General features: G+C 63.7%; 107 protein-coding genes, 2 tRNA genes, 1 pseudogene and 1 riboswitch (1 of these 111 cut by a window edge). Of the genes and pseudogenes, 59 read left to right on the top strand and 51 right to left on the bottom strand.

The window, feature by feature from the left end; genetic code table 11:
- Window positions 1-5: 5 nt before the first annotated feature.
- Window positions 6-962: a bile acid:sodium symporter family protein gene (locus IFT57_RS01690; protein WP_122713038.1), complete on the bottom strand. Its 957-nt coding sequence runs from the start codon at window positions 960-962 to the stop codon at window positions 6-8.
- Between the two features lie 192 nt (window positions 963-1,154).
- Window positions 1,155-2,075 carry a recombination-associated protein RdgC gene (gene rdgC, locus IFT57_RS01685; RefSeq protein ID WP_122478941.1) on the bottom strand — a complete coding sequence of 307 codons (921 nt, stop codon included), beginning with the start codon at window positions 2,073-2,075 and terminating at the stop codon, window positions 1,155-1,157.
- 161 nt (window positions 2,076-2,236) lie between these two features.
- Between rdgC and IFT57_RS01680 the strand changes: the two genes are divergently transcribed.
- A tRNA-Val gene (locus IFT57_RS01680) sits at window positions 2,237-2,312 on the top strand.
- A 19-nt stretch (window positions 2,313-2,331) separates the two neighbouring features.
- Window positions 2,332-2,408, top strand: a tRNA-Asp gene (locus IFT57_RS01675).
- A 158-nt stretch (window positions 2,409-2,566) separates the two neighbouring features.
- Here the strand turns inward: IFT57_RS01675 and IFT57_RS01670 are convergent.
- The 3 genes from IFT57_RS01670 to IFT57_RS01660 form a co-directional block, all read right to left on the bottom strand.
- A complete protein-coding gene (locus tag IFT57_RS01670; RefSeq protein WP_122797441.1) occupies window positions 2,567-3,007 on the bottom strand; it encodes a CBS domain-containing protein in 441 nt (146 codons plus the stop codon).
- A 144-nt stretch (window positions 3,008-3,151) separates the two neighbouring features.
- Entirely contained in the window at window positions 3,152-3,592 is a 441-nt protein-coding gene (locus IFT57_RS01665; protein ID WP_192150150.1) for a hypothetical protein, read from the bottom strand.
- A gap of 50 nt (window positions 3,593-3,642) precedes the next feature.
- Window positions 3,643-6,396, bottom strand: coding sequence for a response regulator (locus IFT57_RS01660; RefSeq protein WP_192150148.1), 2,754 nt, complete (start codon window positions 6,394-6,396; stop codon window positions 3,643-3,645).
- A gap of 284 nt (window positions 6,397-6,680) precedes the next feature.
- On the opposite strand from IFT57_RS01660, the gene cysM reads away from it, so the two are divergent.
- The 5 genes from cysM (at window position 6,681) to IFT57_RS01635 (ending at window position 12,734) form a co-directional block, all read left to right on the top strand.
- Window positions 6,681-7,583, top strand: a complete 903-nt coding sequence (cysM, locus tag IFT57_RS01655; RefSeq protein WP_192047512.1) for a cysteine synthase CysM — start codon at window positions 6,681-6,683, stop codon at window positions 7,581-7,583.
- Window positions 7,583-8,974, top strand: coding sequence for a 23S rRNA (uracil(1939)-C(5))-methyltransferase RlmD (gene rlmD, locus IFT57_RS01650; RefSeq protein ID WP_192150146.1), 1,392 nt, complete (start codon window positions 7,583-7,585; stop codon window positions 8,972-8,974). The genes cysM and rlmD overlap by 1 nt, the downstream gene beginning before the upstream one ends.
- Window positions 8,975-9,050: 76 nt before the next feature.
- A complete protein-coding gene (relA, locus tag IFT57_RS01645; protein WP_122478932.1) occupies window positions 9,051-11,294 on the top strand; it encodes a GTP diphosphokinase in 2,244 nt (747 codons plus the stop codon).
- Between the two features lie 37 nt (window positions 11,295-11,331).
- Window positions 11,332-12,165: a nucleoside triphosphate pyrophosphohydrolase gene (gene mazG / locus IFT57_RS01640; protein ID WP_192150141.1), complete on the top strand. Its 834-nt coding sequence runs from the start codon at window positions 11,332-11,334 to the stop codon at window positions 12,163-12,165.
- Window positions 12,166-12,191: 26 nt separating this feature from the next.
- Window positions 12,192-12,734 (top strand): DUF2058 domain-containing protein, encoded by a 543-nt coding sequence (locus tag IFT57_RS01635; RefSeq protein ID WP_122478929.1) that lies wholly within the window; start codon window positions 12,192-12,194, stop codon window positions 12,732-12,734.
- Window positions 12,735-12,788: 54 nt separating this feature from the next.
- Here the strand turns inward: IFT57_RS01635 and IFT57_RS01630 are convergent, their stop codons facing one another.
- From IFT57_RS01630 to purM, 5 genes are all read right to left on the bottom strand, one after another.
- Window positions 12,789-12,971, bottom strand: coding sequence for a hypothetical protein (locus IFT57_RS01630; protein WP_122478927.1), 183 nt, complete (start codon window positions 12,969-12,971; stop codon window positions 12,789-12,791).
- 242 nt (window positions 12,972-13,213) lie between these two features.
- On the bottom strand, window positions 13,214-14,566 hold the full coding sequence (locus IFT57_RS01625) for a dicarboxylate/amino acid:cation symporter (protein ID WP_122478926.1): 1,353 nt from the start codon (window positions 14,564-14,566) through the stop codon (window positions 13,214-13,216).
- A gap of 329 nt (window positions 14,567-14,895) precedes the next feature.
- Window positions 14,896-15,606, bottom strand: a complete 711-nt coding sequence (locus IFT57_RS01620) for a DUF3108 domain-containing protein (RefSeq protein ID WP_122713030.1) — start codon at window positions 15,604-15,606, stop codon at window positions 14,896-14,898.
- An 8-nt stretch (window positions 15,607-15,614) separates the two neighbouring features.
- The gene (purN, locus tag IFT57_RS01615) at window positions 15,615-16,262 is read right to left on the bottom strand and encodes a phosphoribosylglycinamide formyltransferase (RefSeq protein ID WP_122713029.1); all 648 of its coding nucleotides are present in this window, start codon (window positions 16,260-16,262) and stop codon (window positions 15,615-15,617) included.
- Complete coding sequence (gene purM, locus IFT57_RS01610; RefSeq protein ID WP_192150139.1) at window positions 16,262-17,320, bottom strand: phosphoribosylformylglycinamidine cyclo-ligase; 1,059 nt, start codon at window positions 17,318-17,320, stop codon at window positions 16,262-16,264. Before purM ends, purN begins: the two co-directional genes overlap by 1 nt.
- Window positions 17,321-17,565: 245 nt before the next feature.
- On the opposite strand from purM, the gene IFT57_RS01605 reads away from it, so the two are divergent.
- From IFT57_RS01605 to IFT57_RS01585, 5 genes are all read left to right on the top strand, one after another.
- Window positions 17,566-18,609 carry a DUF2066 domain-containing protein gene (locus IFT57_RS01605; protein ID WP_192150137.1) on the top strand — a complete coding sequence of 348 codons (1,044 nt, stop codon included), beginning with the start codon at window positions 17,566-17,568 and terminating at the stop codon, window positions 18,607-18,609.
- Between the two features lie 102 nt (window positions 18,610-18,711).
- Window positions 18,712-19,785 carry an AI-2E family transporter gene (locus tag IFT57_RS01600; protein ID WP_122800506.1) on the top strand — a complete coding sequence of 358 codons (1,074 nt, stop codon included), beginning with the start codon at window positions 18,712-18,714 and terminating at the stop codon, window positions 19,783-19,785.
- A 155-nt stretch (window positions 19,786-19,940) separates the two neighbouring features.
- Window positions 19,941-20,645: a DnaA regulatory inactivator Hda gene (gene hda, locus IFT57_RS01595; RefSeq protein WP_043187952.1), complete on the top strand. Its 705-nt coding sequence runs from the start codon at window positions 19,941-19,943 to the stop codon at window positions 20,643-20,645.
- A 313-nt stretch (window positions 20,646-20,958) separates the two neighbouring features.
- A complete protein-coding gene (locus tag IFT57_RS01590) occupies window positions 20,959-21,594 on the top strand; it encodes a C40 family peptidase (protein ID WP_122713025.1) in 636 nt (211 codons plus the stop codon).
- 108 nt (window positions 21,595-21,702) lie between these two features.
- Window positions 21,703-22,248: a C40 family peptidase gene (locus tag IFT57_RS01585; protein WP_192150135.1), complete on the top strand. Its 546-nt coding sequence runs from the start codon at window positions 21,703-21,705 to the stop codon at window positions 22,246-22,248.
- Between the two features lie 39 nt (window positions 22,249-22,287).
- On the opposite strand, the gene IFT57_RS01580 is transcribed toward IFT57_RS01585, so the two are convergent.
- On the bottom strand, window positions 22,288-23,601 hold the full coding sequence (locus IFT57_RS01580; protein WP_192150133.1) for a PQQ-dependent sugar dehydrogenase: 1,314 nt from the start codon (window positions 23,599-23,601) through the stop codon (window positions 22,288-22,290).
- Between the two features lie 134 nt (window positions 23,602-23,735).
- Window positions 23,736-23,958, top strand: a riboswitch (cobalamin riboswitch).
- Window positions 23,959-24,121: 163 nt separating this feature from the next.
- Here IFT57_RS01580 and cobO point away from each other — a divergent pair.
- The 12 genes from cobO to IFT57_RS27080 all read left to right on the top strand — a co-directional run bounded on the left by cobO (window position 24,122) and on the right by IFT57_RS27080 (window position 34,355).
- A complete protein-coding gene (gene cobO / locus IFT57_RS01575) occupies window positions 24,122-24,733 on the top strand; it encodes a cob(I)yrinic acid a,c-diamide adenosyltransferase (protein ID WP_122797452.1) in 612 nt (203 codons plus the stop codon).
- Window positions 24,730-26,064, top strand: a complete 1,335-nt coding sequence (locus IFT57_RS01570) for a cobyrinate a,c-diamide synthase (RefSeq protein ID WP_192150131.1) — start codon at window positions 24,730-24,732, stop codon at window positions 26,062-26,064. The genes cobO and IFT57_RS01570 overlap by 4 nt, the downstream gene beginning before the upstream one ends.
- Window positions 26,061-26,708 carry a 5,6-dimethylbenzimidazole synthase gene (gene bluB, locus IFT57_RS01565; RefSeq protein ID WP_192150129.1) on the top strand — a complete coding sequence of 216 codons (648 nt, stop codon included), beginning with the start codon at window positions 26,061-26,063 and terminating at the stop codon, window positions 26,706-26,708. Before IFT57_RS01570 ends, bluB begins: the two co-directional genes overlap by 4 nt.
- The gene (gene cbiB / locus IFT57_RS01560; RefSeq protein WP_192150124.1) at window positions 26,705-27,613 is read left to right on the top strand and encodes an adenosylcobinamide-phosphate synthase CbiB; all 909 of its coding nucleotides are present in this window, start codon (window positions 26,705-26,707) and stop codon (window positions 27,611-27,613) included. The genes bluB and cbiB overlap by 4 nt, the downstream gene beginning before the upstream one ends.
- Window positions 27,606-28,598: a threonine-phosphate decarboxylase CobD gene (cobD, locus tag IFT57_RS01555; RefSeq protein WP_192150122.1), complete on the top strand. Its 993-nt coding sequence runs from the start codon at window positions 27,606-27,608 to the stop codon at window positions 28,596-28,598. Before cbiB ends, cobD begins: the two co-directional genes overlap by 8 nt.
- Entirely contained in the window at window positions 28,595-30,061 is a 1,467-nt protein-coding gene (locus tag IFT57_RS01550; protein WP_192150120.1) for a cobyric acid synthase, read from the top strand. Before cobD ends, IFT57_RS01550 begins: the two co-directional genes overlap by 4 nt.
- A gap of 1 nt (window position 30,062) precedes the next feature.
- Window positions 30,063-30,584: a bifunctional adenosylcobinamide kinase/adenosylcobinamide-phosphate guanylyltransferase gene (gene cobU / locus IFT57_RS01545; protein ID WP_192150118.1), complete on the top strand. Its 522-nt coding sequence runs from the start codon at window positions 30,063-30,065 to the stop codon at window positions 30,582-30,584.
- A complete protein-coding gene (gene cobT / locus IFT57_RS01540) occupies window positions 30,581-31,636 on the top strand; it encodes a nicotinate-nucleotide--dimethylbenzimidazole phosphoribosyltransferase (RefSeq protein WP_192150116.1) in 1,056 nt (351 codons plus the stop codon). The genes cobU and cobT overlap by 4 nt, the downstream gene beginning before the upstream one ends.
- A complete protein-coding gene (locus IFT57_RS01535; RefSeq protein ID WP_192150113.1) occupies window positions 31,633-32,205 on the top strand; it encodes a histidine phosphatase family protein in 573 nt (190 codons plus the stop codon). The genes cobT and IFT57_RS01535 overlap by 4 nt, the downstream gene beginning before the upstream one ends.
- 2 nt (window positions 32,206-32,207) lie before the next feature.
- Entirely contained in the window at window positions 32,208-32,927 is a 720-nt protein-coding gene (locus IFT57_RS01530; RefSeq protein ID WP_192150111.1) for an adenosylcobinamide-GDP ribazoletransferase, read from the top strand.
- A 97-nt stretch (window positions 32,928-33,024) separates the two neighbouring features.
- Window positions 33,025-34,233: an MFS transporter gene (locus IFT57_RS01525; RefSeq protein WP_192150109.1), complete on the top strand. Its 1,209-nt coding sequence runs from the start codon at window positions 33,025-33,027 to the stop codon at window positions 34,231-34,233.
- A complete protein-coding gene (locus IFT57_RS27080; protein ID WP_274605171.1) occupies window positions 34,230-34,355 on the top strand; it encodes a hypothetical protein in 126 nt (41 codons plus the stop codon). Before IFT57_RS01525 ends, IFT57_RS27080 begins: the two co-directional genes overlap by 4 nt.
- 55 nt (window positions 34,356-34,410) lie before the next feature.
- Here IFT57_RS27080 and IFT57_RS01520 read toward each other — a convergent pair whose 3' ends face one another.
- Window positions 34,411-35,673 (bottom strand): OmpP1/FadL family transporter, encoded by a 1,263-nt coding sequence (locus IFT57_RS01520; RefSeq protein WP_192150106.1) that lies wholly within the window; start codon window positions 35,671-35,673, stop codon window positions 34,411-34,413.
- A 443-nt stretch (window positions 35,674-36,116) separates the two neighbouring features.
- Window positions 36,117-36,338, bottom strand: coding sequence for a hypothetical protein (locus IFT57_RS01515; RefSeq protein WP_122478886.1), 222 nt, complete (start codon window positions 36,336-36,338; stop codon window positions 36,117-36,119).
- 786 nt (window positions 36,339-37,124) lie between these two features.
- Here IFT57_RS01515 and IFT57_RS27210 point away from each other — a divergent pair.
- The 6 genes and pseudogenes from IFT57_RS27210 to IFT57_RS01490 all read left to right on the top strand — a co-directional run.
- Window positions 37,125-37,901 (top strand): annotated as a pseudogene (locus tag IFT57_RS27210) (PAS domain-containing protein); the annotation flags it as partial.
- Window positions 37,881-38,432 (top strand): methyl-accepting chemotaxis protein, encoded by a 552-nt coding sequence (locus IFT57_RS27205; protein ID WP_446730810.1) that lies wholly within the window; start codon window positions 37,881-37,883, stop codon window positions 38,430-38,432. The pseudogene IFT57_RS27210 and the gene IFT57_RS27205, both read left to right, overlap by 21 nt.
- A gap of 69 nt (window positions 38,433-38,501) precedes the next feature.
- Window positions 38,502-39,008, top strand: a complete 507-nt coding sequence (gene msrA / locus IFT57_RS01505) for a peptide-methionine (S)-S-oxide reductase MsrA (protein WP_122713009.1) — start codon at window positions 38,502-38,504, stop codon at window positions 39,006-39,008.
- A 376-nt stretch (window positions 39,009-39,384) separates the two neighbouring features.
- The gene (locus IFT57_RS01500; protein ID WP_192150102.1) at window positions 39,385-41,775 is read left to right on the top strand and encodes a TonB-dependent siderophore receptor; all 2,391 of its coding nucleotides are present in this window, start codon (window positions 39,385-39,387) and stop codon (window positions 41,773-41,775) included.
- Between the two features lie 241 nt (window positions 41,776-42,016).
- Window positions 42,017-42,772, top strand: coding sequence for a precorrin-6A synthase (deacetylating) (gene cobF / locus IFT57_RS01495; RefSeq protein ID WP_192150100.1), 756 nt, complete (start codon window positions 42,017-42,019; stop codon window positions 42,770-42,772).
- 326 nt (window positions 42,773-43,098) lie between these two features.
- Window positions 43,099-45,159, top strand: coding sequence for a hybrid sensor histidine kinase/response regulator (locus IFT57_RS01490; protein ID WP_192150098.1), 2,061 nt, complete (start codon window positions 43,099-43,101; stop codon window positions 45,157-45,159).
- A 60-nt stretch (window positions 45,160-45,219) separates the two neighbouring features.
- On the opposite strand, the gene IFT57_RS01485 is transcribed toward IFT57_RS01490, so the two are convergent.
- The 4 genes from IFT57_RS01485 to IFT57_RS01470 form a co-directional block, all read right to left on the bottom strand.
- Entirely contained in the window at window positions 45,220-45,363 is a 144-nt protein-coding gene (locus IFT57_RS01485) for a hypothetical protein (RefSeq protein ID WP_156463138.1), read from the bottom strand.
- A 169-nt stretch (window positions 45,364-45,532) separates the two neighbouring features.
- Window positions 45,533-46,471 carry a class I SAM-dependent methyltransferase gene (locus tag IFT57_RS01480; RefSeq protein WP_192150095.1) on the bottom strand — a complete coding sequence of 313 codons (939 nt, stop codon included), beginning with the start codon at window positions 46,469-46,471 and terminating at the stop codon, window positions 45,533-45,535.
- A gap of 37 nt (window positions 46,472-46,508) precedes the next feature.
- Window positions 46,509-47,396, bottom strand: coding sequence for a YghX family hydrolase (gene yghX / locus IFT57_RS01475; RefSeq protein ID WP_192150093.1), 888 nt, complete (start codon window positions 47,394-47,396; stop codon window positions 46,509-46,511).
- 82 nt (window positions 47,397-47,478) lie between these two features.
- Complete coding sequence (locus IFT57_RS01470) at window positions 47,479-47,688, bottom strand: DUF6434 domain-containing protein (RefSeq protein WP_192150091.1); 210 nt, start codon at window positions 47,686-47,688, stop codon at window positions 47,479-47,481.
- Between the two features lie 163 nt (window positions 47,689-47,851).
- Here IFT57_RS01470 and IFT57_RS01465 point away from each other — a divergent pair, with 163 nt between their 5' ends.
- Window positions 47,852-48,508, top strand: a complete 657-nt coding sequence (locus tag IFT57_RS01465; RefSeq protein ID WP_244657230.1) for an alpha/beta family hydrolase — start codon at window positions 47,852-47,854, stop codon at window positions 48,506-48,508.
- Window positions 48,509-48,565: 57 nt separating this feature from the next.
- Here IFT57_RS01465 and IFT57_RS01460 read toward each other — a convergent pair whose 3' ends face one another.
- The 10 genes from IFT57_RS01460 to acnA all read right to left on the bottom strand — a co-directional run bounded on the left by IFT57_RS01460 (window position 48,566) and on the right by acnA (window position 59,653).
- Window positions 48,566-50,131, bottom strand: coding sequence for a methyl-accepting chemotaxis protein (locus IFT57_RS01460; protein ID WP_122713002.1), 1,566 nt, complete (start codon window positions 50,129-50,131; stop codon window positions 48,566-48,568).
- Between the two features lie 149 nt (window positions 50,132-50,280).
- Window positions 50,281-51,159, bottom strand: a complete 879-nt coding sequence (locus tag IFT57_RS01455) for a metal ABC transporter substrate-binding protein (protein WP_122800523.1) — start codon at window positions 51,157-51,159, stop codon at window positions 50,281-50,283.
- Window positions 51,160-52,059 (bottom strand): metal ABC transporter permease, encoded by a 900-nt coding sequence (locus IFT57_RS01450; RefSeq protein ID WP_446731174.1) that lies wholly within the window; start codon window positions 52,057-52,059, stop codon window positions 51,160-51,162. It abuts the gene before it with no gap.
- On the bottom strand, window positions 52,059-52,808 hold the full coding sequence (locus tag IFT57_RS01445) for a metal ABC transporter ATP-binding protein (protein ID WP_192150089.1): 750 nt from the start codon (window positions 52,806-52,808) through the stop codon (window positions 52,059-52,061). Before IFT57_RS01445 ends, IFT57_RS01450 begins: the two co-directional genes overlap by 1 nt.
- The gene (locus tag IFT57_RS01440; RefSeq protein WP_192150087.1) at window positions 52,805-53,734 is read right to left on the bottom strand and encodes a metal ABC transporter substrate-binding protein; all 930 of its coding nucleotides are present in this window, start codon (window positions 53,732-53,734) and stop codon (window positions 52,805-52,807) included. The genes IFT57_RS01445 and IFT57_RS01440 overlap by 4 nt, the downstream gene beginning before the upstream one ends.
- A 26-nt stretch (window positions 53,735-53,760) precedes the next feature.
- Window positions 53,761-54,324, bottom strand: a complete 564-nt coding sequence (locus IFT57_RS01435; RefSeq protein WP_192150085.1) for a DUF6162 family protein — start codon at window positions 54,322-54,324, stop codon at window positions 53,761-53,763.
- On the bottom strand, window positions 54,321-54,656 hold the full coding sequence (locus IFT57_RS01430; RefSeq protein ID WP_122478856.1) for a hypothetical protein: 336 nt from the start codon (window positions 54,654-54,656) through the stop codon (window positions 54,321-54,323). The genes IFT57_RS01435 and IFT57_RS01430 overlap by 4 nt, the downstream gene beginning before the upstream one ends.
- Window positions 54,657-54,658: 2 nt before the next feature.
- Window positions 54,659-55,192, bottom strand: a complete 534-nt coding sequence (locus IFT57_RS01425; RefSeq protein WP_122796895.1) for a thiamine pyrophosphate-binding protein — start codon at window positions 55,190-55,192, stop codon at window positions 54,659-54,661.
- Window positions 55,189-56,403 carry a PepSY-associated TM helix domain-containing protein gene (locus tag IFT57_RS01420; RefSeq protein WP_192150083.1) on the bottom strand — a complete coding sequence of 405 codons (1,215 nt, stop codon included), beginning with the start codon at window positions 56,401-56,403 and terminating at the stop codon, window positions 55,189-55,191. Before IFT57_RS01420 ends, IFT57_RS01425 begins: the two co-directional genes overlap by 4 nt.
- A 499-nt stretch (window positions 56,404-56,902) precedes the next feature.
- A complete protein-coding gene (gene acnA, locus IFT57_RS01415; RefSeq protein ID WP_192150081.1) occupies window positions 56,903-59,653 on the bottom strand; it encodes an aconitate hydratase AcnA in 2,751 nt (916 codons plus the stop codon).
- Window positions 59,654-59,791: 138 nt separating this feature from the next.
- On the opposite strand from acnA, the gene rlmM reads away from it, so the two are divergent.
- The 9 genes from rlmM (at window position 59,792) to IFT57_RS01370 (ending at window position 69,014) form a co-directional block, all read left to right on the top strand.
- Entirely contained in the window at window positions 59,792-60,856 is a 1,065-nt protein-coding gene (rlmM, locus tag IFT57_RS01410) for a 23S rRNA (cytidine(2498)-2'-O)-methyltransferase RlmM (protein WP_192150079.1), read from the top strand.
- Between the two features lie 111 nt (window positions 60,857-60,967).
- Window positions 60,968-61,213 (top strand): sulfurtransferase TusA, encoded by a 246-nt coding sequence (gene tusA, locus IFT57_RS01405; RefSeq protein WP_122712992.1) that lies wholly within the window; start codon window positions 60,968-60,970, stop codon window positions 61,211-61,213.
- Between the two features lie 87 nt (window positions 61,214-61,300).
- Window positions 61,301-61,906: a tRNA isopentenyl-2-thiomethyl-A-37 hydroxylase MiaE gene (miaE, locus tag IFT57_RS01400; protein WP_446730806.1), complete on the top strand. Its 606-nt coding sequence runs from the start codon at window positions 61,301-61,303 to the stop codon at window positions 61,904-61,906.
- 128 nt (window positions 61,907-62,034) lie between these two features.
- The gene (locus tag IFT57_RS01395) at window positions 62,035-62,403 is read left to right on the top strand and encodes a MerR family transcriptional regulator (protein ID WP_122796887.1); all 369 of its coding nucleotides are present in this window, start codon (window positions 62,035-62,037) and stop codon (window positions 62,401-62,403) included.
- 108 nt (window positions 62,404-62,511) lie between these two features.
- On the top strand, window positions 62,512-63,690 hold the full coding sequence (locus tag IFT57_RS01390) for an isovaleryl-CoA dehydrogenase (protein WP_342030331.1): 1,179 nt from the start codon (window positions 62,512-62,514) through the stop codon (window positions 63,688-63,690).
- 53 nt (window positions 63,691-63,743) lie between these two features.
- Window positions 63,744-65,351 (top strand): carboxyl transferase domain-containing protein, encoded by a 1,608-nt coding sequence (locus IFT57_RS01385; protein WP_192150075.1) that lies wholly within the window; start codon window positions 63,744-63,746, stop codon window positions 65,349-65,351.
- Window positions 65,352-65,384: 33 nt separating this feature from the next.
- On the top strand, window positions 65,385-66,185 hold the full coding sequence (locus tag IFT57_RS01380) for an enoyl-CoA hydratase-related protein (protein WP_192150073.1): 801 nt from the start codon (window positions 65,385-65,387) through the stop codon (window positions 66,183-66,185).
- Window positions 66,182-68,116, top strand: coding sequence for an acetyl/propionyl/methylcrotonyl-CoA carboxylase subunit alpha (locus IFT57_RS01375; protein ID WP_192150071.1), 1,935 nt, complete (start codon window positions 66,182-66,184; stop codon window positions 68,114-68,116). The genes IFT57_RS01380 and IFT57_RS01375 overlap by 4 nt, the downstream gene beginning before the upstream one ends.
- The gene (locus IFT57_RS01370; protein WP_192150069.1) at window positions 68,106-69,014 is read left to right on the top strand and encodes a hydroxymethylglutaryl-CoA lyase; all 909 of its coding nucleotides are present in this window, start codon (window positions 68,106-68,108) and stop codon (window positions 69,012-69,014) included. Before IFT57_RS01375 ends, IFT57_RS01370 begins: the two co-directional genes overlap by 11 nt.
- 54 nt (window positions 69,015-69,068) lie before the next feature.
- Here IFT57_RS01370 and IFT57_RS01365 read toward each other — a convergent pair whose 3' ends face one another.
- The 7 genes from IFT57_RS01365 to IFT57_RS01335 form a co-directional block, all read right to left on the bottom strand.
- A complete protein-coding gene (locus IFT57_RS01365) occupies window positions 69,069-69,413 on the bottom strand; it encodes a YggL family protein (RefSeq protein WP_192047467.1) in 345 nt (114 codons plus the stop codon).
- Window positions 69,414-69,502: 89 nt separating this feature from the next.
- A complete protein-coding gene (locus IFT57_RS01360; RefSeq protein ID WP_192150067.1) occupies window positions 69,503-69,832 on the bottom strand; it encodes an Hpt domain-containing protein in 330 nt (109 codons plus the stop codon).
- An 8-nt stretch (window positions 69,833-69,840) separates the two neighbouring features.
- Window positions 69,841-70,467, bottom strand: a complete 627-nt coding sequence (locus tag IFT57_RS01355; protein ID WP_122712982.1) for a response regulator transcription factor — start codon at window positions 70,465-70,467, stop codon at window positions 69,841-69,843.
- 188 nt (window positions 70,468-70,655) lie between these two features.
- Entirely contained in the window at window positions 70,656-71,987 is a 1,332-nt protein-coding gene (locus tag IFT57_RS01350) for a deoxyguanosinetriphosphate triphosphohydrolase (RefSeq protein ID WP_122712981.1), read from the bottom strand.
- A gap of 174 nt (window positions 71,988-72,161) precedes the next feature.
- Window positions 72,162-72,533, bottom strand: coding sequence for a hypothetical protein (locus tag IFT57_RS01345; protein ID WP_122796874.1), 372 nt, complete (start codon window positions 72,531-72,533; stop codon window positions 72,162-72,164).
- Complete coding sequence (locus tag IFT57_RS01340) at window positions 72,530-72,919, bottom strand: phage holin family protein (RefSeq protein WP_049859111.1); 390 nt, start codon at window positions 72,917-72,919, stop codon at window positions 72,530-72,532. The genes IFT57_RS01345 and IFT57_RS01340 overlap by 4 nt, the downstream gene beginning before the upstream one ends.
- Window position 72,920: 1 nt before the next feature.
- The gene (locus IFT57_RS01335) at window positions 72,921-73,235 is read right to left on the bottom strand and encodes a DUF883 family protein (protein ID WP_122478822.1); all 315 of its coding nucleotides are present in this window, start codon (window positions 73,233-73,235) and stop codon (window positions 72,921-72,923) included.
- 179 nt (window positions 73,236-73,414) lie between these two features.
- Here IFT57_RS01335 and IFT57_RS01330 point away from each other — a divergent pair, with 179 nt between their 5' ends.
- Entirely contained in the window at window positions 73,415-73,729 is a 315-nt protein-coding gene (locus tag IFT57_RS01330) for a transcriptional regulator (protein ID WP_122478820.1), read from the top strand.
- 54 nt (window positions 73,730-73,783) lie between these two features.
- Entirely contained in the window at window positions 73,784-74,674 is an 891-nt protein-coding gene (locus IFT57_RS01325) for a pseudouridine synthase (protein ID WP_122800534.1), read from the top strand.
- Between the two features lie 57 nt (window positions 74,675-74,731).
- Here the strand turns inward: IFT57_RS01325 and IFT57_RS01320 are convergent, their stop codons facing one another.
- Together IFT57_RS01320 and mobA are read right to left on the bottom strand one after the other, a co-directional pair.
- Window positions 74,732-74,953, bottom strand: a complete 222-nt coding sequence (locus IFT57_RS01320) for a YgdI/YgdR family lipoprotein (RefSeq protein WP_043188230.1) — start codon at window positions 74,951-74,953, stop codon at window positions 74,732-74,734.
- 113 nt (window positions 74,954-75,066) lie between these two features.
- Complete coding sequence (gene mobA / locus IFT57_RS01315) at window positions 75,067-75,651, bottom strand: molybdenum cofactor guanylyltransferase MobA (protein WP_192150065.1); 585 nt, start codon at window positions 75,649-75,651, stop codon at window positions 75,067-75,069.
- A gap of 73 nt (window positions 75,652-75,724) precedes the next feature.
- Here mobA and moaB point away from each other — a divergent pair, with 73 nt between their 5' ends.
- Together moaB and IFT57_RS01305 are read left to right on the top strand one after the other, a co-directional pair.
- Window positions 75,725-76,264 carry a molybdenum cofactor biosynthesis protein B gene (moaB, locus tag IFT57_RS01310; protein WP_122712977.1) on the top strand — a complete coding sequence of 180 codons (540 nt, stop codon included), beginning with the start codon at window positions 75,725-75,727 and terminating at the stop codon, window positions 76,262-76,264.
- A complete protein-coding gene (locus tag IFT57_RS01305) occupies window positions 76,257-77,471 on the top strand; it encodes a molybdopterin molybdotransferase MoeA (RefSeq protein ID WP_342030324.1) in 1,215 nt (404 codons plus the stop codon). Before moaB ends, IFT57_RS01305 begins: the two co-directional genes overlap by 8 nt.
- Here the strand turns inward: IFT57_RS01305 and IFT57_RS01300 are convergent.
- Complete coding sequence (locus IFT57_RS01300) at window positions 77,468-78,937, bottom strand: mannose-1-phosphate guanylyltransferase/mannose-6-phosphate isomerase (protein ID WP_192150061.1); 1,470 nt, start codon at window positions 78,935-78,937, stop codon at window positions 77,468-77,470. The genes IFT57_RS01305 and IFT57_RS01300 overlap by 4 nt on opposite strands.
- A gap of 341 nt (window positions 78,938-79,278) precedes the next feature.
- Here IFT57_RS01300 and yegS point away from each other — a divergent pair, with 341 nt between their 5' ends.
- The 3 genes from yegS to IFT57_RS01285 all read left to right on the top strand — a co-directional run bounded on the left by yegS (window position 79,279) and on the right by IFT57_RS01285 (window position 82,063).
- Complete coding sequence (gene yegS, locus IFT57_RS01295) at window positions 79,279-80,181, top strand: lipid kinase YegS (protein WP_122796866.1); 903 nt, start codon at window positions 79,279-79,281, stop codon at window positions 80,179-80,181.
- An 81-nt stretch (window positions 80,182-80,262) separates the two neighbouring features.
- The gene (locus tag IFT57_RS01290; protein WP_122712974.1) at window positions 80,263-81,192 is read left to right on the top strand and encodes a chemotaxis protein CheV; all 930 of its coding nucleotides are present in this window, start codon (window positions 80,263-80,265) and stop codon (window positions 81,190-81,192) included.
- Window positions 81,193-81,259: 67 nt separating this feature from the next.
- On the top strand, window positions 81,260-82,063 hold the full coding sequence (locus IFT57_RS01285) for an MOSC domain-containing protein (protein WP_192150059.1): 804 nt from the start codon (window positions 81,260-81,262) through the stop codon (window positions 82,061-82,063).
- A 33-nt stretch (window positions 82,064-82,096) separates the two neighbouring features.
- On the opposite strand, the gene IFT57_RS01280 is transcribed toward IFT57_RS01285, so the two are convergent.
- A complete protein-coding gene (locus IFT57_RS01280) occupies window positions 82,097-84,028 on the bottom strand; it encodes a transglycosylase SLT domain-containing protein (RefSeq protein ID WP_192150057.1) in 1,932 nt (643 codons plus the stop codon).
- A 180-nt stretch (window positions 84,029-84,208) separates the two neighbouring features.
- Here IFT57_RS01280 and IFT57_RS01275 point away from each other — a divergent pair, with 180 nt between their 5' ends.
- Entirely contained in the window at window positions 84,209-86,122 is a 1,914-nt protein-coding gene (locus IFT57_RS01275; protein WP_192150054.1) for an ATP-binding cassette domain-containing protein, read from the top strand.
- 59 nt (window positions 86,123-86,181) lie between these two features.
- Here IFT57_RS01275 and IFT57_RS01270 read toward each other — a convergent pair whose 3' ends face one another.
- Entirely contained in the window at window positions 86,182-86,625 is a 444-nt protein-coding gene (locus tag IFT57_RS01270; protein WP_043188257.1) for a universal stress protein, read from the bottom strand.
- Between the two features lie 109 nt (window positions 86,626-86,734).
- On the opposite strand from IFT57_RS01270, the gene IFT57_RS01265 reads away from it, so the two are divergent.
- The 7 genes from IFT57_RS01265 to IFT57_RS01235 all read left to right on the top strand — a co-directional run bounded on the left by IFT57_RS01265 (window position 86,735) and on the right by IFT57_RS01235 (window position 94,846).
- A complete protein-coding gene (locus tag IFT57_RS01265) occupies window positions 86,735-87,172 on the top strand; it encodes a hypothetical protein (protein ID WP_122478800.1) in 438 nt (145 codons plus the stop codon).
- Between the two features lie 318 nt (window positions 87,173-87,490).
- Window positions 87,491-89,668 (top strand): fatty acid oxidation complex subunit alpha FadB, encoded by a 2,178-nt coding sequence (gene fadB / locus IFT57_RS01260; protein ID WP_192150051.1) that lies wholly within the window; start codon window positions 87,491-87,493, stop codon window positions 89,666-89,668.
- Between the two features lie 3 nt (window positions 89,669-89,671).
- Complete coding sequence (gene fadA, locus IFT57_RS01255; RefSeq protein WP_122712969.1) at window positions 89,672-90,847, top strand: acetyl-CoA C-acyltransferase FadA; 1,176 nt, start codon at window positions 89,672-89,674, stop codon at window positions 90,845-90,847.
- Window positions 90,848-90,952: 105 nt separating this feature from the next.
- Window positions 90,953-91,204, top strand: a complete 252-nt coding sequence (locus tag IFT57_RS01250; RefSeq protein WP_122478796.1) for a DUF1653 domain-containing protein — start codon at window positions 90,953-90,955, stop codon at window positions 91,202-91,204.
- A gap of 99 nt (window positions 91,205-91,303) precedes the next feature.
- Window positions 91,304-93,916, top strand: a complete 2,613-nt coding sequence (topA, locus tag IFT57_RS01245) for a type I DNA topoisomerase (RefSeq protein WP_192150049.1) — start codon at window positions 91,304-91,306, stop codon at window positions 93,914-93,916.
- A gap of 124 nt (window positions 93,917-94,040) precedes the next feature.
- Complete coding sequence (locus tag IFT57_RS01240) at window positions 94,041-94,562, top strand: DUF6586 family protein (protein ID WP_192150047.1); 522 nt, start codon at window positions 94,041-94,043, stop codon at window positions 94,560-94,562.
- A 50-nt stretch (window positions 94,563-94,612) separates the two neighbouring features.
- Complete coding sequence (locus IFT57_RS01235) at window positions 94,613-94,846, top strand: hypothetical protein (RefSeq protein WP_163007598.1); 234 nt, start codon at window positions 94,613-94,615, stop codon at window positions 94,844-94,846.
- Window positions 94,847-94,907: 61 nt separating this feature from the next.
- Here the strand turns inward: IFT57_RS01235 and sulA are convergent, their stop codons facing one another.
- On the bottom strand, window positions 94,908-95,384 hold the full coding sequence (gene sulA, locus IFT57_RS01230; RefSeq protein ID WP_192150045.1) for an SOS-induced cell division inhibitor SulA: 477 nt from the start codon (window positions 95,382-95,384) through the stop codon (window positions 94,908-94,910).
- A 9-nt stretch (window positions 95,385-95,393) separates the two neighbouring features.
- Window positions 95,394-96,002 (bottom strand): transcriptional repressor LexA, encoded by a 609-nt coding sequence (gene lexA / locus IFT57_RS01225; protein ID WP_043188277.1) that lies wholly within the window; start codon window positions 96,000-96,002, stop codon window positions 95,394-95,396.
- A gap of 228 nt (window positions 96,003-96,230) precedes the next feature.
- Here lexA and IFT57_RS01220 point away from each other — a divergent pair, with 228 nt between their 5' ends.
- Window positions 96,231-96,938 carry a TetR/AcrR family transcriptional regulator gene (locus IFT57_RS01220; RefSeq protein ID WP_122800541.1) on the top strand — a complete coding sequence of 236 codons (708 nt, stop codon included), beginning with the start codon at window positions 96,231-96,233 and terminating at the stop codon, window positions 96,936-96,938.
- A 45-nt stretch (window positions 96,939-96,983) separates the two neighbouring features.
- Window positions 96,984-97,994: a beta-N-acetylhexosaminidase gene (gene nagZ, locus IFT57_RS01215; protein ID WP_192150043.1), complete on the top strand. Its 1,011-nt coding sequence runs from the start codon at window positions 96,984-96,986 to the stop codon at window positions 97,992-97,994.
- Between the two features lie 17 nt (window positions 97,995-98,011).
- Here the strand turns inward: nagZ and IFT57_RS01210 are convergent, their stop codons facing one another.
- A complete protein-coding gene (locus IFT57_RS01210) occupies window positions 98,012-98,962 on the bottom strand; it encodes a D-2-hydroxyacid dehydrogenase family protein (protein WP_192150041.1) in 951 nt (316 codons plus the stop codon).
- Window positions 98,963-98,977: 15 nt separating this feature from the next.
- Window positions 98,978-99,994 carry an alpha/beta fold hydrolase gene (locus tag IFT57_RS01205; RefSeq protein WP_192150039.1) on the bottom strand — a complete coding sequence of 339 codons (1,017 nt, stop codon included), beginning with the start codon at window positions 99,992-99,994 and terminating at the stop codon, window positions 98,978-98,980.
- A 246-nt stretch (window positions 99,995-100,240) separates the two neighbouring features.
- Between IFT57_RS01205 and IFT57_RS01200 the strand changes: the two genes are divergently transcribed.
- Window positions 100,241-101,014: an enoyl-CoA hydratase gene (locus IFT57_RS01200; RefSeq protein ID WP_122796849.1), complete on the top strand. Its 774-nt coding sequence runs from the start codon at window positions 100,241-100,243 to the stop codon at window positions 101,012-101,014.
- 60 nt (window positions 101,015-101,074) lie between these two features.
- Here IFT57_RS01200 and IFT57_RS01195 read toward each other — a convergent pair whose 3' ends face one another.
- The 6 genes from IFT57_RS01195 to IFT57_RS01170 form a co-directional block, all read right to left on the bottom strand.
- Window positions 101,075-102,226 (bottom strand): acyl-CoA dehydrogenase family protein, encoded by a 1,152-nt coding sequence (locus tag IFT57_RS01195; protein WP_122712960.1) that lies wholly within the window; start codon window positions 102,224-102,226, stop codon window positions 101,075-101,077.
- Between the two features lie 14 nt (window positions 102,227-102,240).
- Window positions 102,241-103,332: an enoyl-CoA hydratase/isomerase family protein gene (locus tag IFT57_RS01190; protein ID WP_192150037.1), complete on the bottom strand. Its 1,092-nt coding sequence runs from the start codon at window positions 103,330-103,332 to the stop codon at window positions 102,241-102,243.
- 654 nt (window positions 103,333-103,986) lie between these two features.
- Window positions 103,987-104,787: an ABC transporter ATP-binding protein gene (locus IFT57_RS01185; protein ID WP_122712958.1), complete on the bottom strand. Its 801-nt coding sequence runs from the start codon at window positions 104,785-104,787 to the stop codon at window positions 103,987-103,989.
- Window positions 104,788-104,796: 9 nt separating this feature from the next.
- Window positions 104,797-105,672, bottom strand: coding sequence for a nitrate ABC transporter permease (gene ntrB, locus IFT57_RS01180; protein ID WP_122478773.1), 876 nt, complete (start codon window positions 105,670-105,672; stop codon window positions 104,797-104,799).
- Window positions 105,673-105,699: 27 nt separating this feature from the next.
- Window positions 105,700-107,034 (bottom strand): CmpA/NrtA family ABC transporter substrate-binding protein, encoded by a 1,335-nt coding sequence (locus IFT57_RS01175; RefSeq protein ID WP_192150035.1) that lies wholly within the window; start codon window positions 107,032-107,034, stop codon window positions 105,700-105,702.
- A gap of 275 nt (window positions 107,035-107,309) precedes the next feature.
- Window positions 107,310-108,596 (bottom strand): nitrate regulatory protein, encoded by a 1,287-nt coding sequence (locus IFT57_RS01170; RefSeq protein ID WP_244657229.1) that lies wholly within the window; start codon window positions 108,594-108,596, stop codon window positions 107,310-107,312.
- A gap of 146 nt (window positions 108,597-108,742) precedes the next feature.
- Here IFT57_RS01170 and IFT57_RS01165 point away from each other — a divergent pair, with 146 nt between their 5' ends.
- On the top strand, window positions 108,743-109,669 hold the full coding sequence (locus tag IFT57_RS01165; protein WP_192150033.1) for a Gfo/Idh/MocA family protein: 927 nt from the start codon (window positions 108,743-108,745) through the stop codon (window positions 109,667-109,669).
- Between the two features lie 8 nt (window positions 109,670-109,677).
- On the opposite strand, the gene IFT57_RS01160 is transcribed toward IFT57_RS01165, so the two are convergent.
- Window positions 109,678-112,002 (bottom strand): DEAD/DEAH box helicase, encoded by a 2,325-nt coding sequence (locus tag IFT57_RS01160; protein WP_192150031.1) that lies wholly within the window; start codon window positions 112,000-112,002, stop codon window positions 109,678-109,680.
- A gap of 1 nt (window position 112,003) precedes the next feature.
- Window positions 112,004-112,463, bottom strand: partial view of a transcription-repair coupling factor gene (gene mfd / locus IFT57_RS01155; protein WP_192150029.1) — the end only. 2,990 nt of this gene lie beyond the right edge of the window; the window shows 460 of its 3,450 coding nt (coding positions 2,991-3,450); the start codon falls outside the window, past its right edge — the gene reads right to left on this strand; it ends in the stop codon at window positions 112,004-112,006.

Raw genomic sequence — 112,463 nt, 5'->3', positions numbered from 1 at the left:
ACCGGTCAAGGTTCGGTCTTCAACGCGCCTGGCTCGGTGCCTTCCATGCGCCGGAAATAGGTCGAGAGCAGTGCCCCGGAAATATTGTGCCAGACGCTGAACAAGGCGCTGGGCACCGCCGCCAGCGGTGAGAAGTGAGCACTGGCCAAGGCCGCGCCCAGTCCCGAGTTCTGCATCCCGACTTCCAGGGCCAGGGACTTGCGCTGCGCCAGCGGCAGCTTGAACAGCTTGCCGGTGAAGTAGCCGAGCAGGAAACCGAAACTGTTGTGCAGAATCACCACCGCCATGATCAACAGGCCCGACTCGGCGATGCGTGCCTGGCTGGCCGCAACCACGGCGCAGACGATCAACACGATGCTCACCACCGAGACCAGCGGCAGCACATCGACCGCCAGCTGTACCCGTGCACCGAGCAGCTTCTGCGCAACGACGCCCAGAACGATCGGCAGCATGACCAGTTGCAGGATCGACCAGAACATCTCCATGAACGATACCGGCAGCCAGGCCGAAGCCAACAGCCAGATCAGGGCAGGGGTGAGCAGTGGGGCGAGCAGGGTGGTCACTGCCGCGATCGCCACCGACAGCGCCAGGTCGCCCTTGGCCAGCCAGGTCATCACGTTGGACGAGGTGCCGCTCGGGCAGCAACCGACCAGAATCACGCCGACGGCGATCTCCGGGGGCAGATGGAACACCTGGCACAACAGCCAGGCCACACCTGGCATGATCACGAAGTGCGCAACCACGCCCAGCGCCACGCGCCACGGATGACGCCCGACCTCGGCAAAATCGTCGAGCTTGAGGGTCAGGCCCATGCCGAACATCACCAGACCCAGCAGCGGCACGATCAGCGGCTTGAGGCCGATGAACCATTCAGGCGCCAGAAACGCCAGTATGGCGAACAGCAGAACCCAATAGGCAAACGTATTGCCGACGAAGCGACTCAAAGCGGCCAAGGCGCGCATGGGTTAGTTCCTTCTTATATAGATCATCATATTGGTACCCACGAACCCCCGTAGGAGCGGTCCGTGGCCGCGAAAGCCGCACCACGGTCTACCTGACACACCGCAGCGCCCCTTCGTGGGCAGAGCCCACTCCCACAAAAAACGCGCAATTCCTGTGGGAGCGGGCTCTGCCCGCCAAGGGTACGCTGCCGATCAAATCCCCTGAGGCAGCTCTTCGCCACCCAGGGCCTCGAACAGCACTGGCAGGAACTCACCGAACGTCAGCATCATCAAGGTAAAGCTGGCATCCAGCTGCCCCAGCGCTTCCTCGCCACCGTCCTGCTCGGCTTGATCCTGCAGCAATTCCTCGAACTTCAGGCGCTTGACCACCATCTTGTCATCCAGCACGAACGACAGCTTGTCCTGCCAGGCCAGCGACAGCTGTGTAACCTGCTTGCCGGTGCTCAGGTGCAGCTGGATCTCGTCGCTGGTCAGGTCCTGGCGCTTGCAGCGCACGATACCGCCATCTTCATGGGTGTCGCGCAGCTCGCACTCGTCCAGCACATGGAAGTCATCAGCCGCTTTCTGTGTCTTGACCCACTCGGTCATGGTCGCGGTCGGCGCAACCTTTACGGTCAGCGGGCGCACCGGCAACGAGCCGATCACTTCACGCAGGGTCGACAACAGATCTTCGGCGCGTTTCGGGCTGGCCGAATTGACCAGGATCAAGCCTTGCTTGGGCGCAATGGCGGCGAAGGTCGACGAGCGACGAATGAACGCGCGCGGCAGGAAGGCCTGGATGATCTCGTCCTTGATCTGGTCGCGTTCCTTCTTGTAGACCTTGCGCATCTGCTCGGCCTCGATCTCCTCGACCTTCTCCTTGACCGCGTCACGCACGACACTGCCCGGCAGGATGCGCTCTTCCTTGCGTGCGGCGATCAGCATGAAGTCCTGGCTGACATGCACGAACGGGGCGTCTTCGCCTTTGCCGAACGGCGCCACGAAACCGTAGGTGGTCAGTTCCTGGCTGGCACACGGACGTGCCGGTTTGCTCGCCAGTGCGGTTTCCAAAGCCTCGGCGTCGAAGGGGATATCCTGGGTAAGACGGTAGACAAGCAGGTTTTTGAACCACATGGGGTGAAGCACTCCTCAACATTAGGCAGGCATTATTCTCCGTGTGCGAAGCCGACGCCATCCCTGTGCTAAGTGTTTGGAAGGCCTCGAAAATTTTTTTGAAAAAGTGCTTGCCAGAGTTTGGGTCGCTCCGTAGAATGCGCGCCACACCGAGAGACAAAGGGTGATTAGCTCAGCCGGGAGAGCATCTGCCTTACAAGCAGAGGGTCGGCGGTTCGATCCCGTCATCACCCACCAATCTCTCTCAGTGTTACGCGCAGCGGTAGTTCAGTCGGTTAGAATACCGGCCTGTCACGCCGGGGGTCGCGGGTTCGAGTCCCGTCCGCTGCGCCATTAATTCCGCCTCAGAGCCCTTGAACTCTCTGAAGCAAAAAACAAGCGACCTTCGGGTCGCTTTTTTTCGTCCAGAATTCCTGCCCGCTCCCACAGGATTCGCGCGCACCCCTTCGCGGCCACGGATCGCTCCCACAGGGTTTGCGACGCTAGCTGTTTCATTCGCCCCTGATGTACTGCTGCAACTGCTCGATCAGGCTGGCTTGTTCGGCGATCGCTTCCTTGACCAGGTCGCCGATGGACAGCAGCCCTAGCAGCTGGCCATTGTCGACCACCGGCAGGTGGCGCAAGCGGCCCTCGGTCATCAACGCCATGCAATGATCGATGTTCTGTTGCGGGGTCACGGTGATGACATGAGCGCTCATGATCTCGCTGACCGGCGTGCCAATGGACGAGCGCCCCAGCAGCACCATCTTGCGCGCATAGTCGCGCTCGCTGACGATACCCACCACGCGCCCCTCGACCACCACCGGCAGGGCGCCGACGTTCATCTGCGCCATGAGCTTGAGGGCGTCGAACACCATCTGTTGGGGCTCGATGGTGTGCACCTGCTGGCTGTGCTGCACTTTACTCTTCAACAGTTCCGCGACGGTTTTCATGGGCTATGGCTCCAGGGAAAGACGAGTGCAGCTAAAGCGCCCCCGTGCTCCGTGGCGCCATGTCAATTAGTCCACGTTCGACGCCGTCCGCTGCATCCCCAAAGCGAACACCACATACCCACCTGCGTTATGCGGCTGTCGCATTCAGACCGCTGAAGCGGCCCGGCACTGTCGGCAGACATGCTTGCCGTTGCGGTTGGCCCAGCCCAGCTCGGCAATACGAGCCTCCGCTGCAGGTTTCTGCGCCTTGGTACCGAGCTTGGCGTCCACCGCAAATTCGAAGTCGAGGACCTTGCCGCAGCTGTCGCAATTGACTTTCCACTGATGGATTGCCAGTTCGCCGAACACCGGGCCGGTGGCCACGGCCACCCACTGGCCAGGCGGATTGATCAGATGACGGACCTTCTCCACCACCAGGCGCATGGACAGATCCTTGCTGCCCTTGAGGGTGACCAGCAGGGTATCGGTGTTGTGGATCGAGCCGCCGTTGCCGGTGACCTGGTAACGCCCGGGCATGAGCGCGCGGCACTCGATCAAGGTGTGCTGCGGGTTGAGCAGGCTGAAGCGGAAATCGTGTTCGACCATGGGTCCTCCAAATAGACGCGCCATGCTAGCACGCCCGCCACGGCGCGGCCTCAGGCCATCGCGCGGGCCTGCTCCTCGAGGCGAATGATGGCTTCGTCCAGTTCATCCAGCGCCGCCAGGGCGGCCGGATCGTTCTGCTTGAGCAAGGTTTCGCTGCGCAGGCAGGCAGCGCGTAATTGCGGCACCCCGCAGTAGCGGGTGGCGCCGTGCAGGCGGTGTACCCGCTCGATCATGGCGTTCTGATCCGCATTGATCCGCGCCAGTTGAATCGCTTCGCGGTCGGCCTGCAGTGACGCCAGCAGCATCGCCAGCATGTCGGCGGCCAGATCGGCCTTGCCCGCCGCCAGGCGCAGGCCCTCGGCAGCATCGAGCACCTGCAGGGTATTGCTTTCCAGCGGCAGGTCCGCGGTCTTGTCCAGGCTTTGCGCGCTCAATGCCAGCCCCGTCCATTTCAGCACCACCTGGGCCAGCTGGCGTTCGCTGATGGGCTTGGTCAGGTAATCATCCATCCCGCTCTGCAGCAAGGCACGCTTTTCATTGGCCATCGCATGGGCGGTCAGCGCCACGATGGGCAGGGCGGTACCGGTCTGGGCACTTTCCCACAAGCGGATGCGTTCGGTGGTTTCACGGCCGTCCATCTCCGGCATCTGCACATCCATCAGCACCAGGTCGAGCCCACCTTCCTGTACCGCCTTGATCGCCGCCGCGCCGTTGTCCACCGCACGCACCTCGGCGCCGAGGTCTTCGAGCAGGGTCTGCACCAGCAGCAGGTTGGCCGGGTTGTCATCCACGCACAGCACGCGCGGTGCGCGCTCGCCGCTGCCTTCGGGACTTTCGTAGCGCAACTGCTTGGGGTTGATCAGGTCCGCCAGCGCGCGGCGCAGCCGGCGCGTGCAACTGGGCTTGGCCTGCAACTGGCGATCCGCGTTGGGCACGGCGGCATGGAACAGCGCCTGTTCGGTCGTCGGGCACAGCACCAGCACCTGGCAGCCGCTCTGCTCGATCTCGCGGATCTGCACGGCGAGGCGTTCCGGCGATATCTCGTGCGCGGTGATGCCCAGCACGGCCAGGTCCAGCGGCTGGCCTGCCTGACGCGCGGCGTGGGTAGCCAGCACCAGCTTGTCCAGCGACTTGAAGTCGGTGACCTCCAGGCCACAGTCTTCGAGCTGATGCTGCAACGCTTGGCGTGCCAGTTCATGGCCGTCGACGATGGCGATGCGGCGGCCGAGCAGGGGTGCCGAGGGCAGATCTTCGGCATCGTCGCGAGCCTTGGGCAGATTCAGGCTGACCCAGAATTCGGAGCCCTCGCCGGGCGTGCTGTCGACACCGATCTCGCCACCCATCTGTTCGACCAGACGCTTGGAAATCACCAGCCCCAGGCCCGTGCCGCCGGGCTGCCGTGACAGCGAGTTGTCGGCCTGGCTGAATGCCTGGAACAACGCCCGTACATCCTGACCGGACAGGCCGATACCGGTGTCCTGGACACTGATGCGCAATTGCACGCTGTCTTCTGTCTCGTCCTCCATCATGGCGCGAGCGACGATGGTGCCCTCGCGGGTGAACTTGATGGCGTTGCTGACCAGGTTGGTGAGGATCTGCTTGAGCCGCAGCGGGTCGCCGATCAGCGACAGCGGGGTGTCGCGGTAGACCAGGCTGACCAGTTCGAGCTGCTTGGCATGGGCAGCAGGTGCGAGGATCGTGAGGGTGTCCTGCAGCAGGTCGCGCAGGTTGAACGGAATGTTGTCGAGTACCAGTTTGCCGGCCTCGATCTTCGAGAAGTCGAGAATTTCATTGATGATGCCCAGCAGGCTGTCCGCGGATTTTTCGATGGTGCCCAGGTAATCCAGCTGGCGAGGGGTGAGCTCGCTTTTCTGCAGCAGATGGGTGAAACCCAGTATGCCGTTGAGCGGGGTGCGGATTTCGTGGCTCATGTTGGCGAGGAATTCGGACTTGATCCGGCTCGCTTCCAGCGCTTCCTTGCGCGCCAGGTCCAGTTCGATGTTCTGAATCTCGATGGTTTCCAGATTCTGCCGCACGTCTTCGGTGGCCTGGTCGATGCTGTGCTGCAGTTCTTCCTGAGCATCCTGCAGGGTTTCGGCCATGCGATTGATGCCGGCGGCCAGGGCGTCCATTTCATGGCTGCCCATGGCCGGTACGCGGCTTTCCAGATTGCCGTCCTTGATCTGCGTGACGGTGTCCTTGATCTGTCGAATCGGCGCACTGATGCTGCGACTCATGTGCGCCGCGAGCAGCGCGGTGATGCTCAGCCCGGTGAGAATCAGCAGCAGGCTGGCGAACAGGCTGCGGTAGCCGCGCAGCAAGGTGCCGTCATGGGACAGTTCCAGTTCGACCCAGCCCAGCAGATGATCGACTTCGCCGGGTACCTCGTCACTGGCCAGGTCGCGATGGCGGCCGAACACGGGCATCAGATAGCGCGTGGCGTCGAAGCCGCTGCGTTGCAGCGAGTGCGTGCTGTTGCCGATCGGCACCGCGTTGAGCATCATCGGCCCGGCATGCGCGAGCACGGTCCTGTCCGCACCCAGAAAGGTCACCGAGCGCACGTCCGTCAGCTCCAGGGATTGCGCGGCCACGCGTTCCAGGCGCTCGCGGTCCTTGGCCGCCAGGGCCGGTGCGGCCAGCGGCGCGAGCTGTTCGGAAATCATGTCGCCGCGCTGCAGCAGTTGCCGTTGCAGATCGGACTGTTGCATCCAGGTGAAATAACCACCCAGGATCAGCGCCATGCAGGTGGCCGGAATGAGCGCGAGCAGCAGCACGCGGGTTTTGATACCGAGTTTCTTCAACACGCCGCAGGCGCCTTCTGACTGAGCAATGGTGGGAAAATACAGCGGGCCGTGACGATGCGCCAGTCGCGTGCGCCGAGGGGTTGGGCTCGCGGGCATGTGCAGCGTCGCCACAGGCCGAACCAGAGCCACTCAATGTCGTGGGAGGGCATTCGACCCGAGGGTATAAAAGGTGCCTCCCGGCTGCTTATGCTTTCACGCTATAAGGTGCGCACTTTGCGTGATATGGGTAGGCCGCGTTTGCCGGTATGATAGGCCACCCCCGCAGTCTGGATTGCGAATACGCCATGACCCCGCAGTACCTAACCATCGCCGACTGCGTCGGCAACACGCCGCTGGTGCGCCTGCAGCGCCTGGCTGGCGAGACCAGCAACACCTTGCTGCTCAAGCTGGAAGGCAACAACCCGGCCGGTTCCGTGAAGGACCGCCCGGCGCTGTCGATGATCAGCCGCGCCGAAAGCCGTGGGCAGATCCAGCCGGGCGACACCCTGATCGAAGCGACCTCCGGCAATACCGGCATCGCCCTGGCCATGGCGGCTGCGATCAAGGGCTACAAGATGATTCTGATCATGCCCGACAACTCGACGGCCGAACGCAAGGCGGCCATGACCGCCTATGGCGCCGAGCTGATTCTGGTCACCCGCGAGCAGGGCATGGAAGGCGCGCGCGACCTGGCCGAGCGCATGCAGCGGGAAGGGCACGGCAAGGTCCTCGACCAGTTCGCCAACGGCGACAACCCCGAGGCGCACTACCGCAGCACCGGTCCGGAAATCTGGCAGCAGACGGCCGGTACCATTACCCATTTCGTCAGCTCCATGGGCACCACCGGTACCATCATGGGCACTTCGCGCTTTCTCAAGGAGCAGAATCCCGCGGTGCAGATCGTCGGTCTGCAACCCATGGAAGGCGCCGCCATCCCCGGCATCCGCCGCTGGCCGGAAGAGTATCTGCCGCGTATCTACGAGGCCGATCGGGTCGATCGGATCATCGACATGGCCCAGCATGAAGCCGAAGACACCACCCGCCGGCTGGCGCGCGAAGAAGGCATCTTCTGCGGCGTGTCGTCCGGTGGCGCGGTGGCGGGCATGCTGCGCCTGTCGCGCGAAGTGAGCAATGCGGTCATCGTCGCGATCATTTGCGATCGCGGCGACCGCTACCTGTCCAGCGGCATCTTCGACGCGCCCAACTGATGGCCAGAACCAAACCTGGCCTGCGCTTCCAGCCGACAGGCGGCACCCGTGCGCCGCAAGTGCCGACCGGCAAGAAACAGCGCCTGCCGATCGAGCGCCTGGCCAACGACGGGCGCGGCATTGCCTTCTTCGAAGGCCGGACCTGGTTCGTCAGTGGTGCCCTGGCCGGCGAGCAGGTCGAGGCGCGGGTGCTCAATGCCCACGGCAAGATCGTCGAAGCGCGCTGCGAGCGCGTGCTCGTGGCCAGCGAGCTGCGTCGCCCGGCCCCTTGTCCGCATTTCGGCACCTGCGGCGGCTGCAGCATCCAGCACCTGCCGCACGGCCAGCAACTGGCGCTCAAACAGCGTCTGCTGGCCGAGCAGTTGTCGCGCGTGGCCGGTGTCGAGCCGCAGGAGTGGGCAGCGCCACTGAGCGGGCCCGAGCTGGGCTATCGCCGGCGCGCCCGCCTGGCGGTGCGCTGGGATCCCAAGGCGCGGCATCTGGCGGTGGGCTTTCGTGCCGCGGCAAGCCAGGACATCGTCGATATCAGCCAGTGCCAGGTCCTGGTGCCGGCGCTGCAGCCGGTCATCGAGCAGCTTCCACAGCTGCTGCGCAGCTTCGTCAAGCCCCAGGCGCTGGGGCACGTCGAGCTGTACGCGGGTACTGCACTGGCCTTGCTGCTTCGTCATACCGCCGCGCTGGCCGATACTGACCTGGCCGCGTTGCAGGCGTTCTGCACGGTGGCGAACCTGCAGCTGTGGCTGCAGGGCGAAGGCGAGCCGGCGCCGGTGCAACCGGACGCATCGCTGGGGTTCGCGCTGGCGCCCTGGAAGCTTGAGCTGGCCTACCGACCGGGCGACTTCGTCCAGGTCAATGCGGCCGTCAACGACGCCATGATCGCCCAGGCGCTGGACTGGCTGGCACCCGAACCCCACGAGCGGGTTCTGGATCTGTTCTGCGGGCTCGGCAACTTCGCCTTGCCACTGGCACAGCGCTCGCGCGAAGTGGTGGCGGTCGAAGGCGTGGCGGCCATGGTGCAGCGCGCTGCCGACAATGCCGCTGGCAACAATTTGCATAACACTGGCTTTTACCAGAGCGACCTGTCGCAGCCTCTGGGCGCCGCCGAGTGGGCCGGTGAAGGTTTTTCTGCGGTACTCTTGGATCCACCTCGCGACGGTGCTTTCGAGGTGGTGCGCACGATCCGCGCACTGGGTGCGCAACGTCTGGTGTATGTCTCCTGTAACCCGGCAACTTTGGCCCGCGATACGGTCGAATTGTTGAGGCAAGGCTACAGGCTAAAACGAGCCGGGATCCTCGACATGTTTCCGCAAACTGCGCATGTCGAGGCCATGGCGTTATTCGAAGCGGGCCAGGATGGCCCGTCCAATCCGACTGGCGCGCGAAACGCCTGATCAATGCCGGCCCAGCATTGGTCATAGCCAGCGACTGTTGATGCGCTTCGGCGTGTTGTAGGGAAAGGTAAGCAAGATGGTACAGGTGAGAGCACGCCAGCCGATCAACACCGACGGCAGTATCAATCTCGATGCATGGCTGGATCATATCGTCAGCGTGGATCTGGTGCTGGACCGCGAGGCCCTGAAGCAGGCCTGCGAGTTCGCCCAGGCCGCCGAACTGGTGGGCAACCCGGCCCAGCATTCCTGGGCCGACGGCACGTCGTGTTTCCAGGCGGGGCTGGAGATCGCCGAGATCCTCGCCGACCTCAAGCTCGACCAGGATTCACTCATGGCCGCGGTCATCTACCGCGCGGTCCGCGAGGGCAAGGCGAGCCTGGAAGAGGTCGGCAGGCGCTTCGGCAGCACCGTGTCCAAGCTCATCGACGGCGTGCTGCGCATGGCGGCCATCAGCGCCAGCCTCAGCCCGCGCCAATCCATGGTGCTGGGCTCGCAGGTACAGGTCGAGAACCTGCGCAAGATGCTCGTGGCCATGGTCGACGATGTCCGCGTGGCGCTGATCAAGCTGGCCGAGCGTACCTGCGCGATCCGCGCGGTGAAGAGCGCCGACGACGAGAAGCGCAACCGCGTGGCCCGCGAGGTGTTCGACATCTATGCGCCGCTGGCGCATCGGCTGGGCATCGGCCACATCAAATGGGAACTCGAGGACCTGTCGTTCCGCTACCTGGAGCCCGACCAGTACAAACAGATCGCCAAGCTGTTGCATGAACGCCGCCTGGATCGCGAGCGCTTCATCACCGAGGTGATGAGCCAGCTGCACAACGAACTGCTCGACACCGGGGTCAAGGCCGACATCAGCGGGCGGGCGAAACACATCTATTCCATCTGGCGCAAGATGCAGCGCAAGGGCCTGGAGTTCAGCCAGATCTACGACGTGCGCGCGGTTCGCGTGCTGGTCCCGGAAATGCGCGACTGCTATACCGCGCTGGGCATCGTGCACACCCTCTGGCGGCACATCCCCAAGGAGTTCGACGACTACATCGCCAACCCCAAGGAGAACGGCTATCGCTCGCTGCACACCGCGGTGATCGGCCCCGAGGGCAAGGTGCTGGAAGTGCAGATTCGCACCCACGCCATGCACGAAGAGGCGGAGCTGGGCGTGTGCGCGCACTGGCGCTACAAGGGCACCGACGTCAAGTCCGGGTCCAACCAGTACGAAGAAAAGATCTCCTGGCTGCGCCAGGTGCTGGAATGGCACGAGGAGCTGGGCGACATCGGCGGCCTGGCCGACCAGTTGCGGGTCGACATCGAACCCGACCGGGTTTATGTGTTCACCCCCGACGGCCACGCCATCGACCTGCCCAAGGGCGCGACGCCTCTGGACTTCGCCTACCGCGTGCACACCGAAATTGGCCACAACTGCCGCGGCGCCAAGATCAACGGCCGTATCGTCCCGCTCAACTACAGCCTGAACACCGGCGAGCAGGTCGAGATCATCACCAGCAAGCACGGCACGCCCAGCCGTGACTGGCTCAACTCCAACCTCGGCTACGTCACCACGTCCCGTGCACGGGCGAAGATCGTCCACTGGTTCAAGCTGCAGGCGCGCGACCAGAACGTCGCCGCCGGCAAGTCGCTGCTCGAACGGGAGCTCAGTCGCCTGGGCCTGCCTCAGGTCGACTTCGACCAGCTCGCCGAAAAAGCCAACCACAAGGGCGCCGAAGACATGTTCGCCGCCCTCGGCGCGGGCGACCTGCGCCTGGCGCATCTGGTCAATTCGGCGCAGCAACTGGTCGAACCCGAGCGCGGCAACGAGCCGATGGAGCTGGTCACCCGCAAGGCAACCGGTTACAAGCCGGGCAAGCGTGGCGATATCCAGATCCAGGGCGTCGGCAACCTGATGACGCAGATGGCCGGCTGCTGCCAGCCGCTGCCCGGCGATGCCATCGTCGGCTACATCACCCAGGGCCGTGGTGTGAGCATTCACCGCCAGGACTGCGCATCGGTGCTGCAACTGGGCGGACGCGAGCCGGAACGGATCATTCAGGTCAGCTGGGGCCCGGTGCCGGTGCTGACCTATCCGGTCGATATCATCATCCGTGCCTACGACCGCTCGGGCCTGCTGCGCGATGTTTCGCAGATCCTGCTCAACGAGCGGATCAACGTGTTGGCGGTCAATACACGCTCGAACAAGGAAGACAACACCGCCTTGATGTCGCTGACCATCGAGATCCCCGGCCTCGACGCCCTCGGGCGCCTGCTCGGACGCATCTCGCAGTTGCCGAACATCATCGAGACACGCCGCAACCGGACGCCGTGAACCGGCGGACACCGACACTTTTGCAAAGAGCCCGAGCATGTACACACTGCAAGACCTGCTCAACCTCATGGCCCGGCTGCGAGACCCGCAGCACGGTTGCCCGTGGGACGTGAAGCAAACCTACGCCAGCATCGTCCCGTACACCCTGGAAGAAGCCTATGAGGTGGCCGACGCCATCGAACGCGAGGACTTCGAGCATCTCCAGGGCGAGCTTGGCGACCTGCTGTTCCAGGTGGTCTATTACAGCCAATTGGCGCGCGAGGAGGGCCGCTTCGAGTTCGAAGGCGTGGTCGATGGCATCACCCGCAAGCTGATTCGCCGCCACCCCCACGTGTTCCCCACCGGCGAGCTGTACGCGGCCCTGGACACGCCGCAGCTGGACGAGCAGCAGGTCAAGCAGCGCTGGGAGGAAATCAAGGCCCAGGAGCGGGCCGAGAAGGGCGGGGTGGGCGAGCAGCTGTCGCTGCTCGACGACGTGCCCACAGCGCTGCCGGCGTTGTCGCGTGCTGCCAAGTTGCAGAAGCGCGCCGCGGTTGTCGGTTTTGACTGGCCGGGCCCGCTGCCGGTGCTCGACAAGGTCCGGGAAGAACTCGACGAGGTGCTGGAGGCCATGGCCGCCGACGATGCGCCCGCGGTGGCCGAAGAAATCGGCGACCTGCTGTTCAGCGTGGTCAATCTGGCCCGCCACCTCAAGGTCGACCCGGAAAATGCCCTGCGCGGCGCCAACGTCAAGTTCGACAGGCGATTCCGCTTCATCGAGCAGGCATTGCGCGACACCCATACCAACATCCAAGATTGCACCCTGGAAGACATGGACGCCCTGTGGGGCGAGGCCAAACGTCAGGAACAGAATCTGCCCAGCTGTGGCTGAGCCGTTTTATAAGTGAGCAGAACACCATGAGCCTTTCCCTCCGCGACCAATTGTTGAAAGCTGGACTGGTCAACCAGAAGCAGGTCAAGCAAGTCAGCAAGGACAAGCAGAAGCAGAAGCGTCTGGAAAACAAGGGCCAGGTCGAGGTGGACGACACGCAGCAGCGTATCGCCCAGCAAGCCATGGCCGAGAAGGCGCGCCGCGACCAGGAGCTCAATCGCCAGCAGCAGGACAAGGTCGAGGAGAAGGCCCGTGCCGCGCAGGTCAAGCAGTTGATCGAGGCGACCAGGCTGCCCAAGCTCACCACCGAGGACTACTACAACTTCGTCGACGACAAGAAGGTCAAGCGCCTGTCTGTCAACAACCTGATGCGCAGCAAGCTGAGCAACGGTTCGCTGGCGATCGTCCAGCACGGGGGCGGCTACGAGGTGATTCCGCGCGAGGCCGCGCTCAAGGTCCAGGAGCGCGCGCCGCAGCGCATCGTCATGCTCAATGTGGCCACCGAAGAAGTCGACTCGGCGGAAGATCCATACGCCGCCTACAAGATTCCGGACGACCTGATGTGGTAACGCCCTGAAACGACAAACCCCGCCTGAGCGGGGTTTTTCTTGCGCGGCGAACGGTCAATTCGAAGCGCGTTGGCTTTCGAGTGTTTCCAGTTCGTTCTTGTAGCTGTGGGCATCGTTTTCGTTGTGGAACATCCCTACCAACAGGTCCTGCTGGTAGACATCCCAGATCTGGATGCCTGCCGCCACGCCTTCGTGGGACATATGGGCTTCGTCGCGCTCGGTCACTTTTACAGTCATGGGAAAGCTCCTTTCTCGAATATCTGCAACCTGGCGTGTGCAGGTCTTTGTTATAGAGTTGGGTAGCTTGCTAAGTAAACAGACGAATCCTGCAACAGTTTTTTACCGAAACCGTCGCAATCGGCAAACGCCCGTGGGCCGTGCGCTGCGGCGGATTGTCGCAGCGGGTTCAGCGCTGTGAAACAAATTTCATCCAACAAAAAACCCATCCGAAGATGGGTTTTTTTTATCGCTGGACGGGATCAGCGCAGGGTAGTGCTCTGTGGCGTGGTGTCGGCATCACGGCCTTCGGCTACGCCCAGGTCGTCTTCCGGACGGCCGTCGACGATGGCGCGGCCACCGGAAGCCAGCTCGGTCTGCAGGACTTTCTCGTCCAGCTCGCCTACCCACTTGGCAACCACCAACGTGGCAACCGCGTTACCGACCAGATTGGTCAGTGCGCGTGCTTCGGACATGAAGCGGTCGATACCCAGGATCAGTGCAAGGCCTGCGACCGGCAGTTGGCCAACGGCCGACAGAGTAGCGGCCAGCACGATGAAGCCCGAACCGGTGACACCGGCAGCGCCCTTGGAGGACAGCAGCAGTACCAGCAGCAGGGTAATCTGATGAGTCAGATCCATGGTGGTGTCGGTCGCCTGGGCGATGAACACGGCGGCCATGGTCAGGTAGATCGAGGTGCCGTCCAGGTTGAACGAGTAGCCAGTCGGAATGACCAGGCCTACGACCGACTTCTTCGCGCCCAGGCGTTCCATCTTGATCAGCATGCGCGGCAGTGCCGATTCCGAGGAAGAAGTGCCCAGAACGATCAGCAGCTCTTCACGGATGTAGCGGATGACCTTGACCACGCTGAAACCGTGAGCGCGGCAGATGGCGCCCAGCACCAGCAGCACGAACAGTACGCAGGTGACGTAGAAGCAGATCATCAGCTGGCCCAGCTGCACCAGCGAACCCACGCCGTAGGCGCCGATGGTGAAGGCCATGGCACCGAACGCACCCAGCGGCGCCAGCTTCATGATCATGTTGATGATGTTGAACATGGCGTGGGCGAAGCGATCAATCAGGTCCAGCAACGGCTTGCCGTAGGCACCCAGGCGATGCAGGGCGAAACCGAAGATCACCGAGAACATCAACACCTGAAGGATGTCGCCGTTGGCGAAAGCGCCGACGATGGTGTTCGGGATCACGTTGAGGATGAAGCCAACGATGCTCTGGTCAGCGCCTGCCGAAACGTAGCTGGCGATCTTGCTGGCGTCCAGGGTCGATACGTCGACGTGCATGCCGGCACCGGGCTGGACCACGTTGACCACGACCAGGCCGATGATCAGCGCCAGGGTCGAGACGACTTCGAAGTACAGCAGGGCGTAGCCACCGGTCTTGCCGACCGACTTCATGCTCTGCATGCCGGCGATGCCGCTGACCACAGTGCAGAAGATGATGGGGGCGATGACCATCTTGATCAGCTTGATGAAGCCGTCGCCGAAGGGCTTGAGCTTGACCGCGAACTGAGGGTAGAAGTGGCCGATCAGAATACCGATGATGATCGCGACGATCACCTGGAAATACAGCGATTTGTACAGCGGCTGACGAGTCGTCATTTTGCAAGTTCCTCAAGTGTATCGCCTGGCACCCGTTCCGGAGTGTTCGCGACACCTAAAGCACGAACCCTCCTGTCTGGAGGGATTTGTTGTGGGCGAGTTGCACGGTGGCAAACCTCTGCGGAATGTATTGCAGGTGCCGTGCCATAGTTGCGTGCTGATGGCACAACACGGGTGGCTGCGGCCTGGGCAGGGCTATGGTTGTCGTCACATAGCTGTACAAGTGGCGGGAATCCGCCCTGTGCGCCTCCCTGTGCCGAAACCATGGCGGATATCCGCCCACAAAAAAGGGCCCCGTAGGGCCCTTGTCGTTACCGCAAGACAGCCACTCAGCTGCCTTTGACCGATTTGCCGTCCACCGTGCCGTCCTGCAGCATGATGTTGTATTCCTTGCCGTCGGTCTCGACCTGCTGCAGACGCACCAGCAGATAGTCCCAGTCCTTGGCGAACCAGAGCACGGTGATGCGCTTGCTTTGAGTGGGATCGCGCACGCGCTCGACCTTGATCGCGTCGACCTGGCCCGCCTTGGTCTCGACTTTCTCGGTGCCCAGTACGCGGAAATCATAGGTGTCGATCTCGTCGCCATCGACCACCTGGTAGCTCATGCTCTTCTTGCCTGCGGCGACGTCGTGCTGCAAAGCCAACTGGTAAGTGGATTTGTCCAGGACGCCGGTGTTGAGGGGCAGGTTGATCGGGTCGCCACGGTCGGTGCCGGTGACTTTCTTGGCCGCCCAGTCGAAGTCGAGGTTGACCTTGCGGGCCTTGCCCAGACCGCCACGCTCGAAATTGTAGGTCTCGGGCAGCATGGTTTCCTTGTCGACACGCAGAGTGCTGACTTCGCTCAGGCTGGCGATCATCATCGAGGCCTTGAAGGCCAGGGTCCAGTCGCCGTTGGCGCCCTTGCTCAGGCTGCGCTCGGCGGTGCCGCTCATGGGCAGCTGTTTCCAGTCGGCCGTGTAGCTTGCGGAAAAGGGCTTGAGCTCTGCGGCGTGAAGCGGAAGGGCCAGCAGGGCAACGGCGAAGAGCAGGGCGCGACGCATATAAACTCCTAGAGTCGAATCAAATGGCCACAAGCCGGTAACGGCTGGCCATCGAGCAGTGCACCCTGTTCGCCCAGGCGCACACGGCCCTCGGCGAACCAGCGCACTGCCAGCGGGTAGATCTGGTGTTCCTGGGCATGCACCCGTTGCGCCAGCGTGTCTGGCGTGTCGGTCGACTGTACCGGAATCACTGCCTGTACGACCAGTGGCCCGCCATCGAGTTCCTCGGTGACGAAGTGCACGCTGCAGCCATGCTCCCGGTCCCCTGCCTCGAGTGCGCGGCGGTGGGTATGCAGGCCTTTGTGGCGCGGCAACAGGGAGGGATGGATGTTGAGCAGGCGGCCTTGGTAGTGGCGCACGAACGACGGGCTGAGGATGCGCATGAAGCCGGCCAGGACCACTAGATGGGGTTGGTACTGGTCGACGAGGTCGATCAGCGCAGCATCGAAGGCTTCGCGGTCGGCGAAGCCCTGATGCTCCAGTACTCGTGCCTCGATGCCTGCATCGCGTGCGCGCTGCAGGCCAAGGGCATCGGCCCGGTTGGAAACCACCGCGGCGATGCGGGCGGGGTTGCCTGCCTGCAGGCTGTCGAGCAGGGCCTGCAGGTTGCTGCCAGTGCCTGAAAGCAGCACCACTACGTTACAGGTCGAAGGCATCAGTGAGCCTTGAGGTTCTTCAGTTCGACCTGCGCGGCACCTTCAGCGGCCTGGGCGATTTCACCGATGACCCAAGGTTGCTCGCCAGCGGCGCGCAGGGACGCCAGGGTTTTCTCGACATCGGCCTGGGTCACGCAGATCACCATGCCAACGCCGCAGTTCAGCACGCGGTGCATCTCGTGCTCATCGACGTTGCCCTGCTGCTGCAGCCAGTCGAACACCGCAGGACGCTGCCAGCTGGCGACGTCGACCACGGCCTGGGCACCTTTGGGCAGGACCCGCGGGATATTGTCGAGCAGCCCGCCGCCGGTGATGTGGGCCATGGCCTTGACGGCTCCGGTGTCCTTGATCAATTGCAGCAGGGGTTTGACGTAGATGCGCGTCGGCGCCATCAGCAGGTCGGTCAACGGCTTGCCGTCGAGCTGGACGGTCTCGATGTCGGCACCGGCGACTTCGATGATCTTGCGCACCAGCGAATAGCCGTTGGAGTGAGGGCCCGAAGATGGCAGGGCGATCAGCGCGTCGCCGTTGGCGACCTTGCTGCCGTCGATGATCTCGGCCTTTTCGACCACACCCACGCAGAAGCCGGCCAGGTCGTAGTCTTCGCCTTCGTACATGCCCGGCATCTCGGCCGTCTCGCCGCCTACCAGAGAGCAGCCGGCCAGTTCGCAGCCGGCGCCGATGCCGGTGACCACGGTGGCGGCGGTGTCGACGTTGAGCTTGCCGGTGGCGTAGTAGTCGAGGAAGAACAGCGGCTCGGCGCCACACACCACCAGGTCGTTGACGCACATGGCAACCAGGTCGATGCCGATGCTTTCATGGCGATTGAGGTTCAGTGCCAGGCGCAGCTTGGTGCCCACACCGTCGGTGCCCGACACCAGCACGGGCTGCTTGTAGCCGGCCGGGATTTCGCACAAGGCACCAAAACCGCCCAGGCCGCCCATGACCTCGGGGCGCGCGGTACGCTTGGCGACGCCTTTGATGCGTTCGACCAATGCTTCACCGGCGTCGATGTCTACACCGGCGTCCTTGTAGCTCACGGAGGGTTTATTGCTCATGATCCAGGCCTTTAAAGGAGGGAGTCGGGGGAGTCGACCGTCGTCGATCCACGAAGGCGCGCGATTTTATCAGGCTTGTCCGAACGTCACCAGCGCGGTTCGACGGTTGTGCCGTTGCCGGCCTGCGCCCGCCCGCAGCCAAGGCGCGCGCGGGCATGCTACATTGGGCGCCGAGATTGACCACTGAGCTTTTTGCCGATTGTACGGTCACAGCCTCAATCCGCTATTACCGTCGGGAAACGTCCATGCGTCTGCGCCACTACCTGCTAGCCACCTGCATCACCCTGTCGAGCGTGTCGCTGCACGCCGAAACCATCAGCAACCTGTATCAGGTGCGCGAGCCCGTGGCCAGTCAGACGCCCGAAGAGCGTACCCAGGCCACCCAGCGTGCGCTGGAAACCCTGGTGCTGCGCCTGACCGGCGATGCCAAGGCGTTTGCCAGTCCGGGCCTGGCCAGCGTGCGCAAGGATCCGCAGCAGATCATCAGCCAGTACGGCTACGATGCAGGCCCGCCCGAGTCGCTGCAGGTCGATTTCGACATGGCCAGCACCGACACCGCCTTGCGCTCGGCGGGTCTGCCGACCTGGGGCAGCAACCGTCCTTCGATCCTGGGCTGGTGGCTGAGCGACAGCGTCGAGGGCAGCAGCCTGGTCGGTGACGGCCAATCCGCTGCCGAGCCGCTGCGTCGCGCCGCCCAGCATCGGGGTTTGCCATTGCGCCTGCCGCTGGCCGACCTCGGCGAACAGGGCGTGGGTACGGCGCAGAACATCGAAGCCAGCGACCCGGCTGCGCTGCGTGGCGCGTCCGAGCGCTACGGTGCCGATGGCCTGCTGGCCGTGCATGCGCGCGAAGAGGAAGGCAAATGGTCGGGCACCTGGCGCCTGTGGCTGGGCAGCCAGCGCGAACAGGGTAAAGCCGAGGGCGCCGACCAGGCCGCTCTCGCCGATGCCGTGTTGCTGGCCGTGAGTCAGCGCCTGGCCACGCGTTTCGTGGCCAAGCCCGGCGCCAGCAGCGAAATGACCCTGGCAGTCGAGGGCATGAACCTGGAGCGCTACGCGCAGATGGGTCGCCTGCTCGAATCCTACGGTGCGCGCCTGCGCACGGTTGACGGCGACAAGGTCGTCTACCGGGTGACGGGCAGTGCCGAGCAGCTGCGCGCGCAGCTGGGCCTGGCCAAACTGCAGGAGGTGCCGTACCAGGCGCCCGTGGTACCGGTCGATGCCCAGGCGGTTCCCGGCACGCCGGCGCCAGCATCCCAGCCTGCGCCAGACCTGAGTTTCCGCTGGTAAGCCGACATAGGGCGTGCGGCGCAACACTGGCGTCGCACCCCCGAGCCTTTCAATTCCCGTTTTGTCTCTTCTATATATAGCTGGATATAGCTGGGCTGCCCGATGACTGATATGCGCCGTTGGTTCTGGCTGGGAGCAGTGCTGCTGCTCTGCGTGTTCTTCTATTTGCTGCATCCGATTCTCTCGCCTTTTCTGGTGGGCATCCTGCTGGCCTATCTGGCGGATCCGCTGGTCGACCGACTGGAGAAATGGAAGCTGTCGCGCACCTGGGGCGTAGTGGTGGTGTTCGCCCTGTTCACGCTGCTGTTGGTGCTGGCGCTGTTGGTGCTCATCCCCATGCTCGCCAAGCAGTTGGTCAGTCTGTACCAGATGGCCCCACAGATGCTCGACTGGTTGCAGCATTCCGCGCTGCCGTGGGTACAGACGCGGCTCGGTTTGGCCGAAGGGTTCTGGAAATTCGACCAGATCAAGGCCGCCATCAGCAGCCACATGGGGCAGACCACCGACATGGTCGGGGTCATCCTGTCCCAGGCCACGGCGTCCGGCCTGGCGTTCATGGCCTGGCTGGCCAATTTCGTGCTGATCCCCGTAGTCGCCTTCTACCTGTTGCGCGACTGGGACCTGATGATGGCGAAAATCCGCGGCCTGCTGCCACGGCAACGGGAAGGGCAGATCGTGCGCCTGGCGGGTGAGTGCCACGAGGTGCTGGGCGCGTTCGTGCGTGGTCAGCTGCTGGTGATGCTGGCCCTGGGTGTCATCTACGCCACCGGCTTGATGCTGGTGGGCCTGCAGTTGGGCCTGTTGATCGGCGTCGTGGCCGGGCTTGCGGCCATCGTGCCGTACATGGGCTTCGTCATCGGCATCGGTTCGGCGATCATCGCCGGCCTGTTCCAGTTTGGCCTGGACCCGTTTCACATGATCGCCATCGTTGCCGTGTTCATGATTGGCCAGGCACTGGAGGGCATGGTGCTCACGCCCTTGCTGGTGGGCGACCGCATAGGTCTGCACCCGGTGGCGGTGATCTTCGCCATTCTCGCCGGCGGCGAGCTGTTCGGTTTCACCGGCGTGCTGCTGGCGCTGCCGGTGGCTGCGGTGATCATGGTCCTGGTGCGGCACATGCACGACCTGTACAAGGACTCGAACATCTATGCCGGGTCCGAGGATCCCGACCTGTGAACGCGACGAGCCCCGCGGGGCTCGCTGCAGCCAAACTGTAAACCTTTGATTTTCCAAGCAGTGTTGCGCATTGTGCGGCTGCCCGGGCAGGTATAGACTTTGCACACTTCACATTGAGGCCCGTTGCAGCTCGATCCCAGGGCTGTTCAGCCAGCATGAAACCGATTCAGCTGCCCCTAGGTGTGCGTCTGCGGGATGACGCGACCTTCATCAATTACTATCCAGGCGCCAATGCCGCGGCACTCGGCTATGTCGAGCGCCTGTGCGAAGCCGACGCCGGCTGGACCGAAAGCCTCATCTATCTGTGGGGCAAGCACGGGGTAGGGCGCACCCATTTGCTGCACGCAGCCTGCCTGCGCTTCGAGCAACTGGGCGAACCGGCGGTGTACCTGCCGCTGGCCGAACTGCTTGATCGTGGCGTCGGCATCCTCGATGATCTGGCACAGTACGAGCTGGTGTGCCTGGATGACCTGCAGGTGGTGGCCGGCAAGCCGGAGTGGGAAGAAGCCCTGTTCCACCTGTTCAACCGACTGCGTGACAGTGGCCGCCGACTGCTGATCGCCGCCTCCCATTCGCCTCGCGAACTGCCGGTGAAGCTTGCCGACCTGAAGTCGCGCCTGACCCTCGCCCTGATCTTCCAGATGCGCCCGCTGTCCGACGAGGACAAACTGCGCGCCCTGCAGCTGCGTGCGTCGCGTCGCGGCCTGCACCTGACCGACGAGGTCGGCCATTTCATTCTCACCCGTGGCACGCGCAGCATGAGTGCACTGTTCGAGCTGCTCGAGCGCCTCGACCAGGCCTCGTTGCAGGCGCAACGCAAGCTGACCATTCCTTTCCTCAAGGAAACACTGGGGTGGTAGAAAAGGCAGGTCGATTCAGCCGCTCTATGACCTGTTTCATGGGTGTTCCAATCCGTTCTAAGGCTGTAGTTGCAGCATGCTTATCTGTATAGGCGTCCAGTCATCGTGGTGGCATTTTGAGATTATCTTTCAGCCAATGAATCCGGGGATTCAGCGTCATTATCGTGCAATTGGGTGCGAGCAGGGCTGCAAAATGGGGCGTTAGATGTCACCGTAATTCTCCTGAGTCACATTTCGTTCGATTGAATTTGCAAATAATCGCGATACAGGTATAGTCGCCTCTCCTTCACTATTCCTCGTCACGGTCGTGCCCATGCTCAATCGCTTAGCACCCCTCGTGCCCATCGCACTGTTGACCCTGTTGGTCGGTTGCGCGGCGCAAGCGCCGGTCTCCCAGCAGCAGGTTCTGGACCCGGTCACCGCCGTCCAGCCGCACCAATCCCCCTCGAAGGCTTCGCTGCTGTTCGAAGAAGAAATCACCACCGAAGACGAACTGGTCCAGTTCGACGGCAGCAAGGCGTACAGCCTGCCGATCCTGGCCGACAGCATTCTGGAGCGTGGCAAATCCCTGATCGGCACCCGCTACCGTTTCGGTGGCACCGACAAGGCTTCGGGTTTCGATTGCAGCGGTTTCATCGGTTATCTGTTTCGCGAAGAGGCGGGCATGAACCTGCCACGCTCGACTCGTGAAATGATCAACGTCAAGGCGCCGTTGGTTGCACGCAACAAACTCAAGCCGGGTGACCTGCTGTTCTTCAGCACCAATGGTCGCGGTCGTGTCAGCCACGCGGGCATCTACCTGGGCGATGACCAGTTCATCCACTCCAGCAGCCGCCGCAGCGGTGGCGTTCGGGTCGATAGCCTGGGCGACAGCTACTGGAGCAAGACCTTCATCGAGGCGAAGCGGGCCTTGGCCATGGCGCCGGCCACGATGATCTCCAGCAAATAACGGATGCAGTGCGACAAAGCGGCGGTGAGGTGAAAACCTCAGCGCCGTTTGTGTTTTCGGGTAATGAATCTAGTCTATTACGGCAGTCGGCTCAGGATGGTTCGGTACATGTCTACCCAGGCACACGTTTTCGCTTCAATCGCAATGGCCGCCTTGCTTGCCGGCTGCGCCAGCGCGCCTCCGGCCAAGGTTGTCAGGCCCAAAGTCATCAATCCGATCGTCATGAATCCCAACAACGACATGGTCGGCGCTGCCGATGACGTGCTGTTCAGGGCGTTGGGATTGGTGGGCACGCCGTACCGCTGGGGTGGCAATACGCCCGATTCGGGGTTTGACTGCAGCGGCCTGATCAGCTTCGTTTATCGCGATGCGGCAGGCATTGCGCTGCCGCGCTCGACGCGGGAGATGATCGTCATGCGCTCCCCTGATGTCGACCAGTCGCACCTGCAGTCCGGGGACCTGGTGTTCTTTGCCACCAGTGGTGGCTCACAGGTCAGCCATGCCGGGATCTATGTAGGGGAGGGGCGCTTCGTGCATGCCCCGTCGAGCGGCGGCACGGTCAAGCTCGATTACCTGAACAAGCCCTATTGGCAGAAAGCCTATCTCAACGCCAAGCGGGTGCTGCAACCCGGCCAGTTGGCGCGCAATCCGTGACTGTAACAGGGCGAGCTTCCTCGCCCTGTTCAAGCCTGATCACTTGGTGGCAGTGACTCGCCAGATCTTGTTGCCCACATCGTCGGCAACCAGCACACCGCCCTTGTGGTCGGGCAGTACCGCGACCGGGCGACCCATGGCTTTCTCGTCGCCATTGAGGAAGCCACTGAGCAGGTCGATGGGCTGGCCGCTCGGCTTGCCGTCCACGAACGGCACGAACACCACCTTGTAGCCGCTGTGCGGCTTGCGGTTCCACGATCCATGCTGGCCGATCAGTGCGCCCGTGGTGAAGGGGGCAGGCAGCCCGCTGCCATCGGCGAAGCTCAAGCCCAGCGATGCCGTATGCGGCCCGACTGCATAGTCTGGCGCAATGGCCTTGGCCACCAGCACGGGATTCTGCGGCTCGACCCGTACGTCTACATGCTGCCCGTAATAGCTGTAGGGCCAGCCGTAGAAGCCGCCATCCTTGACCGAGGTGATGTAATCCGGCACCAGGTCGCTGCCGATTTCATCGCGCTCGTTGACTGCCGTCCACAGCTTGCCGGTCTTCGGTTCCCAGGCCATGCCGTTGGGGTTGCGCAGGCCCGAGGCGAAAATCCGATGCTGGCCCGTGGCAGCATCCACTTCCCAGATTGCTGCGCGGCCTTGTTCCTGATCCATGCCGTTCTCGCCCACGTTGCTGTTGGAGCCAACAGTGACGTACAGCTTCTTGCCATCTGGGCTGGCAATGACGTTCTTGGTCCAGTGGTGGTTGAGCGTGCCACCCGGCAGGTCCACGACTTTTTCGCCCGCGCCGCTGATCGAGGTGGCGCCATCGGTGTATTTGAAGCGCAGCAGCTTGTCGGTGTCCGCCACATAGAAATCGTTGCCGACCAGGGTCATGCCGAACGGCGAATTGAGGTTGGCGATGAACACGGTACGGGTCTCGGCTACCCCATCACCGTCCTTGTCGCGCAGCAGCGAAATCCGGTTGGCACTGGGCACCCCGGCGCCCGCCCGGCTCATCACTTTCTCCATGACGAAGCCGCGAATGCCCTTGCTGTCGTCGGGTTTGGCCGGCGAGTTGGTTTCCGCCACCAGCACGTCACCGTTGGGCAGCACGTAAAGCCAGCGCGGGTGGTCCAGGTCTGCGGCGAAAGCGGCCACCTGGGTGCCGGGCGCCGCCGTTGGCTTGCCACCTTCGGGCCAGCCCACCGCCGGCGCGATGTTGACGGTGGGGATCAGGGTCTTGTTGGGCTCGGGCAGCTTGGGCGAGGGGCCCGTCCCGTCGCTGACCTGCAATGACGATGTTTCGCCACAGGCGGCAAGGCCGGCAGCCAGCAGGATCAATGTAGCGAGGCGGGTCTTGTGCATGGTCGGGCTCTCTGAGGTTTTGTTCACAGAAGGTAGAGGCACTGGCGGTTGGCAAGGTTCAACCGCGTTGCCGGTCAGCGGCAGCAGGGGATCAGGTGCTGCGGATCAATTGACGCTCCTGGCTCAACCCTCTAACCTGCGCGGCTGTTCCAGGTGCTCGGCGATCGGACGATCCAGACGAGTGAAACAGGGAAGCCGGTGCGCAGCGTTCGACGCGCCATCCCGGCGCTGCCCCCGCAACGGTAGACGAGTCAAGGCTGCACACGATGCCACTGAAGTGATTCGGGAAGGCGTGCGGCCTGGGTGTGTACAGCCCCGCTCGTGAGCCCGGAGACCGGCCTGGTCCACTTTTACGGCACACTGCAGGGTCGGCGCTCATCTTCGGGTGTCGTTGCGCCTGGGTCGTGCCCTGACCCATGTACTGTCGCGCGGGGAGAGCGGCATTGACGTTCACTGTTCGGCCAGCCGGCCGCGGTGTCGCGTCGATGCTGCCTGCGTGCAGGTGTAGCGGAGAGCCACCATGAACGAAACCACCGAACGCGACGCACGTCACCTGGCGCGCATGCTGCGCAAGAAAGCCGTGATGGACGAACGCATCGCCAATTCCCCCAATGAATGTGGCTTGCTGCTGGTGCTCAGCGGTAACGGCAAAGGCAAGAGCAGTTCGGCGTTCGGCATGCTCGCGCGAGCCATGGGCCACGACCTGCAGTGCGGCGTGGTGCAGTTCATCAAGGGGCGCAACAGCACCGGCGAGGAACTGTTCTTCCGGCGCTTTCCCGAGCAGGTGCGCTACCACGTGATGGGTGAGGGGTTCACTTGGGAAACCCAGGATCGGCAGCGAGACATCGCGGCGGCCGAGGCTGCCTGGGAAGTCTCCAGGCAACTGCTGAGCGATCCGGCCATTGGCCTGGTGGTGCTCGACGAACTCAACATTGCCCTCAAGCACGGTTATCTCGACCTGGACACCGTGCTGCATGATCTGCAGGCACGTCCGCCCATGCAGCATGTGATCGTCACCGGTCGCGGGGCCAAGCCCGAGCTGATCGAACTGGCCGACACAGTCACCGAAATGGGTGTGGTCAAGCATGCGTTCCAGGCCGGCATCCGTGCCCAGAAGGGCATAGAGCTATGACCGAGCCGCGCCAGTGTCCGGCGGTGCTGATCGCCGCCCCGGCCTCCGGGCAGGGCAAGACCACGGTGACTGCCGCCCTGGCGCGCCTGCATCGCAATCAGGGGCGGCGGGTGCGGGTGTTCAAGTGCGGCCCGGACTTTCTCGATCCGATGATCCTCGCTCGCGCCAGCGGCGCGCCTGTCTATCAGTTGGACATGTGGATGGTCGGCGAGCAGGACAGCCGGCGGCTGTTATGGGAAGCGGCGCAGGAAGCCGACATCATCCTCATCGAAGGCGTCATGGGCCTGTTCGACGGCACGCCGTCCAGCGCTGATCTGGCGCGTCATTTCGGCGTTCCGGTGCTGGCCGTGATCGATGGCACCGCCATGGCGCAGACGTTCGGCGCTCTTGCCCTGGGCCTGGCCTGTTACCAACCCGATCTGCCGTTCGCCGGCGTCCTGGCCAACCGGGTCGGCACGGTGCGTCACGCGCAACTGCTCGAGGGCAGCCTGACCCAGGGTCTGCGCTGGTACGGCGCGTTGTCCCGGGAAACCGGGATCGAACTGCCGAGCCGCCATCTGGGGCTGGTCCAGGCCAGCGAGCTCAACGACCTGGATACCCGCCTGGATGCCGCGGCCGCCGCGCTGGCCCAGACCTGCCAGGTGGCCTTGCCGCCTGCGGTCACCTTCGCCGCCCCGGTCGAACGCCCGGTGGCGCGCCTGCTCGATGGCGTGCGCCTTGGTGTGGCCCGCGATGCCGCGTTCGCTTTCGTCTACGACGCCAGTCTGGATGTGTTGCGCGACATGGGCGCCGAGCTGGTGTTCTTCTCACCGTTGCACGACCTGCGGCTACCGCCATGCGACAGCCTGTACCTGCCCGGTGGCTACCCCGAGCTGCACCATTTGGCGCTCGCCGCCAACGTTTCGATGCTCGACGACATCCGCGCTCACCATGCCGCGGGCAAGCCGCTGCTGGCTGAATGTGGCGGCATGCTCTACTTGCTCGACGCACTGACCGACGTCGAAGGGGCCCGCGCGCAACTGCTGGGTCTGCTGCCCGGCGAAGCAGTCATGCAGAAGCGCCTGGCGGCCCTGGCCTTGCAAGCCGTCGAGCTGCCGGAGGGGGTACTGCGCGGGCACACCTATCACCACTCGCTGACCAGTACCGAGCTGCAGCCGATTGCCCGTGGCGTGAGCCCCAACGGCGGTCGTGGTGCCGAGGCGGTTTACCGCCAGGGGCGGATGACGGCCTCTTACGTGCATTTCTACTTTCCGTCCAATCCGGCGGCGGTGGCCGCACTGTTTGCACCCGATGAGTGCGCGCCGGCAGCCGGGCATCGGATCGCGTCATGAACGAGCCCTACAGCGACAGCGAGCGCGCCGCCATCTACCGGGTGATCGCCGAACGCCGCGACATGCGTCACTTCACCGGTGGCAGCGTGCCGCCGGCGCTGCTCGCGCGGCTGCTGGCAGCCGCCCATCAGGGGCCAAGCGTCGGCCTGATGCAGCCCTGGCGTTTCATCCGCATCAGCGATGCCGATGTGCGCGGTCGCATCCAGGCGTTGGTCGAGGAAGAGCGACTGCGCACCGCACACGCCATGGGCGAGCGTTCGGACCAGTTCATGCGGCTCAAGGTCGAAGGGATCGCGGACTGCGCCGAAGTGCTGGTGGCGGCGCTGATGGACGATCGCGAGCGCCATGTGTTCGGCCGCCGGACCTTGCCGGAAATGGACCTGGCCTCGGTGTCCTGCGCCATCCAGAACCTGTGGCTGGCGGCGCGCGCCGAGGGTTTGGGCATGGGTTGGGTGTCGCTGTTCGATCCCCATGCCCTGGCCGAGGTACTGGGCATGCCCGCTGGAGCCAAGCCGGTGGCGGTACTGTGCCTGGGGCCGGTCGAAGGCTTCTACGATGCGCCGATGCTGGAACTTCAAGGCTGGGCTGCCCCCCAGCCGCTCGAACACATGCTGTACGAAAACCAATGGGGAAAATCGTTGTGAGCATTGCGTTGATGACGGCGGCCGGGGTGGCGCTCGATGCCCTGTTGGGCGAGCCGCGCAGGCACCATCCGCTGGTCGCCTTCGGCCGCCTGGCCAACCGGATCGAAGCACGTTTCAACCGCGCCGGGCGTGGCTGGCGCAGCCACGGTGTCACCGCCTGGTTTCTGGCCGTGGTGCCCCTGACCCTGCTGGCGACATTGTTGTCCTGGCTGCCGCTGGTCGGCTGGCTGGTGGAGATTGGCGCGCTGTACCTGGCGCTGGGCATGCGCAGCCTGGGAGAGCACGTGATGCCCGTGGCCCAGGCTTTGCGCAGCGACGACCTGGCCAGCGCTCGTCAGCGTGTCGGCTATCTGGTCAGCCGGCAGACCGATGAGCTGGACGCCGAAGCAGTGGCCCGGGCCGGCACCGAATCGGTGCTGGAAAACGGCAGTGACGCGGTGTTCGCGGCAATCTTCTGGTTCGTCGTGGCCGGCGCGCCCGGGGTTGTCCTCTATCGTTTGAGCAATACCTTGGACGCCATGTGGGGCTACCGCAACGAGCGCTTCGAGCGTTTCGGTTGGGCTGCGGCGCGGATCGACGACGTGCTCAACTACATCCCGGCGCGCCTGGTCGCGCTCACCTATGCCGTGCTGGGCAAGACCCGCCTGGCCTTGCGCTGCTGGCGCCGGCAGGCACCGCAGTGGGACAGCCCCAACGCCGGCCCGGTGATGGCGGCAGGGGCCGGCGCATTAGGCGTGCAACTGGGCGGGCCGGCGATCTATCACGGCGAGCTGCATGAGCGGGCCGTGCTGGGCGAAGGTGCGCCGGCCGATGCCGACGCCATCGAGCGCGGCTGGAATTTGGTCCAGCGCGGCGTGTGGCTGTGGCTGTTGGTGCTGTGCCTGGGAGGCTTGCTCGATGCTTGAACACGGAGGGCGTTTGCGCCAGGCGGTGCTCGAATACGGAATCGCCGAAGACGACTGGGTCGACCTGTCCACCGGCATCGCGCCATGGGCTTTCCCCCTGCCCGAGATCGCGGCCCGCGCCTGGGCGCGGCTGCCGGAAAACGAAGACGGCCTGGAAGACGCCGCGCGCAGCTACTATGGCTTCGAGCACGTGCTGCCGGTGCCGGGCTCGCAAGCGGCCATTCAGACACTGCCACGCCTTCGTCGCAGTGGTCGGGTAGGGGTGCTGTCGCCGTGCTACGCCGAACATGCCGAGGGCTGGCGACAAGCGGGGCATGTGGTACGCGAAATCAGCGAAGACGAGGTCGAGCACTTCATCGACAGTCTCGACGTGCTGGTCGTCGTCAACCCGAACAACCCCACTGGCCGGCTGTTGTCCGCCGACTGCCTGCTGGCCTGGAATGCGCGTCTGAACAGCCGGGGCGGCTGGCTGGTGGTCGATGAAGCGTTCATGGACAACACGCCGCGTGCCGGTCTGGCTCGCTACGGCGTACAACCTGGGTTGATCGTGCTGCGCTCGTTCGGCAAGTTCTTCGGCCTGGCGGGTGTACGGCTGGGCTTCGTCCTCGGCGAGCCGCGCCTGCTGCGCTTGCTGGCCGACCTGATCGGGCCTTGGGCAGTGAGCGGACCGACACGCCAGCTGGGGCAGGCCTGCCTGCTCGACCAGCCGTCGCAGCAGGCGCAGATCGCCCGCTGCGCCGCCGCCAGCGAGCGCCTTGCCCAATGCTTGCGGCGCCACGACCTGGCGCCACAGGGCGGCTGCGCACTGTTCCAGTCGGTGGCGTACGAAGGGGCCGAGCGCCTGCAGGATTTCCTCGCCCGTCGCGGCATCCTCGTCCGGCTGTTCAAGCAGGACAGCCGCCTGCGCTTCGGCCTGCCTGCCCGCGAGGGCGACTGGGCACGACTCGAATCCGCCCTGGGCGAGTATCGCAAGGAGCATGCATGAGCACATTGATGGTCCAGGGCACCACGTCCGATGCCGGGAAAAGCACGCTGGTCACCGCGCTGTGCCGCTGGCTGACCCGTCAGGGCGTGGCGGTGGTGCCGTTCAAACCGCAGAACATGGCCCTCAACAGTGCGGTGACTGCCGACGGCGGCGAGATCGGTCGTGCCCAGGCGGTGCAGGCCCAGGCCGCGGGCCTGCAGCCGCATACCGACATGAACCCGGTGTTGCTCAAGCCCAACAGCGACACCGGTGCCCAGGTGATCATCCACGGGCGCGCCGTGACCAGCATGAACGCCGTCGCGTATCACGACTACAAGGCCATCGCCATGCAGGCGGTACTGGCTTCGCACCAACGGCTGAGCGCAAGCTACCCGGTGGTGGTGGTCGAAGGCGCCGGGTCGCCAGCGGAGATCAACCTGCGCGCCGGCGACATCGCCAACATGGGCTTCGCCGAGGCGGTCGACTGCCCGGTGCTGCTGATCGCCGACATCAACCGCGGCGGCGTATTCGCCCATCTGGTCGGCACCCTGGAACTGCTTTCGCCCACGGAACAGGCGCGGGTTCAGGGCTTTGTCATCAACCGCTTTCGCGGTGACATCGCCTTGCTCCAACCCGGCCTGGATTGGCTGGAGGCCCGTACCGGCAAGCCAGTGATCGGCGTGCTGCCGTATGTGATGGACCTGCACCTGGAGGCCGAAGACGGCCTGGATCGGCGTCAGTCGGGCAAGGCCGACAAGGTGCTCAAGGTGATCGTCCCGGTGCTGCCGCGCATCAGCAACCACACCGATTTCGATCCGCTGCGCCTGCACCCGCAGGTCGACCTGCAGTTCATCGGCGTGGGCGATGACATCCCCCCGGCCGACCTGATCATCCTGCCCGGCTCGAAGAGCGTGCGGGCCGACCTGGCTCACCTGCGTGCCCAAGGTTGGGAACAAGCGATTTCCCGCCACCTGCGTTATGGCGGCAAGGTACTGGGCATCTGCGGCGGACTGCAGATGCTCGGCACGCGCATCGACGACCCGCTGGGCCTCGAAGGCGCGGCCGGTTCCAGCGCGGGCCTGGGCCTGCTGGAATTCACCACCGAGCTGCAGGCGCAAAAGCAGCTGCGCAACGTGACCGGCCAGTTGACCCTCGAACAGGCCGCCGTCAGCGGCTACGAGATCCATGCCGGGGTGACTACCGGGGCGGCGCTGGATCATCCGGCGGTGCAGTTGAGCGACGGTCGCCGCGATGGCGCGATCAGTGCCGACGGGCAGATTCTGGGCACCTATCTGCACGGTCTGTTCGAAGCGTCGCCGTCGTCGATGGCACTGCTGCGCTGGGCGGGGCTGGCCGACGTGCAGTCGGTGGATTATCACGCATTGCGCGAAGCCGACATCGAGCGCCTGGCCGACCTGGTCGAGCAGCACCTGGACACCGCGCGGTTGCGCGAGCTGTGCGGCTTGCCTGGGAGAGGTGTCTGACATGCTGCAACTGATCCTCGGAGGCGCCCGCTCGGGCAAGAGCCGCCTGGCCGAACGGCTGGCCGCCGACAGCCAGCTGCACGTCGTGTACATCGCTACCAGCCAGCCGGTGGATGGCGAGCTTGACCAGCGTGTGGCCTTGCACCGCGAGCGCCGTCCCGATCATTGGGGGCTGGTGGAAGAGCCACTGGCCCTGGCCGACGTGCTGCGCGCTGAGGCGCGCAGCGACCGCTGCCTGTTGGTCGACTGCCTGACCCTGTGGTTGACCAATCTGCTCATGCTCGACGAGCCCGAACGCTTGCGTGCAGAACGTGAAGCCCTGCTCGAAACACTGCCCGGCCTGCCGGGAGAAATCCTTTTCGTCAGCAACGAAACCGGCCTGGGCGTCGTGCCTCTGGGTGAACTGACCCGCCGCTACGTCGACGAGGCGGGCCTGCTGCACCAGGCCCTGGCCGAACGCTGCGAGCGGGTGGTGTTCACCGTGGCCGGCCTCCCCATGATATTGAAAGGACCTGCGCTATGAACTCAGCCTGGTGGCTGCACACTGCCAGTACCGCCGATGCCCGCATTCATCGCGAAGCGCTGGAGCGTCAGCAGCAGTTGACCAAGCCGGCCGGCTCGCTCGGCGCACTCGAGCAGACGGCGGTGCAATTGGCGGCGCTGCAGGGTCGCCTCAAACCTTCGGTCGAACAGGTCTGGATCACCGTGTTCGCTGCCGACCACGGCATCGTCGCCGAGGGCGTCTCGCCCTATCCGCAGGAAGTCACCGCGCAAATGGTGCGCAACTTCGTCAACGGCGGTGCGGCCATCAGTGTATTGGCCCGCCGCCTGCAGGCGCGCCTGGAAGTGGTGGACCTCGGCACCGCCACGCCGCTGGGCGATCTGCCCGGCGTGCAGCATGTGCGCATCGCTGCCGGTACGCGCAATTTCATCGACGCGCCGGCGATGAGTTTCGAGCAGGGCACGCAGGCACTGCAGGCCGGTCGCGAAAGTGTGCTGCGGGCGAAAGCCAGCGGCACCGAGCTGTTCATCGGTGGTGAGATGGGCATCGGCAACACCACGTCGGCCACCGCGCTGGCCTGCGCCTCGCTGGGCTGCGCCGTGGTCGATCTGGCCGGGCCGGGCACCGGTCTGGACGCTGCCGGCGTGACCCACAAGGTGCAGGTGATCGAGCGCGCGTTGAAGGCCCATGCCGGGCTGCCCGACGAACCGCTGCAACGCCTGTTCTGCTACGGGGGCTTCGAGGTTGCCGCGCTGGTCGGCGCCTACCTGGCCTGTGCCCAGGAAGGCATCGTGGTGCTGGTGGATGGTTTCATCTGCACTGTCGCGGCGCTGCTGGCGGTGCAGTTGAATCCGTCCATCCGGCCATGGCTGTTGTTCGCTCACAACGGCGCCGAACCCGGGCACCGTCATGTACTGGCAGCCCTCGAGGCGCAACCGTTGCTGCAACTGGGCCTGCGTCTGGGCGAAGGCAGTGGCGCCGCCCTGGCGGTGCCGCTGTTGCGCCTGGCGTGCGACCTGCACGGGCAGATGGCGACCTTTGCCGAAGCGGCCGTCGCGGACCGTCCGGCATGACCCTGCACCTGGATCTGCTGCGCCATGGCGAGACCGAAATCGGCGGGTTTCGCGGCAGCCTCGATGACGCCCTGACCGAGCGAGGTTGGGCCCAGCTGCACGCTGCAGTTGCCGACCGTTCCGGTTGGGACCGCATCGTCAGCTCGCCGCTGCAGCGATGCGCACGCTTTGCCGAGCTGCTGGCCGAACAGCGCGGGCTGCCGCTGAGCTTCGAGGCCGGTCTTCAGGAACTGCATTTCGGCGCCTGGGAAGGCCTGAGTGCGGCGCAATTGATGCAGACCGACGAAGCCGGCCTGGGTCTGTTCTGGAACGACCCCTACGCCTTCACGCCCCCCGGCGGCGAGCCCATGCAGGCCTTTTCCGCGCGCATCCATGGCGCCTTGCACAGATTGCAGGTCGCCTACCCAGGCCAGCGGCTGCTGCTGGTGGTGCATGGCGGTGTGATGCGCTTGTTGCTCGCCGAAGCACGTGGCCTGGCCCGTGAACAGTTGCTCCAGGTCGAAGTCGGCCACGCAGCGTTGTTCAGCCTTGAGCTGGCAGCGGACGGCCGCTTGCGCGAGCCATCCTGAGCATGCTGCCGTTCTGGATCGCCTTGCAGTTTCTCAGCAGTTTGCCGGTGCGCTTGCCCGGCATGCCCAGCCCGCAAGCCTCGGGTCGCTCGCTGTTGTTCTATCCGGCGGTGGGGCTGCTGTTCGGCGTGCTCTTGTGGGCCGCCAGTGCGCTGCTCGCCGGAACGCCAGTGCTTCTGCACGCCGCACTCTTGCTGGCGCTGTGGGTGGTGCTCAGCGGTGGCCTGCACCTGGACGGTCTGGCGGACAGCGCCGATGCCTGGCTGGGCGGATTCGGCGACCGCGAACGCACCTTGCTGATCATGAAGGACCCGCGCAGCGGTCCCATGGCCGTGGTGACGCTGATGTTGGTGCTGCTGCTCAAGTTCTGTGCGCTGCTGGCCTTGCTCGAGCAGGGCCAGCAGGCCGCGCTGATGCTGGCCCCGATATTGGCGCGGGCCGCCATGCTCGGCCTGTTCATGACCACGCCCTACGTGCGCGCTGGCGGGCTGGGCCAGGCCCTGGCCGACCACCTGCCGCGTCGTGCCGGCGCCTGGTTGCTGGCAGGCGTGGCACTGGTCAGCCTGGCGTTCTGCGGGGTTTGGATCAGCCTGCTGGTGCTAGCTGGCTTCGTGGCGCTGCGACGCCAGATGATCAAGCGTTTGGGCGGCACCACCGGTGACACCGCCGGCGCCATGCTCGAGTTGCTCGAACTGTTGCTGCTGCTGGGCGCTGCGCTGTAGAACCTGCCTGGCAGATGGTTGCATGCGGCGCTGCCTGTCGGCGATGAACAGGCATACAATCGAGCGGCCTGTCCCCTCATGCTCGGAGCACACAATAATGACATCGGTATGGCGTACCAGCGGCTGGGTCCTGCTCGGCGCAGCCCTGATCCTTGCCCTGTCCCTGGGCATTCGCCACGGCTTCGGGCTGTTCCTGGCGCCCATGAGTGCGGAGTTCGGCTGGGGCAGGGGCGTATTCGCGCTGGCCATCGCGCTGCAGAACCTGATCTGGGGCCTGGCCCAACCCCTCGCCGGCGCCCTGGCGGATCGCTTCGGCGCCGGGCGGGTGGTTGCAGTGGGTGGTGTGCTCTACGCGGTCGGCCTTGGCTGCATGGGGCTGGCCAACTCCGAGTTGAGCCTGAGCCTCAGCGCTGGCCTGCTGATCGGCCTGGGGCTCTCCGGTACGTCGTTCTCGGTGATTCTGGGCGTGGTAGGACGAGCCCTGCCCGCCGAACACCGCAGCATGGGCATGGGGATCGCCAGCGCAGCCGGCTCGTTCGGGCAATTCGCGATGCTGCCCGGCACGCTCGGCCTCATCAGCTGGCTGGGCTGGTCGACGGCCTTGCTGGTGATGGGCGTACTGGTCGCGTTCATAGTTCCACTGGTACGCATGCTCAAGGACCGGCCACTGCCAGCCCAGGCCCACGATCAGAGCCTTGGCCAGGCCCTGCGTGAGGCGTGCGGCCATTCGGGCTTCTGGCTGCTGGCGCTGGGTTTCTTCGTCTGTGGTTTCCAGGTGGTGTTCATCGGCGTACACCTGCCGTCCTACCTCGTCGACCAGCACCTCCCGGCAAGCGTAGGCACCACGGTCCTGGCGCTGATCGGGCTGTTCAACATCTTCGGCACCTACATCGCCGGCTGGCTGGGTGGGCGCATGTCCAAGCCGCGACTGCTGACCGCCTTGTACCTGATGCGCGCCGTCGTGATCGTGCTGTTCCTGTGGTTCCCGGTCACTACCGTCAGCGCCTGCCTGTTCGGCATGGCGATGGGGCTGCTCTGGTTATCCACCGTTCCCTTGACCAACGGTACCGTCGCAACGCTGTTTGGCGTGCGCAACCTATCGATGCTCGGTGGCATCGTGTTTCTCTTCCACCAGCTGGGCGCGTTTCTGGGGGGCTGGCTGGGCGGCCTGGTGTATGACCAGACCGGCAGCTATGACCTGGTCTGGCAGCTGTCGATTGCGTTGAGCCTGCTCGCCGGTGCGCTCAACTGGCCGGTGCGCGAACGCCCCGTTGCCCGGCTGCAGGCGCAGGGAGCGAGCGCATGAGCAGACTCCGCAGCGTGCAACTCGCCACGGCATGCGCACTGGCGGCGCTGCTGGGGCTGGCGTGGTGGGGCTGGCAGCAGGGCGGACTGGCCCTGCTGCAAATGAACATGAGCCTGTGCTGACGTCACACATGAAAAAGCCCCGAACCGGTCGGGGCTTTTCGTATTACCTGATCGATCAGAATCGATAGGTCACTGAAGTACCGAAGCCATGTGCGCTGTTCTCGTACTTGGCCTGGTAGGCACCCTTGGTGGCGCTGACCAGATTGATCTTCGTGTCTTCTTCCTTCAGGTAGGAATAGGCGAAGTCGAAGGTCAGGTCGTCCGTCGGGCTCCAGCCAGCACCCAGGCTGAGGATGGCGCGGTCGCCCGTCGGGATGCGTGGCGAACGGTTGGTGTTGTTGGTCGGCGACTGGTCAACCGAAAAGCCCGTGCGCAGCGTCCACTGTTTGTTCAGTTTGTAGGCGGCGCCCACGGCATGGGACCAGGTGTCGTGCCAGTTCTGTTCTTCGGTGATGGTGCCGATCGATGAGCGTAGCGCGGCAGGCACGCCATCGTTCTCGACCGAGATTTCCTTCAGGCGGCTCCAACGGGTCCAGGTGCTGCCTGCGTACAGGGTCCAGTCCTGGTTGAGTTCGTGGGTGACCGAGAAGTCCACCGACTCAGGCGTGTCGATGTCCAGCGATGCATCGTACTTGCTGCCGTTGAACGGCCCGAACCCCGAACCTTCGACCTTGGTATGGCCGTCCAGCTTGTACTTGACCTTGGAGTGGTAGGTCAGGCCCACGCGGGTATCATCAGTGGCCTGAACGAGCACGCCGACGTTGAAGCCCACGGCGGTATCGTCGCCCTTGATCTTGACTTCGCCGTCGTTGCGGCCTGGCGTCGCGCGGTTCAGCGCGGCCGACGTCAGCTCGCCTTCAAGGCGGTTGAAGGTAGGACCGAAGCCGATCGACACACGCTCGTTGAAGGCATAGCTGACGGTAGGCTGCAGCGTGACGACCGCCACATGGCTCTTGTCGCCCCAGTAGCGGCCGGCAAAACCACTTTCATAGTCGGTGACCAGACCAAAAGGCGCGTACAGACCGAAACCGACGGTCCAGTTGTCATCCAGTGGTTTGACGTAGTAGCCCATCGGGACGCCTACGAACGGGACCATGTCGCCGTCGTTGCTGCCGCCGAAGGTTCCACGGCCGCTGATGTCGGTCTTGGCGACGATGGCAGCAGCGCCGACGCTGACCTGTTCACGTTTGATGCGGGACATGCCGGCAGGGTTGCCATAGACAGTGCTGGCGTCCTCGGCGGACGACGAGCGACCGGCGAAGCCGGTACCCATGCCGCTGATGCTTTGTTCATTGAGCGCGAAGCCGGCAGCGAAAAGCTGGCTGGATGCCAGCGTGACAGCGAAGCCGAGAGTGGTCTTGAGCATTGGTCTTTTCATTGTTTTAACTCTAGGGGGGCACTGAGGCGCAAGCTACCAACATTTTCACTGCAACGCTATAGCCTGAAACACTCTGGCTAGAGCGGTTTTGTAGGACAATCCGACCAGAATTTGCGACTGCCCGAAGGTTGTGATAGTGGGCTGCGCACCTGCCAACCCTCTGCCTGGGCAGCGGTCGTCTGCTCGGCAGATTTCACGAAGCTGTCTAGCTCGGGCAAGAGCGGGCTGTGGGGAAGCAAAAAAATGGCGTCAGACTTTCGCCCGCATGACAACGGACGGTATCTGCGGTTCACCCGCTCTGCTTGCAAACTGTAATCTGCGTTTACAGTTGCACCCGGCAAAGTTTCCAGAGACCTGCGCGCGGGTACAAATCGCAGGCATGAAAAAGCCCCGACGGGTCGAGGCTTTTCTATACCGCACATCGTTGTGCATCGCTGCAGCGATCAGGCAACCAGGGCCTGACGCGTACGGTCGATCACGGCCTGCAGCGGTTCGGCACTGGAGTACTGTTCCGGGTACAAGCGTTCGCTGTGACGGGCGATACCGTGTTCATTGACGATGGTGAAGCTGAAGCAGCCTTTGCGCGCGGCCATGATCAGGCAGTTCATCGGAGCGAAGGCGTGGGTAAGGGTGCGGATGGCATCCTGGGTCTGGATATGAGTCATGTTGTTGTATGTTCCTGCAATGGTCACGACTTGGAGCCGTGATCGATAAAAACGTTCCAGTAGCGCGGGCCTTTGGGCCGGGCGAAGAACCTGTCTGGAACAAGACAGCCAGTGAACAGCGCTTTATCGTTTTGGCTGTTGGGCTGACTGGTAGGTACTTAGGAGGGCAGGCAACATTCCGGGCTAAGGTTCGGGGCCCTGGATGCAGATCCTGATCAATCGTAGGTTGGTCGGGGCAGAGTAATTCGCTTGATGCCGGACTTGTTCGCAAGTCGGGGGGCGTTACCTGGAGACCATCATGTTGGTCGAGCCCGTGTGAACAGGGTTGTCGACCTGAATTGACTTTCAGCTTGGTACTAACGGGTCGAAGACTATCGCATCAGCTATGAAACGCGCAAGCGCTATTCCAAAAAAATACGTTATCACCACCTAGAAAACGCAAACGAAGGCCTTGTCACTGCAAGTGCAAGAAGACGTGTCTGTCCGGTCTGACCGTGCCTCGTCGATCATGGCTACTCGGTATGAGTCACGCAAGTCAATGAAAAAAAACGTCTTTTCGAGTTGGTGAAAAAATCGACAGTTTGACTTCAGGCCCCATTCCATATGGGTTTGCGAGGGGCAGGGGGGGGTTGTCCACTGACTTATCCACAGCTTCTGTGGATTGTCCCGGCGGCGCGCTCTGGAGCGGGGTTGGTCAGGTTCGAGCAGGCAGACATCTGTGATGCAGGGCTAAACCCTCGGCCATTGCCGCCGATAACACGACCATGACCCTGATGCCGGTGCCTTATGTTCAACAACAAACTCAAGCAGCAACTCAGCGCACAAGCCGATGAACTGGTGGAATTGCGTCAATTGGTAGCCGGCATGACCCACGAGATGCTCAGCCTGGACATCGATGCATCGCTGCGCATCATCGCCTGCAACGACTTGTTCGCCACCACCCTGGGCTATACCGAAGCGCAGCTGATTGGCAGGCTGATGACCGAGTTGGTCCCCAGCTACGTGACCAAACTGCCGTGCTACAACAACTTCCGTGCGGCGGTGGCAGCGGGCACCTCGGTGTCGGACAACTATCGCTACCTCAAGGCGGACGGCAGCCTGGTCTGGGTCAATGCGCACTGGAAGCCCATCCGCAATGCGGCGGGTGTGCTGATGCACATCAAGTGCTTTGCCACCGATGTCACCCAGAGCATGGAGAAAGCCGCGGAGAACGCTTCGTTCATCGACGCCTTGCTGCGTTCCACGGCGGTCATCGAGTTCGACTTGAAAGGCACCGTGCTGTCGGCCAACGAGCAGTTCATGCGTGGCATGGGCTACACCCTGGCGCAGGTACAGGGCAAGCATCACCGCATGTTCTGCCACAGCGAAGAAACCAGTTCGCCGAGCTACACCGAATTCTGGGCAAACCTGAACCGCGGTGAATTCGTCGCCGGCCGCTTCAAGCGTCTCGACAGCATGGGCCGTACCATCTGGCTCGAGGCGACCTACAACCCGGTCTACGACACCGAAGGCAAGCTCTACAAGGTGGTCAAGTTCGCCACCGTGGTCACCGAGCAGGTCGAACGCGAAGCCGAGGTCAATCAGGCTGCGCAGACCGCCTATGAGATCTCCCGCAGCACCGACATCAGCGCCCAGCGTGGCGCGGTGGTGGTGACCGACACCGTGCAGACCATGCGCAAGATCGCCGACGATATGCAGTCCGCGTCCAGCGGTGTCGAAGCGCTGGGCAAGCAATCGTTGCTGATCAGCTCGATCATCCAGACCATCAGCAGTATTGCGCAACAAACCAACCTCCTCGCGCTGAACGCCGCCATCGAAGCCGCACGTGCCGGCGAGCAGGGGCGCGGATTTGCCGTGGTGGCCGACGAGGTCCGGCAACTGGCAGGTCGGACCAGCACCGCCACCGACGAGATCGCCGCCGTGGTGCAGCAGAACCAGGCGCTGGTCGATGGCACCGTGCGCGACATGGCCAACAGCAGGCAGCAGGCCGAGCAGGGCGTAGAACTGGCCGGCCAGGCCGGTGACGTCATCGTCGAAATTCAGGACGGAGCGAAGAAGGTGGTAGAGGCAGTGGCGCGTTTCACCAACCTCTGACGGCCTGTACGGCGCCTTCGCAGCGGTTGTATTAGAATGGGCCACGTTCATTCAGCGAAGGTAATCGATATGACAGTCCAGACCGAAACCGCTCTGCTGGCGGGTGGCTGCTTCTGGGGCATGCAGGACCTGATCCGTCGTTATCCGGGCGTCCTGCAGACGCGGGTCGGGTACAGCGGCGGCGATGTCGCCAATGCGACCTACCGCAACCACGGCACCCATGCCGAAGCCATCGAGATCGTGTTCGATCCCAGCGTGATCGGCTATCGCCAGATCCTCGAGTTTTTCTTCCAGATTCACGACCCGTCCACTGCCAACCGCCAGGGCAACGATGTGGGCCTGAGTTACCGCTCGGCGATCTTCTACAACACCGAGGAGCAGAAACGCGTCGCCCTCGAAACGATCGCCGACGTCGATGCCTCGGACCTGTGGCCCGGCAAGGTCGTCACTGAACTGGCCCCGGCAGGTGATTTCTGGGAAGCCGAGCCCGAGCATCAGGATTACCTGGAGCGTATTCCCAACGGCTACACCTGCCATTTCATACGTCCCGACTGGAAACTTCCCGCGCGCGGCTGATCCTGTTGCGCCAATAGCTAGACATATCCAGTAATAATTCCCTGGCGGTGGTGTTCATCACTGCTGGGGCATCCATCCCGACGACCCCTGCAGCAACCCCCCTCCATCGTGCAGCCCGCACGCTCTGCGCTCTTCATACGACGCTCATTCAGCCTGCACGCTCGCTGGCAAAGACCAATGCTTCTGGTTGGCAGCCGCGAATGCCTGCCAAGTGCCATGAATTATCATTTACATTTTTTTGACATTTGCATAGCCTTGCGCCGCTTCCGCGTTCGACGCGGTTTCGCACACAAGTTTGCGCGGCTTCCTACAGCCCGCATTCGAGTCTTCGCCCGGGGGGGGCAGACCGCCTTGTGTGGGTTCCTGAGGTCATGCCATGAATCACTTTCCTTTGCGCAGTGTTGCGCTGTGCATCTCTTTGTCCATCGCCGGCCTGGCACAGGCTGCGCCGATCGCCGTGAACCTGCCCGCACAGCCCTTGGGCGAAGCATTGAACAAGCTGGGTCAAGCCAGCGGCCTGCAAGTGCTGGTCGAACCGGCGGCGATTGCCGGCAAGACCGCACCTTCGGTAACCGGTCGGATGGAACCTGCCGTGGCACTGCAACGCCTGTTGGCTGGCAGCGGCCTGGTCGGTACGGTGCAAGGCGACGTGGCCAGCGTCACCGCCCCCGCTACAGCGTCCAATGGCGGCGCAGTGGAGCTGGGCGCGACCGCCGTCTCGGCCGCCACCAGTTCCATTGCCGGTACGGCCACTACCGAACACTCAGGTTCCTACACCACCGGCAGCATGAGCACCTCGACCGGGCTGCCGCTGTCGATCCGCGAAACCCCGCAGTCGGTCAGCGTCATCACCCGCCAGCGCATGGACGACCAGGGCATGAACGACCTCAACGATGTGGTCAAGTACGCGCCCGGCATCACCTTGCGCAAGTTTGGCGGCGACCGCCAGGCGTTCCAGGCGCGCGGGTTCAACATCGACAACATCATGTACGACGGCCTGCCGACCAGCATTGGCCAGTTCACTCTGGACACCATTGCCGGTGCCGACCTGGCCTTGTACGACAGGGTTGAAGTGGTGCGCGGTGCCACCGGCCTGATGACTGGTGCCGGCAGCCCGTCGGCAACCCTGAACCTGGTGCGCAAGCGTCCTACCGCCACCCCTCAGGTAAGCATCACCACCAGCGCCGGCACCTGGGACCGCTACCGCACGCAGGTCGATGCATCGAACCGGCTCAACGAATCCGGCACCTTGCGGGGCCGGGTCGTGGCCGCCTACGAAGACGACAACAGCTACATCGACGAGCGCGAAAAACAGCGCCAGACCTTCTATGGCGTGTTCGAAGCGGACTTGAGCGAGGCGACCACTCTGACCCTCGGGGCTTCCAAGCAGCGCGATGACGCCACTTCGGACTGGGGCAGCCTGCCGTCCGGTCCGAATGGCGAAGACCTGCATCTGTCGCGCTCAACCTTCCTGAGCAACGATTGGGCTTACTGGGATCGAGACAACGTCAGCGTGTTCACCGACGTCACCCACCGCTTCGACAACGGCTGGACCGCCAAGGCCGCGGCTGCGAAGATATGGGCCGAGTCCAACACCTTTTCCAGCTATCTGACGGCACCCCGCAATGGCGTGTACGGGCAGGCGACGGGCGCCTACGACACCACCGACGTGCAGACCAACGTGGATGCCTCGCTGGCTGGCCCGTTCCAATTGTTCGGTCGCGAGCATCAGCTGACCGTCGGTGCGAGCCGTCGCCAGGAGAAGTTCGACCAGACCGGTGGCTACTGGAATGACTCCACGCCCATCGATATCTACAACTTCGATCCGGGTGTCATTGCCAAGCCTTCGCGCACTCGCAGCGATTATCGCCTCTATGAGAGCAAGAACACGGCGACTGAGAAGGGCGTCTACGCCGCCGCGCGTTTCAACCCGCTGGACCCGCTGCACATCATCGTCGGCAGCCGGGTCAGTTGGTATGACTACGATAACCGCTCGGGCATAGGTGATTACAAGGTGACCCAGGAAGTCACGCCCTATGCCGGCATCGTTTACGACCTGAACGACACCTACTCGGTCTATGCCAGCTACACCGAAATCTTCAAGCCGCAGACGCAGCAGGATGTCGACGGCACGGTGCTCGACCCGATGACCGGCGAAAGCTATGAGATCGGCATCAAGGGCGAGTACTTCGATGGCGGCCTGAATGCGTCCGTGGCCATGTTCGACATGACTCAGCAGAACCGCGCCTATGTCATTCCCGATCAGCCGGCCAGCTGCCGAGCCACTAACCGCACCTGCTATGAGGCCGCAGGCGAGGTACGCAGCCGTGGTCTGGATACCGAGATCAGTGGCGCCTTCACGCCCAACTGGCAGTTCTCGGCCGCCTATACCCTGGTACTCAGCCAGTACGTGAAAGACCGTACCTACGAGAAGGGCAATCTGTTCGCGCCCAATCAGCCCAAGCATCTGTTCAAGGCCGCGACGACCTACCAGTTCGAAGGTGCCTTGGACCGGCTGCGTATCGGTGCCGACGTGCTGGCGCAGAGTGCGACCTATGGTCGTGTCGGAACCGGTCATGCCGAGCAGGACTCCTACGCGGTATTGGGCTTGATGGCCGGCTATCGCTTCGACGAACACTGGGACGCCCGCGTCAACTTCAACAACGTGCTGGACGAGAAGTACTGGCAGGGTATTCCTACCGCCACCGGCAGTGGCACCTACGGCGACCCGCGCAACCTGATGTTCTCGTTGAAATGGTCGCTGTGATCCGGTGACCGAGAGGGCGGGCGTGCAATGCGCCTGCCCGTCGATCATCACAGGCATTCGTAGCAGATGCTCATACGTGTCAAGACCGAAAGGGCGGGGACAGCTGAAACTGTGCCAATTCGCGCAATCCCGTATTCACCTTGAAACGGACGCTGTAAGGTCTGGCATGCGCCAGGTGTGAAGAGGGGCCTGCATCGGCACTGCCATAGGCGCGTTGTGGTGAACTGTCCGCGGAGCACTTTTGAAAACACTCCTCATCATCGGCATCGGCGCTGGTCATCCAGAGCACATCACGGTTCAGGCGGCGCGTGCCTTGGCGCGGGTCGATGTGTTCTTCCTGATGGACAAGGGCGATCACAAGGGCAAGCTCAATGCCCTGCGCAAAGAAATCCTCGAGCTTCATGCAACGCCTGGGGCGTATCGGGTGGTCGAGGTTCGGCAGCCCGAGCGTCCGGCCGGGCCGGACTATCGGACGTCGGTGGATACCCTGAACGCGCGCAAGCAGGCGGCCTTCGAGCGGTTGCTCGATGATCAAGTGGCGGACGGGGAGTGCGCGGGCGTTCTGGTGTGGGGCGATCCGTCGCTGTACGACAGCACGCTGCGCATTGTCGAGGCGATCGCTGCCGACGGCGCACGAGCGGTGCAGTATGAGGTGTTTCCCGGGGTGACCAGTATTCAGGCACTGACCGCAGCGCACCGCATCACCCTCAACAACATCGCGGGTGCCGTGCAGATCACGACCGGTCGACGCCTGGCGGCGGGGATGCCCGAAGGGGTCGACACGGTGGTGGTCATGCTCGATGCACAGGACAGCTTCAAGGCGCTGGTCGGTCAGGATCTGGATATCTATTGGGGGGCCTATGTCGGTACGGCCGATGAAGTGCTGCTGTCCGGAAGGTTGGATGAAATGGCGCAGATCATTGCCGATGCGCGGCAGCAGGCGCGCAGCCAGCATGGCTGGATCATGGACAGTTATCTGCTCAGGCGACGTGTCTGAAGTTGCGCGGGGCTGCCGGACGCGGCTCGCGCCGCTGCTACAGGGGTTGTCTGAAGTTGCGCGGGGTTGCCGGACGCGGCTCGCGCCGCTGCTACAGGGACGGGTGGCGCCTTCGGTGGTTTCCGTGGGAGCGGTCAGTGGCCGCGAAATGAGCGCCGCGGATCGTCTGGCGCACCGCAGCGTCCGTTTCGCGGCCACCGACCGTTCCCACGCAGAATCTGCCGCAGTCCATCTGCAACCGTGTACGGATTTCGCCTCGCGCAGGCTTGTATTACCCAAACGCCGACGTCACCATCAGGGCACCCTGCGTTCCGCTGCGAGCCGATATGCCGACCCAGCCTCCCGAACACCTTCGCGACCCTTTCGTACCTGAGCAGACACCTGCCCAGGATGCAGCCGAGCGCCTGCAGCTGGCTCTGGATACCGGGGCCATCGTCGGCACCTGGGTGTGGGATGTGGCGGCCGACCACTTCAGTGCCGACGAGCGCTTCGCCCGCACCTTCGGTCTGTCCGGCAAGGTGTGTGCCCAGGGCCTGCCGCTGGAACAAGCGATGGCCAGCGTCCATCCGCAGGATCGCCCACGGGTCGAAGCCGCCGTGTTCGAAACCCTCGGCAACGGCGGTCACTACCGTTGCGAGTATCGCGTGCTGCAGAGCGACGGCAGCTATCGCTGGATCGAAGCCAACGGCCACGTCGAATTCGACGAGGCGGGCCGTCCGCACCGGTTTCCTGGGGTGCTGCTGGACATCCAGCAACGCCGCAGCGCCGAGGCCGAGCGCGATCGCATGACTCACCTGCTGCGCACCTTCACCGCCGCGGTGCCAGGTGTGGTGTACGCCAAGGATCGCCAGGGGCGGATGCTGGTTGCCAATCGAGGCACCACCGAACTCATCGGCAAACCGCCCGAGCAGTACATCGGCCGCACCGATGTGGAGTTTCTGGAAGACAAGGTCCAGGCCCGGGTGATCATGGAAACCGACCGGCGCATCATGGAAGGCCGGCACACGCAGGAGGTGGAAGAAGAAGTACGCCAGGCCGACGGTACGGCGGCGACCTGGCTGTCGCTCAAGACCCCCCTGCTCGACGAAAACGGCGAAGTCATCGGGTTGATCGGCTCCTCGATCGACGTTACCGCGCGCAAGAAGGCCGAAGCTGCGGTGCGCGAACTCAATCAGACCCTGGAAGAGCGCGTGCGCATCGCCATTGCCGAACGGGAAAAAGCCGAGGCGGCGTTGCACCAGGCGCAGAAGATGGAGGCAGTGGGCCAGCTTACCGGAGGGATCGCCCACGACTTCAACAACCTGCTGGCGGGCCTGTCCGGCAGCCTCGAATTGATGCACATGCGCTTGAAACAGGGCCGTACCGATGACCTCGAACGCTACCTTGACGTGGCGCAGGGGGCGGTCAAGCGCGCCGCGTCGTTGACCCACCGGCTGCTGGCGTTCTCCCGTCGACAGACCCTGGCCCCGGTGCCTACCGACGTCAACGCGCTGATCCACGGCCTGGAAGAACTGGTGCGGCGTTCGGTCGGACCTTCCATCGAGGTGAGCGTGCGCGATACCCAGAATCTGTGGACGGCGCTGATCGACCCGACCCAGTTGGAAAACGCCTTGCTCAACCTGTGTATCAATGCCCGCGATGCCATGCCGGCAGGTGGGCGGATCAGCATCGAAACCGCCAATCAGTGGCTGCCCCACAGCGATGCGTTCAATCATGAAGTACAGGCCGGCGAATACCTGGTGGTTCACGTTACCGATAACGGTTCGGGGATGAGCGAGGAGGTCATGGCCAAGGTGTTCGAGCCGTTCTTCACCACCAAACCGGTGGGCGAGGGCACCGGCCTGGGTCTATCAATGATCTACGGGTTTGCCAGGCAATCCGGTGGACTGGTGAAAATCCAGTCACGGCCGGGGCTTGGCACGACGGTCAGCCTGTACCTGCCCAGGCATTGCGCATGCCTCGAGACAGAAGCGGTCGTGCCCAGCCAGGCGCCCATCGACCTCGGTGGCAGCGGCGAGACCGTGCTGGTGGTGGACGACGAAGCCTCGGTGCGTGGTTCCGTGGCCGAACTGCTGGAAAGCCTCGGCTATGTGGTCCTGCAAGCCGGCGACAGCGTCCAGGGACAAGCGCTGCTGCAATCGGCAGCGCGGATCGACTTGCTGGTGACGGACGTGGGCCTGCCCGGCGGCCTCAATGGTCGACAGATGGCCGAACTGGGGCGGACGGCCCGCCCTGGTTTGCCGGTGCTGTACATCACTGGCTACGCGCAGAACCTGGCGCTGGACCAATGCCATCTGCAGCCCTGCACCGAAGTCCTGACCAAGCCGTTCGCCCTGGAAGCACTGAGCGAGCGCGTGCGCACGCTGATCACGCAGCGCCAGCCCTGAAACCTGTTCTGCGGCCATGAAAAAGCCCCGCCATGGCGGGGCTGCTCACAACCAGCAGGCTCATCGAGTCAACCTGGCATTCAGGATCGCGTCGCGCACCAACGGACGGCAGGCTTCGACGAAAGCGATCAACTGACTGGCCGGGATCGAGCCCAACGCACTGACAGGGGTATGGCGGATGGTGTTATATTCCTGCGCTGACATGGCGGATACCTCTCAAGGGTTTCATTCGATGTGTCACCCGAGCCGCCGGGACTCTCACCTCCCGGTGGCTCTCCTTTACTTTGTTCGCCCGCGGCGTGAAATTGTTCAATCTTTAAGATGGCCAGTCGCCGTACGGTATGTTAGGGCCTGCGCCTGTACGATTCGCTGATCACTCCCGCGCGAATACCATTGCCTTGAGGCCGCTGGCCGGATCTATATCGGCAAACTCCGCTGGGTTGTCCAGGCGCCGCTGCAGGCGCAGCGTCGGTGCCTCGCGGCGCAGCTCGTCGACGAGAAATTCAGGGCCCAGCGCGGGGTCGTTCATGCACGCCAGCACCACGCCCGATTCGCTGAGCAGTTCCGGCAGGCGGCGCAGTACCCGCTGGTAATCCTTGGTCAGCATAAAGCTGCCTTTCTGGAACGACGGTGGGTCGACGATCACCATGTCGTACGGACCGTCCTTGCCGACCCGGCCCCAGGACTTGAACAGATCGTGGCCCAGAAAGCTGACCTTGCCCAGGTCGTGGCCATTGAGGTGATGGTTCTCGCGTCCTCGGGTGAGGGCGGCGCGAGACATGTCGAGGTTGACCACATGGGCCGCGCCGCCAGCGATGGCAGCCACCGAGAACCCGCAGGTGTAGGCAAAAAGGTTGAGCACACGTCGACCCTGGGCGTTTTCGCGTACCCAGTCGCGACCGTGGCGCATGTCGAGAAACAAGCCGTTGTTCTGTTTACGTCCCAGGTCGATGCGGTACTGCAGGCCGTTCTCGACCAGGATCACCTGCTCTTGCGCAGCGCCGATCAGCCAGTTCACGTCGCTGCCGGGTAGATAGCGGTGCTGCAGCGCCAGACCGCGCGCACCGCTGGCTGCCCAGGCTGGCTGCTGCGCGAGGCCGGCAAGCAGCTGTTGCAAGCCTGCCAGATGTTCGGCAAGCGGCTCCTTGAACAACGACACCAGCACGATGCCCTGCAGCCAGTCCACGGTCAGTTGCTCCAGCCCCGGCCAGCGCCGACCGCGGCCGTGAAACAACCGACGGGTTTCAACCGGCGGCCGAGCGAGGGCTTGAAGCAGGTGTTGGTGCAAGGTGGCGAGGGCGTCGGCGTTCATGGCAAGGATCACGGCTGCAAAGGGCCGGCATTCTACGTCAGCTCAGGTATTTTTCGAACCAGCCCAGCGTGCGTTCCCAGGCCAGGTCGGCTGCGGCCTTGTCATAGCGCGGGGTCGAATCGTTGTGGAAACCATGGTTGGCGCCGGGATAGATGTACGCCTCGTAGGTTTTGCCTGCCGCCTTGAGCGCGGCCTCGTACGCGGGCCAACCTTCGTTGATGCGCGTGTCCAGTTCGCCGAAATGCAGCAGCAGCGGCGCCTTGATCTTCGCTACATCCTTGGCGTCGGCTTGACGGCCATAGAACGGCACCGCGCACGCCAGCTCGGGATAGGCCACCGCCGCCGCATTGGACACACCGCCGCCATAGCAGAAGCCGGTCATGCCGACCTTGCCGGACACACCTTCATGCGCCATCAGCCAAGGGATCGCGGCGAAGAAGTCATTCATCAATTTGGTCGGGTCGACCTTCTCCTGCAGCGCCCGGCCCTTGTCGTCGTTGCCTGGATAGCCGCCGACCGAGGTCAGGCCATCCGGGGCCAGGGCCATGTAGCCAGCCTTGGCGACCCGCCGTGCGACGTCTTCGATATAGGGGTTGAGCCCGCGGTTCTCATGCACCACCACCACGCCTGGCACCTTGCCGGTGGCCTGCGCAGGCCGCACCAGATAGCCGCGCACCTGGCCATGGCCGTTGGGCGAGGGATAGGTGATGTATTCGGCCACGATCTGCGGATCGGTGAATTCCACCTGCTGGGCCAATGCATAGTTCGGGCTCAGACTGGCCAGCAACGCGCCTGCGGTCAGTCCTCCGAAGGTGAACAGCGCCGCGCGGTCGAGGAACTCGCGGCGGTTGATCTTGCCATGGGCATAAAAGTCGTACAGTTCCAGTAACTCTGGGGAAAAATCCTTGGCACTGAGACGATCCATCGGGCACTCCTATAGGAAGACACCAAGCGGTGAGGGTTGCACTCATTAAAGCAGCGTTTCGCACCCTGGCCACCGCTTTGCGTCAGCGCCGATGCATCAGGTTCCAGTGGTCCGCGACCTGACCCATGGTCTTGGCTTGGCCACTTTTGAGCCAGGCCATGAAAGGACGGTCGAAATGAAAGTTGGGGCCGCACGCCTCGGTCAGGAAACGCCGCACGTTCTGGGTGTTGCGGTAGCCTCTGTCCAGCGGGGTGTAACGGGTGATGGGCGCACTGTGCCAGTCGAAGTTCATGAATCGCTATCCTTCGCGAAAAGATCAAAGAGTATGTGGAGGTTAGAGCCGTACCTGCAGGCTGGCGCAGTGTACGCCATCACGCACCGGGCACTTTTCCTGTGCCGCGTTTTGCCTCAGAGTCTGTAACTCGCCAATAGTGCCAAATGTCGACGGAAGGATGATGAGCGAAGATCAGTGGACCCAACGCATGCAAGACAACGGCTGGCTGTGGAACCCGGCCCAGACCGGCGCGCAGGCGCCGTGCCTGATCCTCGCGCACGGAGCCGGCGCGCCGATGGATAGTGCCTTCATGAACAGCATGGCCGAGCGCCTGGCCGCTGGCGGTGTCAGCGTGGTGCGCTTCGAGTTTCCCTACATGGCCCAGCGCCGCAGCGGCGGTAGCAAGCGTCCGCCCAGTCCGCAGGCAAGCCTGCTGGAAAGCTGGCGACAGGCCTATGCCCTGGTGCGACCGCTGGTGACGGGCACCTTGGCAGTGGGGGGTAAATCCATGGGCGGACGGATGGCCAGCCTGCTGGCGGACGAATTGGGCGCCGATGCGCTGGTGTGCCTGGGGTATCCCTTCTACGCGGCCGGCAAGCCGGAAAAACCGCGAGTCGAACACCTGGCCGACCTGCGCACACCGACCCTGATCATCCAAGGCGAGCGCGATGCGCTGGGCAACTGCGAGACAGTGGCAGGCTATGAGTTGTCGGAGGAAATCGAGCTGTACTGGCTCAGCGCCGCCGACCATGACCTCAAACCCTTGAAGTCCTCCGGGTTCAGCCACGACCAGCATCTGCAGACCGCGGCTGACCGGATCGTGGCTTTCCTGTCCTGACACGCCTGGCCGACAGGCGGCCAGCCATGCAGGCTTGGCCGCCAGGGCGAGGGTCGCTCAGCGGTTGAAGCGCTCCACCAGCGAGTACTGGCTGTTGGCGGTCTTGGTCAACTCTTCACTGAGCAGTGCCGAGTTCTGCGCCTGTTCGCTGGTTTCATCGGCCAGGTGCGAGATGGTGGTGATGTTGCGGCTGATCTCCTCGGCCACTGCACTTTGCTCTTCGGTGGCTGCGGCGATCTGGGTGGTCATGTCGGTGATGTTGGCGACCGCCTCGCTGATGCCGATCAACGCTTTGTCGGCTTCCAGCACGCGAGCCACGCCTTCCTCGGCCTGACGGTGGCCGGCATCCATGGTCTGCACGGCATTGTTGGCGGTCTGCTGCAGCTTGGCGATGAGCCCGTGGATCTGCCCGGTCGACTCGCTGGTGCGTTGCGCCAGTTGGCGCACTTCATCGGCGACCACGGCGAAGCCGCGGCCCATTTCGCCGGCGCGTGCCGCTTCGATGGCCGCGTTGAGCGCCAGCAGGTTGGTCTGGTCGGCGATGCCTTTGATCACATCCACCACGCCGCCGATCTCGTCGCTGTCCTTGGCCAGCTGAGTCACGGTCTGCCCGGTTTCCCCGACGACCACCGACAAGCGCTGGATCGCCTCGCGGGTTTCGCCGGCGATGTCGCGACCGCGGCTGGTCAGGCGGTTGGCCTCCTGGGTGGCGTCGGCAGTGCGCTGCACATGGCTGGCCACTTCCTGGGTAGTGGCCGCCATCTGGTTCACCGCAGCAGCCACCTGTTCGGTTTCCAGGCGCTGACGGTCCAGGCCCTGGGAGCTCTGGTGCGCGAGGGCATCGGATTGCCGGGCTTGACCGGTCAGGTGCTCGGCGGTGTCCTGCAAACGGGTCAGGCAGGTCTTCAAGCGCGCTTCCTGGCTCAGAATGGCCATTTCCAGGCGCGCCTGGGCGCCCCGGCTGTCGGTGTACATCTGCGCGATGAGCGGATCCGAGGTGGTCTGGTCCGCCAGCTTGAGCAGCCGCTTGATACCGCGCTGCTGCCAGCTCAGGCCCATCAGGCCCAGTGGCAGCGACAGCCCGGCGGCCAGGGCGAAACCCCAGGAGGTATCCAGCCAGGTGCCGATCATGAAGCCGACCTGACTGACCAGAATGAACGGCAGCCAGTTCTGCAGCACCGGCATCCAGCGATCGCGGCCGGGTACTGCGGATCTGCCGTTGTTCAAGCGTTCGTAAAGCGACTGGGCACGGCGGATCTGCTCGGCCGTCGGCTTGATCCGTACCGATTCGTAACCCACCACCTGCTTGTTTTCAAGCACCGGGGTGACGTAGGCGTTGACCCAGTAGTAGTCGCCGTTCTCGCAACGGTTCTTGATGATGCCCATCCACGGCAGGCCCTGACGCAACGTCGCCCACATGTGCTCGAACACCGCCGAAGGTACTTCCGGGTGGCGCACGGTGTTGTGCGGCGCGCGAATCAGCTGCTCGCGGGTGAACCCGCTGATCTCCACGAAAGCATCATTGCAGTAGGTGATCATTCCTTGGGTGTCGGTCGTAGAAATCAGGCGCTGCTGGGCAGGAAAAGTCCGTTCGCGCTGAGTGATAGGCTGATTGTTACGCATGAGTGTCCATTCATTCCGTGGGGCTTTGACAGGTTCTCGGCCAGGTCGGGAAAAGATTGAATCGGATATCGGCGAAGGGAGGGGGAGGGGCTTGGAAAGTGATTGCCGAGCAGGCCCGGAAACCGCAGCCTGCTTACGGCAGGGAAGGATCAAAGGGCCTGGATGACGGCGCTCATGTGAGCCTGCAGGTCGGCGATCGGGTCGTCGCTTTCCTCGGCCAGCACCAGCAGCTTGCTGCCTGCGGCAGTGATCACCGCCTTGACCGCTTCGGGCGGTTGGCGATGGTCGATGACCAGGGCTACGTCGTTGTCCTTGAGCGTCATGCTCAGGCTTTCCAGCTGCGCGGTGTCCCATTGTTCGTCGTTGAGCACCTGGGTGGCCACCGTGTCCAAATTGAGACCGGCTGCAAGGTAGGCGAAGCGATCACTGAGGCTGACCACGCTGACATTGTCCGCCTTTGCCAGGCGCGCCTCGCTGTCGGCGCTGAGCTTGAGCAGTTGCTGTTTGAGCGCGGCCAGGTTGGCGTCGATCCGTGGTTTGGCGGTGGGGGCCAGGCGTACCAGGTCGGCAGCCATGACATCGGCCATGCGCCCCATGTTGTTGCTCGACAGCCACGGCTGACTGTTCAGTCCGCCCACGCCCGGCTGTACCGCGATACCAGGCAGCACCCCGTCGACCGGGCGCGCCGCGTCGATCTCGACGATGCGAATGTTGCTGCGGCGCGCCAGCGGGTACAGGGAATCGTCCGGCCATAGCGAACGCAGCCCGATCACCGCATCGGCGGAGCCGGCCAGTCCGGCCAGGGCTTGTGCGCCGCGGCCGGTGAAATAGGCATTCTGCCGGGAGCCGGGCAGGTTGGCAGCGGCCGCGCGTTGCAGTTGCACGCCGCTGTCCTTGAGCAGCAGTTGGCCCAGGCCGTAGGTGATCGGCAGGCTGGCGAGGACTTTCACCGGCTCCGCCGCCTGGATCGCAGGGGCGAGCGCCGCACACAGGGCCAGGGCCGCTGTCAGTTTGCGCAGAGTAGGCATTTATCCGATGTTCCCTTTGAGGCTGGGCAAGGTGCCGCGGACGATGGCGGCGAGAGCGAAGGCGATGCCTGCGACCAAGATGATGGCGGCCCCGGAAGGCACCGGCAGATCGAAGAGGATCGGCAACAGGATTCCGCACAGGGTGCTCACCGTGGCAATGATCACCGAGATCCAGAAGAAGCCCTTGAGCGACTGGCTCAGCAGCCGTGCCGCCGCTGCCGGAATCACCAGCAGCGCACCGACCAGGATCGCGCCGATGACCTTCACCGCTGCCACGGTGATCAGCGTCACCAGAATCACGAACAGGTAGTCCAGTGCTTTCACCGCCACCCCGCGCACGGCGGCCAGCTGCGGATTGAAGCTGGCCAGCATGATGCGGTTGTACAGCGGCAGGCTCAGGCTCAGAACCAGGGTACCGACCACTGCCAGTACCAGCAGATCGTTGCCGTTCACGGTCAGCACGGAGCCGAACAGCACGTTCTCGAGGATGTGCACGTTGATCTTGCCGGCCAGGGTCAACAGCAGGCTGGCACCCAGGGCCAGCGAAACCGACAGAAACACGCCGATCAGCGTGTCCGGCGCCAGGCCGGTGCGATTGCGTAGGTAATTGAGTACGATGCCGAACAACAGGCAGTAGCCGAACAGGCTGCCATAGGGGCCGGTGTAGGGTTCGCCGAGCAAAATGCCGATGGCCACGCCGGTCAGCGCGGCATGCCCCACCGCTTCGGAAAAGAACGCAAAGCGCTTGACCACCACCAGCGTTCCCAGCCCACCCAGTACCGGACCGATCAGCAGCCCGGCGATCAAGGCGTTGACCACGAAACCGTAGGCCAGTGCAGCAGGCAGATAGCCGTCCGAGGCAAAGCCCTGGATGGCCAGGCGGAACTGTTCGTAGTCCATCAGGCGAGGCCTCCGGCGCGTGGATGGGTGGAGAACAGCGTCAACAGCCGGTCTGGCGTCAGTGCATCGGCTGGCTTGGCGTCGAACAGCACGCGTCGATTGAGCCCGGTGACGTGGTCGGCCAGACGCTTGACCGCTTCCAGGTCGTGCTCGATCCACATGACGGTAATGCCAGCCTGCTGCCAGTCCAGCAACAGCCGCTCGAACACCTGGATGCCGGCTTCGTCCAGCGCCGACATGGGCTCGTCGAGGATCAACAGCTGCGGCGCCGGGATCAAGCCCTGCGCCAACAGCACGCGCTGGCGTTCGCCGCCCGACAACGCGCCCATGCGCCGCTTGCGCTTGTCCTGCATGCCGACGCGCTCCAGCGCATCGCCAATGGCCCCGGCATAGCGTTTCGACAGGCCGAGAAAGGCGGGCCGACGCTGGCACATGGCAGCCATGAAATCGTCTACCGTCATCGGCAGGCCGCGGTCGAATTCCAGTGCCTGCGGTACGTAGCCGATCACTCCGGCACTGCCCGGCCATTCCAGGCTCAGCTGGCCATGGTGAGGCATCTGCCCCAGCAGGGTCTTGATCAACGAGCTCTTGCCACCGCCATTGGGCCCGACCAGCGCGTGCACGCTGCCGCTGGCCACGCGAAAGGAGACCTGATCGAGAATCAGCGTGCGGCCCAGCACCAGGCCCACCTCGGCAAATTCGATGGCAGGCCCGCAGCGGGCCAGCGCGAGCGGTTCGGCCGCCGTCATGCGCCGGCCTCCTGGATGGCGCGGACCACGGTGTCGAGGTTGCCGCCCATTTCCTTCTCGTACTTGTCGGCGCTGTACTCGCCGTAGGAGATGTGCGAGAGGGGGTACATCTTCACCCCCGACTCGCGCTGGATGGTTTCCACATAGGTCGAAGGGAAATCCATTTCCGAGAAGATCACCTTGACGTCCAGTTCACGCAACTGGTCGATGGTCTTCTTCAGCTGGCTGGGGCTGGGCTCGATGCCGTGCGCCGGCTCGACCACGGCGGTCACTTCCAGGCCGAACTCGCGCAGCAGGTAGTCATAGGCTGCGTGCACAGTGGCCACCCGCAGCTCGGCGTTGGGCGCCTGGGTCAGCTTGGCCAGGGCGTCGGCGCGCAGCGTGCGCAGGCGCTTGCCGTAGGCCCGGGCATTGGCGGTGTAGAACTTGGCGTTGTCCGGGTCGAGCTTGCCCAGCTCGCGGGCAATGTTGTTGACTTGGGCGATAGAGGCGCTGATGGACAGGAACGTGTGCGGATTGACCACTTTGCCGGCGCCACGCGCCATCGTGCCAGTGGCTGCCAGCAGCGGCACGTCGGCATTGGCCTCGATCACGTGGATATCGGGTTTCTCGCTGGCTTCGATCATGCGGTCGGCAAAGTCGTCGTGGCCAACGCCGTTGAGCACGATCACGTCCAGGCTGCCGATGCGTTTGATGTCGTCGGCGCGGGGCTCGTAGGCATGGGGGTTGAACCCGGCCGGGATCAACGGCACCACTTCGGCCTTGTCGCCGACGATGTTCGCCACATAGCTGTAGTAGGGGTGCAAGGTGATACCGATACGCAACGGCTTGCCGTCGGCGGCCCAGGCGGTGCTGGTGAGCAGGGTGCCCAGCACGGCAACGGACAGGAGTCGCAGCAACGGACGGCGGGCGATAGATCTGGGCATGAAGAATCCTGGTGAAGAGGGCGTATTCAATGGCGATGCTGGCGGGTGACACCGGTGTCGAACTGGGCGATGACCTGTTGCCAGCCGGTATCGGCAAGCGACTTGTCATCCAGCTGCGCCGGCGCACTGGCGGAGGGTGCGCGGTTGAGCCAGACATCGGCGTCCGGGCCGTTCACGCGCAGCAGGAACGAGCCCGCTACCTCGGGCGCCCGGCTCAGGCCGAGGTAGGCACCCTGGACCATCTGCCAGGCATGGCTGCCGCGGCTGACCGAGCTGGCGTCCTGGGCGAAGGGTGGGAAGCCCTCGTCGGCCAGTTGCGCCGGCGTGACCGGATCGGACTGTTCCTCGGCCAGCAGGCGGACCTCGTCGAGGGTCACTCGCAGATCGGCGTAGATGCCCTGTTCGGCGGCGCTCAGGTCGCGCCTGGCATCGAGCTGATGGGACGGTACCGCGACGGCTTCGTGGCTGACCCCGTGCCAGGACACGACGCCGGCCGCTGCCAGCAGGATGAACAGGCACAGCAGGCCGACGTACAGGGTTTCATGGCCTGCTCCGGCAGGGCGCACGATGTGCGTGACGGGCGTGCTCATGGTGCCTCGATGTCGGCTTGGTCGATCTCGACCACATGGCCCGGGCCGGCATCGAACAGCACGTAGAATTCGGCATCCGGACGCTTGAAGGTCACGGTCGAATCGCTGCCCAGCTTGCCGGGTACCAGGATGCTTTCGTCATAGCCGACCACGTCCAGGGTCACCCCCGGCGCGCCGCTGCCATCGGAGAATCCGCCGGTGCAGCGGATCTGCTGATCGTCGATCTGCTTGCATTCGCACATCGGGTTGTGCGCCAGGGCCACGCCGCTGCAGGCGGCAGCGAGCAGCCCGAGTGCCAGGGCGGGCCAGCGGATGAATGAAACGCGGGTCATGGTCAGGTTCCTTGACGGTTCAGCCAGGCCACCGTAGCGGGTGAGGCCTGGCTCAATGGAATGGAGGTCTGGTGCATCGAGCCGTCCCAGCCTTCCATGGTGATCCACAGCTGAGCATCGGCTTCGGTTTTGGCCGGCACCGGCAACCCGGCGAACATGCGGTAGCCACTGCCGAAGAAGATCACCCCCGCAGCCCTCAGGCTGCGGGGCTTGCCGATGCGCAGGTAGGTAGCCTTGACCTGATCGACGCAGGCCTTGCACAGGGCGGCGGTGAAGTATTTGATGTCCTGGCCGCTTTCGGCGGTCGGGCCTTCGATGCGACGTTCGGCCAGGGTCAGGCTCCAGGGCCCGACGGCGATGTCGCCTACCGTGCGCTCGCCCAGGCCGCTGTCGCCGCGATCCATGGCGTTCTCGGCGAAATAGTGCGGCATGAAGCTCAGCGGGATGAACACCAGCAGCACGTTGATGTGGAACCGCCACTTGCGCCAGAAACGCGACAGGGGCGAAGGCGAGGGGGCACTGAGGACTCGGCTCACAGGCTGCGCTCCGCGGTCTTGTGGGCAATCGGGTGCAGGCTGCCGGTGGGCGTCTGCGCGGTTTCGTGGCGGGCGCCGCGCTTGAACGCTTGGGCAGTGGCCAGGGCGGTGCGCTTGCTCCAGATCATCAGGCCGCTGAGCACCATCATGCTCAGCAGCAGACCGAAGAAGGCCCATATCAGCTTGATCCACAGCCCGCCGAAGTCACCGGTGTGCAGAGGGCGCATGGACTCAGTGACGAATTCCAGTGCATTGCGGTCGCCCAGCAGGTGCGAGCTGATCAACTGCCCGGTGTAGGGGTTGATACTGGCGGTCTGGAACATCAGCGGGTACCAGCTGCGGCCACCCACCTCCATCGGGCTGTAGGCGTTGAGCGGCAGCGACACGTAGCTGGCATCGAGGCCCGGCACCTGTTGCTTGACCACGGCGATCGCCTGTTCTACCGGGATCATCGGTGCCGGCGTGCCGTCGGCCACCAGTGGTACGTCGGCCCGGGCGATCACCGAGGTGACCGGCGAATAGCTGGAGATACTGATCTGGTTGTCGTAGAGGATGGCGCGAATCAGGAACCACACGCCGGTGATGGCGATGACGGCGATGAACCAGATCGACCAGACACCGCTGAGGCGGTGGAAGTCGCCCCAGAACACCCGTGCACCCTGGTTCAGGCGCAAGGTCGGCTTGAGAAAGCCTTTCCAGAACTTCTTGTAGACCACCAGGCCGGTGATCAAGGACACCAGCAGCGGCAGGCCGAGGAACGATACCAGGTACCAGCCCCACGAGAAGCCGTTGGTGAACGGCACCAGCCACCAGCCGTGCAGGGCGCGGGTGAAGGCCGGGAAGTCGAACGCCGGGCTGACCCCTTGCAGCACGCCGGTATAGGGGTTCACATAGACCGTGGGCGAGCGGCCGTCCGGGTAGGTGACACTGGCATTGACGGCGAAGTAGTCGCCATCGGGGTGAATGAGGTTGCTGACCCGCAATTCGGGATGATCGCGTTCGATGGCGGTCACCAACTGGTCGTAGTTCAACGGCTGGGCGTCGTCGGACGGTTTGTTGGCGCGCATTTCCGGGTTGATCAGCCACATGATCTCGGTGCTCACCACGGCCAGGGTGCCGGTCACACACACGATCAGCACGAAAAACCAGATCGGCAGGGCCAACCAGCTGTGCACCAGGAACCAGATTTTCGAGCGGGATTTCTTGGACATGGGAAAACGTTCTCGATTCACGAAGCCGGTCGCCTGACGAGCAGGTTCCGGATCCAGTGAACAGGTGGCCACGGATTTGGATGGCGGCTATTGCACTGGATAAACAAGAATGAGAACAAGAACCAAATGAGTTTCAGACGCAGTTATTTGAAACCGAATGTTTCGAAAAGCGCTGCAGGCCGCGAAGTGATTGATACCCGTCCATCAATGGTGACCGCGGACCATACACCGCGACATATCAGATCCTCCGCGGTGACTCTTTCGCGGCCGCTGACCGCTCCTACAGACATGCAGTCCCTCCGTAGGAGCGGTCCGCGGCCGCGAACCAGACGTCGCGGCTTGTCAGATCCTTCGCAGTGACTCTTTCGCGGCCGCTGACCGCTCCCACAGGTATGCAGTCCCTCCGTAGGAGCGGTCCGCGGCCGCGAACCAGACGCCGCGGCTTGTCAGATCCTTCGCGGTGACTCTTTCGCGGCCGCTGACCGCTCCTACAGATGGCTTATACCACCGGGTTGCCGATCAACTGACGCAATACATAGTGGAGGATACCGCCGGAACGGAAATACTCCACTTCGTTGAGGGTGTCGATCCGGCACAGCAGTTCGACGGTTTCCTGCTGGCCGTCCTCACGGCGGATGTGCAGGTCCAGGCGCATGTGCGGCTGCAAGCGGGTACCACTCAAACCGACGATGTCCAGCGTCTCGCGCCCGGTCAGGGCAAGGCTCTTGCGGCTCTGGCCGTTGGTGAACTGCAATGGCAGTACGCCCATGCCGACCAGATTGGAGCGGTGAATGCGTTCGAAGCTCTCGGCCACCACGGCTTTGACGCCCAGTAGATTGGTACCCTTGGCAGCCCAGTCGCGGCTCGAGCCGGTGCCGTACTCCTGGCCGGCGATCACCACCAACGGCGTTCCGGCCTGCTGGTAGCGCATGGCCGCATCGTAGATCGGCAGTTTCTCGCCCGTAGGAATGAACAGAGTGTTGCCGCCTTCTTCACCCCCAAGCATTTCGTTGCGGATACGGATGTTGGCGAAGGTCCCGCGCATCATCACTTCATGGTTGCCCCGGCGCGATCCATAGGAGTTGAAATCACGCGGTTCCACGCCCTTGTCGCGCAGGTAACGCCCCGCGGGACTGTCGGCCTTGATGTTGCCCGCAGGGGAGATGTGGTCGGTGGTGACCGAATCACCCAGCAAGGCCAGAATGCTTGCGCCCTGCACGTCGGCGATGACTGGCGCGGGGCCGGCGATGTCCTCGAAGAAGGGTGGGTGCTGGATGTAGGTCGAATCGGCCTGCCATACATAGGTAGGCGCCTGCGGCACTTCGATTGCCTGCCATTGCGCATCGCCGGCGAACACCTCGGCGTACTCCTTGTGGAACATGGCCGTGTCGACCTTGGCCACCGCGTCGGCGATCTCCTGCTGAGTCGGCCAGATGTCGCGAAGATAGACCGGCTGGCCATCACTGCCGGTGCCCAGGGGTTCACTGCTGATGTCGGTACGCACACTGCCGGCCAGGGCGTAGGCGACCACCAGCGGCGGTGAGGCCAACCAGTTGGTCTTCACCAGCGGGTGTACCCGGCCCTCGAAGTTGCGATTGCCCGAGAGCACCGAAGCCACGGTCAGGTCCGCGCTCTGGATGGCCTGCTCGATAGGCTCGTCCAGCGGCCCCGAGTTGCCGATGCAGGTGGTGCAGCCATAACCGACCAGGGCGAAGCCCAGCGTGTCCAGGTACTGGGTCAGGCCCGCGGCCCGATAGTAGTCGGTGACGACCTTGGAACCGGGGGCCAGCGAAGTCTTGACCCATGGCTTGGTGGTCAGGCCTTTCTCGACCGCCTTCTTCGCCACGAGTCCGGCGGCCATCATCACGCTGGGGTTGGAGGTATTGGTGCACGAGGTGATGGCCGCAATGACCACCGCGCCATGCTGCAGATTATGCGTCTTGCCGCGCCAGGTATACGGCGTACCTTCGGTCTGGTCGGCGTTGCCCACCGCCACGCCACCGCCGCCCTCGCTTTCCAGGCGGCCTTCTTCCTTGCTGGTCGGCTTGAGCTGCAGGCCGATGAAATCGTCGAACGCCGCGCTGACCTTGGGCAGTGCCACGCGATCCTGCGGGCGCTTCGGCCCGGCCAGGCTGGCCTCGACCTCACCCATGTCCAGCCCGAGGGTATCGCTGAAGACCGGCTCCTGACCGGGCAGACGCCACATGCCCTGCGCCTTGCAATAGGCCTCCACCAGTTGCACGGTGGCTTCCGGCCGTCCGGACAGGCGCAGGTAACCCAGGGTCACGTCGTCCACCGGGAAGAAACCACAGGTGGCGCCGTATTCTGGCGCCATGTTGGCAATGGTCGCGCGGTCGGCCAGGGGCAGATCGGCCAGGCCATCACCGTAGAATTCGACGAACTTGCCCACGACGCCTTTCTTGCGCAGCATCTGCGTCACGGTCAGCACCAGGTCGGTGGCCGTGATGCCTTCCTTTAGCTTGCCGGTGAGCTTGAAGCCGATCACCTCGGGAATCAGCATCGACACCGGCTGGCCAAGCATGGCGGCTTCCGCTTCGATACCACCGACGCCCCAGCCCAATACCCCCAGGCCGTTGATCATGGTGGTGTGGGAGTCGGTACCGACCAGGGTGTCAGGGAAGGCGTAGGTGCGGCCGTCCTCTTCCTTGGTCCACACGGTGCGGCCCAGGTATTCGAGATTGACCTGGTGGCAGATGCCGGTGCCTGGCGGGACTACGCTGAAGTTGTCGAACGCGCTCTGACCCCAGCGCAGGAACGCATAGCGCTCGCCATTGCGCTCCATTTCGATGTCGACGTTTTCCTCGAACGCCTGCCCGGTGGCATAGCGGTCGACCATCACCGAATGGTCGATCACCAGGTCGACCGGCGACAGCGGATTGATTCGCTGCGGGTCACCGCCGGCCTTGGCCACGGCGGCGCGCATGGCGGCCAGATCGACCACCGCGGGTACCCCGGTGAAATCCTGCATCAGTACCCGTGCAGGGCGGTATTGAATTTCGCGATCGGAACGGCGCTCCTGCAGCCAATCGGCCAGGGCCTGCAGATCGGCGCCGGTCACGGTCTTGCCGTCTTCCCAGCGCAGCAGGTTTTCCAGCAGGACCTTGAGCGACATCGGCAGTTTCTGCAGATCGCCCAGACTGTTGGCGGCATCGGGCAGGCTGAAGTAGTGATAGGACGTGCCACCGACGTCGAGCGTCTTGAGGCTTTTCAGGCTATCGAGGGAGGACATGGATCAGCTCCTTTTCAGGCCCGCACGGCACGGGCTGGATAAACAGGTTCTTTCAGTCAGGGACTTCCAGTGCATGCTCAGGGTTCCGATTTCCTTTATCATGCGCCGATTTGAGCCCCCGGCGGTGAAAGTCCCTTTATGAATACGCTGTTTATGCATTGCCGCCCCGGCTTCGAAGGCGAGGTCTGCTCGGAGATCGCCGAACACGCCGCACGGCTGGGGGTTGCCGGGTATGCCAAGGCGAAGCCGCTGACCGCCTGTGCCGAATTCATCTGCCATGAACCGGGCGGTCCGGCGCGGCTGATGCGCGAGTTGCGCTTTAGTGACTTGATATTTCCGCGGCAGTGGGCAAGGGGCGATTTCGTGCAGTTGCCAGAAACCGACCGCATCAGCGTGCTGCTCGACCACCTGGCAGCCTACCCAGTGTGCGGCAGCCTGTGGCTGGAAGTGCTCGACACCAACGATGGCAAGGAGCTGTCGAATTTCTGCAAGAAGTTCGAGGCGCCGCTGCGCAAGGCTTTGCTCGGTGCTGGCAGATTGGTGGAAGACCCCAACCTGCCGCGCCTGTTGCTGACGTTCAAGAGTGGTCGCGAAGTCTTCCTGGGTGTGGCCGACGCGGGTAATTTCGCCATGTGGCCCATGGGCATTCCGCGGCTCAAGTTCCCCCGCGAAGCGCCCAGCCGCTCGACCCTGAAACTCGAAGAGGCATGGCATCACTTCATTCCCCGCGAGCAATGGGACGAACGCCTGCACGGCGACATGACCGGTGTCGACCTGGGCGCCGCACCCGGTGGCTGGACCTACCAACTGGTACGCCGCGGTATGTTGGTCACTGCCATCGACAATGGGCCGATGGCGCAGAGCCTGATGGACACCGGACTGGTCACCCATCTGATGGCCGACGGTTTCACCTATCGGCCCAAGCAGACGGTGGACTGGATGGTCTGCGACATCGTCGAGAAGCCGGCGCGCAACGCCGCCTTGCTGGAAACCTGGCTGGGCGAGAACCTCTGCCGCGAAGCGGTGGTCAATCTGAAGCTGCCGATGAAGCAGCGTTATGCCGAAGTGCGGCGTTTGCTCGAACGCATCGAGGACGGTTTCAAGACGCGCGGCATCAAGGTGCAGATTGGCTGCAAGCAGCTCTACCATGACCGCGAGGAAGTCACCTGCCACCTGCGTCGACTAGACGGTGGCCGGCGCTGACCGATCCGAGCGCTGCGGCCTGAGGTCGCACGCTGCGCTTGAACCGCGTGCCGGCGCTACACTATTGGTTTCGAACGTGCGCCTGAATGCCCGCTTGACCTGGAGCTTTTCATGACCCAAACCTTGCCTGCCGACCGTACTCTGGATGCCACTGGCCTGAGCTGTCCGGAACCGGTAATGATGCTGCACCAGCATGTGCGCGACCTGCCTGCAGGCGGCCTGCTGAAAGTCATTGCCACCGACCCCTCGACCCGTCGCGACATCCCCAAGTTCTGCGTATTCCTGGGCCATGAGCTGGTTCAGCAGGACGAGGAGGGCGGTACGTACCGCTACTGGATCCGCAAGAAAAGCGACTGATCGCCTCGCACCGCCTGTCGTTCGGCGCACATACCCAGTTGCAGGCGAGCTGGGTATAATCGCCCCCTTTTTTCCAGGTGCCTGGCCATGTTGTCTGAAATTCATGCCTTTCTCGGCTGCCCCACGCCCGATGCCTGGGTCCAGGCCGCGCTGGCCGACCAGCAGACCTTGCTGATCGACCACAAGAACTGCGAATTCAAGGCAGCCTCCACGGCCCTGAGCCTGATCGCCAAGTACTGCACCCATGCCGACCTGATCAACATGATGTCGCGCCTGGCGCGCGAAGAGCTGGTGCATCACGAGCAGGTCCTGCGTCTGATGAAGCGCCGCGGAGTCGAGTTGCAGCCGCTGTCGGCGAGCCGTTATGCCTCGTCGCTGCGCAAGCAGGTGCGCAACCACGAGCCTGTCAAGCTGGTCGACACCCTGGTGGTTGGCGCCTTCATCGAAGCACGCAGCTGCGAGCGTTTCGCGGCGCTGGTGCCGCATCTGGACGAAGAGCTGGGCACCTTCTACAACGGCCTGCTCATGAGCGAAGCGCGGCATTATCAGGGCTACCTGAAACTGGCCCATCAATACGGCGATGCCGCCGATATCGCCCGTACCGTCGACAAGGTCCGTGTAGCTGAAGCCGAACTGATCGAAAGTCCCGATCCCGAATTTCGCTTCCACAGCGGTGTGCCTGCCTTCGCCTGACCGCTGCCGATGACGCGTTCGCTGGAGCGCGTCTTGAGACTTCCCACCCCTCGATAGCCCAGCCGCGTGTATTGACAGGCCTCTCGCTGACGTTTACGTTAACGTAAAGCATGAGGAAGTCGATTGACGTGAGCCCAACCTATAGCATCTCCGATATAGCGCAGTTGTTGGACGTAACGCCCAGGACCCTGCGCTTCTATGAAGAACAGGGCATGGTGACGCCCACGCGCCGTGGCCAGGAACGGATCTATGCGCCCCGCGATCTGGTGGCGATGAAGCTGATCCTGCGCGGCAAGCGCATCGGTTTCTCGCTGGCCGAATGCAAAGAGCTCATCGACATGTACGACCCGTCGGGTAACCGCAAGCAACTCGACCGGTTTCTGGAGAAGATCACCGAGCGCCGGGCGCAACTACAGCAGCAGATGCTGGACATCGAACAGATGCAGGTCGAGCTAGACACCGCTGAAGAGCGCTGCCGCGCCGCACTGCAGAGTTGACCGGAGCACGCGCTTGCGGCGCACCGTGCACTCTGTAACGCTTCCTGCAAGATCATTGTGCTCAACAGCTTTCTCCCCAAAAAAAATAACAAGTGGGTGGCGAACATGATTTCAGTACCGGGACTGGATTTCTTCCTTGGCGAAGACATCGACATGCTGCGCGATTCGGTCGCGGCTTTCGTGGCGCGTGAAATCACACCGCGTGCCGCCGAGGCCGATCGCAGCGACCAGTTTCCCGCCGACCTGTGGCGCAAGTTCGGCAACATGGGCCTGCTGGGTCTGACCGTGGCCGAAGAGTGGGGCGGAACGGGCATGGGCTACCTGGCGCACATGGTCGCCATGGAGGAGATCTCGCGCGGCTCGGGGGCCATCGGCTTGTCCTACGCCGCCCATTCCAATCTGTGCGTCAACCAGATCAACCGCAACGGCAACGCCGAACAGAAGGCCCGCTACCTGCCGAAGCTGATCAGCGGCGAACACATCGGTGCGCTCGCCATGAGCGAGCCGAACGCAGGTTCAGACGTCGTCTCCATGCGCCTGCGCGCCGACCTCAAAGGCGACCGCTACGTGCTCAATGGCACCAAGATGTGGATCACCAACGGCCCGGATTGCGACGTGCTGGTGGTCTACGCCAAGACCGACATGGCGGCTGGCGCCAAGGGCATCACTGCGTTCATCCTCGAAAAAGGCGCGCCCGGCTTCAGCGTCGCACAGAAACTCGACAAGCTGGGCATGCGCGGCTCGCACACCGGCGAGCTGGTGTTCCAGGACGTCGAAGTGCCGGTGGACAACGTGCTGGGCCAGCCGGGGCAGGGGGTCGGTGTGCTGATGAGCGGCCTGGACTACGAGCGCGCCGTGCTCAGCGGCGGCCCGCTGGGGCTGATGCAGGCGGCCATGGACCTGGTGCTGCCGTACATCCACGACCGTCAGCAGTTCGGCCAGAGCATCGGCGAGTTCCAGCTCATCCAGGGCAAGCTGGCCGACATGTACACCACTCAGCAGGCCTGTCGCGCGTACCTCTACGCCGTGGGCCGGCACCTCGATGCACTGGGCCAGGCACCCGTGCGCCAGGTGCGCAAGGACTGCGCCGGGGTCATTCTGTATGCCGCCGAGAAAGCCACTTGGCTGGCCGGTGAAGCGATCCAGATCCTCGGCGGCAATGGCTACATCAACGAATTTCCCGCCGGGCGGCTGTGGCGTGACGCCAAGCTGTACGAGATCGGCGCAGGCACCAGCGAGATCCGTCGCATGTTGATCGGCCGCGAGTTGTTCGAGCAGACCCGCTGAGCCCGCAACCGCTGACGCCTCCCTCTGGTGTCGTATTCGCACAGGAAATGCCCATGGCCATTCTGCACACCCAGATCAACACCCGCTCCGCCGAGTTCACCGCCAATCGTGAAGCGATGCTGCGGCAGCTCGACACGCTGCAGCAATGCGCGGCGCAGATTCACCAGGGCGGCGGTGAAGCGGCGCAGGCGCGGCATGTCGCGCGCGGCAAGCTGCTGCCGCGGCAGCGTATCGACGTGCTGCTCGATCCGGGCTCGGCCTTCCTCGAAGTGGGCCTGCTGGCCGCCCACGAGGTGTACCCCGAACAGGTCGCCGCTGCCGGTTTGATCACCGGTATCGGACGGGTGTCCGGCGTGGAATGCATGATCATCGCCAACGATGCCACGGTCAAAGGCGGTAGCTATTACCCGCTGACCGTGAAGAAGCATCTGCGCGCCCAGGAAATTGCCCAGCACAACCACCTGCCCTGCTTGTATCTGGTCGACTCCGGGGGCGCCAACCTGCCACGTCAGGACGAAGTGTTTCCAGACCGCGAGCACTTCGGGCGGATCTTCTTCAACCAGGCCAACATGAGCGCCCAGGGCATTGCCCAGATCGCTGTGGTGCTGGGCTCGTGCACGGCCGGCGGCGCCTATGTGCCGGCCATGAGTGACGAGACCATCATGGTTCGCGATCAGGCGACCATCTTTCTGGCCGGCCCGCCCCTGGTCAAGGCCGCCACCGGCGAGGTGGTCAGCGCGCAGGCCCTCGGTGGTGCCGACCTGCATTGCCGGCAGTCGGGGGTAGCGGACCACTACGCCGAAAACGACCAGCACGCACTGGCGATAGCCCGGCGCTGCGTCGCCCATCTGAACGGACGCAAGCAGGACTGGCTGGCCTGTATCGAACCACGGCCGCCCCGCCATGCCGCAGACGAGATCTACGGCCTGGTCCCCACTGACCCCAAGCAGCCCCTGCCGATCCACGAGATCATCGCGCGCATCGTCGACGACTCGGCCTTCGACGAGTTCAAGGCACTGTTCGGGTCGACCCTGATCTGTGGTTTCGCCCATATCCATGGCTACCCGGTGGCGATCCTGGCGAACAACGGCGTGCTGTTCGCCGAAGCCGCGCAGAAGGGCGCGCACTTCATCGAGCTGGCGTGCCAGCGGGGAATCCCCCTGGTGTTCCTGCAGAACATCACCGGCTTCATGGTCGGCCAGAAATACGAGGCCGGCGGTATCGCCAAGCACGGCGCCAAGCTGGTCACGGCGGTGGCCTGCGCCAAGGTGCCCAAGTTCACCGTGATCATCGGCGCCAGCTACGGCGCGGGCAATTACGGGATGTGCGGGCGCGCCTACGATCCGCGCTTCCTGTGGATGTGGCCGAACGCCAAGATCGGCGTGATGGGCGCCCAGCAAGCGGCTGGCGTGCTGGTCCAGGTCAAGCAGGAGCAGGCCCAGCGCCAGGGACAGGCGTTCAGCGACGAACAGGCCCGGCAACTGGCCGAGCCATTGGTAGCGCAGTACGAACAGCAGGCCCAGGCGTTCTATTCCTCGGCACGCCTGTGGGACGACGGCGTGATCGATCCGGCGCAAACCCGAACCGTGCTGGCGCTGGGTTTGTCGGCGGCGCTGAACGCACCGCTGGCCGAAACCCGCTTCGGCGTCTTCCGCATGTAGCCCATGCACTCATCAGGAATCGGGGATCAGGGTATGCACGAATTCTCCACGATACAGCTGCACATCAGCGCCGAACACGTGGCCAGCGTCTGGCTCGATCGACCGGACAAGAACAACGCATTCAATGCGCTCATGCTGGAGGAGCTGCGCCAGGCCTTCGACCACATCAGTCAGCGGCCAGGGTTGCGCTTCATGTTCCTGCGTGGCCATGGGCGACATTTCAGCGCCGGTGCCGATCTGGCCTGGATGCAGGCGAGCGCCCGTTTGAGCTACGCCGAAAATCTCGCTGAAGCCGAGCAATTGGGCCGCCTCATGGAGCAACTGCAGCAGTTGCCGCTGCCCACCGTGGCAGTGGTTCAAGGGGCTGCCTTCGCCGGGGCCATGGGCCTGATCAGTTGCTGCGACATGGCCATCGCCGCCGACGATGCGCTGTTCAGTCTCAGCGAGGTGCGCCTGGGCCTGGCCCCGGCGGTGATCAGTCCCTACGTGGTCCAGGCCATAGGCACGCGCGCCGCGCGTCGCTATGCGCTCAGCGCCGAGCGTTTCGATGCCGTGCGAGCCCGCGAACTGGGACTGCTTGACGAAGTGTATCCGCGCGCCGAACTCGAACACGCGGTGCAGGCGTGGCAACGGCGTCTGCTGGGCAACGGTCCCGACGCGATGCGCGCCTGCAAGGCGCTGCTGCTGGCCATCGGCGACGGCAAGGCGACGGCGCCACGCCAGGCCCAAGCGCAGGCCCTGATCGCTCGGCTGCGCACCAGCGCCGAGGGCCAGGAAGGCATGCAGGCGTTCTTCGACAAACGCGCGCCCGCCTGGGCGGAGGTGACCCCATGAAGCCCATTGCGCACACCGTGGCGACCCTGCTGATCGCCAACCGCGGCGAGATCGCTTGCCGCATCATCCGCACCGCCAGGGCCATGGGCATCCGCAGCGTGGCCATCTACAGCGACGCCGACGCCGATGCTCGCCACGTGCATGAGGCCGATCTGGCCATCCCCTTGGGTGGCAGCAAGCCCGCCGACAGCTACCTGCAGATCGACAAAGTGATTGCCGCAGCCTTGGCCTGTGGCGCCGATGCGGTCCATCCCGGCTACGGCTTCCTGTCGGAAAACGCCGCCTTCGCCCGCCGCCTGGCGCTCGAGGGCATCCTGTTCATCGGCCCGCCCGCCGAGGCGATCGAAGCCATGGGCAGCAAGTCGGCGGCCAAGGCCCTGATGGAACGGGCCGGAGTGCCGCTGGTGCCGGGCTACCACGGCCAGGCCCAGGACCTGTCGACCTTCGCTGATGCGGCGCAGCGCATCGGTTACCCGGTGCTGCTCAAGGCCGCTGCCGGCGGTGGCGGCAAGGGCATGAAGGTGGCCGAGTCCGCCGCCGAGCTTGCGCCTGCCCTGGACTCGGCGCGGCGAGAAGCCGTGGCAGCCTTTGGTGACGGACATATGTTGGTCGAGAAATACCTGGTGGCGCCCCGGCACGTCGAGATTCAGGTGTTTGCCGACGCACAGGGGCACTGTCTCTATCTGCACGAGCGGGACTGTTCCATCCAGCGACGGCATCAGAAAGTGCTGGAGGAAGCACCGGCACCGGGGCTCGATGCCGCCCTGCGCCAGGCCATGGGCGAAGCTGCCGTACGCGCAGCCCAGGCGATCGGCTATGTGGGCGCAGGTACGGTCGAGTTCCTGCTCGACGAGCAAGGCCGCTTCTATTTCATGGAGATGAATACCCGCCTGCAGGTCGAGCATCCGGTGACCGAAGCGATCACCGGGCTGGACCTGGTGGCCTGGCAGATTCGCGTCGCCCGCGGTGAAGCTCTGCCGCTGACTCAGGCGCAGGTTCCGCTGATCGGGCACGCCATCGAGGTGCGCCTGTATGCCGAGGACCCGGCAGGCGGTTTTCTGCCCGCCAGTGGGCAGTTGGCACTGTATCGGGAACCGCCAGCCGGCCTCGGTCGGCGGGTGGACAGCGCGGTGCGTGAAGGCGACGTGATTTCGGCCTTCTATGATCCGATGATCGCCAAGCTCATCGCCTGGGGCGAAACCCGTGAAGAGGCTCGGCTGCGCCTGCTGGCGATGCTCGCCGAAACGGCGGTCGGCGGGATCAAGAGCAACCTGGCCTTGCTGCAGCGCATTCTCGCCACGCCGGCTTTCGCCCAGGCTCGAATCGACACCGGTTTCATCGAGCGCCATGCCGAGGCGTTGCTGCCCACGCCCCCGGTGCTGACCGAAGCGTTCTGGCACAGCGCCGCGCGTGCCTATCTGCGCTCGGCCCCGCGTATGGCCTGTGAACAAGACCCGCATTCACCCTGGAGCGCTGCCACCGGATGGCGTCAACTGACGCCTGCGCAAGCCACGCTCGACCTGCGCTGTGGCGCCCACACGCAGTTGTGCACGGTGGCTTTGAGCAGCGCTGGCGCCGGCCCGGATGGAACGCGGCTGCTCGGCCGGCGCGGCGACGTCGTCTACCTGCAGTGGCAGGGCGACCCCTACGAGGTCGCGCTGGTCGACGCCCTGGCAACGGGCGCGACCGCCCATTCGCCCAATGACTCGCTCGCCGCGCCCATGAACGGCAGCATCGTCCGGCTGTTGGTCAGTACGGGCCAGCAGGTGGCGTTGGGCGATGGCTTGGTCGTACTGGAGGCGATGAAGATGGAGCACACCGTGCGTGCCAACCGGGCCGGGGTGATTCAGGCGCTGTGCTGCGAAGAGGGCGAGATGGTCACCGAAGGCACCGTGCTGATCGAGTTGGAGGAGGCCGAACATGCTGCCTGAATCGGTGCGAATCGTCGAGGTTGGCCCCCGTGACGGGTTGCAGAACGAGCCCGGCCGTGTGCCCGTCGAAGACAAGGTTGCGCTGGTCAACGCCCTGGTTGCAGCGGGCCTGCAGCATGTCGAGGTCGGCAGTTTCGTGTCGCCGCGCTGGGTGCCGCAGATGGCCGACAGCGCAGCGGTCTTTCGCGCCATCGAACGTTCGCCGGGGGTGACCTACGCGGCACTGACGCCGAACCTGCGAGGCTTCGAGGCTGCCATCGAAGCCGGGGCGTCGGAAGTTGCGGTGTTTGCCGCGGCGTCTGAATCCTTCTCCCAACGCAACATCAATTGCTCCATCGCGCAGAGCCTGCAGCGCTTCGAACCGGTGCTTGCGGCCGCTGCCCAGCGCGGCATCAAGGTGCGCGGTTACGTGTCATGCGTGCTGGGGTGTCCCTATGAAGGCGAGATCACTCCGGCGCAGGTACGCGACGTTGCCAGCGTCATGCTGCAGATGGGCTGCTACGAGATTTCCCTGGGCGATACCCTCGGCGTCGGTACGCCTGGGGCAGCGCGACGACTGATCGAGGTGGTTGCACAGCGCGTGCCCCGAGCGCACCTGGCCGGACACTTTCACGATACCCATGGCCAGGCCGTAGCGAACATCTACGCCTGCCTGTTGGAAGGCTTGCAGGTGTTCGACAGTTCCGTGGCGGGGCTGGGCGGTTGCCCCTACGCGCCGGGCGCCAGCGGCAACGTCGCTACCGAGGACGTCCTCTACCTGCTGCACGGGCTGGGCATCGCTACCGGCGTTGATCTGGCGCAAGTCGTGCGGGCAGGGCAGTCGATCATGTTTGCACTGGGCAGGCAGAGCGCATCGCGCGTAGCGCGGGCCCACGCCGGCGCAGCGGGACCCCGTTAGCGAATCGCGCCCACAAAAAAGGCCATCCGAGGGATGGCCTTTTTCAGCGGTACATCAAGCTGCCGAGTTGATCGGCTTCTCTGGGTACCAGGCGTCCAGCAACGGGCTGACTTCGACGCGGGTCAGTTCGCTGCGACCCTTGAGCCAGGCTTCGACGATAGCGCGCTGTTCTTCGGTGACCGAGCCACGGTTGGCCAGGCAAACCAGACCGAAGTCGTCGCCGCCAACGTAGTCGAGGCCATTGGCGTCCATTGCTTCGGTCAGGAACGAATCGAGGAATGCGTCGATCTGCTCGTCAGCCAAATCCTCCTTGAAGTCCAGGTTCAATTCGAAACCCAATTCCTGGAATTCGTCGACGCACAGTTTTTTGCGCAGACGACGGGAGCGGTTAGTGGCCATGAAACAATCCTCTTAGGTAATATCGCGGCGCAGTTTACCAGTTAAGCCAGGCGCCTGCCTGATTCAGTGACAAATGACTCGCCCCGCACCTACTCGTCCAGCCCTGCGAGGGTCTGCCGCAGCTGTGCCTGCAACCCCAGCAACGCCAGGTGCAGCGCCTCGCGTCCTGGCCGCAGATCGTCCAGCGGGTCGCTCGTTTCCAGTGCCAGGCACGCTTCATAGACGGCATGCGCCTGGACGATGCGAGCGGCGCCATTTATCTTGTGCGCCATCTCCACCACCCCCTGATGGTCGTCGTCGGGTATGGCGAGCAGTCGTTGGCCATCGTCCGTGCAGCTGTTCAGGACTTCCTCGAGCAGTCGCCGCGTGAGCACGCTGTTGCCGCCGGTCAAGGCGTCGAGTTGGTCGATCATGTTCATGCAGGCAGTCACACCAGCGCGTTGCGCTTGGCCATTTCGATAAGTTCCACCAACGAGTTCGCCTGAAGTTTCTGCATCAGGCGCTTCTTGTAGGTACTGACTGTCTTGTTGCTGAGAAACATGCCTGTGGCAATTTCCTTGTTGCTGCGGCCCTGGGCAAATAACTGCAAGACCATCAACTCTCGGTCGTTGATGGTCTTGAACAGTTCGAGTTCCTGAAGTTGGCCTTCATCCTCTCGTGAGGGGATCAACGCTTGGCTGGGAAAGTAGTTGTAACCGGAGAACACCGCGCGTACGGCACTGATCAACTCGCTCAGGGCTTCCTGCTTGCAGACGAAACCGGCGGCGCCCGACTGCATGCAGCGTATGGCGAACAGGGCCGGGGCCTGGGCGGTCAGTACCAGGATCTTGTAGGGGACATTCATGCCGTGGAAGCGGGCCAGTACTTCCAGCCCGTCGAGCTTGGGAATGCTGATATCGAGAATGAGCAGGTCAGGCTGACACTCGCGCACCATTTGCATGGCATCCACCCCGTTGTCGCTTTCGCCTACGACGCAATAGCCTTCGTTTTCCAGAAGCATTCTGACGGCGAGCCGAATGACAGGGTGATCATCGATGATGAATACATTACGCATGCAGCCTCTCCTGAACGATCCAGTAAAAGCGCGCACCTTAGCCCAGTTGCTTCGAAGGGCATACGAATGGACTCGGCAAAGAGTGAATCTAGGAAACTTCCTACAGATATAAACGTAACGGAATACAAAGATAGTTTGATTCCAAAGAGTCAACTATCGTTTGTATTCGTTTATTTCCGCGCTACCGACTAGAACGAGTTCGAGCGCCCGGTCATTTCGCCGGCCATTTCTGCGGCATAACTGTCGGTCATGCCTGCGATGAAATCGATCATGCGCAGGAACGACTTGTGCAACGGCCAGTCCGGCTGTGGCGCGTTATGCCCCAGCAAGTCGAGAATGCGCTGGTGCTTGAACGACAACCTGCCAGTGGTGTGCTGCTCCAGCGCCGCGCCACAGAACGCATTGAGCAGCACTTCAAGGGTGGTGTAGGCGCCGATCTCGTGCAGGGTCTTGCGCTTGTCCTGGAAAATCTTCTTGCGTGCCATGTCCTTGGCGTCGAGCACGCAGCGCTTGGCCGGACCGTGCATGTGCTCGACCAGATCACCACTGAGCTGGCCGGCCAGCAACGCCTGCTGTTGCTCGACGAACGCGCGCGCGGCGGCGTTGGTCAGGTGCTCGATGGCCTTGCCGCGCAGGATCGCCAGCTTGCGCCGCCGCGAGTCCATTGGACCGAGCTGGCGATAGGTGTCGGGGATGTCATCGCCTACCAGGTCGAGCAACAGTGCCTCGACTTCGGCGTAGTCGAGCAACTCCATTTCCAGGCCGTCTTCCAGATCGATCAGGCCATAGCAGATGTCGTCCGCTGCCTCCATCAGGTACACCAGTGGATGCCGGGCCCAACGCTGCTCTTCGAGCAGTGGCAGACCCAGCTTGCCGGCAATCTGTTCGAGCAGCGGCAGTTCGCTCTGGTAGCAACCGAACTTGTGCTTCTTGTAGCCCAATGCGTCGGCGTGACGCGCCGTCCACGGGTACTTGAGGTAGGTGCCCAGGGTGGCGTAGGTCAGCCGGGTCCCCCCGTCGAACTGGTGGTATTCGAGCTGGGTCAGCACCCTGAAGCCTTGGGCGTTGCCTTCGAAATTGAGGAAGTCGTCGCGCTCCACTTCGCTCATTGCGTCGAGCCAGCCACGCCCGGCTGCCTGGCGGAACCAGTGGCGAATGGCGTCTTCACCGGAATGTCCGAAAGGCGGATTACCGATGTCGTGGGCCAGACAGGCCGATTGCACGACCATGCCCAAATCGCTGGGCTCGCACCATTGCGGCAGCTGATCACGCAGTGTTTCGCCAACACGCATGCCTAAAGAGCGGCCCACGCAACTGACTTCCAGAGAATGGGTCAGGCGGGTATGGATGTGATCGTTGCTCGACACTGGGTGGACCTGGGTCTTGCGCCCCAGCCGGCGGAAGGCGCCGGAAAAGATGATGCGGTCGTGATCCTTGTGGAACGGGCTGCGGCCCAGTTCTTCCGGGCTGTGCAGGGGCTTGCCCAAGCGTTCGCGTGTAAGCAGTGTGTGCCAATCCAAGGCGATTCCTCCGGGACCCGATCGAGCCTGCAGTGTCGGCCTGCATGCGCTGGCTGGCAAGGCTGGCATCGGGCCTTGAACGTATGAGCAGGTAGGTGCAGCCAGGAAAGTCAGGCAAAAAAAAACAACCCGGATACGTTTACGACCGCACCCGGGTTGCTTTTTCAGCCAGGCCTAGCGTCTGCGCGAAGAGCCCTGCATGGCCAGTTTGATCACTGGCAACAGCAGCGTACCGACCTTGGCCAGTCGCGAGAGACGGCCCGGACCACGCACGGGCGCGACGACCGGAGCACGAGCGCTGTTACCAGCCCCGCGGCCGGTCAGGAAGCCCATCAGGGTGACACCGGCAATACCCCATAGCGAGGCATGCTTGATACCCATGCTGGTCTGCACCGATTGGCCCAATCCGCGCAGGCGGTTGAGTGGATTGACCAGTTGTCGCGACTCATGTCGCAGCTCCTGGCGATGCATTTCCATGCGCAGGCGAATCAACGACTTGCGCATGTCGCGCCGCGACTGCGCGCTGGTAGGTTCGTTTCGGCTCATGGCAGCAGGCGCTCCCGGTCATTGGCCAGTTCTTCCAGTGTTCCACTGAACGGCGAAGATTCATCGAACACAGCCGCCTTGAGACGGAATGCGCAGAAGATACCTGCCAGTACGTAGAACACCGCCAGGCCGACCATGCCGGCCATGCGGTAGTTGTCCCACAGCAGAATCAGAATGAGCCCGGACAACGCCACCAGTGCCAGCAGGGCGAAGACCAGGGCCAGGCCTGCGAACAGCAACAGGCTGACGGTTCGAGATTTCTGCTCCTGCAACTCGATGCCGAACAGTTCGACATGACTGCGAAGCAGGCCGAGCATGGCAGCACCCAGGCGCCGAGACGTGGAGCCGGTGCTGTTATCTGTGGTATCCGAGTCGAGGAGAGACATATCAGTGCCTTGTGGCCAGCAGGCCCAGAAGGAAGCCGACACCGGCAGCTATGCCGACTGACTGCCATGGGTTTTCCTGCACGTAGCCTTCGGCGGCCACTACGGCCTCCTGGCTACGCTCGGCAGCGGTTTCCTTGGTTTGCTGCAGCGACTCACGAGCCTTGAGCAGGCTTTCGTTGATCTGCGCACGCAATTCTTCGGCCTGGGTGCCGGCGATGCTGGCGGTGTGCTCGAGTAGTTTCTCGGTGTCACGGACCAGGGTCTGAAAATCGGCTTTGAGAACTTCTTGGGCTGCTTTGGTGCTCGGGGTGGCCATGTTGATCTCCATATGGGTGGCGTCTGGATATTTCGAGTGAGGGTGATCCCGAAGGTTCAGTGCCATTGCGCGGGATAATCCCTTGTATAGCCCATAATCGACATGTCGGGGCAATTGACGGGTCTCGGGCGGCTGCCTTATGCTGTATAAAGATACAGTATATGGATAATCGCTCGCCCATGCTCAACGTCGAACAACTCAAGTACAGCGTCAACCGCATGGCCCCGGACGTGGTTCGCGAAGCCGTGCTGGAACTGCGTCTCGACGGCCTGGTTACCGAAGGCAAGACCCCGTTCAGCAAGCTGCACTTCAACACCTGTTTCGCCGAAGTCGAGGCGCTCTTCCAGCGCGCCGGCTATCACCGACCGCTGGATGTGGTCGGCTACAAGGGCCTGCTGTACGCCTTGTACGACCCCACGCGCTGGGAAGCGGTCGAGGTGCTGCGTTGGCTCAAGGAATTCACCGAGGCCGCCGAGGCTGTCCACGCGCGATGACAGCCGTGGCGCCGTGGGCGATAATCGCGGCCTGAAACCATCGTGGATCAAGGCATGTCTGCACCCAAATTCGACCCTGCTGCGCATCAGGCCAGCACCCTGTGCCTGCCACCCGGCAAATGGGCGACCGTGCTGGATTGCCTGTGCGAACATTTTCCGGCCATCGACCGCGCTCAATGGTTGAGCCGCATGGCCAGGGACCGGGTGCTGGACGCCGACGGCGTACCCATCGGACCCGCCCATGGCTACCGCCAGGGCCTGCGCATCCATTACTTTCGCGAAGTGCCGAACGAGCGGCCGATTGCCGCGCAGGAGCAGGTGCTGCACGTCGACGAACATCTGGTGGTGGCCGACAAGCCCCACTTCCTGCCAGTGACCCCGACTGGCGAGTACGTCGAGCACACCTTGTTGCGGCGCCTCATTCGCCGCCTCGACAACCCCCACCTGGTGCCGCTGCACCGCATTGACCGGCACACGGCGGGTCTGGTGCTGTTCTCGGCCAATCCGCAGACACGCAGTGCCTATCAGCAGTTGTTCCCCACCCGACAGATCGAAAAGCGCTACGAGGCCATCGCGCCCGCATTGCCTGAACTGGCCTTTCCATTGGTACATCGCAGCCGCCTGGAGCATGGCGAACCGTTTTTCCGCATGCGTGAAGTGCCGGGGACGAGCAACAGTGAAACCCGCCTGGAAGTCGCCGAGAAAGGCGAGCACTTCTGGCGCTACGTGCTCAACCCGGTCACCGGCAAGACTCACCAGTTGCGCGTCCACATGACCGCGCTGGGCGCCAGCATCTGCAACGATCCGTTCTACCCGCAGCTCAGCCATACCGAGGTGGACGACTATGCCCGGCCATTGAAACTGCTGGCCCGCTCGCTGCAGTTCCACGACCCGATCGACGGCCGCCTGCGCAATTTCGAGACACAACTGAAGCTGACGTTCTGAAACGACAAAGCCCGCCAGAGGGCGGGCTTTGTCTTGCAACACTGGAACTCTGTTTAATCAGAGTTCCTTGACGGTACGGACCTGGTCTTTATTGACACGGGTAGTCTTGCCGTCCAGTTGCTCGAATTCGTAGAAACCAGCGTCTTCGTCATAGGAGGGCGTGTCCACTGCCTGGATTTCACGACCGTCGTTCAAGGTGATCACGGTAGGCGATGCGCAACCGGCAAGCGATGCCAGGCCCAGCGCGAGCATGAAGGCGGGAAGGATCCGGTGAGTCATTGTGTTTCTCCACAAAACAAAAAAGGGTGCTGGCGTATACGGGGATGAGACGCGGTTTGTGCCAGCAAAGTTCCATTGGCCCGACCGCCGCAGTCTAGCGCTTGCCGACCCGCTCAGCGACCCAGCAGTTGTGGCGTATTGAGGTTGGCCAGGCGCGGATCGTTCTCGGCACATTGCAGCGGCTGGGCGCCGAGTGCCAGCAAGACATTGCGAGGGCTCCGTTCGCCGGCATCCCAGGCTTGCTGCACGACCGGCAGATGCGCCTTCTGAACGATGCACAGCAACGGCTCCCAGAACGTACCCTGGCGCACCATCAACGGCAGGGTCGGCTGAGCGTGCTGCGCATGGCGCATGGCTTCGAGCAAGGCCTCGTCCACGCCCGGCACGTCACAGGGCAATACCAGCAGCAGCGGGTGTCGAGCGGCGCTCAGGCCGGCCAGAATGCCCGCCAGCGGTCCGGGAAAGTCGCCGCTGTCGTCGTGCACTAACCGGTCGGCGAAGGCCGCGTAGCGCGGATAATTGCGGTTGCAGGAGATGATCAGGTCATCGGTCAGAGGGCGCACGTGCTGTTGCAGATGCTCGATCAAGGGCCGGCCATGCCAGTCGATCAGGCCCTTGTCGCGGCCGCCCATGCGTTGTCCGCGGCCACCTGCCAGCAGCAGGACGGAGCAGGGGGGCAAGGTGTCGACAGGGTTCATTCGGGGCCTCGGACAGTGGCTGTGGGGCTGTGATATAACACCGTCCATCCCGCCAAACAACCGGACCCAGCCAATGAAAGCCAAGGCAGATGTACCCTTTGTGCCGCTCAATATCGCGGTGTTGACTGTCAGCGACACCCGCACCGTGGAAACCGATACCTCCGGCCAGTTGTTCGTCGACCGCCTGAGCGCGGCAGGCCACGGGCTTTACGCTCGCGTACTGCTCAAGGACGACCTGTACAAAATCCGCGCCCAGGTGGCGCAGTGGATTGCCGATGACCAATGCCAGGTGGTGCTGATCACCGGTGGCACCGGTTTCACCGGCCGCGACAGCACTCCGGAAGCCGTGGCCTGCCTGCTGGACAAGCAGGTCGACGGGTTCGGCGAACTGTTCCGGCAGATCTCCGTCGCCGACATCGGCACCTCGACCGTGCAGTCGCGTGCGCTCGCCGGGCTCGCCAACGGTACCCTGGTGTGCTGCCTGCCCGGTTCGACCAATGCGTGCCGTACCGGCTGGGACGGCATTCTTGCCGAGCAGTTGGACGTGCGTCACCGGCCGTGCAACTTCGTCGTACACCTCAAGCAGGCCGAGCCCTGCGTCAGCCGTGGTTGAGTTGCCGGCGGCGCAGCCGTTGCTTCCGGTAGAACAGGCGCTGGCGCAACTGCTGGCCATGGCCGACGCCACGCCTGTCCGCGAGCGTGAACGAATCGCCCTGGCCCAGGGCAGTGGCCGCGTGCTGGCCGCTGACCTGATCGCCACCCTCGACCTGCCGCCCTGGCCCAACAGCGCCATGGACGGCTACGCGCTGCGCCGTGAAGACTGGCAAGGCGAGCCGTTGCGGGTCAGCCAGCGCGTGTTCGCGGGCGCCGTGCCCGCGCCCCTGGAACCCGGCACGTGCGCACGCATCTTTACCGGTGCGCCGATGCCCGAAGGCGCCGACTGCGTGGAAATGCAGGAGAACGCGCAGATCGTGGACGACGAGCGGGTGAGCTTCGACCAGCCCTTGAGGGTCGGCCAGAACATACGTCCCCAGGGCCAGGAAACCCGCATCGGCGAACGCCTGCTCGAAGCCGGCAGCCGCTTGGGTGCGATTGAACTGGGCCTGTTGGCGTCCATGGGGCATGCGCACATCGACGTGGTCCGTCGGCCACAGGTGGCGGTGCTGTCCACGGGAGATGAGTTGGTCGAGCCAGGTCAGCCGCTGGGGCCCGGACAGATCTACAACAGCAATCGTCAGGTGCTGTGCAGTGCCTTGAGCGGTTTGGGCTGTGAGGTGGTGGATGCCGGGATTCTGCCCGACGATCTGCAACAGACACGCCAGCGCCTGTCGGCCCTGGGGGATGTGGACCTGATTCTGTCCACGGGAGGCGTCTCGGTGGGTGAAGCCGACTTTCTCGGCATCGCCTTGCGCGAGGAAGGGCAGCTGGCTCTCTGGAAACTGGCGATCAAACCCGGCAAGCCGCTGACGTTCGGCCACTTTCGTGGCGTACCGGTCATCGGCCTGCCGGGCAATCCCGCGTCGACACTGGTCACGTTCACCCTGCTGGCACGGCCTTACCTGCTGCGTCGGCTGGGTGTGCGCGACGTTGCGCCACTGAGCTTTCAGGTGCCAGCCGGATTCGCCTGGCCACGCGCCGGTACTCGTCGCGAATACCTGCGCGGGCGTATCGAGCAGGGCCGGGCGGTGATCTATCCCAACCAGAGCTCCGGCGTGCTGCTCAGCGCCGCCTGGGCCCATGGGTTGGTGGAAATACGCGAAGGCTGCACATTGAATGAAGGCGATCTGGTCGCCTTCATCCCGTTCAGCGAGCTGTTTTAAGCGTTGCTCTTGGTCGCTTCGACGGCCGCCGGTGCGCGGCCGTAGATGTCGGTGAAGCGCACGATATCGTCTTCGCCCAGGTATTCACCGCTTTGCACCTCGATCATGACCAGGTCGATCACCCCGGAGTTGACCAGGCGGTGCACGTGGCCCTGCTTGATGAAGGTCGACTCGTTGGTGTCGAGCAGGAACTCGTTGTCACCGTTGGTGACTCGGGCCATGCCGCTGACCACGATCCAGTGTTCACTGCGGTGGTGGTGCATCTGCAGCGACAGGGTGCCGCCGGGCCTGACCACGATGCGCTTGATCTTGAAGCGCTTGCCTTCCTCGAGGATGGTGTACGTGCCCCATGGCCGGGTGACCGTGCGGTGCAGGCGGAAGGCATCGTGGCCCTGGCGCTTGAGCTGCTGGGCAAGGAACTTGACGTCCTGGGTACGGCTGCCGTCGGCGATCAGCAGTGCGTCCGGCGTATCGATCACCACCAGGTTGTCGAGGCCGACGGCACCGACCAGGCGGCGTGGCGAGTCGATGTAGCAATTGCTCACGTCATGCAGCACGGTTTCGCCGTTGCACTGGTTGCCCTGTGCGTCGGCCGGAGTCAGCTCGCGCACCGCCTGCCACGAACCGATGTCGCTCCAACCCATCTGACACGGAATGACCGCCACCTTGTCGGAGCGCTCGAGCAGTGCGTAGTCGATGGAAATGTCCGGTGCCAGGGCGAAGGTGCTGCTGTCCAGCTCGACCTGCAGCTCGCGGTTGCCCTGCTTGCTGTGGCTGACCTGCAGGCAGGTGGTGGCGGCCAGCAGCACGTCCGGCGCGTGCTTTTCCAGTTCGCGCAGCAGCACGTCCACACGCATGCAGAACATGCCGGCGTTCCACAGGTAGTCGCCGCTGTCCAGGTAGGCCTGGGCGGTGGCCTGGTCCGGCTTTTCACGGAAGTGCGCGACTTGATAGCTGCCATCGCCCAGGTCGGCGCCGCGCTCGATGTAGCCAAAACCGGTTTCCGGCGTTTGCGGCACCAGGCCGAACGTCACCAGCCAACCCTCGTCGGCTTTCTTGCGTGCTGCGCTGACCGCAGCCTGGAAGGCGTCGATGTCGCGGATCAGGTGGTCGGCCGGCAGTACCAGCAACTGCGCCGACGCGCCGTAGTGCTTGGCGGCATGCAGGGCGGCGCTGGCAATGGCTGGCGCGGTGTTGCGGCCCGCAGGTTCGAGAATGAAGTCGAGCAGGGCATCGCGGTCGTTCAATTGGCGGTAGTCGTCCAGCGTGCGGAAGAACACCTCGCGGTTGGTCACGGTCAGCACACGGTCCACGCCCGGCAGATGGGCGGCACGAACGAAGGTTTTCTGCAGCAGGCTCTCGCCGTCCGGCAGGCGCATGAATGGCTTGGGCATGGCTTCACGCGATACGGGCCACAGGCGGGTGCCGGAGCCTCCGGCGATGATGCAGGGAATCAGAGTCGTCATAGGTCGAGCCTCGAGTTGAAGGTGGCGGACGGCACCTGCGAAGGCAAGCGCACACGTCCAGCCGGGCTGGATGCATGAAAAGGTCAATGAAGAAGGGTAAAGCGCAGGATTCAGCGATTCGACAATGCTACCGCCAGCCTGGAGACGGGCTGAACGTGCAGGAATCGGGGGGTAACGGCGACTTCGATAGTGGCCAGTTGCTTCGCAGTAAAGCCTAAACGAGAACCGTTGGCGAGTGGTAAATGCACGAATGGTTAAAAAGTTTTCGGTCGGGCTTTTTTTCCTGCGGCTGTGGTCACATCAGGCACAGTTCCACTTACTGGCCACCGGAGACATGCAGCATGAGCGAGCGCAAGGCAATCCTGATATTGCACGGCAAACAAGCTTCCAACGAAGACGTCCGCACTGCGGTGGAGCATTACCGGGAGCAGGGCAACGCACTGGACGTGCGTCTGACCTGGGAAGGCGGCGACGCCCAGCGTCTGGTCGATGAGGCGCTGCAAGCCGGCTACACCCAGATCATCGCCGGCGGTGGCGACGGCACCCTGCGCGATGTCGCCGAAGCGATGGCGCTGGCCAAGACCGACGCCAGCCTGGCGTTGATGCCCCTGGGCACAGCCAACGATTTCGCACGTGCCGCCGGCGTTCCGCTGGAACCCGAACACGCATTGGCGCTGCTTGCCCGCGAGCCTCAGGCCATCGATCTTGGTGAAGTGGGCGGGCAGGTGTTTCTCAACATGGCAACCGGCGGTTTCGGCAGCCAGGTCACGGCCAACACTTCCGAAGACTTGAAGAAGGTGCTCGGTGGCGCCGCTTACCTGTTCACCGGGCTGTCGCGATTCAGTGAATTACGTGCCGCCTCCGCCTCGCTCAGCGGCCCGGACTTCCATTGGGAAGGCGATCTGCTGGCGCTGGGCATCGGCAATGGACGCCAGGCCGGTGGTGGCCACGAATTGTGCCCCGAAGCCGTGGTCGACGACGGACTGCTGGAGATCAGCATTTTGCCGGCACCGACCGAAGTGGTCGGCACCTTGAAAAGCCTGCTCGGTGGCGGCGGACTGGAAACACTGTTCGTGCGCGCGCGGCTGCCGTGGGTCGAAATCAACAGCAAGGAGAACCTCGACATCAACCTCGATGGCGAGCCATTGCGCGGCGAGAATCTGCGCTTCAGCGCCATGCCCAAGGCATTGAAAGTTCATCTGCCCGCCGGGTCGCCTCTGCTGAGCCATGGACAACTGACTTAACGGCGCCGACGGCAGTCAAGATATTCGCGCCAGCGCCGATAGCCCGGTACATCTTCTTTCACTTGGGCTTTGGAGTTTTACATGGCCGGCATTCTTGACTCGGTTGACCAACGTACGCAGCTGGTGGGTGAAAACCGTCTGGAGCTGCTCATGTTTCGCCTGGCCGGCAGGCAACTGTTCGCGATCAACGTGTTCAAGGTCCAGGAAGTCCTGCAGTTGCCCAAGCTGACGCTGATGCCGCAGCGCCATCCCTATGTCTGCGGCGTGATCAATCTGCGCGGGCAGACCCTGCCGGTGATCGACCTGTCCCAGGCCATCGGCATGCGCCCGCTGGTGCCGGGGCCGAGCAGCACCATCATCGTCACCGAATACAATCGCTCGATCCAGGCCTTCCTGGTTGGCGGTGTCGATCGCATCGTCAACATGAACTGGGAAGCGATCCTGCCGCCTCCCGCCAGTGCCGGGCGCCAGCATTATCTGACCGCGATCAGCCGGGTCGACGAGCAACTGGTCGAGATCATCGACGTGGAAAAGGTGCTCGCCGAAATCGTCCCCTACAACGCTCGCGTTTCCCGCGACAAGCTCGACGACCCCTTGCTGGCGCGTGCCCGTGGCCGAGAAGTGCTGCTGGTGGATGACTCGACCGTGGCACTTGCGCAGTTGCGCGATACCTTGTCCCAGCTGGACATCAAGATGCACGTGGCCAGCGATGGCCTGAAGGCGTTGAACAAGCTCAAGGCCTGGGCCGATACCGGCGAGCGCATGACCGACAAGCTGCTCATGGTCTTCACCGACGCCGAAATGCCGGAAATGGACGGCTACCGCCTCACCACCGAAATCCGCAACGACCCGCGACTGCGCGAACTCTACGTGGTGCTGCACACCTCGCTGTCGGGCAGCTTCAACGAGTCGATGGTGAAAAAGGTCGGCTGTGACAACTTTCTGTCCAAGTTCCAGCCCGACAAACTGGTCGACGTAGTGCGCCAGCGCCTGGAGCTGGATCAACGCTGACAGGCCCTCGTTATTGTCCCGTCGGTTCCGCTAGACTGGGCTTTTCTCAGTCCTGAGGAGCCGGGCCATGTCGAGCCTCGCCGCGCTGTACCGTTACCCGCTCAAATCGGCCATTGGCCAATCGCTGCAGCAATCCCCAGTCGATGGCTTGGGGCTGCTCGGTGACCGCCGCTGGATGCTGGTCGATGCCCACAGCGGTCGGTTCCTCAGCCAGCGCGCCGACCCCCGCCTGGGGCAGTTGGGTACACAGGTCGTTGAAAACGCAGGCCTGCGTCTGAGCGCAGCCGGACACCCCGACCTCAACGTGCCAATCCCCGAGGCAGGCGAGCTGCGCGGGGTCACCTTGTGGAACGACAGCTTCCGCGTCCCCGACGCTGGCGATGAAGCAGCGCGCTGGGTCAGTGATTTCGTCGGCAAGCCGACTCGGCTGGTGTATGTGCCCGTCGAGCGTGCCCGCACCGTCAGCGCCGGTTACGGCGAAGGCGGCGACAAGGTGGCTTTTGCCGATGGCTTTCCACTGTTGTTGATCGGCCAGGGCTCGCTGGACGACCTCTGCGCACGAGTCGGACGGACGCTGGAGATGGCGCGCTTTCGGCCCAACCTGGTCGTTCGGGACAGCGCCGCCTTTGCCGAGGACGGCTGGAAGCGCATTCGCATCGGCAGCCTGGACTTTCGTGTGCTCAAGCCCTGCGCGCGCTGCATTCTGACTACGCTGGACCCACAGACCGGCGAGCGCAGCGCCGATCGCGAACCCCTGGCGACCCTCAAGCGCTACCGCCAGCAGGACGGTCATGCGATGTTCGGCCAGAATCTGGTGTGCGATGGCGCCGGCGTGCTGGAAGTGGGGATGCCGATCACTGTGCTCGAGTGACAGGCCGGCAGCCGGCAGGCTGCCAGGCTTGGCTCACTGGTCGTCGAAGAAGCGTTCGTGCCAGTCCACCACCGGCTGCGGCGCGTTGAGCTTCTCGCCATAGATGACGGCGTAGGACAACACGTTCTGCACGTACTGGCGGGTTTCATCGAATGGAATGGACTCCACCCAGACATCGAAGCTCAGGTGGTTTGCGCCTCTGAGCCACTGCCGTACGCGCCCGGGGCCCGCGTTGTAGGCGGCCGAGGCCAGTACCCGATTGCCGTTGAACTGGCTGTGCACCTGGCTCAGGTACGCCGCACCCAGCTGGATGTTGGTGTCGGGGTCGAGTACCTGCTGCGGCGACGACAGTGGGATGCTGAACTTGCGCGAGGTCTCTTTGGCGGTACCCGGCATCAACTGCATCAGCCCCATGGCGCCGGCACCGGAGCGGGCGTCGTCCATGAAGGCGCTTTCCTGACGGGTGATGGCAAACACCCAACTGGTGTGCAGGCCTCGCACATTCGCTTCGCGAATAAGGGTGTCGCGGTGAGCCATCGGGAAGCGGATGTCCAGGTCGTCCCAGTACTGCGCCTGGCTGATCGTGCGAATGGCCGGGAAGTACCAGCGCATGTCGTAGGCCAGCTTGGCCTGGGCAACCATCTCGTCACGGTCGAAATGGCGGCTGACGTGATACCACTCGCGTCGCGCATCGACGATCTGGCCACGCGCGTACAGCTCAAGCGAACGGCGCACACCGGCGGTGTTGCGCACCTTGTTGACCAGCGCCTGGCTCATCACCAGCGGCTTGTTGTTGAGCGAGTAGGGCGCCTGGATGCGGTCGGCCGCCAGGAAACCGTAGAAGTCGCGCTCCTTGGCCACCGCCTTGTACAGCGACGGCACCTTGGCACTCTGCGGCTGGGCCAGCTCCAGGCTGCGCGCCTGCCAGTACTGCCAGCGGTTGGTCTTGGCCAGGTCCTTGGGCAGGCGGGTGGTGAGGTCGTAGGCTTCCTGCCAGCGGCCCAGGCGCAGCAGCAGGCGCAGGCGCCATTCGGTCACGGTGTCGTCGCGCAGCTCCGGATCGTAGCGGGTCATCAGTTCCAGCGCTCGCGGGTCGTAGCGCCGCGCCAGGGTCAGGCCGATCTCACGGGCGATGGCAACCTTCTCCTCGGCCGAGAAACGCATGCTGCTGGCATAGCTGTCGAGCATGCGCATGGCTTTTTCCGGGTCCTGACGGGCCAGACGGCGCAGGCCCAGCCCGACCACGTCGGACATGGCTTCGTCGACCGGCATGAAGCGCGCCGGTTGATCGAGCAGTTCGGGTTTCTGCGCGACGTCGAGCAGCAGTCGACCCTGACTCGACAGGCTGGTCAGGCTCTGTACCAGGCTGGTGGCCAACGGGTAGTTGCGTTCCTGGGCCGCCAGCTTGGCGCGCTGCCAGCGCTTGTTCTCGGTCAGCTGGCCTTCGCTGGCCCAGCGCTGGAACAGCCCGTCGCAGGCCGTAGGCAGCGATTTGCCGGTGAGCCACAGTTTGTCGGCATTGGCATAGCCTTCGGCGCGCAGCTGGCTGTTGCTCAGTTGGTACTGGCCGTACAGGCAGTCGAGCTCCTTGAAGTTGAGCTTGGGGTCGTAGTATTTGACGAACGGCGCCCATTCGCCGCGCTCGGCCAGCTGCCGCAGCCAGCGCAGCTTCATCCAGTTGGCCTGGGGCAGGTCGCCGTGCTTGGCGAAAAAGCCTTCGATCTCGGCGTTGCTGGCGCTGCGCAGGCGCGGGGTGAGCTCGTCGTAGGCCAGGTAGGCCTCCAACGGGTAGTCCTGAAGCTCGGCGGCGTAGCGCATGTACGGCCCGCTGTCGCCCTTGGCCAGGGCGCGCTTGGCCTCGTCGTAGTACTGACGCTGCGTGGCCAGGTCGGCGGCCTGGACGTTGGCGACGCTGGATGCAGAAAGGATAAGGCAGGACAACAGGCTGAACAGGCGACTGCGCATGAGACTTCCAGGCAGAAAAGACGTGACAAGTGTCGGCAGTGCCAGCACTAAAGAAGTGAGCCTAGCTTAGCCTCTAGGGCAGGCGCGATGAAAGCGTTGAGGATCATTCATTTTATTGTTGCCTTCGGTCTGCCGGGGTAAAAGTCGGTTAGAATGCGCGCCCGGTTTTTGGAGAAGCTCATGACCCTGCTCAAATTCAGCGATGTGTCCCTTGCATTCGGCGCGATGCCGTTGTTGGACAAGGTGTCCTGGCAGATCGCCCGTGGTGAGCGGGTGTGCATCATCGGCCGCAACGGCACTGGCAAATCCAGCATGCTGAAGCTGGTCAAGGGCGTGCAGAAACCCGACGACGGCGCCGTCTGGCGCGCGCCGGGGCTGAAGATCGGCGAGCTGCCGCAGGAACTGCCGGTGGCCGACGACCGGACCGTGTTCGACGTGGTTGCCGAAGGCCTGGACGGGGTCGGCGCTTTGCTGGCCGAATACCACCACCTGAGCCAGAACATCGTCACCGACGAAGACCTGAACAAGCTCATGCACGTCCAGCAGGATCTCGAAGCCCGTGACGGCTGGCGCCTGCAGCAATTGGTCGACAGTACCCTGAGCCGCCTGCAACTGCCGGCCGACAAGACCTTGAAGCAGTTGTCCGGCGGCTGGCGCCGCCGCGTCCTGCTGGCCCAGGCGCTGGTGTCCGAACCTGATCTGCTGCTGCTCGACGAACCGACCAACCACCTGGACATCGGCGCGATCGCCTGGCTCGAAGAAGCCCTCAAGGATTTCCAGGGTGCGGTGCTGTTCATCACCCACGACCGTTCCTTCCTGCAGAATCTGGCCACGCGCATTCTCGAACTCGACCGCGGCGGCCTGATCGACTGGAACGGCGACTACGCCAGCTTCCTGGTGCACAAGGAAGCCATGCTGTCGGCCGAGGAAACCGCCAACGCGCTGTTCGACAAGCGTCTGGCCCAGGAAGAAGTGTGGATCCGCCAGGGCATCAAGGCCCGACGCACCCGCAACGAAGGCCGCGTGCGTGCGCTCAAGGCACTGCGTGTGGAGCGCGGCGAACGTCGCGAGCGTACCGGCAAGGCCAACATCCAGCTCGATACCGCCGACAAGTCCGGCAAGCAGGTCATGGTCCTCGACAACGTCAGCTTCGCCCATCCGGGTGGGCCGATGCTGATCAAGGATTTCTCCATGGTGCTGCAGCGCGAGGACCGTATCGGCCTGCTGGGGGCGAACGGTACCGGCAAGACCACGCTGCTCAAACTGATGCTCGACAACCTGCAGCCCACCAGTGGTTCGGTCGACGTCGGCACGCGCCTGGACGTCGCCTACTTCGACCAGTTGCGCCACCAGCTCGATCTGGAAAAAACCGTCATCGACAACGTTGCCGAGGGCCGCGACTTCATCGACATCGACGGTCAGAGCCGCCACGTGCTGAGCTACCTGGGCGACTTCCTGTTCAGCCCGCAGCGTGCACGCACGCCGGTCAAGGCCCTGTCGGGCGGTGAGCGTGCGCGCCTGTTGCTGGCCAAGCTGTTCAGCAAGCCGGCCAACCTGCTGGTACTGGACGAACCGACCAACGACCTCGACGTCGAGACCCTCGAACTGCTCGAAGAAGTGCTGTCCGCTTTCAAGGGCACCGTGTTGATGGTCAGCCACGACCGGGCCTTCCTCGACAACGTGGTCACCAGCACGCTGGTGTTCGAAGGCGACGGCAAGGTTCGCGAATACGTCGGTGGCTATCAGGACTGGATTCGTCAGGGCGGCTCGCCCAAGCTGCTTGGCGTGACCGAGAACAAGTCAGGCAAGGCCGAGCTCAACAGCGCCGTGGTCAAGGCCGCAGAGCCTGCGCCAGTGGAAGCACCGGCGCCCGCCAAGAAGAAGCTCAGCTACAAGCTGCAGCGCGAGCTGGAAGCCCTGCCGGGCCAGATCGAAGCCAAGGAGCAGGAAATCGCCGCGCTGGAAGCCGAGATGGCCGATGCCGGGTTCTATCAGCGGCCTGCCGCGCAGACGGCGGAAGTGATGGCCAAGCTGGAAGCTTCGCAGGCCGAGCTGGAAGTCATGGTCGAGCGCTGGGCCGAACTCGACGCCTGAACCTCGAGCTGACCACTCACCCCGAACCGGCATGGATGCCTGGTCCGGGGTGATGCACGTCACTCGGCGCGCTTGACCAGGCGCACCGCCAAAACGTCGCACGGCGCGCCGTGCAACACGTCGTTGGCCGTCGAACCGAGCAGCAATGCCAGGCCATGACGGCCATGACTGCCGACCACCACCAGGTCGCATTCCGATTTCTTCGCCAGGTTGTGAATTTCCTGACGCGGCTGGCCGTAGGTCAGGTGGCAATCGCCGACGACCAGGTCCGGGTACTTGACCTTCAGCGTTTCCAGGCGCTCCTTGGCCTGGTCGAACTGCTGCTGCTGCAACTGCGAGAGGTCCATCGGCACGTCCCCGCCGAAAGCCATGGCCATGGGTTCGACGATGTGCACCAGCGAGAGCTTGGCGCCGTTGCTGACCGCCAGCTCCCGGGCCCGCTTGATGACCGGGTCACACTCCTCGGTGAGGTCGACGGCGACCAGAATGTGTTGGTAGGGCATGAGAAGCACTCCTGACGATTGCGATAGCTTGAGTATGGACTGTTTGGGCGGGGCGCGACATGAACAACCCTCGCCGATCTATTTGAAACGCTTAGCGGGTGTACTCTTTATGACGGTGTGGATAGTCGTGTCAATCCTTGCGCTGATTCTCAGCCCCATGGTATGGCTGAGGCCGTCGCGCAGCCAGAGCGGCCGCATGGCCGTGCGCCTGCAGGCGCGGCGGATGGGCCTGGCCATGCAACTGGCCCCCCAGCAGTGGCCGCACTGGCTCAGCGTCGAGCCGCCCGACCCCTGTGCGCAATACCATCGGCCACGCCGCAAGGGCCGGGTCGACAGCTGGAGCTACTGGCAGACCGAACCGGGGGTCTGGTGCAATCAGTGGCGCGAAGCCTGCGTCGATCCACTGCTGCTGCCTCACCTGGCTACCTTGCCCGCCGACGTCTACAAGCTCGAAGCCGGGCCGCAGATGCTCGCGTTGTACTGGGGCGAGAAGGGTGACGAAAAGGTACTTCAGGATATTGCAAAGGTCCTTCAAGCGCTGGCTTGATCGCTGTCTCGAGCTATCGTCATATGCCTGCGGCAGGCTGTCGCAGGTACGCTTTTCCGCGCATTCCAGAAATGACCGCAAAGTCGCGTTTTCTCGCGGCTGGCGCGGCATTTGACAATCGTCCGCAATTCCGTGAATGTACACGCAGCCCAATCAAACGGGCGTATGAATCGAGCGTTTTTCAGTCACGCTCCAGCATTATCCCGACTACCGCGCTGACGGGTATGCCTGGCTACAGAGAGCGGCGGCCATGTACCGCCCCCTTTTACCCAGCGTCAGGCGTGTACTGTTCAGCTTCCATATCGTGGAGATCAGTGGATGATTTACGAAGGTAAAGCCATCACGGTGAAGGCTCTTGAAAGTGGCATCGTCGAACTGCGTTTCGACCTCAAGGGCGAGTCCGTCAACAAATTCAATCGCCTCACGCTCGAAGAGCTGCGCGCAGCGATCGCGGCGATCAAGGCCGACGCTTCGGTCAAGGGCGTGATCGTCGCCAGTGGCAAGGACGTCTTCATCGTCGGTGCGGACATCACCGAATTCGTCGAGAATTTCAAGTTGCCCGAAGCCGAGCTGGTCGCGGGCAACCTGCAGGCCAATCGCATCTTCAGCGACTTCGAGGACCTCGAGGTGCCGACGGTTGCCGCCATCAACGGCATCGCCCTGGGCGGCGGCCTGGAAATGTGCCTGGCTGCCGACTACCGGGTCATGTCCAGTGAAGCGAAGATCGGCCTGCCCGAGGTCAAGCTGGGCATCTACCCAGGTTTCGGCGGCACGGTGCGCCTGCCGCGCATCATCGGCGCCGACAATGCCATCGAGTGGATTGCGTCGGGCAAGGAAAACGCCGCCGACGATGCGCTCAAGGTGGGTGTGGTCGATGCGGTCGTGGCGCCGGACAAGCTGGAGGCTGCTGCTTTAGACCTGGTCAAGCGCGCAATCAGCGGCGAATTCGACTACAAGGCCAAGCGCCAGCCCAAGCTGGCCAAGCTCAAGCTCAATGCCATCGAACAGATGATGGCCTTCGAAACCGCCAAGGGCTTCGTCGCCGGCCAGGCCGGGCCCAACTACCCCGCGCCGGTAGAGGCCATCAAGACCATCCAGAAAGCCGCCAGTTTCGGTCGCGAGAAAGCCCTGGAGATCGAGGCCGCCGGCTTCGCCAAGATGGCCAAGACCTCGGCTGCGCAAAGCCTCATCGGCCTGTTCCTCAACGATCAGGAGCTCAAGCGCAAGGCCCGTGGCTACGACAAGGTGGCCCGCAACGTGAGTCAGGCGGCCGTGCTGGGCGCTGGCATCATGGGCGGTGGCATCGCCTATCAGTCGGCGCTCAAGGGCACGCCGATCCTGATGAAGGACATCAACGAGAAGGGCATCGAACAGGGCCTGGCCGAGGCGTCCAAACTGCTCGGTGCACGCGTCGAAAAAGGTCGCCTGACCCCGGCGAAGATGGCCGAAGCGCTCAACGACATTCGTCCGACGCTGTCCTACGGCGATTTCGGCCATGTCGACATCGTCGTCGAAGCGGTGGTGGAAAACCCCAAGGTCAAGCAGGCAGTGCTGGCCGAGGTCGAGGCGCAGGTCAAGGACGACACCATCCTGGCGTCCAACACCTCGACCATTTCCATCAACCTGCTGGCCCAGGCACTCAAGCGTCCGGAAAACTTCGTCGGCATGCACTTCTTCAACCCGGTGCACATGATGCCGCTGGTCGAAGTGATCCGTGGCGAGAAGTCCAGTGAGGTTGCCGTGGCGACCACCGTGGCCTATGCCCGCAAGATGGGCAAGAACCCCATCGTCGTCAACGATTGCCCCGGCTTCCTGGTGAACCGCGTGCTGTTCCCGTACTTCGGTGGGTTCGCCCGGCTGGTCAGTGCCGGTGTCGATTTCGTGCGCATCGACAAGGTCATGGAGAAATTCGGCTGGCCCATGGGCCCGGCCTACCTGATGGACGTGGTCGGCATCGACACCGGCCATCATGGCCGTGACGTGATGGCCGAAGGCTTCCCGGATCGCATGAAAGACGAGCGCCGCTCTGCCATCGACGCGCTGTACGAGGCCAACCGCCTGGGTCAGAAGAACGGCAAGGGCTTCTATGCCTACGAAACCGACAAGCGTGGCAAGCCGAAAAAGGTCGCCGATCCTGCGGCGCTGGACGTGCTCAAGCCGGTGATCTACGAACAGCGTGAGGTCTCCGACGAAGACATCGTCAACTGGATGATGATCCCGCTGTGCCTGGAAACCGTACGCTGCCTGGAAGACGGCATCGTCGAAACCGCAGCCGAGGCCGACATGGGCCTGGTCTATGGCATCGGTTTCCCCCCGTTCCGCGGCGGTGCGCTGCGCTACATCGATTCGCTGGGCGTTGCCGAATTCGTCGAACTGGCCGACCGCTACGCCGAACTGGGTCCGCTGTACCAGCCTACGCAGAAGCTTCGTGAAATGGCGCGTGCTGGCCAGACCTTCTTCGGGCAAGCGGCCAACGTACAGAACAAGGGTGAATGACTGATGAGCTTGAATCCTAGAGACGTGGTGATCGTCGACTTCGGTCGCACCCCCATGGGCCGCTCCAAAGGCGGCATGCACCGCAACACCCGCGCCGAGGACATGTCGGCGCACCTGATCAGCAAGCTGCTGGAACGCAACGCCAAGGTGGACCCGGCCGAAGTCGAGGACGTGATCTGGGGCTGCGTCAACCAGACCTTGGAGCAGGGTTGGAACATCGCCCGGATGGCGTCCCTGATGACGCAGATCCCGCACACTGCAGCCGGCCAGACCGTCAGCCGCCTGTGCGGCTCGTCCATGAGCGCGCTGCACACTGCCGCCCAGGCGATCATGACCGGCAACGGCGATGTGTTCGTGGTCGGCGGCGTCGAGCACATGGGCCACGTCGGCATGATGCACGGCGTCGATCCGAACCCGCACATGTCGCTGTACGCCGCGAAAGCGTCGGGCATGATGGGTCTTACCGCCGAGATGCTCGGTAAAATGCACGGCATCACCCGCGAACAGCAGGATGCCTTCGGCGTGCGCTCGCACCAGCTGGCGCACCAGGCTACGGTCCAGGGCAAGTTCAAGGACGAGATCATCCCGATGCAGGGGTGCGACGAGAACGGCTTCATCAAGGTCTTCGACTACGATGAAACGATTCGCCCCGACACCACCCTGGAAAGCCTTGCGGCGCTCAAGCCTGCCTTCAACCCGAAGGGCGGTACGGTCACGGCCGGTACTTCGTCGCAGATCACCGACGGTGCCTCGTGCATGATCGTGATGTCGGCGCAGCGCGCCCAGGACCTGGGCATCACGCCATTGGCGGTGATCCGCTCCATGGCAGTGGCCGGCGTCGACCCCGCGATCATGGGCTACGGGCCAGTGCCGGCCACCCAGAAAGCGCTCAAGCGCGCAGGTCTGGGCATTGCCGACATCGACTTCATCGAACTCAACGAAGCCTTCGCCGCACAGGCCCTGCCTGTGCTCAAGGATCTGAAAGTGCTCGACAAGATGAACGAGAAGGTTAACCTGCATGGCGGCGCGATCGCCCTGGGGCATCCTTTCGGTTGTTCAGGTGCACGAATTTCCGGCACGCTGCTCAATGTCATGAAGCAGAATGGCGGCACATTCGGCCTGGCTACCATGTGCGTAGGCCTGGGGCAGGGCATCACCACGGTCTTCGAGCGCGTCTAGTCCTGACGAGCCAGTCGAACCAACCGGGGCCCAGTGTCCCGGTTTTGCTTTTTCCGGGTTTATTTAGAAAAGTATTTCAATCGAGTATTTCAAGCGAGGCGCAACATGCATATACAACCAGGGCTCTATCGTCATTACAAAGGCCCCGAGTATCGTGTCTATGGCGTCGCGCGCAGTTCCGAGGATGAACAGGAAGTCGTGTTCTATCAGGCGCTGTACGGTGAGTTCGGCCTCTGGGTGCGACCGCTGAGCATGTTCCTGGAGTCGGTCGAGGTTGACGGCGAGAGCGTCCCGCGCTTTGCTTTGGTGAAGGCCGAACCCAGCCTGTTTTCCGTTCCGCAGGCGCCGACCGCTTGAACCTCGGCGCTTGACCTCACGTTCTCACCACTATATATAGCGGGGCCTCGCAAGGCGCCGCATGCCTTTCATTTCAAGTATTCAGGAATTTTCCGATCCATGGGCAAATCGCTGGTCATTGTGGAATCCCCGGCTAAGGCCAAGACCATCAACAAGTATCTGGGTGACCAGTACGTGGTGAAGTCGAGTATCGGCCATATCCGAGACTTGCCCACCAGCGGTTCGGCGAGCGCCAGCAAGGAGCCGGCCGCCAAGCGCGGCAAGGCGGCGGCTGCCGACGCGCCGGCCCTGTCGCCCAAGGAAAAGGCCCGCAAGCAGTTGGTGGCACGCATGGGCGTGGATCCGGACCAGGGCTGGAAGGCCAAGTACGAGATCCTCCCCGGCAAGGAAAAGGTCATCGAGGAACTGCGCCGGCTGGCCAAGGATGCCGACACCATCTATCTGGCGACGGACTTGGACCGCGAGGGGGAAGCCATTGCCTGGCACCTGCGCGAAGCCATCGGTGGCGATGACAGCCGCTACAAGCGCGTGGTGTTCAACGAGATCACCAAGAAAGCCATCCAGGAAGCCTTCTCTCGCCCCGGCGAGCTGGACATCGATCGGGTCAATGCGCAGCAGGCGCGGCGCTTCCTCGATCGCGTGGTCGGCTACATGGTGTCGCCGCTGCTCTGGCAGAAGATCGCCCGCGGGCTGTCCGCTGGTCGCGTGCAGTCTGTGGCAGTGAAACTGGTGGTCGAGCGTGAACGCGAGATCCGCGCGTTCAATCCCGAGGAATACTGGGAAGTGCATGCCGACCTGGCGTCGGCCAAGGCCGCCAAGGTGCGTTTTGAAGTGGCTCGCGAGAACGGCGAAGCCTTCAAACCCCTCAACGAAGCCCAGGCCATGGCCGCGCTGGCCAAGCTCAAGGATGCCAGCTACAGCATCGTCAAGCGCGAAGACAAACCCACCAGCAGCAAGCCGTCGGCGCCGTTCATTACTTCCACGCTGCAGCAGGCCGCGAGCAACCGCCTGGGCTACGGCGTGAAGAAGACCATGATGATGGCGCAGCGCTTGTACGAAGCTGGCTATATCACCTACATGCGTACCGACTCCACCAACCTGTCGGTCGACGCCGTGGAGATGGCTCGGGCCTACATCGAGAGCGAGTTCGGCAAGAAGTACCTGCCGGAATCGCCGATGGTCTACGGCAGCAAGCAGGGCGCCCAGGAAGCGCACGAGGCCATTCGCCCATCGGACGTGAACACTCATCCGAGCAAGCTGAACGGCATGGAACGCGATGCCGAGCGCCTCTACGAATTGATCTGGCGCCAGTTCCTCGCCTGCCAGATGCCGCCTGCCCAGTACCTGTCGACCACCGTTACCGTGGCTGCCGCTGATTTCGAGCTGCGCGCCAAGGGCCGTATCCTCAAGTTCGACGGCTACACCCGTGTGCTGCCACAGATGAGCAAGCCGGGCGACGACGACGTGCTGCCGGAAATGAACCAGGGTGAGCAACTCAAGCTGCTCCAGCTGGACCCTACTCAGCACTTCACCAAGCCGCCTGCGCGCTATTCCGAAGCCAGCCTGGTCAAGGAAATGGAAAAACGCGGCATCGGTCGTCCGTCCACCTACGCGGCGATCATCTCGACCATCCAGGACCGTGGCTACGTGGCGCTGCACAACCGTCGCTTCTACTCGGAAAAGATGGGCGACATCGTCACCGAGCGGCTGTCCGAAAGCTTCTCCAACCTCATGGACTACGGCTTTACCGCCGGCATGGAAGAGAACCTCGATGATGTGGCACACGGCGAGCGCGACTGGAAGAACGTTCTCGACGAGTTCTACGGAGACTTCAAGGGCAAACTGGACGTTGCCGGTGCGGCTGACAGCGGCATGCGCGCCAACCTGCCGACCCTGACCAACATCGCCTGTCGCGAATGCGGCCGGCCGATGATGATCCGTACCGCGTCCACCGGGGTGTTCCTGGGCTGTTCGGGCTATGCGCTGCCACCCAAGGAACGCTGCAAGGTCACCATCAACCTGATTCCAGGCGACGAGATCGCGGCCGACGACGAAGGCGAGTCCGAATCGCAGATTCTGCGCGGCAAGCATCGCTGCCCGGTCTGCGCGACCGCCATGGATGCGTACCTGCTGGATGAAAAGCGCAAGCTGCACATCTGCGGGAACAACCCCGACTGCCCTGGCTACGAGATCGAAGAGGGCAACTACCGCATCAAGGGCTATGAAGGCCCCAGCCTGGAATGCGACAAGTGCGGCAGCGAGATGCAGTTGAAAACCGGCCGTTTCGGCAAGTTCTTCGGCTGCACCAACCCGGAGTGCAAGAACACCCGCAAGCTGCTCAAGAGTGGCGAAGCGGCACCGCCCAAGATGGACGCGGTGAAGATGCCCGAGCTCAAGTGCGAGAAGGTCAACGACACCTACGTGCTGCGCGATGGCGCATCGGGTCTGTTCCTGGCCGCCAGCCAGTTTCCGAAGAACCGCGAAACCCGTGCCCCGCTGGTGCTGGAGATCATCCCGCACAAGGATGAGATCGATCCCAAGTACAGCTTCCTGTTCGACGCGCCGATCAAGGACCCGGACGGCCGTCCGACCGTGATCCGCTACAGCCGCAAGACCAAGGAGCAGTACGTGCAGAGCGAGGTCGAGGGCAAGCCGACCGGTTGGAAGGCTTTCTACGACGGCAAGACGTGGAAGGTCGAAGACAAGCGCTGAAGCGCCAGCAGCACCAAGGCCGCACCGTCCCCAGGACAGTGCGGCCTTTTCATTTGTGGCTTGCACTGGCTGGGCAGGTTCCCGACACTGTTGCAGTCGAGTGTTCACTGCGGAGATCGCCAGCATGGCCTATGAGCTCTATACCCGTACCAACCAGAAAATCTATTTCACCGGGCTGGCGCTGGAAGCCATGGGCAAGGCCGAACTGGGCCAGGCCATCAATGCGCAGGCTCAGTCGCAGGCTCAGCGCGAATCCGCGCTGTTCCACCTGTACGGTGCATTGTTGGGGCTGTGCCACGAGATCGCCGGCTATTACCGCCTGCCTCAGGCCGGTACTGCCCGTGCGGAAAACCTGCTGACGGCGCAGGCGCTCGACGGCACGTCCATTCCCGAGCTGGCGGAATTAGTGGAGCTGGCCCAGCATTCGCACACCTGGCTGGCGCAATTGCTTGCTGCGCACAGCGCGCTGTTCGTACCGCCCAGGGCCCCCAAGAAGCCCAAGGGCGATGTGACCCAGCCGCTGATCCAGGCGGTCAATCTGGATGAGGTCGAAGAGCCGGAACTCAGCCGCGAGGTGCTCGAAAGCTGGCGTCAGCAGCTCAAGGGCTTGACCGTTCGTTTCCGCGAAGGGCTCAGTGAGTGCTGATTTGCCTTGACACTGCTACAATGCCCGCCTTTCGTGGAGAACATGTCCTTATGCCAACGTCCTTTCTTGAGATTGTCGAGCTGCCTGACGGCCGCATCGAGTTGCGTCGTGCCGAGGACGAAGGTTCGCTGGTGACGCTGAATTTTTCCGAAGATGCCAAGGCATTCCTGCAGGGCCAGCACGTGGAAGTGGCCAAGGCCATGCTCAGTGTCGGCGTGCAGATGGCCGGCAAGCTGGTGGAAGGGGAGATCGACAAGGACGACGGCCCGCACGTCCTGCACTGATCCTGCCGCGCGGCGAGCGCCTTGCGCTGGCCCGAGCGGGCAGTATTCCGTTATCGCAGGTTTATCCCAAACGAATGTTCAGGCTCTGCGCGCTGCCCTGGCGCGCGGCCGTGATCAATTGTTGTCTCGCCGCGGAAGGTAGCGGGTTGAGCCAGCTGACCACGGTATGGCTGCGACCCAGGCGTAACGCCTCGCATGCCAATTGCTGGGCGCTTTGCGTACCCCAAGGCTGAAGTAGCAATATGCGCTCGCGATTGAGCCCTGCATCGCGCAGCCAGGCTTGCGTCAGGCTTGCCGGCGGAGCGATCAGCGTCAGCCAGCGCGCGTCCTGCTCTTCGCTCAATTCCCGCAGCATGGGCGCCAGCAGGCTCAGGCAGTTCCCCGCGGCACCACGTAGAGACATCTCGCTGAATACATCCGGGTCGGCGACGGTCCACGGCGACTCGACGGTCTCCTTGAACAGCGGCGTTGCCGGTGCAGCCATGAATGCTTCGAACAGCGACATTTGTGCTTGTTGGGGTGACAGGGGAAACTGCATGATGCCTCCTTATCGACGAATGACGCCGACGCTCAGACCTTCAATGACCAGATCCTGATCTTTGAGGTCGACTTCAATGGGTGCGAAGTCGGGATTTTCCGCGACCAGGAAAACCTTGTTGCCTTCACGCTGGAACCGTTTCACGGTGACTTCGTCGCCGATGCGCGCGACCACGATCTGCCCGTTGCGTACCTCGCGGCAGGTGTGCACGGCAAGCAGATCACCGTCGAGAATGCCGACGTCGCGCATGCTCATGCCCTGTACGCGCAGGAGGTAGTCGGCGCGCGGATGGAAGAAGCCCGGGTTGATCTTGCAGGACTCTTCGATGTGTTCCTGCGCCAGTATCGGTGCACCTGCAGCAACGCGCCCGACGACCGGCAGGCTGGCGTCGTCGTTGCGGGCTTCGGAGCCGGGGATGCGGATGCCGCGCGAGGCGCCTGGAGTCATCTCGATGGCGCCTTTTCGCGCCAGGGCCTTGAGGTGTTCCTCGGCCGCGTTTGGTGACTTGAACCCCAGTTCCTGAGCAATTTCCGCACGGGTAGGTGGAAAGCCATTGTCGTCAAGGCAGCGCTTGATGAAGGCCAGAATTTCAGCTTGGCGTGGCGTCAATTTCAACATGTCGATGGCTCTGTCTTTTTGTACAGTGACTGGGATTATATACAGTAGATGGCCCTTGGCAATACCGTTTTCCGGGCGCGTCGCCTGCCGAAGTTCGCATGCTGCGCTAAGGCGATGAATTTGTATGCTTTAATACGTGACCCACGGCCACAAAAAGGCCGTATGGACTTGACAGTTACGCACTTTGAAACGTATGTTTCAAACAAGTGTTTGTCAGGCGGAGTTGCCATGGCCCAGTCGGAAACCGTTGAACGCATCCTCGATGCCGCAGAACAGCTTTTTGCGGAAAAAGGCTTCGCGGAAACCTCGCTGCGCCTGATCACTAGCAAAGCCGGGGTCAACCTGGCGGCAGTGAACTACCACTTCGGTTCGAAGAAAGCGCTCATCCAGGCGGTATTCTCCAGATTTCTCGGGCCCTTCTGCGCCAGCCTCGACCGTGAGCTGGAGCGGCGGCAAGCCAGCGCGATGCCCAAGGCCAGCCTGGAAGAGCTGCTGGAAATTCTGGTAGAGCAGGCACTCGTCGTTCAACCGCGCAGCGGTAACGACCTTTCCATCTTCATGCGCCTGCTCGGCCTGGCCTTCAGCCAGAGCCAGGGCCACTTGCGTCGTTACCTCGAAGACATGTACGGCAAGGTCTTTCGCCGGTACATGCTGCTGGTCAACGAAGCCGCACCACGCATTCCCCCTCTGGAGCTGTTCTGGCGCGTGCATTTCATGCTGGGCGCCGCGGCGTTCAGCATGTCCGGGATCAAGGCCCTGCGTGCCATTGCGGAAACCGACTTCGGCGTCGACACCTCGATCGAGCAGGTGATGCGCTTGATGGTGCCGTTCCTCGCCGCAGGCATGCGCGCGCAGAGTGCGGTAACCGATCAGGCCATGGCCGCCGCTCAACTGCGGCCACGCAGCAAGAGCACCCCGGCTGCTGCCAAGGCCTGACGTGTGCCGGGTCGCCCTCCAGCTCCCTCTCTACAAGGAAAATCCATGAGCGCTCGTCTGCAAGGCTCCCTGATGGTCGACGTTGCCGGTACCTGGCTCAGCGCCGAGGACCGCCATCTGCTGCGCCAGCCCGAAGTTGCCGGGCTGATCATTTTCGCGCGCAACATCGAGCATCCGCGCCAGGTACGCGAGTTGACCGCCGCGATTCGCGCTGTTCGGCCCGACCTGATTCTGGCTGTGGACCAGGAGGGCGGGCGTGTGCAACGGCTGCGCCAGGGCTTTGTGCGTCTGCCGGCCATGCGCGAGCTGGCGCACCACGCGGATGCGGCCGGCCTGGCCGAGCATTGCGGCTGGCTGATGGCCGCCGAGGTGCTGGCGGTGGGGCTGGACCTGAGTTTTGCGCCGGTGCTGGATCTGGATCACGGGCGCAGCGCCGTGGTCGGCACCCGCGCGTTCGAGGGCGACCCCGAGCGGGCCACGCTGCTGGCGGGCGCGTTCATCCGCGGCATGAACGCGGCCGGCATGGCGGCGTGCGGCAAGCATTTTCCCGGTCACGGCTGGGCGGAAGCCGATTCTCATGTGGCGATTCCTACCGACGAGCGCAGCCTCGAGCAGATTCGTGCCTGCGATCTGGTGCCATTCGCGCGGCTGGCGGGCAAGCTGGCGGCGGTCATGCCGGCACATGTCATTTACCCGCAGGTGGACAGCAACCCCGCAGGCTTCTCGCGCCGTTGGTTGCAGGACATATTGCGCGGCGAGTTGGGCTTCGATGGAGTGATTTTCAGCGACGACCTGTCGATGGCCGGCGCCCATGTGGTCGGCGACGCCGCCAGCCGTATCGAGGCAGCCCTGAGTGCTGGTTGTGACATGGGCCTGGTGTGCAACGACCGCGCGGCGGCCGAGCTGGCCTTGAGCGCCGCGCAGCGCATGGGCGTGCAGCCCTCGCCACGCATCGCCGCCATGCGCGGCCGCACCCACGCCGACGTCGAGTACCGTCGGCATCCACGTTGGCAGCAGGCGACAGCGGCACTGCGCGGCGCCGGGCTGATCGACTGATCGTTTCGGCCAGCGGGTCAGCGGGTCAGCAGGCGCACCGGCTGGCCCGAATGCCAGGCCAGTATGTCTTCGATCATCTGGCTGAAGAACAGCCGATAGTTGTTGCCGCTGACGTAGCCGATGTGCGGCGTTGCCAGCACGTTGGGCAGGGTCCGGAACGGATGGTCCGGCGCCAGTGGTTCTTCGTCGAACACGTCCAGCGCCGCGCCGCCCAGGTGGCCGTCACGCAGGGACTGAATCAACGCCGTTTCGTCAATGATGGGGCCGCGCGACGTGTTCACCAGCCGCGCGCCCGGCTTCATCCATGCCAACGCCTGGGCATCGACCAGTCCCCGGCTGCGGTCGCTCAGCACCAGGTGCACGCTCAGCACGTCGGCCTGCTCGAACAGTTGCTGCTTGCTCACGCATTCGACCCCCACCTGCGCCGCCCGCTCGGGCGTCAGGTTCTGGCTCCAGGCAATCACCCGCATGCCGAACGCCTGACCGAAGCGGGCCACCTTTTCACCGATACTGCCCAGGCCCAGCAGGCCCAATGTGCTGCCGTGCAGATCGCCACCCAGGCCGATCTGCCAACCGCCAGCGCGCAGCGAGTTGGCTTCGCCGAGCAGATCACGGGTCAGCGCCATCAGCAGCGCCCACGTCAGTTCCGGCGCAGCATGCTTGTAGCTGTCCGTGCCGGCCACCTGAATGCCCAGGCGGTCTGCGGCCTGCAGGTCGATGGCTGCGTTGCGCATGCCCCCGGTCACCAGTAGCTTGAGCTGCGGCAGTCGTTCGAGCAGGCCGGCGTCGAATAGCGTGCGTTCACGCATCACGCAGATGATGGCGTAGGGCGCAAGGCGCTCGGCCTGCACTGCGCTTTCGCCGGGGTAATCGTGAATGAAATCGAGCTCGCCTACGGCTTGCAGCGGGGTCCAGTCGACCACGCTTTCAGCCACCGATTGCCAGTCGTCGATGACGGCTATTCGCATGGGGGTTGCCTCTTGTCACAGCGGTTTCTGGGGAGTGTCCAGCCAATCGAGCAGGGCCTTGTGGAAGCGCGCCGGCTCCTCCATTTGCGGTGCATGGCCAAGCCCGGCAAATTCCACCAGGGTGCTGTGAGGAATCAGCTGGCTGGCCTGTTTGCCCAGCACGGTGTATTTGCCCAGCGTGGCCTTGACCTGGGGTGGCGCGATGTCGCTGCCGATCGCCGTGGTGTCGGCGTCACCGATCAGCAGCAGGGTCGGCACCTGCAGGTCCTTGAACTCGTAGACCACCGGCTGGGTGAAGATCATGTCGTAGATCAATGCCGAATTCCATGCCACCAAGGTATGCCCCGGGCCCTTGTTCAACCCCGCCAGCATGTCTACCCAACGGTCGTACTCAGGCTTCCAGCGACCACCGTAATAGGTGCTGCGCTCGTAGTTGCGGATGCCTTCGGCGGTGACCTTGGTCTCGCGTTCGAACCACTGGTCGACGCTGCGATAGGGCACGCCCATGGCTTTCCAGTCTTCCAGGCCGATGGGATTGACCATGGCCAGGCGCTCGGTGTCTTCGGGGAACATCAAGGCGTAGCGAGTCGCGAGCATGCCGCCGGTGGAATGACCCATGATCACCGCTTCCTTGACCCCGATGCGGGTCAGCAGGTCATGGGTATTGTTCGCCAACTGCTGGAAGCTGTATTGATAGTGCTCAGGCTTGCTGGAGGTGCAGAAGCCGATCTGGTCGGGCGCCACCACGCGGTACCCGGCATCGCTGAGCGCCTTGATCGAGCTTTCCCAGGTAGCACCGCAGAAATTCTTGCCATGCATCAGTACCACGGTGCGGCCGTTGGCCTTGCCGTTGGCGGCGACGTCCATATAACCCATCTGCAGGCTTTTGCCCTGGGACTCGAAGGCGTAATGTTGCAGCGTGTACGGATAGTCGAAGCCTTGCAGTTCGGGGCCGTAGCTGGGCGACGAATCGGCGGCCAGCAGTGGTTGGGCAAAAATGCTGGCGAGCGCCAGCGTGGACAGGCGAAGCATGGGGGACCTCCTGGAGTGGACTGTGATGCAGCGTGGATGCTTGGACGCAGGGTGTCGCAGGTCCGCACCATAGCATCCATTGGAGGCTGGCATGGGCCGGTGGTGCCCGGCTGCGGCCGAAGAATGTCCGGTATCAGGTTTCAGAATGCTACAAACACGACACGCGATCATGGGCAGTACGCCGCCCAGGGGTCGATACAACAATAATCAGCGGGGCAGAAAATGCCTCTACCTGGAGACAATGCCATGGCTTTTGAAACCATCCTCTTGGAAACACGCGGCCGCGTAGGCTTGATCACGCTCAATCGACCGCAGGCGTTGAATGCCCTCAACGCGCAGTTGATCGACGAATTGAACCAGGCCCTCGATCGCCTGGAAAGCGATCGCGAGATCGGCTGCATCGTCCTTACCGGATCTGCCAAGGCGTTTGCCGCCGGCGCCGACATCAAGGAAATGGCGGAGCTGCGCTACCCGCAGATCTACCTCGACGATCTGTTCCACGAGAGCGACCGGGTCGCCAATCGGCGCAAGCCGATGATCGCTGCCGTGGCCGGCTTTGCCCTGGGCGGGGGTTGCGAGCTGGCGTTGATGTGCGATTTCATCCTTGCCGCCGACAATGCCAAGTTCGGCCAGCCGGAGATCAAGCTCGGCGTGCTGCCGGGCATGGGCGGCACCCAGCGTCTGACCCATGCAGTGGGCAAGGCCAAGGCCATGGAGCTGTGCCTGACCGGCCGCTTGATGGGCGCCGAGGAAGCGGAGCGGGCGGGGCTGGTTGCCCGTATCGTGGCCGCCGACCGACTGCTTGACGAGGCGCTGGAGGTTGCGCAGCAAATCGCGGCGAAGTCGCTGCCGATCGCCATGATGGTCAAGGAGAGCGTCAACCGCGCTTTCGAAGTGAGCTTGTCCGAAGGCGTGCGTTTCGAGCGGCGGGTGTTCCACGCGGCGTTTGCCAGCGAAGATCAGAAAGAGGGCATGGCTGCGTTCATCGCCAAGCGCGAGCCGCAGTTCAAGGGTTATTGAGCAAAAAGGGGGACTGGTCGTTGACCAGCCCCCCCTCACTGGCACTTGTTCCATGCGGTGCTACAGCAGATAGTTGCGCAGCTCGCGGGCTATCAACATGCGCTGGATCTCGCTCGAGCCTTCGTAGATCTGGGTGATGCGCGCGTCGCGGTAATACTTTTCCACGGGGTAATCTTCGAGATAACCGTAGCCTCCGTGCACCTGCACGGCGCTGGAGCAGACCCGTTCGGCCATTTCCGAGGCGAACAGCTTTGCCTGCGAGGCTTCGGACAGGCACGGTAGACCGGCACTGCGCAGGCGTGCGGCGTGCAGCACCAGCAGGCGTGCAGCGTTGACCTGCACCTGCATGTCGGCCAGCAGGTTGGCCACGCTCTGGTGTTCGATGATCGGCTTGCCGAACTGCACGCGTTCGCGGGCGTAGCCCAGTGCCGCTTCGAAGGCGGCGCGCGCGATGCCCAGCGCCTGGGCGGCGATGCCGATACGGCCGCCTTCGAGGTTGGACAGGGCGATATTAAGGCCCTTGCCGCGTTCGCCGAGCAGATTGGCGGCAGGTACTCGGCACTGACTCAAGGTGATTGCACAGGTGTCGGAGGCACGGATGCCGAGCTTGTGCTCGCTGCGGTCGACGGTGAAACCTGGGGTGTCGGTGGGCACCAGGAAGGCCGACAGGCCTTTCTTGCCCAGCTCTGGGTCGGTGACTGCAAAGACGATGGCCAACTTGGCACGTCGTCCATTGGTGACGAACTGCTTGGCGCCGTCGATCACCCAATGTTCGCCGTCGAGCACGGCGCGGGTGCGCAGATTGTTGGCTTCGGAACCGGCCTGGGGTTCGGTGAGGCAGAAACAGCCGATCACCTCGCCACTGGCCAGGGCGGCCAGCCAAGTGTCCTGCTGGGCCGGGCTGCCGTAGTTGAGCAGGGGCCCGCAGCCTACCGAGTTGTGAACACTCATCAATGCCCCCAACGCGCCGTCGGCAGCGGAGATCTCTTCCACCGCCAGGGCATAGGCGACGTAATCGGTATAGCTGCCGCCCCACTGTTCGGGCACCACCATGCCCAGCAGGCCGAGGGCGCCCATCTGTGCCACCAGGGCATCGTCGATCCAGCCCGCCTGTTCCCAGGCACGGGCGTGGGGCGCCACTTCGGCGCGGGCGAAGTCGCGCGCCATGTCGCGAATCATGATCTGTTCTTCGCTCAGTTCCAGGTCTTGCATGGCAGACTCCGGCCTCAGAGGCCTTGGAAGAATGGCTCGACGCGTGCGCGTGTGAGCCGGTCTAGCGTCGGTGGGTTCCAACGCGGGTTCTTGTCTTTGTCGATCAGTAAAGCACGCACGCCCTCGATCAGGTCACCCTGTTCGAACCACTGGCGGTTGAGATGCAGTTCCAAGGCAAAGCAGGCTTCCAGGCTGCAGTGGCGACCGCGGCGCAGCAGCTCCAGGGTCACTGCCATGGCCAGCGGTGAACGGGTGCGCATCAGCTGCGCGGTGCTCTGTGCCCACGCCTGGCTGTCGGCTACGTTCACTTGCTCCAGCTGTTCGACCAGGCTGGTCAGGTCGTCCTGGCCGAAAAAATGATCGATCGCCGGCCGCAAGCGGTGCAGCGGGGCGTCGGCAAGCGTTTGCACACCGAGGCGGGCAAGCACACCCTGCAGGTCCTTGAGGGCATTGTCGCTCCACTGCAGTTTGTCCAGGCGCTCATCCAGCAGGCCGAGGCGGTCGCTTTCCACGTACCAGTCGGCCAAGCCGCAGTAGAGCGCATCGGCTGCCTCGATCTGGACGCCGGTGACGCCCAGGTAGGTGCCGATTTCGCCGGGGATGCGGCTGAGGAAATAGCTGGCGCCGACATCGGGAAAATAGCCGATGGCCACTTCGGGCATGCCCAGCTTGCTGCGCTCGGTGACCACGCGCAGTTCGGCTGCCTGTGCCAGGCCCATGCCGCCGCCCAGGGTATAGCCGTCGAGCAGCGCCATGACTGGCTTGCGGTACTGATGCAGGCATTGGTCCAGGGCATATTCTTCGTTGAAGAACACTTCGCGCAGGGCGTCCTGGTTGAGATGGCTGTGGTAGAGGCTGCGGATGTCGCCACCGGCGCAGAAGCCACGGTCGCCGGCGCCGCGCAGGACGACGGCATGGATGTGCGGGTCCAGGGCCCAGGCATCCAGGTAGCCGCGCAGGGCTCGGATCATGTCCAGCGTGAGCGCATTCAGACCGGCGGGACGGTTGAGGGTCACGTGACCGATGTGGTTGCGGACCTCGCCGAGCACTTGAGTGTCGAGGTCCAGCGGGGACCGCTGGAGCGGGGGGAATACCTGAGCTGTCATCGCTGAATCCCTGCTTGTTATTGATTTCCTGAGATAAATGAGCGGACCAGGCGATCGTGACAGGCAAGTTTGCAGCTTTCAATGCAGATTAATGCAGGTGTTGCCTGCAAATTTGCACGGGTTGCACGCGCTGGTCGGCATTCAGTAGACCGACCCCAATCAGCGTTCGTTCGCCGCGCCTCGTGGCAGCCACCCCGTGGGAGCGGTCATCGGCCGCGAAAGGAGCACCGCGGATCGACAGATGCACCGCGCCGCCCGTTTCGCGGCCACGGACCGCTCCCACAGGGGATTGCATTCACCGTAGGAGCGGTCATCGGCCGCGAAAGGAGCACCGGGGATTGCCAGATGCACCGCGCTGCCCGTTTCGCGGCCACGGACCGCTCCTACAGGGGATTGCATTCACCGTAGGAGCGGTCATCGGCCGCGAAAGGAGCACCGCGGATTGCCAGATGCACCGCGCTGCTCGTTTCGCGGCCACGGACCGCTCCCACAGAGGGGGCGGTCACCGTAGGAGCGGTCATCGGCCGCGAAAGGGGCACCGCGGATTGCCAGACGCACCGCGGCGCCCGTTTCGCGGCCACAGACCGCTCCTACAGGGGGGGTGCATTCCTCTGTAGCAGCGGCGCGAGCCGCGTCGGCGATCACTGAGGTAGATCAGGCAACCGCTTCGATGACTTTGCCCTGCTTCTCGTAGAGGAAGCTGAGCACCGCCAGGCGGTACTGGTTGTAGCGCGGGTCGTCGGCCAGGGCCAGTCGGCTGCGCGGACGCGGCAGGTCGATGGTGAGGATTTCGCCGATGGTCGCGGCCGGACCGTTGGTCATCATCACAATGCGATCTGACAGCAGCACCGCCTCGTCGACATCGTGGGTAATCATCATCACCGTGTTGTGCAGCTCGCTCTGAATGCGCATCACCTCATCCTGAAGGTGCGCCCGAGTCAGAGCATCGAGGGCGCCAAACGGCTCGTCGAGCAACAGCACCTTGGGCTGCATCGCCAGCGCCCGGGCGATGCCGACGCGCTGCTTCATGCCGCCGGATATCTCGCTCGGACGCTTGTGCAGGGCGTGGGTCATGTTGACCATTTCCAGGTTGTGCAAGGTCCAGGCGTGGCGTTCGCTTTTGCTCTTGCTGCGCTTGAAGACCTTGTCCACCCCCAGCGCGACGTTTTCATAGACGGTCAGCCAGGGCAGCAGCGAATGGTTCTGGAACACCAGGCTGCGGTCGGGCCCCGGCTGGCGCACTTCCTTGCCGTCGAGGATCACCGCGCCGTTGCTCGACTCGATGAGCCCGGCGACGATGTTCAGCACCGTCGACTTGCCGCATCCCGAATGGCCGATGATGGAAATGTACTCGCCACGCGCGACGTTGAGGTTGATGCCGCGCAGCACCTGGCTGGTGACGCCGTCGCGCTCGAAGTGCTTGTCGACGTTTTCGATACTCAAGTAATGGCTCATGTTGCCTCCTCAGCTTTGCGAAGTGCCGCGGGTGACCAGGCGTCCGACCATCGCCACCAGGCGGTCGAGGCAGAAGCCGACCACCCCCACGTAGGCCAGGGCGAGGATGATGTCGCTGATGCGCGAAGCGTTCCAGGCGTCCCAGATAAAGAAGCCGATGCCGACGCCGCCGATCAGCATCTCGGCGGCGATGATCGCCAGCCACGACAGGCCGACGCCGATGCGCAGGCCGGAAAAGATGTAGGGCGCGGCAGCGGGCAGCATGATCTTGCTGAAGTATTCCGCGCCATTGAGGCGTAGCACCTTGGCCACGTTGCGGTAGTCCTCGGGGATGTTGCGCACGCCGACCGAGGTGTTGATGATGATCGGCCAGATGGCGGTGATGAAGATCACGAAGATCGCCGAAGGATAGCTGTCCTTGAAGCCAGCCAGCGAAAGCGGCAGCCAGGCCAGGGGGGGCACGGTGCGCAGGATCTGGAACAGTGGATCGAGCCCGCGCATCGCCCAGGTCGACTGCCCCACCAACACGCCCAGGCTGATCCCCACCACCACGGCCAGGGCGTAGCCATAGGCGACCCGCGACAGGCTCGCCAGCAACTGCCAGGCCATGCCCTTGTCATTGCCGCCGTTGTCGTAGAACGGATCGACGATCAGCTCCCAGGTGTCGGTGATCACTTGCGTAGGCGGCGGCAGCGCTGCGCCCTTGCCACTGCAGACCAATTGCCAGACCAGCAACAGCAGCGCGCCGATCACCACCGGCGGCAGACACTGCTGAAGCACGAAGCGCCGGGTGTTCTTCAGCAAGCCCGCCAGTACCGGCGGCTTGACCTGAGCCTTGGCGACCGCTTGCGCGGCGCTGTGCAGCTTCTTCACTTCAGCATTCATGATGACCTCCGGTGCGTGCGGGAAACATCAGGCCAGGGCCTTGATGGACAGGCTGTCGAGATAGGCCTGAGGGTTCTGTGGATCGAAGGTCTTGCCGTCGAAGAAGGTTTCGATGCCGCGCGAGTCGGAATCGGGAATCTGCGCCGCTGGCACGTTCAGTTCCGCAGCAGCCAGGCGCCACAGGTCGGAGCGATTGACCTTGGCAATCAGCGCCTGGCTGTCGAAGTCCTTGGGCAGGTAGCCCCAGCGCTTGTTCTCGGTAAGGAACCACAGGTCGTGGCTCTTGAACGGGTAGGAGGCGAAGTCATCCCAGTAGCGCATGATGTGCGGACTGTCGTCGACCACCTTGCCGTTGCCGTAATCGAAGTTGCCTTTCATGCGCTCGGTGATGTCGGCGACAGGCGCGTTGATCCAGCGCCGCTTGGCGCAGATCTGCGCGACTTCTTCCTTGTTCTGCGGCTGCTCGCAGAACATCTGCGCTTCCATCACCGCCTTGAGCAGCGCCTTGGTCGCGTTGGGGTTCTTGTCGACGTAGTCGGCGCGCAGGGCCAGGGCTTTCTCCGGATGCTTGTTCCAGATCTCGCCGGTGGTGTTGGCGGTGTAGCCGATCTTCTGGTTGATGAGCTGGGCGTTCCACGGCTCGCAGACGCAGAAGCTGTCCATGCTGCCGACCTTCATGTTGGCAACCATCTGCGGCGGCGGCACGACGATGGTCGACAGGTCCTTGTTCGGGTCGATGCCGCCTGCGGCCAGCCAGTAGCGCAACCACAGGTCATGGGTGCCGCCGGGGAAGGTCATCGCCGCGTTGACGGTCTTGCCGCTGGCACGCTTGCTGGCCAGCGCCGCTTTGAACGGTGCGGAATCCAGGCCCAGCTTGAGGTCGGCGTGTTCGTTGCCCACCGAGATGCACTGGCCGGCCAGGTTCAGGCGCGCGACGATGTACATGGGCACCGGCTGGTTGTTGGGAGTGACCTTGCCGGCCGCGATCAGGTAGGGCATGGGGGTGAGAATGTGTGCGCCGTCGATGCCATTGGCGGCCGAGCCGAGCACCAGGTTGTCCCGCGTGGTACCCCAGGACGACTGCTTGAGCACTTCCACCCCGGTCATGCCGTGCTTGGCGAAAAAGCCTTTCTCGTCGGCGACGAACAGCGGCGCGGCATCGGTGAGGGCGATGAAGCCCAGCTTGGCCGTGGTGGTTTCCAGGCCGTCGCTCCCCGCCGCCCACACCGCCGAAGACAGCCCCGGTGGCAGCAGGCCGAGGGCGGCGCCGGCACCGGCGACGGTCAACGACTGCTTGAGAAAGTGCCGACGCTTGGCGTCGTGTGCGCTTTCCGGGTGTCCTTTGAAAGGCTTGTCATCCATCGCTGATTCCCCTGCTGGTGGCGGCCAAAAAAAATGCAAAAAAAAACGATGTTCACGCGTTCCCGGCAGTGCTGCCGGGAACGCGTGGACACCGTTGTCCAGGATTCGAAATGTCGACCGCAGGTGGCTGCGGTCCTGCAGGTCTCAAAGCAGATTGCGTGCCAAGGCGGCGGCAGCCACGCCCCGTGGCTGTTTGTCAGCGCCCGCTTGCGCCGCCGTGCACGGATGCGGAGCATGCCGCGTGCCGGGTGCGCAAATAGGGCGCAATGTCGGCATCAACCCTTGCCGGCCACGGCCAGTACGTTCTGCGCCATGTCGACCATACGCAGCCCGCGCGACATCGCCGATTGCCGCAGTCGGGTATAGGCTTCGCTCTCGCTCAACGCGTATTCATTCATCAGCAGTTGCTTGGCACGTTCCACCAGCTTGCGTTCGTTGAGCGCCTGGCGCGCCTCGTCCAGTTGCAGATTGGCGTCCTGCAGACGATGGGTCTGGGCCTGCAGCAGGTCCAGCAACGAGCGGCCCATCTGTGGGCCGTGGCCGTCGGGCGCCGGGCTGCCGAGATCGCTGGCATGCACGCTGAACAAGCGGGCATCGCCGCAGCCCATGGTTTCCAGGCTGGCCAGGCGCTGCAGCAGCACGCGGTGGTTGTCCAGGTCGGCGTGGGCCAGCTTGATGCTGCTCTGGCAGCTGGCGAGCAGTTGTTCGGCCAGGTGTTTCTCTACTTCGTGCATCTGGTCGATGCGCTGGCTGTGCAGTTCGAACCACAGCTGCGACAGGCCCGGGTCGACGGGGTATTGCGCCGAGGTGCGCATACCCACCTCGCGCAGGCGTACCAACTGTGCGGTGATCTCGCTGCGCTGCAGGTCGGCCCAGCGCTGCCCGGCCACAGGGTCGGCGAACTCGTCGAAGGTCTGGAAGCAGCGCTGCTGGCTTTGCGTCAGGTGAAGGATGCGCTCCTGCACACCGGCATCGAAGAAGCCTGCCGAGAAGCCTGCCACGCCGGTGGCGCGTTCCTGGCCGGCCAGCTCCTTGCCCTGCATGAAGTTGAACAGCGCCACCAGCACTCGGGTGATACTGGGATCGATGGCAGTGTCGGCCGCTTCGAACACCACCGCCATGAGCCCACCCACCAGGCGGGTCAGGGCCGCCGTGGCGACGCCGGGGCCCAGCAGACGTTCGCGGATGCGCCGACGCAGCCCGGGCAGTTCGTCGAAGCCATGCAGAACGTAGGCCACACGGTTGAACAAGCGGGCACGGTCGGCAGCGCTGGCCGCGTTCAGGTCCGTGGCCTGCAACCGCTGCAGCACATCCTGTTCCAGTGCCCGTGCCTGTTCGGTGTGCACGTCCAGTTGGCTGCGGTAGGTTTCGACCTGGCTGCCCAGGTAGAGATTGGTGTAGCCCCGCTCGCGCTGCAACGCATGCACCAGACGGCTGATCAAGGTCACCAGCTCGCAGGTGTCGGCGAGTCCGCGCAGACCTTCCAGCTCGCTGCGGCGGGCGGCCAGCATGAAGCGCAGGGCAGGGGGCATGGGGCGTTCAGGCAGGGCGCGATCGGGCATGGCGGGCTCGCAACTTCGGTGATGGACAGCCCGACTGCATGCAAGTCCCGGTCCGATCCCCGTTGGCCGCTTGTACGCCGCTGCGTATGCCGGCAGCCGCGTAACTGCTATAACGCCCCAGCCAAACAATAAAAAAGGAGTGAACGATGTCCCCCATTCGTCTCGGCGTGGTCGGCTACGGCAAGATCGCCCAGGATCAGCATGTGCCCGCCCTGCGCGACAACCCCGCCTTCGAACTGGCTGCAGTGGCCACGCTGGGCGCACCTTGCCCTGGTGTGGCGTCTTTCGGCAGCCTGCGCGAGCTGCTCGACCAACGTCCGGATATCCAGGCGCTGGCCTTCTGCACGCCGCCCCAGGGCCGTTATGCACAAGTGCGTGAAGCCTTGCAGGCCGGCAAGCATGTGCTGGTGGAAAAACCACCCTGCGCAAGCCTCGGTGAGGCCATGGCATTGGTCGAACTGGCCGCCGAGAAGGGCGTGACGTGCCTGTTCGCCTGGCACTCACGCTTCGCCGCAGGCGTCGAGGCCGCGCGGGCCTGGCTGGTGGGCAAACGGCTGCAGGCGGTCACGGTCCAGTGGAAGGAAGACGTGCGCAAGTGGCACCCGGGCCAGCAGTGGATCTGGCAGGCCGGGGGCCTGGGTGTGTTCGATCCGGGTATCAACGCCCTGTCGATCATCAGCCACGTCTTGCCCGAACCGCTGTTCGTCACCCACGCCAGCCTGCGCTTTCCCGACAACCGGCAGGCGCCGATTGCGGCCGACCTGACCATGAGTGACGCCACCGGCCTGGCGGTCAGCGCCGCGTTCGACTGGGACCATGGCCACGACGAACTGTGGCAGATCGAGGTGCGCTGCGCCGAAGGCTGCCTGCGCCTGACCCATGGCGGTGCACACCTGCTGATCGACGACGTACCGCAGACGCTCGCAACGACAGGCGAATACCCGTTGCTCTACCGGCACTTCGCGCAGCTGATCGAGGCCGGTCGAAGCGATACCGACCTGCAGCCTCTGCGTCTGGTGGCTGATGCGTTCCTGCTGGGAGAGCGCGAAACGGTAGCCGACTTCGTCGACTGAACCCGCGTTCAGCGGCGCTGGGCAGGCGGGCTTGGCAGGGGCGCGAGCAGGGCGTCGATATCGTCGCCCTGCAGGCGCCAGTCACTGCCTTCGCGGGCATCGAGAACGCCCGCTGCCAGGGCCGACTTCTCCTGCTGCAGGCGCTGGATCTTTTCTTCCACGGTGCCACGGGTGATCAGCTTGTAGACGAACACCGGTTTCTCCTGGCCGATCCGATAGGCGCGATCGGTGGCCTGGTGCTCGGCTGCCGGGTTCCACCACGGATCGTAATGGATGACCGTGTCCGCCGCCGTCAGATTCAAGCCCACCCCGCCGGCCTTGAGGCTGATCAAAAAGATCTGCAGCTTGCCGTCCTGGAAGTCCTTGACCGGCGCCCGCCGGTCGCGGGTGGTGCCGGTGAGCAGCGCATAGGGCACGCCGCGCTTGTGCAGCTCCTGTTCGATCAGGCCCAGCATCGAGGTGAACTGGGAAAACAGCAGAATGCGCCGACCGTTGCCCAGCAGTTCGTCGAGCAATTGCAGCAGACTGGTCAGCTTGCCCGAACTGTGCCCTGGTGCAGGTGGCGCAACGCTGTTGACCAGACGCAGGTCGCAGCAGACCTGACGCAGCTTGAGCAACGCTTCGAGAATGATGATCTGGCTGCGCGCCAGGCCCTTGCGGTCGATCTCGGCCCGGACCTTCTTGTCCATGGCCAGGCGTACCGTCTCGTACACGTCGCGCTGCGCCTCATTGAGTTCGACCCAGTGGACGATCTCGCTCTTGGCCGGCAACTCGGTGGCCACCTGTTCCTTGGTCCGACGCAACAGGAACGGCTTGATGCGCGCGTTCAGATGTTGCAGGCGTGCCTCGTCGCCTTGCCTTTCGATCGGCACGCGGTAGTTGCGGCTGAACTGTTTGCTGTCACCCAGCCAGCCGGGCATGAGGAAATGGAACAGCGACCACAGTTCGCCCAGGTGGTTTTCCAGCGGCGTGCCGCTCAGGCACAGGCGTTGTCGTGCGTTCAGCTGGCGCGCCGTCTGCGCGGCCTTGCTGCCAGGGGTCTTTATGTACTGGGCTTCGTCGAGTACCAATACGTGCAGCGGCACCTGCTCGAGCACCTCGATGTCCTTGGGCAGCAGGGCATAGGTGGTCAGCAATACGTCGTAATCGGCCAGATGGTCGAAATGTTTCTTGCGCGTGGCACCATGCAGCGCGAGAACCTTGAGGGTCGGCGCGAAGCGGGCGGCCTCGTCCTGCCAGTTGGGCACCAGGCTGGTGGGCATCACCACCATGGCCGGGCGATCCAGGCGCCCCGCCTGTTTTTCGATCAACAGGTGGGCAAGGGTCTGCAGGGTCTTGCCCAGGCCCATGTCGTCGGCCAGGATGCCGCCCACTTCCAGCTGCCGCAGGGCCTGCATCCAACTCACGCCCTCGAGCTGGTAGGGGCGCAAGGTTGCATTCAGGCCTTCGGGTGCTGCCACCGGACAGTGGCGAATGTCGCGCAGCCGTTCGGCGAAATGGCGTACCTGCTCGCCGCCTTGCCAATCCAGGGACAATGCCTGCAGCCCCTCCAGGCGCGTGGCATCGGCTGTGGCCAGGCGGATCGAGGTTTCCCCAGGCTCGCGCAGGTAGAAGTCACCCAGGGTCGCCAGCACCGGCTTAAGGCGACAATAGGGCAGGGCGACCTGCAGGGTTCGCTGGCCGCCGAGGTGGGAGGTGTGGATGGGCACCAGAATCTGCTCGTCGTCGCGCCGTCGCGCCAGGTGCGCCGGGTTGAGCAACTCAGGGTGGCTGCGCAACAGGTTGAGCAGGATCGGCAGCAGGCTCAGCGGCTCGCCGTCGACCACGATGCCCAGCTCCAGATCGAACCAGTCGCGTTCCGGCCCTTCTTCGATTGCGGCGTACCAGCGCTCGACCGGCGTCAGGTCAAAGGCGAAATCTTCGGCGTACTCGATTTCCCAGCCTTGCTCGCGCAACCCCGGCAGTTCGTTGAGGATGAAACGCAGCCAGGCGGCATCGCTGGGCAGCTCGAAGATTTCCCCGGCGCTTTCGGGCAGAGCCTTGCTTTGACGGGTGGCGAGTTTGAACCCGATGCCCTGCAACTGCTCGCGCAGGGCCCGCTCGGCGGCCGGCTGGCGCTGGATCCGGGCGCTCTGGTTGTTCCACTGGCGAGCCACGGCAGTAGGCCGCGGGCCGCTGACATACTCCCCCGCGTAGCCGTAGGCGAGCGCCGCGCGGTGCTGCACGTAGCGCTGCATCTTGCCGTTGCGCGGTTCGAAAGCGCTGAACTCGACACTGCCCAGCCACAACCGAGGGCGCGGTTGCAGGGTATCGATCAAGCGCTCCTCGGGCATATCAACCGGCTTTCGGCGTGAGACGTTCGAACAGCGCCTCGATGACGTTGAAACGCTCCTCGGCGCGCTCCATCGGCACCATGAACTTGAACAGCGTGGCGCCTTCGAACTTGTAGCGCTTGGGCTGGCTCTGGATCAGCTTGATCAGGGTCAGCGGATCGACCGGCGTGCTGGCGCCGAACTCGATGCGTCCACCCTGCGGGCCGCCATCAACCTTGGTGATGCCCAGTTGCTCGGCCTGCAGCTTGAGCAAGGTCAGGCGCACCAGGTTCTTGGTCGGCTCCGGCAGCAGGCCGAAGCGGTCGATCATCTCCACCTGCAGGTCCTTGAGACCGTCCTCGTCCACCGCCGAGGCGATGCGCTTGTAGAGAATCAGCCGGGCGTGCACATCGGGCAGGTAATCCGCGGGAATCAGTGCCGGCAGACGCAGGTTGATTTCCGGGCCGCCACCCAGCGGCTGG

The organism is Pseudomonas sp. CFBP 13719 (genome assembly GCF_014842095.1).
Taxonomy (GTDB): Bacteria; Pseudomonadota; Gammaproteobacteria; order Pseudomonadales; family Pseudomonadaceae; genus Aquipseudomonas.
The sequence above is the reverse complement of the archived record's forward strand: the minus strand, read 5'-3'. Positions and strand labels throughout refer to the sequence as shown.

Bases quoted from the DNA above. Each gene is read 5' to 3' on its own strand.
- IFT57_RS01690 (WP_122713038.1), bottom strand. From the start codon at position 962: ATGCGCGCCTTGGCCGCTTTGAGTCGCTTCGTCGGCAATACGTTTGCC.
- rdgC (WP_122478941.1), bottom strand. From the start codon at position 2,075: ATGTGGTTCAAAAACCTGCTTGTCTACCGTCTTACCCAGGATATCCCC.
- IFT57_RS01670 (WP_122797441.1), bottom strand. From the start codon at position 3,007: ATGAAAACCGTCGCGGAACTGTTGAAGAGTAAAGTGCAGCACAGCCAG.
- IFT57_RS01665 (WP_192150150.1), bottom strand. From the start codon at position 3,592: ATGGTCGAACACGATTTCCGCTTCAGCCTGCTCAACCCGCAGCACACC.
- cysM (WP_192047512.1), top strand. From the start codon at position 6,681: ATGACCCCGCAGTACCTAACCATCGCCGACTGCGTCGGCAACACGCCG.
- rlmD (WP_192150146.1), top strand. From the start codon at position 7,583: ATGGCCAGAACCAAACCTGGCCTGCGCTTCCAGCCGACAGGCGGCACC.
- relA (WP_122478932.1), top strand. From the start codon at position 9,051: ATGGTACAGGTGAGAGCACGCCAGCCGATCAACACCGACGGCAGTATC.
- mazG (WP_192150141.1), top strand. From the start codon at position 11,332: ATGTACACACTGCAAGACCTGCTCAACCTCATGGCCCGGCTGCGAGAC.
- IFT57_RS01635 (WP_122478929.1), top strand. From the start codon at position 12,192: ATGAGCCTTTCCCTCCGCGACCAATTGTTGAAAGCTGGACTGGTCAAC.
- IFT57_RS01630 (WP_122478927.1), bottom strand. From the start codon at position 12,971: ATGACTGTAAAAGTGACCGAGCGCGACGAAGCCCATATGTCCCACGAA.
- IFT57_RS01625 (WP_122478926.1), bottom strand. From the start codon at position 14,566: ATGACGACTCGTCAGCCGCTGTACAAATCGCTGTATTTCCAGGTGATC.
- IFT57_RS01620 (WP_122713030.1), bottom strand. From the start codon at position 15,606: ATGCGTCGCGCCCTGCTCTTCGCCGTTGCCCTGCTGGCCCTTCCGCTT.
- purN (WP_122713029.1), bottom strand. From the start codon at position 16,262: ATGCCTTCGACCTGTAACGTAGTGGTGCTGCTTTCAGGCACTGGCAGC.
- purM (WP_192150139.1), bottom strand. From the start codon at position 17,320: ATGAGCAATAAACCCTCCGTGAGCTACAAGGACGCCGGTGTAGACATC.
- IFT57_RS01605 (WP_192150137.1), top strand. From the start codon at position 17,566: ATGCGTCTGCGCCACTACCTGCTAGCCACCTGCATCACCCTGTCGAGC.
- IFT57_RS01600 (WP_122800506.1), top strand. From the start codon at position 18,712: ATGACTGATATGCGCCGTTGGTTCTGGCTGGGAGCAGTGCTGCTGCTC.
- hda (WP_043187952.1), top strand. From the start codon at position 19,941: ATGAAACCGATTCAGCTGCCCCTAGGTGTGCGTCTGCGGGATGACGCG.
- IFT57_RS01590 (WP_122713025.1), top strand. From the start codon at position 20,959: ATGCTCAATCGCTTAGCACCCCTCGTGCCCATCGCACTGTTGACCCTG.
- IFT57_RS01585 (WP_192150135.1), top strand. From the start codon at position 21,703: ATGTCTACCCAGGCACACGTTTTCGCTTCAATCGCAATGGCCGCCTTG.
- IFT57_RS01580 (WP_192150133.1), bottom strand. From the start codon at position 23,601: ATGCACAAGACCCGCCTCGCTACATTGATCCTGCTGGCTGCCGGCCTT.
- cobO (WP_122797452.1), top strand. From the start codon at position 24,122: ATGAACGAAACCACCGAACGCGACGCACGTCACCTGGCGCGCATGCTG.
- IFT57_RS01570 (WP_192150131.1), top strand. From the start codon at position 24,730: ATGACCGAGCCGCGCCAGTGTCCGGCGGTGCTGATCGCCGCCCCGGCC.
- bluB (WP_192150129.1), top strand. From the start codon at position 26,061: ATGAACGAGCCCTACAGCGACAGCGAGCGCGCCGCCATCTACCGGGTG.
- cobD (WP_192150122.1), top strand. From the start codon at position 27,606: ATGCTTGAACACGGAGGGCGTTTGCGCCAGGCGGTGCTCGAATACGGA.
- IFT57_RS01550 (WP_192150120.1), top strand. From the start codon at position 28,595: ATGAGCACATTGATGGTCCAGGGCACCACGTCCGATGCCGGGAAAAGC.
- cobU (WP_192150118.1), top strand. From the start codon at position 30,063: ATGCTGCAACTGATCCTCGGAGGCGCCCGCTCGGGCAAGAGCCGCCTG.
- cobT (WP_192150116.1), top strand. From the start codon at position 30,581: ATGAACTCAGCCTGGTGGCTGCACACTGCCAGTACCGCCGATGCCCGC.
- IFT57_RS01535 (WP_192150113.1), top strand. From the start codon at position 31,633: ATGACCCTGCACCTGGATCTGCTGCGCCATGGCGAGACCGAAATCGGC.
- IFT57_RS01530 (WP_192150111.1), top strand. From the start codon at position 32,208: ATGCTGCCGTTCTGGATCGCCTTGCAGTTTCTCAGCAGTTTGCCGGTG.
- IFT57_RS01525 (WP_192150109.1), top strand. From the start codon at position 33,025: ATGACATCGGTATGGCGTACCAGCGGCTGGGTCCTGCTCGGCGCAGCC.
- IFT57_RS27080 (WP_274605171.1), top strand. From the start codon at position 34,230: ATGAGCAGACTCCGCAGCGTGCAACTCGCCACGGCATGCGCACTGGCG.
- IFT57_RS01520 (WP_192150106.1), bottom strand. From the start codon at position 35,673: ATGAAAAGACCAATGCTCAAGACCACTCTCGGCTTCGCTGTCACGCTG.
- IFT57_RS01515 (WP_122478886.1), bottom strand. From the start codon at position 36,338: ATGACTCATATCCAGACCCAGGATGCCATCCGCACCCTTACCCACGCC.
- msrA (WP_122713009.1), top strand. From the start codon at position 38,502: ATGACAGTCCAGACCGAAACCGCTCTGCTGGCGGGTGGCTGCTTCTGG.
- IFT57_RS01500 (WP_192150102.1), top strand. From the start codon at position 39,385: ATGAATCACTTTCCTTTGCGCAGTGTTGCGCTGTGCATCTCTTTGTCC.
- IFT57_RS01490 (WP_192150098.1), top strand. From the start codon at position 43,099: ATGCCGACCCAGCCTCCCGAACACCTTCGCGACCCTTTCGTACCTGAG.
- IFT57_RS01485 (WP_156463138.1), bottom strand. From the start codon at position 45,363: ATGTCAGCGCAGGAATATAACACCATCCGCCATACCCCTGTCAGTGCG.
- IFT57_RS01480 (WP_192150095.1), bottom strand. From the start codon at position 46,471: ATGAACGCCGACGCCCTCGCCACCTTGCACCAACACCTGCTTCAAGCC.
- yghX (WP_192150093.1), bottom strand. From the start codon at position 47,396: ATGGATCGTCTCAGTGCCAAGGATTTTTCCCCAGAGTTACTGGAACTG.
- IFT57_RS01470 (WP_192150091.1), bottom strand. From the start codon at position 47,688: ATGAACTTCGACTGGCACAGTGCGCCCATCACCCGTTACACCCCGCTG.
- IFT57_RS01465 (WP_244657230.1), top strand. From the start codon at position 47,852: ATGAGCGAAGATCAGTGGACCCAACGCATGCAAGACAACGGCTGGCTG.
- IFT57_RS01460 (WP_122713002.1), bottom strand. From the start codon at position 50,131: ATGCGTAACAATCAGCCTATCACTCAGCGCGAACGGACTTTTCCTGCC.
- IFT57_RS01455 (WP_122800523.1), bottom strand. From the start codon at position 51,159: ATGCCTACTCTGCGCAAACTGACAGCGGCCCTGGCCCTGTGTGCGGCG.
- IFT57_RS01450 (WP_446731174.1), bottom strand. From the start codon at position 52,059: ATGGACTACGAACAGTTCCGCCTGGCCATCCAGGGCTTTGCCTCGGAC.
- IFT57_RS01445 (WP_192150089.1), bottom strand. From the start codon at position 52,808: ATGACGGCGGCCGAACCGCTCGCGCTGGCCCGCTGCGGGCCTGCCATC.
- IFT57_RS01440 (WP_192150087.1), bottom strand. From the start codon at position 53,734: ATGCCCAGATCTATCGCCCGCCGTCCGTTGCTGCGACTCCTGTCCGTT.
- IFT57_RS01435 (WP_192150085.1), bottom strand. From the start codon at position 54,324: ATGAGCACGCCCGTCACGCACATCGTGCGCCCTGCCGGAGCAGGCCAT.
- IFT57_RS01430 (WP_122478856.1), bottom strand. From the start codon at position 54,656: ATGACCCGCGTTTCATTCATCCGCTGGCCCGCCCTGGCACTCGGGCTG.
- IFT57_RS01420 (WP_192150083.1), bottom strand. From the start codon at position 56,403: ATGTCCAAGAAATCCCGCTCGAAAATCTGGTTCCTGGTGCACAGCTGG.
- acnA (WP_192150081.1), bottom strand. From the start codon at position 59,653: ATGTCCTCCCTCGATAGCCTGAAAAGCCTCAAGACGCTCGACGTCGGT.
- rlmM (WP_192150079.1), top strand. From the start codon at position 59,792: ATGAATACGCTGTTTATGCATTGCCGCCCCGGCTTCGAAGGCGAGGTC.
- tusA (WP_122712992.1), top strand. From the start codon at position 60,968: ATGACCCAAACCTTGCCTGCCGACCGTACTCTGGATGCCACTGGCCTG.
- miaE (WP_446730806.1), top strand. From the start codon at position 61,301: ATGTTGTCTGAAATTCATGCCTTTCTCGGCTGCCCCACGCCCGATGCC.
- IFT57_RS01385 (WP_192150075.1), top strand. From the start codon at position 63,744: ATGGCCATTCTGCACACCCAGATCAACACCCGCTCCGCCGAGTTCACC.
- IFT57_RS01380 (WP_192150073.1), top strand. From the start codon at position 65,385: ATGCACGAATTCTCCACGATACAGCTGCACATCAGCGCCGAACACGTG.
- IFT57_RS01375 (WP_192150071.1), top strand. From the start codon at position 66,182: ATGAAGCCCATTGCGCACACCGTGGCGACCCTGCTGATCGCCAACCGC.
- IFT57_RS01370 (WP_192150069.1), top strand. From the start codon at position 68,106: ATGCTGCCTGAATCGGTGCGAATCGTCGAGGTTGGCCCCCGTGACGGG.
- IFT57_RS01365 (WP_192047467.1), bottom strand. From the start codon at position 69,413: ATGGCCACTAACCGCTCCCGTCGTCTGCGCAAAAAACTGTGCGTCGAC.
- IFT57_RS01360 (WP_192150067.1), bottom strand. From the start codon at position 69,832: ATGAACATGATCGACCAACTCGACGCCTTGACCGGCGGCAACAGCGTG.
- IFT57_RS01355 (WP_122712982.1), bottom strand. From the start codon at position 70,467: ATGCGTAATGTATTCATCATCGATGATCACCCTGTCATTCGGCTCGCC.
- IFT57_RS01345 (WP_122796874.1), bottom strand. From the start codon at position 72,533: ATGAGCCGAAACGAACCTACCAGCGCGCAGTCGCGGCGCGACATGCGC.
- IFT57_RS01340 (WP_049859111.1), bottom strand. From the start codon at position 72,919: ATGTCTCTCCTCGACTCGGATACCACAGATAACAGCACCGGCTCCACG.
- IFT57_RS01335 (WP_122478822.1), bottom strand. From the start codon at position 73,235: ATGGCCACCCCGAGCACCAAAGCAGCCCAAGAAGTTCTCAAAGCCGAT.
- IFT57_RS01330 (WP_122478820.1), top strand. From the start codon at position 73,415: ATGCTCAACGTCGAACAACTCAAGTACAGCGTCAACCGCATGGCCCCG.
- IFT57_RS01325 (WP_122800534.1), top strand. From the start codon at position 73,784: ATGTCTGCACCCAAATTCGACCCTGCTGCGCATCAGGCCAGCACCCTG.
- IFT57_RS01320 (WP_043188230.1), bottom strand. From the start codon at position 74,953: ATGACTCACCGGATCCTTCCCGCCTTCATGCTCGCGCTGGGCCTGGCA.
- mobA (WP_192150065.1), bottom strand. From the start codon at position 75,651: ATGAACCCTGTCGACACCTTGCCCCCCTGCTCCGTCCTGCTGCTGGCA.
- moaB (WP_122712977.1), top strand. From the start codon at position 75,725: ATGAAAGCCAAGGCAGATGTACCCTTTGTGCCGCTCAATATCGCGGTG.
- IFT57_RS01300 (WP_192150061.1), bottom strand. From the start codon at position 78,937: ATGACGACTCTGATTCCCTGCATCATCGCCGGAGGCTCCGGCACCCGC.
- yegS (WP_122796866.1), top strand. From the start codon at position 79,279: ATGAGCGAGCGCAAGGCAATCCTGATATTGCACGGCAAACAAGCTTCC.
- IFT57_RS01290 (WP_122712974.1), top strand. From the start codon at position 80,263: ATGGCCGGCATTCTTGACTCGGTTGACCAACGTACGCAGCTGGTGGGT.
- IFT57_RS01285 (WP_192150059.1), top strand. From the start codon at position 81,260: ATGTCGAGCCTCGCCGCGCTGTACCGTTACCCGCTCAAATCGGCCATT.
- IFT57_RS01280 (WP_192150057.1), bottom strand. From the start codon at position 84,028: ATGCGCAGTCGCCTGTTCAGCCTGTTGTCCTGCCTTATCCTTTCTGCA.
- IFT57_RS01275 (WP_192150054.1), top strand. From the start codon at position 84,209: ATGACCCTGCTCAAATTCAGCGATGTGTCCCTTGCATTCGGCGCGATG.
- IFT57_RS01270 (WP_043188257.1), bottom strand. From the start codon at position 86,625: ATGCCCTACCAACACATTCTGGTCGCCGTCGACCTCACCGAGGAGTGT.
- IFT57_RS01265 (WP_122478800.1), top strand. From the start codon at position 86,735: ATGACGGTGTGGATAGTCGTGTCAATCCTTGCGCTGATTCTCAGCCCC.
- fadB (WP_192150051.1), top strand. From the start codon at position 87,491: ATGATTTACGAAGGTAAAGCCATCACGGTGAAGGCTCTTGAAAGTGGC.
- fadA (WP_122712969.1), top strand. From the start codon at position 89,672: ATGAGCTTGAATCCTAGAGACGTGGTGATCGTCGACTTCGGTCGCACC.
- IFT57_RS01250 (WP_122478796.1), top strand. From the start codon at position 90,953: ATGCATATACAACCAGGGCTCTATCGTCATTACAAAGGCCCCGAGTAT.
- topA (WP_192150049.1), top strand. From the start codon at position 91,304: ATGGGCAAATCGCTGGTCATTGTGGAATCCCCGGCTAAGGCCAAGACC.
- IFT57_RS01240 (WP_192150047.1), top strand. From the start codon at position 94,041: ATGGCCTATGAGCTCTATACCCGTACCAACCAGAAAATCTATTTCACC.
- IFT57_RS01235 (WP_163007598.1), top strand. From the start codon at position 94,613: ATGCCAACGTCCTTTCTTGAGATTGTCGAGCTGCCTGACGGCCGCATC.
- sulA (WP_192150045.1), bottom strand. From the start codon at position 95,384: ATGCAGTTTCCCCTGTCACCCCAACAAGCACAAATGTCGCTGTTCGAA.
- lexA (WP_043188277.1), bottom strand. From the start codon at position 96,002: ATGTTGAAATTGACGCCACGCCAAGCTGAAATTCTGGCCTTCATCAAG.
- IFT57_RS01220 (WP_122800541.1), top strand. From the start codon at position 96,231: ATGGCCCAGTCGGAAACCGTTGAACGCATCCTCGATGCCGCAGAACAG.
- nagZ (WP_192150043.1), top strand. From the start codon at position 96,984: ATGAGCGCTCGTCTGCAAGGCTCCCTGATGGTCGACGTTGCCGGTACC.
- IFT57_RS01210 (WP_192150041.1), bottom strand. From the start codon at position 98,962: ATGCGAATAGCCGTCATCGACGACTGGCAATCGGTGGCTGAAAGCGTG.
- IFT57_RS01205 (WP_192150039.1), bottom strand. From the start codon at position 99,994: ATGCTTCGCCTGTCCACGCTGGCGCTCGCCAGCATTTTTGCCCAACCA.
- IFT57_RS01200 (WP_122796849.1), top strand. From the start codon at position 100,241: ATGGCTTTTGAAACCATCCTCTTGGAAACACGCGGCCGCGTAGGCTTG.
- IFT57_RS01195 (WP_122712960.1), bottom strand. From the start codon at position 102,226: ATGCAAGACCTGGAACTGAGCGAAGAACAGATCATGATTCGCGACATG.
- IFT57_RS01190 (WP_192150037.1), bottom strand. From the start codon at position 103,332: ATGACAGCTCAGGTATTCCCCCCGCTCCAGCGGTCCCCGCTGGACCTC.
- IFT57_RS01185 (WP_122712958.1), bottom strand. From the start codon at position 104,787: ATGAGCCATTACTTGAGTATCGAAAACGTCGACAAGCACTTCGAGCGC.
- ntrB (WP_122478773.1), bottom strand. From the start codon at position 105,672: ATGAATGCTGAAGTGAAGAAGCTGCACAGCGCCGCGCAAGCGGTCGCC.
- IFT57_RS01175 (WP_192150035.1), bottom strand. From the start codon at position 107,034: ATGGATGACAAGCCTTTCAAAGGACACCCGGAAAGCGCACACGACGCC.
- IFT57_RS01170 (WP_244657229.1), bottom strand. From the start codon at position 108,596: ATGCCCGATCGCGCCCTGCCTGAACGCCCCATGCCCCCTGCCCTGCGC.
- IFT57_RS01165 (WP_192150033.1), top strand. From the start codon at position 108,743: ATGTCCCCCATTCGTCTCGGCGTGGTCGGCTACGGCAAGATCGCCCAG.
- IFT57_RS01160 (WP_192150031.1), bottom strand. From the start codon at position 112,002: ATGCCCGAGGAGCGCTTGATCGATACCCTGCAACCGCGCCCTCGGTTG.